Source organism: Arthrobacter globiformis NBRC 12137 (assembly GCF_000238915.1).
Classification (GTDB): domain Bacteria; phylum Actinomycetota; class Actinomycetes; order Actinomycetales; family Micrococcaceae; genus Arthrobacter; species Arthrobacter globiformis.
In genome coordinates this window covers 1-89,913 of the sequence record NZ_BAEG01000016.1, presented here as the reverse complement: position 1 = coordinate 89,913, position 89,913 = coordinate 1, and the positions used below count along the sequence as shown (strand labels likewise).

86 protein-coding genes and 1 pseudogene are annotated in these 89,913 nt (G+C 67.2%); 65 read left to right on the top strand and 22 right to left on the bottom strand.

Features of this window, described 5'->3' with window-relative positions; all coding sequences use genetic code 11:
• The first annotated feature begins 144 nt into the window (after positions 1–144).
• Positions 145–630: a nucleoside deaminase gene (locus ARGLB_RS03215; RefSeq protein ID WP_003798826.1), complete on the top strand. Its 486-nt coding sequence runs from the start codon at positions 145–147 to the stop codon at positions 628–630.
• Between the two features lie 19 nt (positions 631–649).
• Here the strand turns inward: ARGLB_RS03215 and ARGLB_RS03210 are convergent, their stop codons facing one another.
• On the bottom strand, positions 650–1,801 hold the full coding sequence (locus ARGLB_RS03210) for a pyridoxal phosphate-dependent aminotransferase (RefSeq protein WP_003798824.1): 1,152 nt from the start codon (positions 1,799–1,801) through the stop codon (positions 650–652).
• 81 nt (positions 1,802–1,882) lie between these two features.
• On the opposite strand from ARGLB_RS03210, the gene truB reads away from it, so the two are divergent.
• Genes truB through ARGLB_RS03195 form a run of 3 tightly spaced genes read left to right on the top strand, consistent with a single transcriptional unit; the run spans position 1,883 to position 3,679 of the window.
• A complete protein-coding gene (truB, locus tag ARGLB_RS03205; protein WP_083839582.1) occupies positions 1,883–2,866 on the top strand; it encodes a tRNA pseudouridine(55) synthase TruB in 984 nt (327 codons plus the stop codon).
• Between the two features lie 2 nt (positions 2,867–2,868).
• Positions 2,869–3,222: a hypothetical protein gene (locus ARGLB_RS03200; RefSeq protein ID WP_003798819.1), complete on the top strand. Its 354-nt coding sequence runs from the start codon at positions 2,869–2,871 to the stop codon at positions 3,220–3,222.
• Between the two features lies 1 nt (position 3,223).
• Positions 3,224–3,679, top strand: coding sequence for a hypothetical protein (locus ARGLB_RS03195; RefSeq protein ID WP_043417784.1), 456 nt, complete (start codon positions 3,224–3,226; stop codon positions 3,677–3,679).
• 30 nt (positions 3,680–3,709) lie between these two features.
• Here ARGLB_RS03195 and ARGLB_RS03190 read toward each other — a convergent pair whose 3' ends face one another.
• Entirely contained in the window at positions 3,710–4,435 is a 726-nt protein-coding gene (locus ARGLB_RS03190; RefSeq protein WP_003798815.1) for a DUF937 domain-containing protein, read from the bottom strand.
• A gap of 237 nt (positions 4,436–4,672) precedes the next feature.
• On the opposite strand from ARGLB_RS03190, the gene ARGLB_RS03185 reads away from it, so the two are divergent.
• The 7 genes from ARGLB_RS03185 (at position 4,673) to ARGLB_RS03155 (ending at position 12,785) form a co-directional block, all read left to right on the top strand.
• Positions 4,673–5,656 carry a bifunctional riboflavin kinase/FAD synthetase gene (locus ARGLB_RS03185; protein ID WP_003798813.1) on the top strand — a complete coding sequence of 328 codons (984 nt, stop codon included), beginning with the start codon at positions 4,673–4,675 and terminating at the stop codon, positions 5,654–5,656.
• A 70-nt stretch (positions 5,657–5,726) separates the two neighbouring features.
• Complete coding sequence (kynA, locus tag ARGLB_RS03180) at positions 5,727–6,581, top strand: tryptophan 2,3-dioxygenase (RefSeq protein ID WP_003798812.1); 855 nt, start codon at positions 5,727–5,729, stop codon at positions 6,579–6,581.
• On the top strand, positions 6,578–7,816 hold the full coding sequence (kynU, locus tag ARGLB_RS03175) for a kynureninase (protein WP_003798810.1): 1,239 nt from the start codon (positions 6,578–6,580) through the stop codon (positions 7,814–7,816). The genes kynA and kynU overlap by 4 nt, the downstream gene beginning before the upstream one ends.
• Before the next feature lie 179 nt (positions 7,817–7,995).
• Positions 7,996–8,265 (top strand): 30S ribosomal protein S15, encoded by a 270-nt coding sequence (gene rpsO, locus ARGLB_RS03170; RefSeq protein WP_003798808.1) that lies wholly within the window; start codon positions 7,996–7,998, stop codon positions 8,263–8,265.
• 240 nt (positions 8,266–8,505) lie between these two features.
• Entirely contained in the window at positions 8,506–10,770 is a 2,265-nt protein-coding gene (locus tag ARGLB_RS03165) for a polyribonucleotide nucleotidyltransferase (protein ID WP_003798807.1), read from the top strand.
• A 194-nt stretch (positions 10,771–10,964) separates the two neighbouring features.
• Complete coding sequence (locus ARGLB_RS03160; protein WP_003798805.1) at positions 10,965–12,308, top strand: M16 family metallopeptidase; 1,344 nt, start codon at positions 10,965–10,967, stop codon at positions 12,306–12,308.
• Between the two features lie 15 nt (positions 12,309–12,323).
• Positions 12,324–12,785 (top strand): DUF1579 family protein, encoded by a 462-nt coding sequence (locus ARGLB_RS03155; protein ID WP_003798803.1) that lies wholly within the window; start codon positions 12,324–12,326, stop codon positions 12,783–12,785.
• A 16-nt stretch (positions 12,786–12,801) separates the two neighbouring features.
• Here the strand turns inward: ARGLB_RS03155 and ARGLB_RS03150 are convergent, their stop codons facing one another.
• The 3 genes from ARGLB_RS03150 to moaA form a co-directional block, all read right to left on the bottom strand.
• On the bottom strand, positions 12,802–13,083 hold the full coding sequence (locus ARGLB_RS03150) for a hypothetical protein (protein ID WP_003798800.1): 282 nt from the start codon (positions 13,081–13,083) through the stop codon (positions 12,802–12,804).
• A gap of 206 nt (positions 13,084–13,289) precedes the next feature.
• The gene (locus tag ARGLB_RS03145; protein WP_003798798.1) at positions 13,290–13,556 is read right to left on the bottom strand and encodes a MoaD/ThiS family protein; all 267 of its coding nucleotides are present in this window, start codon (positions 13,554–13,556) and stop codon (positions 13,290–13,292) included.
• 3 nt (positions 13,557–13,559) lie between these two features.
• Complete coding sequence (moaA, locus tag ARGLB_RS03140) at positions 13,560–14,756, bottom strand: GTP 3',8-cyclase MoaA (RefSeq protein ID WP_003798797.1); 1,197 nt, start codon at positions 14,754–14,756, stop codon at positions 13,560–13,562.
• A gap of 269 nt (positions 14,757–15,025) precedes the next feature.
• Between moaA and ARGLB_RS03135 the strand changes: the two genes are divergently transcribed.
• The 7 genes from ARGLB_RS03135 (at position 15,026) to ARGLB_RS03105 (ending at position 20,683) form a co-directional block, all read left to right on the top strand.
• The gene (locus ARGLB_RS03135; protein WP_083839583.1) at positions 15,026–16,447 is read left to right on the top strand and encodes a molybdopterin-dependent oxidoreductase; all 1,422 of its coding nucleotides are present in this window, start codon (positions 15,026–15,028) and stop codon (positions 16,445–16,447) included.
• Between the two features lie 66 nt (positions 16,448–16,513).
• Positions 16,514–17,818, top strand: coding sequence for a molybdopterin molybdotransferase MoeA (locus ARGLB_RS03130; RefSeq protein WP_139023233.1), 1,305 nt, complete (start codon positions 16,514–16,516; stop codon positions 17,816–17,818).
• Positions 17,806–18,300 (top strand): cyclic pyranopterin monophosphate synthase MoaC, encoded by a 495-nt coding sequence (gene moaC, locus ARGLB_RS03125; protein ID WP_003798791.1) that lies wholly within the window; start codon positions 17,806–17,808, stop codon positions 18,298–18,300. The genes ARGLB_RS03130 and moaC overlap by 13 nt, the downstream gene beginning before the upstream one ends.
• A complete protein-coding gene (locus ARGLB_RS03120; protein WP_003798788.1) occupies positions 18,297–18,824 on the top strand; it encodes a MogA/MoaB family molybdenum cofactor biosynthesis protein in 528 nt (175 codons plus the stop codon). The genes moaC and ARGLB_RS03120 overlap by 4 nt, the downstream gene beginning before the upstream one ends.
• Complete coding sequence (locus tag ARGLB_RS03115; protein ID WP_003798786.1) at positions 18,814–19,314, top strand: molybdenum cofactor biosynthesis protein MoaE; 501 nt, start codon at positions 18,814–18,816, stop codon at positions 19,312–19,314. Before ARGLB_RS03120 ends, ARGLB_RS03115 begins: the two co-directional genes overlap by 11 nt.
• A 117-nt stretch (positions 19,315–19,431) precedes the next feature.
• Positions 19,432–20,190 carry a 4-hydroxy-tetrahydrodipicolinate reductase gene (gene dapB, locus ARGLB_RS03110; RefSeq protein WP_003798784.1) on the top strand — a complete coding sequence of 253 codons (759 nt, stop codon included), beginning with the start codon at positions 19,432–19,434 and terminating at the stop codon, positions 20,188–20,190.
• Positions 20,191–20,194: 4 nt separating this feature from the next.
• The gene (locus ARGLB_RS03105) at positions 20,195–20,683 is read left to right on the top strand and encodes a hypothetical protein (RefSeq protein WP_003798782.1); all 489 of its coding nucleotides are present in this window, start codon (positions 20,195–20,197) and stop codon (positions 20,681–20,683) included.
• A gap of 22 nt (positions 20,684–20,705) precedes the next feature.
• On the opposite strand, the gene ARGLB_RS03100 is transcribed toward ARGLB_RS03105, so the two are convergent.
• The gene (locus ARGLB_RS03100) at positions 20,706–21,941 is read right to left on the bottom strand and encodes a heparan-alpha-glucosaminide N-acetyltransferase domain-containing protein (RefSeq protein WP_043417782.1); all 1,236 of its coding nucleotides are present in this window, start codon (positions 21,939–21,941) and stop codon (positions 20,706–20,708) included.
• A 143-nt stretch (positions 21,942–22,084) separates the two neighbouring features.
• A complete protein-coding gene (locus tag ARGLB_RS03095) occupies positions 22,085–22,579 on the bottom strand; it encodes a dihydrofolate reductase family protein (protein WP_003798779.1) in 495 nt (164 codons plus the stop codon).
• A 200-nt stretch (positions 22,580–22,779) separates the two neighbouring features.
• Here ARGLB_RS03095 and ARGLB_RS23950 point away from each other — a divergent pair, with 200 nt between their 5' ends.
• The 8 genes from ARGLB_RS23950 (at position 22,780) to ARGLB_RS03055 (ending at position 31,632) form a co-directional block, all read left to right on the top strand.
• Positions 22,780–23,214 carry a hypothetical protein gene (locus ARGLB_RS23950; protein ID WP_003798777.1) on the top strand — a complete coding sequence of 145 codons (435 nt, stop codon included), beginning with the start codon at positions 22,780–22,782 and terminating at the stop codon, positions 23,212–23,214.
• Between the two features lie 9 nt (positions 23,215–23,223).
• Positions 23,224–24,096 (top strand): carbon-nitrogen hydrolase family protein, encoded by an 873-nt coding sequence (locus ARGLB_RS03085; protein WP_003798775.1) that lies wholly within the window; start codon positions 23,224–23,226, stop codon positions 24,094–24,096.
• Positions 24,097–24,173: 77 nt separating this feature from the next.
• A complete protein-coding gene (gene dapA / locus ARGLB_RS03080; RefSeq protein WP_003798773.1) occupies positions 24,174–25,082 on the top strand; it encodes a 4-hydroxy-tetrahydrodipicolinate synthase in 909 nt (302 codons plus the stop codon).
• A 44-nt stretch (positions 25,083–25,126) separates the two neighbouring features.
• The gene (locus tag ARGLB_RS03075; protein ID WP_003798770.1) at positions 25,127–26,818 is read left to right on the top strand and encodes a ribonuclease J; all 1,692 of its coding nucleotides are present in this window, start codon (positions 25,127–25,129) and stop codon (positions 26,816–26,818) included.
• Between the two features lie 84 nt (positions 26,819–26,902).
• The gene (locus ARGLB_RS03070) at positions 26,903–29,791 is read left to right on the top strand and encodes an FtsK/SpoIIIE family DNA translocase (protein ID WP_043417781.1); all 2,889 of its coding nucleotides are present in this window, start codon (positions 26,903–26,905) and stop codon (positions 29,789–29,791) included.
• A 65-nt stretch (positions 29,792–29,856) separates the two neighbouring features.
• The gene (pgsA, locus tag ARGLB_RS03065) at positions 29,857–30,528 is read left to right on the top strand and encodes a CDP-diacylglycerol--glycerol-3-phosphate 3-phosphatidyltransferase (protein ID WP_003798767.1); all 672 of its coding nucleotides are present in this window, start codon (positions 29,857–29,859) and stop codon (positions 30,526–30,528) included.
• Positions 30,525–31,010 (top strand): CinA family protein, encoded by a 486-nt coding sequence (locus ARGLB_RS03060; protein ID WP_003798765.1) that lies wholly within the window; start codon positions 30,525–30,527, stop codon positions 31,008–31,010. Before pgsA ends, ARGLB_RS03060 begins: the two co-directional genes overlap by 4 nt.
• A gap of 169 nt (positions 31,011–31,179) precedes the next feature.
• Positions 31,180–31,632 carry a helix-turn-helix domain-containing protein gene (locus ARGLB_RS03055; RefSeq protein ID WP_003798764.1) on the top strand — a complete coding sequence of 151 codons (453 nt, stop codon included), beginning with the start codon at positions 31,180–31,182 and terminating at the stop codon, positions 31,630–31,632.
• Between the two features lie 147 nt (positions 31,633–31,779).
• Here the strand turns inward: ARGLB_RS03055 and ARGLB_RS03050 are convergent, their stop codons facing one another.
• Complete coding sequence (locus ARGLB_RS03050) at positions 31,780–32,286, bottom strand: MarR family winged helix-turn-helix transcriptional regulator (RefSeq protein WP_003798763.1); 507 nt, start codon at positions 32,284–32,286, stop codon at positions 31,780–31,782.
• A gap of 42 nt (positions 32,287–32,328) precedes the next feature.
• Here ARGLB_RS03050 and ARGLB_RS03045 point away from each other — a divergent pair, with 42 nt between their 5' ends.
• From ARGLB_RS03045 to dapF, 7 genes are all read left to right on the top strand, one after another.
• Entirely contained in the window at positions 32,329–32,568 is a 240-nt protein-coding gene (locus tag ARGLB_RS03045; RefSeq protein WP_003798761.1) for a DUF3046 domain-containing protein, read from the top strand.
• 210 nt (positions 32,569–32,778) lie between these two features.
• Positions 32,779–33,831 carry a recombinase RecA gene (gene recA, locus ARGLB_RS03040; protein ID WP_003798759.1) on the top strand — a complete coding sequence of 351 codons (1,053 nt, stop codon included), beginning with the start codon at positions 32,779–32,781 and terminating at the stop codon, positions 33,829–33,831.
• Between the two features lie 100 nt (positions 33,832–33,931).
• Positions 33,932–34,447, top strand: a complete 516-nt coding sequence (locus ARGLB_RS03035; protein ID WP_043417780.1) for a regulatory protein RecX — start codon at positions 33,932–33,934, stop codon at positions 34,445–34,447.
• 70 nt (positions 34,448–34,517) lie between these two features.
• Positions 34,518–36,074 carry a tRNA (N6-isopentenyl adenosine(37)-C2)-methylthiotransferase MiaB gene (gene miaB / locus ARGLB_RS03030; protein WP_003798755.1) on the top strand — a complete coding sequence of 519 codons (1,557 nt, stop codon included), beginning with the start codon at positions 34,518–34,520 and terminating at the stop codon, positions 36,072–36,074.
• A 4-nt stretch (positions 36,075–36,078) separates the two neighbouring features.
• A complete protein-coding gene (miaA, locus tag ARGLB_RS03025; protein WP_003798751.1) occupies positions 36,079–36,978 on the top strand; it encodes a tRNA (adenosine(37)-N6)-dimethylallyltransferase MiaA in 900 nt (299 codons plus the stop codon).
• Between the two features lie 32 nt (positions 36,979–37,010).
• Entirely contained in the window at positions 37,011–37,982 is a 972-nt protein-coding gene (locus ARGLB_RS03020) for a DMT family transporter (RefSeq protein ID WP_003798749.1), read from the top strand.
• Positions 37,979–38,923, top strand: coding sequence for a diaminopimelate epimerase (gene dapF / locus ARGLB_RS03015; protein ID WP_003798748.1), 945 nt, complete (start codon positions 37,979–37,981; stop codon positions 38,921–38,923). Before ARGLB_RS03020 ends, dapF begins: the two co-directional genes overlap by 4 nt.
• Here the strand turns inward: dapF and ARGLB_RS03010 are convergent.
• A complete protein-coding gene (locus tag ARGLB_RS03010; RefSeq protein WP_003798746.1) occupies positions 38,904–39,518 on the bottom strand; it encodes a class I SAM-dependent methyltransferase in 615 nt (204 codons plus the stop codon). The genes dapF and ARGLB_RS03010 overlap by 20 nt on opposite strands.
• A gap of 383 nt (positions 39,519–39,901) precedes the next feature.
• On the opposite strand from ARGLB_RS03010, the gene hflX reads away from it, so the two are divergent.
• Both hflX and ARGLB_RS03000 read left to right on the top strand, forming a co-directional pair.
• Positions 39,902–41,479: a GTPase HflX gene (gene hflX / locus ARGLB_RS03005; protein WP_003798745.1), complete on the top strand. Its 1,578-nt coding sequence runs from the start codon at positions 39,902–39,904 to the stop codon at positions 41,477–41,479.
• Positions 41,472–43,532, top strand: a complete 2,061-nt coding sequence (locus tag ARGLB_RS03000; protein ID WP_003798743.1) for an ATP-dependent DNA helicase — start codon at positions 41,472–41,474, stop codon at positions 43,530–43,532. The genes hflX and ARGLB_RS03000 overlap by 8 nt, the downstream gene beginning before the upstream one ends.
• 109 nt (positions 43,533–43,641) lie before the next feature.
• On the opposite strand, the gene lexA is transcribed toward ARGLB_RS03000, so the two are convergent.
• Positions 43,642–44,388: a transcriptional repressor LexA gene (lexA, locus tag ARGLB_RS02995; RefSeq protein WP_043417792.1), complete on the bottom strand. Its 747-nt coding sequence runs from the start codon at positions 44,386–44,388 to the stop codon at positions 43,642–43,644.
• A gap of 345 nt (positions 44,389–44,733) precedes the next feature.
• On the opposite strand from lexA, the gene ARGLB_RS02990 reads away from it, so the two are divergent.
• From ARGLB_RS02990 to ARGLB_RS02960, 8 genes are all read left to right on the top strand, one after another.
• Positions 44,734–45,093, top strand: coding sequence for a LysM peptidoglycan-binding domain-containing protein (locus ARGLB_RS02990; protein WP_003798739.1), 360 nt, complete (start codon positions 44,734–44,736; stop codon positions 45,091–45,093).
• A 66-nt stretch (positions 45,094–45,159) separates the two neighbouring features.
• On the top strand, positions 45,160–46,278 hold the full coding sequence (locus tag ARGLB_RS02985) for a histidinol-phosphate transaminase (protein WP_003798737.1): 1,119 nt from the start codon (positions 45,160–45,162) through the stop codon (positions 46,276–46,278).
• Between the two features lie 59 nt (positions 46,279–46,337).
• The gene (hisB, locus tag ARGLB_RS02980) at positions 46,338–46,964 is read left to right on the top strand and encodes an imidazoleglycerol-phosphate dehydratase HisB (protein WP_003798736.1); all 627 of its coding nucleotides are present in this window, start codon (positions 46,338–46,340) and stop codon (positions 46,962–46,964) included.
• The gene (hisH, locus tag ARGLB_RS02975; protein ID WP_003798735.1) at positions 46,961–47,698 is read left to right on the top strand and encodes an imidazole glycerol phosphate synthase subunit HisH; all 738 of its coding nucleotides are present in this window, start codon (positions 46,961–46,963) and stop codon (positions 47,696–47,698) included. The genes hisB and hisH overlap by 4 nt, the downstream gene beginning before the upstream one ends.
• A complete protein-coding gene (locus tag ARGLB_RS23495) occupies positions 47,699–47,857 on the top strand; it encodes a CG2302 family histidine operon protein (RefSeq protein WP_003798731.1) in 159 nt (52 codons plus the stop codon). It abuts the gene before it with no gap.
• Between the two features lie 75 nt (positions 47,858–47,932).
• Complete coding sequence (gene priA / locus ARGLB_RS02970; RefSeq protein WP_003798729.1) at positions 47,933–48,679, top strand: bifunctional 1-(5-phosphoribosyl)-5-((5-phosphoribosylamino)methylideneamino)imidazole-4-carboxamide isomerase/phosphoribosylanthranilate isomerase PriA; 747 nt, start codon at positions 47,933–47,935, stop codon at positions 48,677–48,679.
• Between the two features lie 10 nt (positions 48,680–48,689).
• Positions 48,690–49,601: an SseB family protein gene (locus tag ARGLB_RS02965; protein ID WP_003798727.1), complete on the top strand. Its 912-nt coding sequence runs from the start codon at positions 48,690–48,692 to the stop codon at positions 49,599–49,601.
• A 57-nt stretch (positions 49,602–49,658) separates the two neighbouring features.
• Positions 49,659–50,957: an MFS transporter gene (locus tag ARGLB_RS02960; protein ID WP_003798725.1), complete on the top strand. Its 1,299-nt coding sequence runs from the start codon at positions 49,659–49,661 to the stop codon at positions 50,955–50,957.
• 121 nt (positions 50,958–51,078) lie between these two features.
• Here ARGLB_RS02960 and ARGLB_RS02955 read toward each other — a convergent pair whose 3' ends face one another.
• Positions 51,079–51,465 (bottom strand): DUF1844 domain-containing protein, encoded by a 387-nt coding sequence (locus ARGLB_RS02955; protein ID WP_003798723.1) that lies wholly within the window; start codon positions 51,463–51,465, stop codon positions 51,079–51,081.
• 381 nt (positions 51,466–51,846) lie between these two features.
• Here ARGLB_RS02955 and infC point away from each other — a divergent pair, with 381 nt between their 5' ends.
• The 4 genes from infC to ARGLB_RS02935 all read left to right on the top strand — a co-directional run bounded on the left by infC (position 51,847) and on the right by ARGLB_RS02935 (position 54,705).
• Positions 51,847–52,869, top strand: a complete 1,023-nt coding sequence (gene infC / locus ARGLB_RS02950) for a translation initiation factor IF-3 (protein WP_043417778.1) — start codon at positions 51,847–51,849, stop codon at positions 52,867–52,869.
• Positions 52,870–52,986: 117 nt separating this feature from the next.
• Positions 52,987–53,181 carry a 50S ribosomal protein L35 gene (gene rpmI, locus ARGLB_RS02945; RefSeq protein ID WP_003798720.1) on the top strand — a complete coding sequence of 65 codons (195 nt, stop codon included), beginning with the start codon at positions 52,987–52,989 and terminating at the stop codon, positions 53,179–53,181.
• Positions 53,182–53,299: 118 nt separating this feature from the next.
• Entirely contained in the window at positions 53,300–53,755 is a 456-nt protein-coding gene (gene rplT, locus ARGLB_RS02940) for a 50S ribosomal protein L20 (RefSeq protein WP_003798718.1), read from the top strand.
• Between the two features lie 53 nt (positions 53,756–53,808).
• Positions 53,809–54,705 (top strand): TrmH family RNA methyltransferase, encoded by an 897-nt coding sequence (locus tag ARGLB_RS02935; protein WP_043417777.1) that lies wholly within the window; start codon positions 53,809–53,811, stop codon positions 54,703–54,705.
• A 121-nt stretch (positions 54,706–54,826) separates the two neighbouring features.
• Here ARGLB_RS02935 and ARGLB_RS02930 read toward each other — a convergent pair whose 3' ends face one another.
• Positions 54,827–55,102 carry a GlsB/YeaQ/YmgE family stress response membrane protein gene (locus ARGLB_RS02930; protein ID WP_003798714.1) on the bottom strand — a complete coding sequence of 92 codons (276 nt, stop codon included), beginning with the start codon at positions 55,100–55,102 and terminating at the stop codon, positions 54,827–54,829.
• Between the two features lie 231 nt (positions 55,103–55,333).
• Here ARGLB_RS02930 and ARGLB_RS02925 point away from each other — a divergent pair, with 231 nt between their 5' ends.
• Positions 55,334–56,287: a cation diffusion facilitator family transporter gene (locus ARGLB_RS02925; RefSeq protein ID WP_003798712.1), complete on the top strand. Its 954-nt coding sequence runs from the start codon at positions 55,334–55,336 to the stop codon at positions 56,285–56,287.
• A 41-nt stretch (positions 56,288–56,328) separates the two neighbouring features.
• Here ARGLB_RS02925 and ARGLB_RS02920 read toward each other — a convergent pair whose 3' ends face one another.
• Positions 56,329–57,534 (bottom strand): MFS transporter, encoded by a 1,206-nt coding sequence (locus tag ARGLB_RS02920; RefSeq protein ID WP_003798710.1) that lies wholly within the window; start codon positions 57,532–57,534, stop codon positions 56,329–56,331.
• Positions 57,535–57,690: 156 nt separating this feature from the next.
• Here ARGLB_RS02920 and ARGLB_RS02915 point away from each other — a divergent pair, with 156 nt between their 5' ends.
• The gene (locus ARGLB_RS02915) at positions 57,691–58,149 is read left to right on the top strand and encodes a (deoxy)nucleoside triphosphate pyrophosphohydrolase (protein ID WP_003798708.1); all 459 of its coding nucleotides are present in this window, start codon (positions 57,691–57,693) and stop codon (positions 58,147–58,149) included.
• A gap of 97 nt (positions 58,150–58,246) precedes the next feature.
• Here the strand turns inward: ARGLB_RS02915 and ARGLB_RS02910 are convergent, their stop codons facing one another.
• Complete coding sequence (locus tag ARGLB_RS02910; protein ID WP_043417776.1) at positions 58,247–59,383, bottom strand: Rv2578c family radical SAM protein; 1,137 nt, start codon at positions 59,381–59,383, stop codon at positions 58,247–58,249.
• Between the two features lie 17 nt (positions 59,384–59,400).
• Here ARGLB_RS02910 and ARGLB_RS24350 point away from each other — a divergent pair.
• A pseudogene (locus tag ARGLB_RS24350) lies at positions 59,401–59,532 on the top strand (pyroglutamyl-peptidase I family protein); the annotation flags it as partial.
• Between the two features lie 191 nt (positions 59,533–59,723).
• Here the strand turns inward: ARGLB_RS24350 and ARGLB_RS02905 are convergent.
• Both ARGLB_RS02905 and ARGLB_RS02900 read right to left on the bottom strand, forming a co-directional pair.
• Positions 59,724–60,383, bottom strand: a complete 660-nt coding sequence (locus ARGLB_RS02905; RefSeq protein WP_003798705.1) for an SIMPL domain-containing protein — start codon at positions 60,381–60,383, stop codon at positions 59,724–59,726.
• A complete protein-coding gene (locus tag ARGLB_RS02900) occupies positions 60,376–60,756 on the bottom strand; it encodes a hypothetical protein (RefSeq protein WP_003798702.1) in 381 nt (126 codons plus the stop codon). Before ARGLB_RS02900 ends, ARGLB_RS02905 begins: the two co-directional genes overlap by 8 nt.
• Before the next feature lie 407 nt (positions 60,757–61,163).
• On the opposite strand from ARGLB_RS02900, the gene pheS reads away from it, so the two are divergent.
• Positions 61,164–62,225: a phenylalanine--tRNA ligase subunit alpha gene (gene pheS, locus ARGLB_RS02895; RefSeq protein ID WP_003798700.1), complete on the top strand. Its 1,062-nt coding sequence runs from the start codon at positions 61,164–61,166 to the stop codon at positions 62,223–62,225.
• Between the two features lie 2 nt (positions 62,226–62,227).
• Complete coding sequence (pheT, locus tag ARGLB_RS02890; protein WP_003798698.1) at positions 62,228–64,771, top strand: phenylalanine--tRNA ligase subunit beta; 2,544 nt, start codon at positions 62,228–62,230, stop codon at positions 64,769–64,771.
• Between the two features lie 73 nt (positions 64,772–64,844).
• Here the strand turns inward: pheT and ARGLB_RS02885 are convergent, their stop codons facing one another.
• From ARGLB_RS02885 to ARGLB_RS02870, 4 genes are all read right to left on the bottom strand, one after another.
• Positions 64,845–66,194: a M1 family metallopeptidase gene (locus ARGLB_RS02885; protein ID WP_003798696.1), complete on the bottom strand. Its 1,350-nt coding sequence runs from the start codon at positions 66,192–66,194 to the stop codon at positions 64,845–64,847.
• An 80-nt stretch (positions 66,195–66,274) separates the two neighbouring features.
• On the bottom strand, positions 66,275–70,231 hold the full coding sequence (locus tag ARGLB_RS02880; RefSeq protein WP_175304950.1) for a Pls/PosA family non-ribosomal peptide synthetase: 3,957 nt from the start codon (positions 70,229–70,231) through the stop codon (positions 66,275–66,277).
• Positions 70,232–70,328: 97 nt separating this feature from the next.
• Positions 70,329–71,294: a quinone oxidoreductase family protein gene (locus ARGLB_RS02875; protein ID WP_003798692.1), complete on the bottom strand. Its 966-nt coding sequence runs from the start codon at positions 71,292–71,294 to the stop codon at positions 70,329–70,331.
• Positions 71,295–71,385: 91 nt separating this feature from the next.
• Positions 71,386–72,492: a fatty acid desaturase family protein gene (locus ARGLB_RS02870; RefSeq protein WP_003798690.1), complete on the bottom strand. Its 1,107-nt coding sequence runs from the start codon at positions 72,490–72,492 to the stop codon at positions 71,386–71,388.
• A 178-nt stretch (positions 72,493–72,670) separates the two neighbouring features.
• Between ARGLB_RS02870 and argC the strand changes: the two genes are divergently transcribed.
• The 9 genes from argC to ARGLB_RS02825 all read left to right on the top strand — a co-directional run bounded on the left by argC (position 72,671) and on the right by ARGLB_RS02825 (position 82,287).
• Positions 72,671–73,702, top strand: coding sequence for an N-acetyl-gamma-glutamyl-phosphate reductase (argC, locus tag ARGLB_RS02865; protein ID WP_003798689.1), 1,032 nt, complete (start codon positions 72,671–72,673; stop codon positions 73,700–73,702).
• Positions 73,699–74,865 carry a bifunctional glutamate N-acetyltransferase/amino-acid acetyltransferase ArgJ gene (argJ, locus tag ARGLB_RS02860; RefSeq protein ID WP_003798686.1) on the top strand — a complete coding sequence of 389 codons (1,167 nt, stop codon included), beginning with the start codon at positions 73,699–73,701 and terminating at the stop codon, positions 74,863–74,865. The genes argC and argJ overlap by 4 nt, the downstream gene beginning before the upstream one ends.
• Positions 74,866–74,895: 30 nt before the next feature.
• The gene (gene argB, locus ARGLB_RS02855) at positions 74,896–75,855 is read left to right on the top strand and encodes an acetylglutamate kinase (RefSeq protein ID WP_003798684.1); all 960 of its coding nucleotides are present in this window, start codon (positions 74,896–74,898) and stop codon (positions 75,853–75,855) included.
• Between the two features lie 50 nt (positions 75,856–75,905).
• Complete coding sequence (locus ARGLB_RS02850) at positions 75,906–77,165, top strand: acetylornithine transaminase (protein ID WP_043417788.1); 1,260 nt, start codon at positions 75,906–75,908, stop codon at positions 77,163–77,165.
• Positions 77,162–78,157: an ornithine carbamoyltransferase gene (argF, locus tag ARGLB_RS02845; RefSeq protein WP_003798680.1), complete on the top strand. Its 996-nt coding sequence runs from the start codon at positions 77,162–77,164 to the stop codon at positions 78,155–78,157. The genes ARGLB_RS02850 and argF overlap by 4 nt, the downstream gene beginning before the upstream one ends.
• Positions 78,158–78,688 carry an arginine repressor gene (locus tag ARGLB_RS02840; RefSeq protein ID WP_003798679.1) on the top strand — a complete coding sequence of 177 codons (531 nt, stop codon included), beginning with the start codon at positions 78,158–78,160 and terminating at the stop codon, positions 78,686–78,688.
• A gap of 62 nt (positions 78,689–78,750) precedes the next feature.
• Complete coding sequence (locus ARGLB_RS02835; protein WP_003798678.1) at positions 78,751–79,956, top strand: argininosuccinate synthase; 1,206 nt, start codon at positions 78,751–78,753, stop codon at positions 79,954–79,956.
• A 6-nt stretch (positions 79,957–79,962) separates the two neighbouring features.
• Entirely contained in the window at positions 79,963–81,402 is a 1,440-nt protein-coding gene (gene argH, locus ARGLB_RS02830) for an argininosuccinate lyase (RefSeq protein WP_003798677.1), read from the top strand.
• A gap of 108 nt (positions 81,403–81,510) precedes the next feature.
• The gene (locus tag ARGLB_RS02825) at positions 81,511–82,287 is read left to right on the top strand and encodes a maleylpyruvate isomerase family mycothiol-dependent enzyme (RefSeq protein ID WP_003798674.1); all 777 of its coding nucleotides are present in this window, start codon (positions 81,511–81,513) and stop codon (positions 82,285–82,287) included.
• A gap of 23 nt (positions 82,288–82,310) precedes the next feature.
• Here ARGLB_RS02825 and ARGLB_RS02820 read toward each other — a convergent pair whose 3' ends face one another.
• Together ARGLB_RS02820 and ARGLB_RS02815 are read right to left on the bottom strand one after the other, a co-directional pair.
• Complete coding sequence (locus ARGLB_RS02820; RefSeq protein ID WP_003798671.1) at positions 82,311–82,820, bottom strand: methylated-DNA--[protein]-cysteine S-methyltransferase; 510 nt, start codon at positions 82,818–82,820, stop codon at positions 82,311–82,313.
• Positions 82,817–84,472, bottom strand: coding sequence for a DNA-3-methyladenine glycosylase 2 family protein (locus ARGLB_RS02815; protein ID WP_003798669.1), 1,656 nt, complete (start codon positions 84,470–84,472; stop codon positions 82,817–82,819). The genes ARGLB_RS02820 and ARGLB_RS02815 overlap by 4 nt, the downstream gene beginning before the upstream one ends.
• A 111-nt stretch (positions 84,473–84,583) precedes the next feature.
• On the opposite strand from ARGLB_RS02815, the gene ARGLB_RS02810 reads away from it, so the two are divergent.
• From ARGLB_RS02810 to tyrS, 4 genes are all read left to right on the top strand, one after another.
• The gene (locus ARGLB_RS02810; RefSeq protein ID WP_003798667.1) at positions 84,584–85,222 is read left to right on the top strand and encodes a DNA-3-methyladenine glycosylase; all 639 of its coding nucleotides are present in this window, start codon (positions 84,584–84,586) and stop codon (positions 85,220–85,222) included.
• Positions 85,223–85,231: 9 nt separating this feature from the next.
• The gene (locus tag ARGLB_RS02805) at positions 85,232–85,789 is read left to right on the top strand and encodes an adenine phosphoribosyltransferase (protein WP_003798665.1); all 558 of its coding nucleotides are present in this window, start codon (positions 85,232–85,234) and stop codon (positions 85,787–85,789) included.
• A gap of 173 nt (positions 85,790–85,962) precedes the next feature.
• Positions 85,963–88,191 carry a HelD family protein gene (locus ARGLB_RS02800; protein ID WP_003798664.1) on the top strand — a complete coding sequence of 743 codons (2,229 nt, stop codon included), beginning with the start codon at positions 85,963–85,965 and terminating at the stop codon, positions 88,189–88,191.
• A gap of 92 nt (positions 88,192–88,283) precedes the next feature.
• Positions 88,284–89,597, top strand: coding sequence for a tyrosine--tRNA ligase (gene tyrS / locus ARGLB_RS02795; protein WP_003798662.1), 1,314 nt, complete (start codon positions 88,284–88,286; stop codon positions 89,595–89,597).
• The last annotated feature ends 316 nt before the right edge of the window (positions 89,598–89,913 follow it).

Below are 89,913 nucleotides of genomic sequence, written 5' to 3'. Positions count from 1 at the left end.
CCAAGTCCCCTGGTTCAAACCCCCACCAGAACTCGACCCCCACCGAAAACCCCGCCGCAACCACTACTTCCGCTCACGACCCCAACACGAATAAACGGAACCCCGGCTGTCCCGCAGCGCCATCAGGCTGGCTATGATCAGACCATGCGCGCCCACCCATCAGCTGCAGACGTGACCGAATACCTGACCGAAGCCGTGGCATTGGCCCAGCGGAACGTCGCGGCCGGCGGCGGGCCGTTCGGCGCGCTAGTGGTAACAGCCGACGGCACCGTCCACGAAGGGGTCAACCGCGTCACCCGGGACAACGACCCCACCGCCCATGCCGAGGTGGTGGCGATACGCACCGCCGCCGCAGAGACCCGGAACTTTGATCTCAGCGGCGCTGTCCTGTACGCCAGCTGCGAGCCCTGCCCGCTGTGCCTCGCGGCGGCGCTCTGGGCGCGTGTCGACCGCGTGTACTTCGCCGCCGACCGGCACGGCGCAGCCGCCGCGGGATTTGACGACGCGCTCTTCTACGAATACTTCGGCGGCTCCCGGCCGGAACTGCTGCCTGTCAGCCACACCCCGGTTCCGACGTCGGGCAACCCGTTCGATGCCTGGCGCAACAACGCCGAACGCACCGACTACTGAAACCTCTTTCCGCGCTGGGCTACCTCCGGGGGAGCCTGCCCACGCCTTCGACCAGTTCCCTTTGGTCACCGCACAACGCAATCCGGATCCAGCCCTCGCCGATGGAGCCAAAGGCGGTGCCAGGAGCAAACGAGACGCCGGCCTCGGCGAGGAACCGTTTGACCCAGGCCCGGACGTTTCCGCCGCTCACGTGCGAGACGTCCGCCCACAGGTAGAACGCTCCCTGCGCGCTCAGGAAGGGAATGCCCTTCTCCGCCAAGACGGCCGACGCCGCGTCGCGGTTGGCACGGTAGTGCGCGTGGGCCTGCGACACATAGTCCTGCGGACCGGTCAACGCGGCGAGCGCCGCGTACTGGGACGGTGACGCCACGCAGGACACGATCGCCTCCATGACGTTGTTCATCCGCTGCTCCAGTCCGGGCGGGCACACCAGCGCTCCAATACGCAGACCGGTGAGCCCATACGTCTTGGACAGCGTCAGCGACGTGAACACGCGTGCTTCACCGGGGTCGGTGCTATCGAACCGGGCGGGACTCACGTGCGGGACGTCGTACGTGAAGGCCTCATAGCACTCATCCGAGATGATCCACAGGTCGTGGCGGCGGGCCAGTTCCACGAGTTCCCGGGTCAGGTCCTCCCGGAGAACGGCGCCCAGGGGGTTCGACGGCGAGTTGAGCATGAGCACGCGCGTCCGGTCCGTGATGAGCGCCTCGATATCCGCGATCCGGGGCTGGAAATCGTGCGCGGGGTAAAGGGGATACTGCACAGGGACGGCGTGCAGCAGCCGGCTGGTCATGGCAAACGTGGGATAGCCCGGATTGGGAATCAGGATTTCGTCGCCGGGTGCGAGCAGCAGGCTCATGGCGAAGTGCAGGCCCTGCTGGGCGCCGTCGACCACATATACGCGGTCCGCCCCGATGTCTACGCCGGACTGCTCCCGGAACCTGGCGGCGAAAGCCTCACGCAGCTGCGGGATCCCGGCGTTCGGAGTGTAGTTGGTCTCGTCACGGTCCAGGCACGCGATCCCGGCATCCAGGACATGGCGGGGGAGCGGGAACCCGGGCTCGCCGATGCTCAGGATCAGCGCCCCCGGGGTCCGCCACGCTGCCTCTGTGATTTCGCGGATCTGGTTGACGGGTACGTCGCGTATGTGCGCGGAAAGCTCGGGCATGACTGCCATCCTAGCGCCGGGCGTGCCCTGGCCCCCGACGCGGCCCAATACCCCCGCCGCGTCCCCGATATACTGATAGGCGTGCTTTCTGGACTGGTAATAGTGGACAAGCCGCAGGGATGGACCAGCCACGATGTGGTTGGACGGATGCGGCGGATCGCCGGTACCCGGAAAGTGGGCCACGCGGGAACGCTGGATCCCATGGCCACCGGCGTGCTGGTGCTCGGCATCAACAAGGCAACGCGGCTGCTCACGTATATCGTGGGCACGTCCAAGACCTACACGGCAACCATCCGGCTGGGGGAATCCACCATCACGGACGACGCAGAAGGCGAAGTTGTCAGCCGGGCGAGTGCCGCGTCCCTGACCGAGGACGCCATCCGCTCCGGCGTTGGATCCCTCACGGGGGAGATCCAACAGGTGCCGAGCAGCGTCAGTGCCATCAAGGTCAACGGTGAACGGTCCTACGCCCGCGTACGTTCCGGGGAAGATGTCCAGCTGGCTGCCCGGCCGGTCACCATCCACCGCTTCGACATTCACGGAATCCGCCGGGACCAGGCCGCCGGACACGACACGGAGGTGGTGGACGTCGACGTCACGGTGGAATGCTCCTCGGGCACCTACATCCGTGCCCTCGCCCGGGACCTCGGCAACTCGCTCGGCGTCGGCGGGCACCTGACCGCATTGCGGCGGACAAACGTCGGACCCTATTCGCTGGACCAGGCGCGCACCCTCGAACAGCTCGCCGAGGACCTCGAAATCCTGGAAATGTCGCAGGCGGCCAGGGCGCTCATGCCCAACCGGGAACTGAGCGCAGATGAAACCACCGAGATCTCCTTCGGCCGGCGCATCGCAGCCGGAACCGCGGCGGGCACACCGGGCGCCGCCACTGCAGAGAAGCCCGCAGCCGCGTTCGCGCCAGACGGGTCGCTTGTGGCGCTGCTCGCGGACAGCGGAAGCTTCGCCAAACCAGTGCTGGTTTTCGCCCCGGGAACGGGCCCCGGCGGCTCCAACAGTCCCGGCGTTCCGAACGGTTCACGTGCCGGCGACGGCGGGCAGGTCTAGCGTTGGACGCATATTTCTATATCATCCTGGCTGTCGGCCTGCTGTCCACACTCGTCTGTGTGGCGGCGGGCATCATGAAGAAGGCCCCGAACGACATCACCATCCTTTCGGTGGCCGCCGTCGAACTGGCCCTACTGGTCTACCTGGTGGGTTCCATCGTGCGGGTCATCGCGGGGGAGCAGATCGCCGGGGAGGCCTGGGAATTCTGGGGCTACCTCGCCACCGCCCTCCTGCTGCCCGTTGCCGCCGTGTACTGGTCCATCCTGGAACGGACCCGCTGGAGCAACTTCGTCCTGGCAGCCGTCGGAGTCACCGCCCTCGTCATGGCTGCCCGCATGAATCAGATCTGGTACTGAAGTGGAAGAAGCACACAACGTGACTGATACGTCCGAACACACCGGCAAACGCCCCGCAGACACGAGGAACACCGGTCCCGGCCGGCTCCTCATCGCTGTGTATGCCATCTTTGCCATTTCGGCCACCGCACGGGCCGGCTACCAGATCCTCACCAAGTTCTCCGAGGCGCCGCTGGCCTACCTGCTCTCCGCCTTCGCCGCCGTCGTTTACGTCGTGGCCACGGTGTCATTGGCCAAGGCCGGCCGCACCTGGTTCAAGGTGTCCCTGGTCGCCGTCCTGGTGGAACTGGTCGGCGTCATTATCGTGGGGGCGCTGAGCCTGTTCGACTCCGTGCAGTTCCCGCACGAAACCGTGTGGTCCGCGTTTGGCCGCGGCTACGCCTTCGTTCCGCTGATCCTGCCGATCCTGGGCCTCATCTGGCTCTACCGGCGGCGGCCGGCAGCCCCGGCTGCCTAGGGTTCAGATCTAGCGATCCAGGGGTCAGATCTAGCGATTCTCGTCGGGCAGGTCCACCTCGATCAGCTCACCGGGCGTCACAGACCGGTGCGCCGGTGGCACTGAGTCAGTTGTATCCGGTGCCGGGCCGGATTGCGCAGGTGGATCCTGGTCCTGCTCTGTCCGCGGAGCCTGCTGCGGTTGCGGGCTGCCGCCAAGAATGCCGCCGAGGATATCGCCAAGGCCCCCTGAACCCACCCCGCCGGAACCAAAGCCACCCAGGATTCCCCCGAGGATGCTTCCCAGGTCAATTCCGCCGGCTCCGGCCGGGGACTCCTGTGCGCCGGATCCCTGCACGCCGGAATCCCGTCCGCCGAGGACCTTTTTGGCCAGATAGGACATGACGATCGGGGCGAGGATCGGCAGCAGCCGGCGGACGAGGTCTCCGCCGACACCGCCGAGGTTCGCTGTTCCGGCAAGACGGCTGGCCACTTGGTCCTGCTGGCCACCGAAGACATGGCCAACGATTTTTTCGCCGTCCCGGGTGTCCACCTGCGACGGGTCAACGTCGCCGTCGGCCAGTCCGTTCCGGTGCCTGGCCAGTTCGGCTTCCAGTGCCGCGGCGCCATCCGGCGCCTGGACGTTGCCCTGCATTCCGGCAAGCAGCGTGGGCACGGCGGCCTCGACGGCGGCCTGCGCGGACGCCGTGTCCGTCCCCAGCAGGGACGCAATCCGTTGGACCGGGATCTGTCCCAGCAGCTCCTGGACATCACTCATGACGTGGCTCCTTCCGGCCCGCTCGTCCCGCAGGCGATCCGTGGTCAAAACGCGAATGAAACTCAGACAGCCCAAGGCAGCACTGCCCGGCCGCTGCCTCTGCATCCTAGCCGGGCGTGCGTGCAGGCGGTAGGCCGCCCGGCCGTCAGTGACAGTCAGGGATTGCAGGTAACCTTAGAGAGTTCCGGCCCTGGCGCGCCGGGAGCAAGTTCAGTCAGGCAGTAAAAGGCGAGGTTGATGGTCCACATCTGGAATGACCCGACCGAGGTCCCCGAAGACTTTGGTCCTTCCGTTGTCACTATCGGCAATTTCGACGGCGTACACCGCGGCCACCAACAGGTGCTGTCCCAGCTCATCAGGACTGCGCGGCTGAACAGCGCCAAGTCGGTTGCCGTGACGTTCGACCCCCACCCGGCCCTGGTACACCGGCCGGAAAGCGCGCCCGAACTGATTATGGGCCTGCACGACAAACTCCAGGCGCTGGGCGAGCTCGGGCTGGACGCCATCCTGGTCATGAAGTACTCCCTGGAGCTCGCCAGCCTTACCCCTGAAGAGTTCGTCGGCTCGGTCCTCGTGGACAGCCTTCACGCCAGCCACGTGGTGATCGGCCACGACACCCGCTTCGGCAAGGGCAACTCCGGCGACCTGAACACCATGCAGGAGCTGGGGGAGAGGTTCGGCTTTGAAGTCCTGATCATCAGCGAGTTCGGCTCCGAAGGTTTCCCGCTGCATGACGACGGCGGGACGGACCGCCGCTGTTCCTCCACTTGGGTGCGCGAAGCGCTGCGGGAGGGTGACGTCGGCACCGCCGCCGCTGTCCTGGGCCGCGCACACCGGATGCGGGGTGAGGTGGTCCACGGCGCCGCGCGCGGCCGGGATCTCGGTTTCCCCACCGCCAACCTCTCCAGTGATGCGAGCGGCCTGATCCCTGCCGACGGCATCTATGCGGGCTGGCTCGTGGACGAGGCCGGGACGCGCTGGCCGGCCGCGATCTCCGTTGGCTCCAACCCCACTTTCGACGGCGTGAGCCGACAGGTGGAGGCGCACGTCATCGACAGGCCTGAGGAGCGCATTGAGGACTTCGATCTGTACGGCCAGACAGTAGTCGTGGAGTTCGTGACCAGGCTGCGTGGCATGGTGGCATACCGTGGGCCTGAAGCCCTCGTGGAGCAGATGCGCCAGGACGTCCTGCAGACGCACGACATCCTGCTCAAGCGCTGACCCGCGCGCTCCACACGGGACTGCACCATGCAGTCCTGCACCACACAGTATTGGCAAGGAAGGCGACGCTGTGACCGTAGAGAAGAACACCAGGAAACTGGACAAGGGGATTGTGCGCGATTTCAGTTCCCGCATGAGTTATGCGTCCTACCTTCAGCTGCCCACACTGCTCAGCGCCCAGCAGCCCGTCAGCGTCCCGGAACACCATGACGAACTGCTGTTCATCATCCAGCACCAGACCACGGAGCTGTGGCTCAAGCTGGTCCTTCACGAACTCCGTACTGCCGCTGAGAAGCTGCGTTCGGATGACCTCGGCTCGGCCCTGAAGGGCATCGCGCGGGTCAAGCACATTCAGAAAACCCTCACCGAACAGTGGTCGGTCCTGGCCACGCTGACCCCCACCGAGTACGCGGAATTCCGCGGCTTCCTGGGTAATTCGTCCGGATTCCAGTCCAGCCAGTACCGCGCCGTGGAGTTCGTGCTGGGCAACAAGAACAGGAAGATGCTTCCCGTCTTCGAATCCGATCCCGAAGCGCACGCCCTGCTGACCGAAGTCCTGCACGCACCGAGCATCTATGACGAATTCCTCGCCTACCTCCACCGCCAGGGCTTCGACGTTCCCGAGGCGGTGCTGAACAGGGATGTGACCCGGGCACATGAGTTTGAGCCTGGACTGGTGCCCCTGTTCAAGCACATCTACGAGCACGCCGCCCAGAACTGGGGTGCATACGAGGCATGTGAGGAGCTTGTTGACCTGGAAGATAACTTCCAGTTGTGGCGGTTCCGGCACCTGCGCACGGTGCAGCGCACCATCGGCATGAAAACAGGCACCGGCGGTTCCACCGGGGCCGCGTTCCTGCAGAAGGCCCTTGAGCTGACGTTCTTTCCGGAGCTGTTCGCCGTCCGTACGGAGATCGGACAGTGACCACGCAGGCAGCAGACGCCCTGCTACAAAAGGCCACACGCCTCGACGCCGACGATCCCCTGGCCAGGTACCGCGGACTGTTCGTCGGCGCGGTCACAGAGCTGTCCTACCTCGACGGCAACTCCCTGGGCCGCCCGCTCAAGCGGACCGCCGGAGACATAACCACCTTCATCCAGGAGGGCTGGGGCGGGCGTCTGATCAGAGGCTGGGACGAGGAATGGCTGGACATGCCCCAGGCCATCGGCGACCAGCTGGGGCGTGCGGTGCTGGGCGCCGCCGCGGGCCAGACCATCATCGCCGACTCCACCACCGTGGTGCTGTACAAGCTGATCCGGGCAGCGCTGGCCGCCGTCGGGGATCCGGCGCGGACAGAGATCGTGGTGGACACGGACAACTTTCCCACCGACCGGTACCTCGTCGAAGGCATCGCCAGGGAGGAGGGACTGACCCTGCGCTGGATCGAGGCGGATCCCGCCTCGGGTGTCCACCTCGAACAGGTGAGGCAGGCCCTGGGGCCGGCCACCGCCGTCGTCCTCCTCAGCCACGTGGCCTACCGCTCGGGGCACCTCGCGGACTTGCCGGCCATTACCGCTGCAGTGCACGACGCCGGTGGGCTGGTGGTCTGGGACCTGTGCCATTCCGCCGGGTCCGTGGAGCTGCAGCTGGACGAGTGGAACGTGGACTTTGCCGCGGGCTGCACCTACAAGTACCTGAACGGCGGCCCGGGTTCGCCCGCCTTTGCCTACGTCAATGACCGGCACCTGTCCGGACTCGCGCAGCCCATCTGGGGATGGATGGGCCGGAAGGACGCCTTCGAGATGGGGCCCGGCTACGAACCGGCCGCCGGCATCCGCGGTTTCCTGAGCGGCACGCCGGCCATCTTCGGGATGATCGCCATGCGCGGCACGCTTGACCTGATCGAAGAAGTCAGCATGGCCGCCATCCGGCAAAAGTCGCGGCAGCTCACCGCGTACGCGCTGGAACTGCACGATGCCTGGCTCGCGCCAGCCGGGGTGATGCTTGCTACACCCCGGGATCCGGACCGCCGCGGAGGCCACATCACCGTTGACCATCCCGCCTTCCGTGAGGTGACGGCCGCGCTCTGGGAAAGGGACGTCATCCCGGACTTCCGCGCTCCGCAGGGCATCAGGATCGGACTTTCGCCGCTGAGCACCGGCTTTGCCGAACTCCACCGCGGCATGGCAGCCATCCGGGACCTGCTTCCGGGGGTATGACCAGCCCTGTTGCCGTTTCGACAAGATTGCAATACGGCCGGTAAACTAAACGGTGGATCCGGCTGCAGTCCGTGGTTGCTGGATCCTGTCTTGTGCGGAATGTTCTTCGGACCTCCGCGCCGGCACCCCCGGCAGTGAATTACTGACTCGGGCCTCACGGCACATCTCTAGGAGTTATTGTGGCACTTGACGCCGCCGTAAAGCAGTCCATCATCAAGGAATACGCAACGTCCGAGGGCGACACCGGTTCGCCGGAGGTCCAGATTGCGGTTCTGACTCAGCGGATCAAGGATCTGACTGAGCACATGAAGGAGCACAAGCACGACTTCCACACCCAGCGCGGTCTGCTGGCCATGGTTGGTCGCCGCAAGCGCATGCTGACCTACCTGAAGAACACCGACATCGCCCGCTACCGTTCGCTCATCGAGCGCCTCGGCCTGCGCCGCTAGTCTGGTTTTGAGGCGGCCCTTTCCTGCCGGAACGGGCCGCCTCGTCAGTACATAAAAACTAAACAGGAGGATCAACCGCATCACGCATTCGCGGTCCTCGGTAGTGATCCCCGGGAAGCTTCGCTGACTGAAGCCGGCCCGTGGGTCTCGATCGATGACCGGGTGCAGGGCCAGTAGACAGATGCTGGGCTGGGTTGATGCGGCTGGACTTCCGTTACATATGAAACGGAGGTGACTCTCTTGGAGGGTCCCGAAATCCAGTTCTCAGAAGCAGTTATTGACAATGGCCGCTTTGGCAAGCGTGTAATCCGCTTCGAAACCGGCCGTCTTGCCAAGCAGGCGGCCGGCGCAGCCATGGTGTACATCGACGAAGACACCGCGCTGCTCTCCGCCACCACCGCCGGCAAGCACCCGCGTGAAGGCTTCGACTTCTTCCCGCTGACCGTGGACGTCGAAGAGCGCATGTACGCCGCCGGCCGCATCCCGGGCTCGTTCTTCCGCCGTGAAGGCCGCCCGTCCACCGAAGCGATCCTGGCCTGCCGCCTGATGGACCGCCCGCTGCGCCCCGCGTTCGTCAAGGGCCTGCGCAACGAGGTCCAGATTGTCGTCACCGTTCTGGCGATCAACCCGGACGAGCTTTACGACGTCGTGGCCATCAACGCTTCCTCGATGTCCACCCAGCTCTCCGGCCTGCCGTTCTCCGGCCCGATCGGCGGCGTCCGCGTTGCCCTCGTCGCCGACGAGCAGGGTTCGCAGTGGGTTGCCTTCCCGAAGCACTCCCAGCTCGAGAACTCAGTGTTCAACATGGTCGTTGCCGGCCGCGTTGCCGGTGACGACGTCGCCATCATGATGGTCGAGGCCGAAGCCACGGACAACTCCTGGAACCTCATCAAGGAACAGGGCGCCACCGCCCCCACCGAAGAGGTTGTTTCCGAGGGCCTGGAGGCTGCAAAGCCGTTCATCAAGGCTCTCTGCGAAGCCCAGCAGGACCTGGCAGCCCGCGCCGCCAAGCCCACCGTCGAGTTCCCCGTCTTCCTGGACTACCAGGACGATGTGTACGCCGCCGTCGAGTCTGCTGCGGCGGAGAAGCTCACCGCTGTCTTCCAGATCGCCGACAAGCAGGACCGCGACAACGCAGCCGACGAGCTGAAGGACGAGGTTGTTGGCTCCCTCGCCGACCAGTTCGAAGGCCGCGAGAAGGAGCTGTCCGCAGCCTTCCGCTCCGTGACCAAGCACGTTGTCCGCCAGCGTATCCTCAAGGACCAGATCCGCATCGACGGCCGCGGCCTGACGGACATCCGCCAGCTCACCGCCGAGGTCGAGGTCCTGCCCCGCGTTCACGGCTCTGCCATCTTCGAACGTGGCGAAACCCAGATCATGGGTGTCACCACGCTGAACATGCTCAAGATGGAACAGCAGATCGACTCGCTGTCGCCGGTAACGCGCAAGCGCTACATGCACAACTACAACTTCCCGCCGTACTCCACCGGTGAGACCGGCCGCGTCGGATCCCCGAAGCGCCGCGAAATCGGCCACGGTGCCCTGGCCGAGCGCGCGCTCGTGCCGGTGCTGCCGTCCCGCGAGGAGTTCCCGTACGCCATCCGCCAGGTGTCCGAAGCCCTTGGCTCCAACGGCTCCACCTCCATGGGCTCGGTCTGCGCCTCGACGCTGTCCATGCTCAACGCCGGTGTTCCGCTGAAGGCCGCCGTCGCCGGCATCGCCATGGGCCTGGTCTCCGACCAGGTGGACGGTCAGACCCGCTACGCAGCACTGACGGACATCCTTGGCGCCGAAGATGCCTTCGGTGACATGGACTTCAAGGTTGCCGGTACGTCCGAGTTCGTCACGGCCATCCAGCTGGACACCAAGCTCGACGGCATCCCGGCATCCGTGCTGGCAGCAGCGCTGAAGCAGGCCCGCGAGGCCCGCCTCCACATCCTCGAGGTCATCAACGCCGCGATCGACACCCCGGATGAGCTCTCCGAGTTCGCTCCGCGCGTCATCGCCGTCAAGATCCCCGTGGACAAGATCGGTGAGGTCATCGGCCCCAAGGGCAAGATGATCAACCAGATCCAGGAGGACACCGGCGCGGACATCTCCATCGAGGACGACGGCACCGTGTACATCGGCGCCACCAACGGCCCGTCCGCCGACGCCGCACGCTCCGCGATCAACGCCATCGCCAACCCGCAGGTTCCGGAAATCGGCGAGCGCTACCTGGGTACGGTCGTCAAGACCACCACCTTCGGTGCATTCGTCTCCCTGACCCCGGGCAAGGACGGCCTGCTGCACATCTCCGAGCTGCGCAAGCTCGCCAGCGGCAAGCGCGTGGACAACGTCGAGGACGTCGTCTCCGTGGGCCAGAAGATCCAGGTCGAGATCACCAAGATCGACGACCGCGGAAAGCTGTCCCTGTCTCCCGTTGTGGCTGAAGAGGAAGGCGCCGGCGAGGCCGACCGCGTTCACGCTGCGGCTCCGGCAGAAGGCTCGGACGCGTCCGAGTAGTTCCGGGCTCCGGCAGCTGAGTGCTGCCGGATCCCATAGGGCGGGGCCGTTGGTTGTACCACCGGCCCCGCTCCGTTTAACCCCCACCCAACCCCCGCTTGCGGCGGCAAAACAGCCCACGTCAGAGCCACGCCGTCGGCGGGCCCGCTGGTACGATTGCAGGCAGATTTGGCTCCGCTTCCCGAAAGGCCTTGATGACTGTCGTACCCCTGCCGCTGGAGCAGAACCACCCCGGCGACACCCTGATCCACGGAGCCGACGGCGGTTCGGAAGTCCGCCGTTCGGTCCTCCCGGGCGGGGTTCGCGTGCTGACTGAGGCCATGCCGGGGCAGCGTTCAGCCACCATCGGCTTTTGGGTGGGTGTGGGGTCACGCGACGAAGCGCCGGGGCAGCACGGATCGACGCACTTCCTTGAGCATTTGTTGTTCAAGGGCACCAAGAGGCGCACCGCCCTCGAGATCGCTTCCGCCTTTGACGAGGTGGGCGGCGAATCCAACGCCGCCACCGCGAAGGAGAGCACCTGCTACTTCGCCCGCGTGCTGGATACGGACCTGCCAATGGCCATTGACGTCATCGCCGATATGATCACCGGCGCCGTGCTGGATCCCGCGGAGATGGAGCAGGAACGGGACGTCATCCTCGAGGAAATCGCCATGGACAGCGACGACCCCACGGACGTGGCGCATGAACACTTCGTGGCCGCCGTGCTCGGCACCCATCCGCTGGGACGCCCCATTGGCGGCACTCCGGATGCGATCCGCGCAGTGGCGCGCGACTCCGTCTGGGACCATTACCGGCGCTACTACCGCCCGGACGAGCTTGTAATCACCGCCGCCGGCGGTTTGGAGCACGACGTCGTCTGCCGGCTTGTGGTGGATGCGCTCCACTCAGCCGGGTGGTCCCTTGAGGCCGGGGCGGCTCCCGTGGAGCGTCGCTCCACCGAGCGCGCAGAGATCACCGGCACCGCGGGACTGCACGTGGTCACCCGCCCGGTGGAACAGGCCAACATCATCATGGGCTGTCCCACCATCGTGGCCACCGATGAACGCCGCTATGTCATGAGCGTGCTGAACGCCGTGCTCGGCGGCGGGATGTCGTCACGGCTGTTCCAGGAGATCCGCGAGAAGCGCGGACTCGTGTACTCCACCTATTCCTTCGCCTCGTCCTACGCCGACGCCGGCTACTTCGGCATGTACGCCGGCTGCACGCCCACCAAGGTCCGCCAGGTCCTGGAACTCCTCGGCGCCGAACTCGACAGCCTCGCGGCCGGCGGTATTTCCGAGGACGAGCTCCGCAAGGCGGTGGGGCAGCTCTGCGGCGGGATCGTCCTGGCCTTGGAGGACACCGGCTCCCGTATGTCCCGGCTGGGCCGAGCCGAGTTGGTCTCCGGTGAATACCAGGACATCGACGAGACCCTGCGCCTCATTAAGGCCGTGACGGCGGAACAGGTCCAGGAGCTGGCCAGCGAGCTGGCCGCGGCGCCCCGAACCGTGACGGTGGTCGGCCCCTTCGACGAATCGGAAACCTTCGGGCTCTGAGTTCGGGGAGAGACAATGGACCAGCCGCAGCCGGGAACAGCGCACGAAGCGCTCGAGATCTTCGTTGGCCGCTGGCTGGGAACCACTGAACTGGCTGCCTCGCCGTGGGGTCCGGCTCGTACGGCCACCGCGGAGGTGACGTTTACCCGCGCGGCCGGAGGGTTCGCCGTCGTCCAGTCCTACCGCCACACCGAAGCCGACGGCACACACTTCGAAGGGCACGGGGTCTTCACAGTGGACCCGGACCACGACGAAACGCTCTGGTACTACGTCGACAGCATGGGCAAGCCCCCGGCGGCCCCAGCCCGTGGCGTCTGGCACGACTCCACCCTTACGGTGGAGCGGCACAGCGACCGCGGCACCGCCCGGCACACCTTCAGGGTGGACGACGGCGTGCTGACCCACACGGCGGAACTGCGGCTGGGGGAGGCCCAGGGCTTCCAGCCGTTCATGACCTCGATCTGCCACCGCGCCTAAAGCCGGTACCCGGCGCTCAGCCCACCAGTTCGATGACCCGTGTCTGCGGGGTGCCGGACAGGGCCGGTGCGACGTCGGGGGAGTTCCATACCTTTTCGCGCAGCTTGGCCAGGAAGTCCTCGGCCTGGTCACGTCGCTCGAAGTCCAGCTCCACCACGATGTACCGGTCGTCCTCTACCGGGCGGCCGATCCGGTGGGCTACGACGCCGGAGCCCGCCCGGTCCGCGGGGTCGCGGTCAAAGACCGCCTTCCACGATTCGAAGTCCTTGATGGCGTGCTCGATCTGCAGGGTGAACATTTCCGGTCTCCTTTGGCCAGCCTCTGCTCCATGCCTGGTGCGTTTCATTCCCCGCGCGGTCCGTTTCCAACGCGGTGAAATGGCGAGGTAGTGCCATGGTAGGTCCCGGCACCCGGCCTTACCACCCAACTCCCGCACCATCCAACCAGGTAGCAGCACAGGGCGTTCCCACGGCTGGGAAGGCCCTCTGCTGCGACCCAGTTGGGTTAGCCGCCGGCGAAGGGCGGCAGGACGTCCACCACGTCGCCGGCTGCCAGGACGGTGGTCCGGTCCCGGACGGCGACCTCGTTCAGCAGGAAGCTGCTGCGGGCCAGGATCCTGTCCAGCGGCGGCGTTCCGGCCGGAGGCCCAGGGCGCTCGACGTCGAGCACGGCGGCGAGGAGCGACTCCACCGTGGAGCCGGCGGGAAGTTCGAAGCGCTCTTCATCCACGCCTGCCGCGGCGCGTGCGGCAGCGAAGTATCGTACGTTCAAGGGTCAGCCTCCGATGGCGCTCATGCTGCGGTCCGGCTGGACGAAGTCCGGCGCGTCGAGGCCCACGTGGTCCATGCCGTGGGCTTTGGGCTTCAGCCACATGGCATCCTGCCAGCGTTCGGCGAGCTCCTCGTCGCCGGCCCCTTGCCGCAGCAGGCCCAGCAGATCGAATTCCTCGCGGGAGAAGAGGCAGCTCATGATCTTGCCTTCGGCGGTGATCCGCGTCCGCCGGCAGTCGGAGCAGAACGGCTCGGTGACCGAGGCGATGATCCCCACAGTACCCAGCACCGGGCCGTGTGAATCTGCGCCGGCTGATTCAGCGGAACCGCCCGAATCACCGGAACTGCCGGAACCAGTCCGGCGTCGTACTTCAAAGCGTTCCGCCGGTGCCCCGTCGCGGGCGCGCGGATCCGGGCTGAGCACGAACTCCTCGGAGAGGAGTTCCCGGATCTCGGCAGCGGTGATCATGTTCCGGCGGGTCCAGCCGTGGTCCGCATCCAGGGGCATTTGCTCAATGAACCGCAGTTCGTAGCCACGCTCCAGCGCCCAGGCGAGGAGGGACGGCGATTCGGTGTCGTTGATGCCGCGCATCAGCACGGCGTTGAGCTTCACGGGTCCCAGTCCGGCGGCCCAGGCGGCGTCCACCCCGGCGAGGACCCGGTCCAGGAACGGGCGCCGGGTCAGTTTGGTGAAAGTTTCCTCGTGCAGCGAGTCCAGGGAAACGTTGATGCGGGTCAGCCCGGCGGCCTTGAGGGCTGCAGCCTTCCTGTCCAGCCCAACACCGTTCGTCGTCATGGAAATCGGAAGCTCCGGGTGTGCCTGGCGCAGCGCACCGATGATGTCCACAAGGTCGGCACGGACCAGCGGCTCGCCGCCGGTCAGCCGCAGCTCGCGCACGCCCAGCAGGTTCACGCCGATCCCCACGATCCGCACGATTTCCTCACCGGTCATGACTGCCTGCTTGGCGAGCCACTCCAGCCCCTCGGCGGGCATGCAGTACGTGCACCGCAGGTTGCACTTGTCCGTGAGCGAAAGCCGCATGTCCGTGGCCCTGCGGCCGTAGCGGTCCGCAAGGCCGGCGGGAGCGTCAGCCGGGCGGCGGGCGGGGATCCCGTCCGGGCGCTCAACCGGAAGGGGCTGCGAACCGGAACCGGGTGCGCCTCCTTCACGGAGCTGCGGTAGGCCAAGCTGAACACTCATGACTTCAGGCTACGCCACTGCGGGCCGCCGATCACACCCGCCGCGTTCCGTGACTGGGCTGCCGCTGCGGCGTCCGGCGACGCGCAGCGGCCAGGGATGACGGCGGTGGCGGAAAGCGCTGATGAACCTATGCTGGAAGGGTGAACGGTTCCCATGAGCCAAACCGGCACCGGCGCCGGTGGGCGGCGGCCGCAGGCGTTGTGGCAGCCGGCACCGGACTCGTCGCCAGCGAACTCATCGCCGGCTTCGTCAGTCCTTCACTTTCAACCATGACTGCCCTGGGCGGCGCCGTCATCGACGCGGTCCCGCCGGGTGTCAAGGACTGGGCTGTTTCCCTCTTCGGAACAGCGGACAAGCTTGCCCTGCTGGCCGGCATGGCGCTGGGAATCGCCATCTTCGCCGCCGCGGCAGGTGTCCTCGAGCTGCGCCGGCGCTTCGCGGGTGCCGCCGTCTTTGCCGTCTTCGGCGTCGTGGGCCTGGCCGCGGTCCTGACCCGCGCCCAGGTGACCGCCGCCGCCGTCGTTCTTCCGCTCCTTGCGGCCGGGATCGGAACGGCGGTGCTGCTAAAACTGGTCAGGGGCCTGGCTGCCACATACCGTGGCGGGGATACTGACCCGGGGCCGGCCCGGCGGAGCTTCTTCCAGCTGTTGGGAGGCACCTCGGCCGGCGTCCTGGTGGGCGGCGCCGTCGTCACCGTCTGGCGGGGCGGGGCCGCAGGCGTCAACGAGGTCCGCCGGACCCTGCGGCTGCCCGCACCGCAGTCCCCGGCACCGCCCATTCCGGCCGGCGCCGACATCCGGCTGGCCGGGGTGGCGCCGCTGGTCACACCCAACCCTGACTTTTACCGCATTGACACCGCACTGTCCGTTCCGGTGCTCGATTCCCGCGAGTGGCGGCTTAAGGTCACAGGGCTGGTGGAACGGGAAGTCGAGGTCTCCTTCGAGGACCTGCTGGCCAAGCCCTTCATCGAGCGGCACGTGACCATCGCCTGCGTGTCCAACGAGGTAGGCGGCGACCTGATCGGCAATGCCCGCTGGCTTGGCTGGCCGGTACGGGAGCTGCTGGCCATGGCCGGTCCCAAGCCGGACGCGGACATGGTCCTGTCCCGAAGCTCGGACGGCTTTACGGCCAGCACGCCGCTGGAGGTGCTCACCGACCGCCGTGATGCGCTGCTCGCCGTGGGCATGAACGGCGAGCCGCTCCCGCTCGAACACGGCTTCCCCGTGCGGATGATCGTCCCCGGACTGTACGGATATGTCTCGGCGACCAAGTGGCTCACCGAGCTCAAGGTCACCAGGTTCGCCGACGACGTTGCCTACTGGACACCGCGCGGCTGGTCCGAGCGCGGCCCCATCAAGATCTCATCCCGCATCGACGTGCCGCGGAATGGCGCCTTTATCCAGCCCGGGACTGTGGTGTTCGGCGGCGTGGCCTGGGCACAGCACACCGGAATCGGCAAGATCGAGCTGCGCGTGGACCGGGGCGACTGGCAGCCGGCCAGGCTCGCTCCGGGCATCTCGGTGGACACGTGGTACCAGTGGCAGCTCGGCATTGACCTTCAGCCCGGGCAGCATGAGGTCCAGGTGCGGGCCACGGACCTCCAAGGCACCGAACAGACGGAGGAACAGCGTTCGGTGGCACCGGACGGCGCCACGGGCTTCCACACCATTAGAGTGGACGTGAAAACGTAGCCCACCAAAGGCCGGACCATGCACAGCCATTCGCAGCCGCACGGCGATAGCGCCGTACGATCCGCCATGCCCCACGCCGGCGCTGCCGGCGCTGCCGCCCCACCCTCCGGCGACGCCGGCACCCACGAACACGGCACCCACGAACACGGCACGCACGATCACGGTGCCCACCGGAGCGTTGCAGACCACCGGCGGGCGGTCAGGGAGCTCCTCGAACCGCTGCTGTCCCCGGAACGGACTGAAAGGCTGCCGCTGGTCCAGGCGCTGGGCCGGGGACTGGCGGAGGACATCACCGCGCCGTTGAGCCTGCCCCCGTTTCCGAACTCCCAGATGGATGGCTTTGCCATCCGCTCCGGCGATGTGCCCGACGGCGGGGCGGACCTGCGCGTGGCGGCTCCGGTGCCCGCGGGCGCGAAACCCGCGCCCCTGCAGCCGGGCACCGCCGTCCCCATCATGACCGGTGCCATGGTGCCCGACGGGGCAGACGCCGTCGTACCCGTTGAACGGGCCGTCCCCTCCATCTTTCCGGCGGCAGGGGAAGAGGCTGAGGTGAGACTGCCGGCCACGGCAGCCGGGACGTTCATTCGCGCCGCCGGGAGCGACATCGACGCCGGCCAGCAGGCACTGGCCGCGGGCACCTGCCTGGGCCCGGCGCAGCTGGGCCTGCTCGCCGCGCTGGGCCTGCCCGAGGTTCTGGTGCGCAAGCAGCTATCGGTCCTGCTCGTCACCACGGGCGATGAAGTGGTGGAACCCGGGGAACCGCTGGGCGACGGCAAGATCTACGACGCCAACGGCACCCTCCTGGAATCCGCGTTGCGGCAGGCAGGGCTTGATGTGACCAGGGCCGGCATTTCCGCCGACAGCCCGGACGCCCTGCGGACGCTGCTGCGCACCCACACGTCCGCGGTGGACCTGATTGTCACCACCGGGGGAGTCAGCAAGGGCGCGTACGAGGTGGTGCGGCAGGCCATGGATGGCCAGGACGTGGCCTTCCAGCATGTCGCGATGCAGCCCGGCGGCCCCCAGGGGCTGGGAACGTTCGACGGCGTCCCCCTCCTTGCGTTTCCGGGGAACCCCGTCAGCTGCCTCGTCTCCTTTGAAATGTTCCTCCGCCCGGTGCTGGGCGAACTGTTTGGCGCGCCCGCGCCCAGGCCCGCGGTCCGGGCACGGCTGGCCCAGTCGCTGTCTTCCCCGCCGGGCAAGCACCAGGTCCGGCGCGGGTCCCTGCAGGCTGACGGTACAGTCCGGCTGCAGGGCGGCGAAAGCTCGCATTTGGTGCAGGCACTGGCCCACTCGAATGCCCTGGTCCACGTACCAGTGGGCACCGCCGCTCTCGACGAGGGCGCCGAGGTGGAAGTATGGATGCTGTGACTGCAGATAATGACCACGGCGCCCTGACCCATCTTCGCCGTGACGGCACAGCCCAGATGGTGGACGTCTCAGGAAAACCGGAGACCACGCGCGAGGCCACGGCCACGGCGACGGTCCGCAGCACCGCCGAGGTCCTGGCTCTGCTGGGCAGTGGCGGCCTGCCCAAGGGCGACGCACTGGCCGTTGCCCGGGTTGCCGGGATCATGGCAGCCAAGAAAACGCCTGAGCTGATCCCGCTGTGCCACCCGCTCCCGATTTCCAAGGTGACCGTCGACTTCGAACTCGGACCCGAGACGGTGGACATCCTGGCGACCGTCAAGACGCGCGGCGTGACCGGCGTCGAAATGGAGGCACTGACTGCTGCCTCCGTGGCGGCGCTGAGCGTCTACGACATGATCAAGGCCGTGGATAAGCACGCCGTGCTCACGGACATCAAGGTGTTGGCCAAGAGCGGCGGCAAGAGCGGGGACTGGGCCCTGTGAGCAACCATCCTTCGAATACCGCGGCACCGCACGTACACGGCGAGGTGCAGGGCCGGAAGGCCGGCGTCGTCATTGCCTCAACGCGAGCCGCCTCCGGCGTCTACCAGGACGAGACCGGGCCCGTCATCACAGACTGGCTCGCCGAACACGGCTTCGTGCCGTACCCGGTCATGGTGGTGCCCGACGGTGAACCGGTGGGCGCGGCGATCCGTGCGCTCCTGACCCAGGAACCCGCCGTCGTCATCACCAGCGGGGGGACCGGCCTGAGCCCGGACGACCAGACGCCGGAAATGACGCTGCCGCTCCTGGACCGTGAAATCCCCGGCATCATGGAGGGCATCCGCCAGTTCGGAACGGCGAAGACGCCCCATGCCATGCTGAGCCGCGGACATGCCGGTTCGGCCGGCCGGACTTTCATCATCAACCTGCCCGGATCACCCAAGGGGGTCATGGACGGTCTCTCCGTCCTGGATCCGGTGATCGGGCACCTATGCGACCAGTTGGAGGGCGGACATGGCCACTGAGGCTTCGTTCGAAGTAGTAACCGCAGTGCTTAGCAGCGAACCCATCTCCGTGGACCAGGCCATCGCCGCCGTGGAGTCGGAGACTGCCGGAGCGGTGGTCAGCTTTAGCGGCGTTGTCCGGAACCACGACGGCGGCAAGCCGGTCGACCGGCTCAGCTACACCGCCCACCCCACGGCACGGAAGGTGCTGGACGACGTCGTGGCGCAGCTGGTGGCGGAGCAGGCCGGGGCGGCTGGCGCCGACGGCGCTGCGTCTGGCGGTGCTGATGGTGCCGGCGCGGTTCCTCCGGTCCGGATCTGGGTCGCGCACCGGGTGGGCCCGCTGGAAATCGGCGACCCCGCCCTCGTCTGCGCGGTATCGGCCGCCCACCGCGGGCAGGCCTTCGCCGTGTGCTCCGAGCTGGTGGACCGGGTCAAGGCGCAGGTGCCGATCTGGAAAGAACAGTTCTTCAGCGACGGCACCGTTGAGTGGGTCGGGGCCGGGGAGTAGGGGCACAGCGCCGGGGAGTAAACGGACCGCAGCGCAGGGGACTGGAGGGCACACGCGTGAGGTAACGCATGCGCTCCGGTTCCGTCCGGCGGTCCCCCGAACGGTAGTGTTGAATCCATGACCCAACAACTTCCTGTCGCCGTTCTGGGCGCAAACGGGCGCATGGGCGCCGAGGCCGTCAAAGCTGTGGAGGCCGCTCCCGACATGAAGCTCGTCGCCGCGCTGGGACGCGGTGACTCCCTCGATTCCCTGGTCGACGCCGGCGCCCGGTACGTCGTCGACCTCACCGTTCCGGAGAGCACCGAGGAGAACGTCCGCTTCGCCGTCGAAAACGGCATGCACGCCGTGGTGGGCACCACGGGCTGGGACCTGGGCAGGCTGGAGTCGCTGGAGACCCTGCTGGCCGGCCACCCGGAGGTCGGTGTGCTGATTGCACCCAACTTCGCCCTGGGCTCCGTGCTCACCTCGGCATTCGCCGCCAAGGCGTCCAAGTACTTCGAATCCGTGGAGATCATCGAACTCCACCACCCGGACAAGGTGGACGCGCCGTCGGGTACCGCCGTGCGCACCGCCCAGCTGGTGGCAGCGGAACGCGAGGCGGCCGGCGTCGGCCCCAGCCCCGATGCCACCACCACTGAACTGGCCGGCGCCCGCGGCTGCGAGGTGGACGGCGTGCGCGTGCACAGCGTCCGGCTCCGGGGACTCGTGGCGCATCAGGAAGTCCTGCTCGGCGGCCCGGGGGAGCAGCTGACGCTCCGTCACGATTCCTTCGACCGGGCTTCCTTCATGCCCGGCGTGCTCCTGGGCGTGCGGAACGTCGCAGCGCACCCGGGGCTCACCGTCGGCCTGGACGGCTACCTGGACCTGGGGCTGTAACCCGGTGAAACCGCTTCTTGGCTGGCTGAGGACAAACCGCACCAAGATCTGGGTAGGCGCTGTGACGCTCCTGCTGGTCTTTTATCTCGTGGTGTCCTTCCAGCGCTCCGTCCTGCTGCTGACCGACGCCGAGGCCGTGGCCAAAGCCATCGGCGCGGCGTACCTCGTGCTGCCGGTGATTGGCGCCTGGGCCCTGATCCGGGAACTCCTTTTCGGCGCCCGGACCGAGCAGATGGCACGTGTGTTGGAGGCCGAAGGCGGCCTGCCGGAGGACAACCTGCCACGCACGCCGGCCGGCCGGATCATCCGGGCTGCCGCCGACCAGGAGTTCGAGAAGTACCGGGCGGAAACAGAAGCCGCCCCGGACGACTGGCGGTCCTGGTTCCGGCTCAGCTGCGCCTACGACGCGTCGGGTGACCGGAAACGGGCACGTTCCTCCATGCGGGATGCCGTGCGGCTGTTCCGCGCCTCCGGCGACGCACTGGCCCGGTAGCTACCGGATCCCGGCCCGCAAGTTACCGGATCCTGGCGGGCTGGTGCCGGCCCACCTGGTTGGCGGCATGCCCGAGCCATTCCAGCGGACCTCGCCATTTCAGGATTACGAAGACCATCCCGATCATCACGGCCAATGCCGCGTGTGCGAAGTACATCCCGTCTTCGGTCCAGCCCACGGGCAATGGCTTGAGATGGAACGACGCCACCACGCAAACGTGGGCGGTGTACAGCGTCAGCGTCATGGCACCCGGTCCCCGCAGCGGAAGCAGCAGGTCCAGCGCGAGCCACTGCCCCAGCCTGCCCACCAGAAGGCAAAGGCCGACGACGGCGGCCGCCACGCCGCTGGTATGCAGCAGGTCCAGGGTGGTTCCGGAATGGGGCGCGCTGCCGGCAAGCCACCACCACGATCCCTCCTGCCGGACACCGGCGAGGTTGACCTGCAGGAGGCTGTCCAACGGATAGCTGGGGTCCGTGAGGATCTCCTGGAGGGCGGCGCGGCCGCCCCACTGCTCCATCGCCGCTGTGCCCAGGACCTTGGAGAATGCCGCCACGGCCGTGCCGCCGAGCAGCAGCAACACCGGAACTATTGCCGCGGTCAGCGCGAGCCTGCCGATGACGAGCCCCACGAGCAGATACGAAATCCACAGGAATACCGGGTAGTACCCCGTCAGGAACAGGTCGCCCAGCAGCTGGCCCGAAGTGGTGAAGTCCTCCCACCCCGGGTTGTGGTTGAGCTGCAGCGGCGGATCTGCGGCCATGAGCCAGGGCCGAAGCAGGAAGGCAAGCAACGGGGACAGCAGGATCCAACCTGCTGCCCAGCCGCACAAGGCCTTCAGCCGCAGCCCGATGAACGGCAGAATGCACAGGAACAGCACGGCATAATGCACCAGAATCACCGCGATGTTGACGTCAAGCCCGCCGAGCGCCAGCCCGACGACGGCAATCACCAGGGCGCGCATCGCGATGCCGCGCCGTGCCGCCGTCAGTGCGGGGCCGTCAAGAGGCTGTTGCTTGCCGGTGGACAGGGCGAGCCCAATGCCAGCGAGCACGGCAAACAGGGCGGCGGCACGGCCGGAGAACGTCAGGCCCACCCACGTCGGGGTCAGTGCGGCATTGGCCTCGAAGGTCGGGAGCAGGTGCGTGGCCATCATGCCCAGGAGGGCCAGACCGCGGGCAGCATCGATACCGGCCAATCGGACGCCGGACGCCGGCCTCTTAGCTGTCTTGGACGATGCAGCCGTGCTCCGCGAGGTCATGATGTGATCGTCTCATATCCGCTGTGCAGGCCTGATTTTCGTGAACGGCTGGCTTCGGGCCTTAGTCACCGTCGCTCGAGTCACCGTTGCTCGAGTAATGAAGCAACACAACGCCGTTGCCGAACGACCGCGTTCCCTCGAGCTTAAGGCTCACCCCGATATCGGGGTCTTCGACAGCGCGCGCGCCCCAGAACCACGGGATGAACGAGAATCCGGAACTCGTCGATCAGGCCCTGCCGCATGAAGGCGGACGCCACATTGGCGCCGCTAAGGGCGATGTCGCCGCCGGGCTGGGCCTTCAGTTCCGCGATCTGTTCAGGCACGACGTCGTGAATCACCGTCGTGTTCCAGGCGGCCCGGGTGAGGGTCCGCGAAAACACGTACTTTGGCATCTCCCGCCAGATCCCGGCGAACTCGGCCATGGGCGCCGAGAGGCCGGGATTCTGGTCGGCCGTGGGCCAGAAACCGGCCATCAACTCATGGGTGATGCGCCCGGACATGAAGGCACCCATCGTCCGGAACCGCTCGTTGAGGTGGCGAAGGAGTTCGTCGTTCACCACATGCCAGCTGATGTCCCGGTCCAGCCCCTCGAAGAATCCATCCAGGGACACCGACATCATCAGGATGATCTTGCGCATTCGGGCACCTCCAGCTGACGGCGTAGGGCGGCAGGTCGCCGTCGTAGCTTCCAGTCAAGCACTCGGGGATCCGGCGGGACAGGACTAGACCGCGGGGCAGGCCAAGACACGGCGTGGACTACCGACTGTCGTACCCCTGATTCAGGATTGGTCTGGGCGCAACCTTGTATTCGAATATATGTTCGAATAGTATTGCCGGCATGAAGAAGTCATCAGGGCGCCCGGCAGGCCACCAGCTGGAAGGGCGCGAGCCGGGCGGGCACCGGCTCAGGAGTGACCCCCTCAAGGCCCCTGCGCTCCGGGCTGACCCGCTCCGGGTTGATCCGGTGAAGGGTGATCCGGTGAAGGGTGATCCGCTGAAAGCGATGAGCCCCGGCGTGGTGGACTTTCTTTTTCGGCAGCTCGTGGCGGGGGAGCCTGCCGAGGACATCCAGTGGGGCCGGGAAGGCGTCGCGCTCTCCGACCAGGCGCCGGGTGCGGAACTGGCACGCCGGCTGTCGGAAACGGATATCGATGCACTGACGCCCACGGAGCTGTTCCACTATGTCCGCGCCGCGCAGCGCCTCACCCTATGGGCCGAATCGTTGCGGGAGCTGGCCGTAGAGCGGTACTGCTCGGGGGCAGACCCCGCCTAGGATGGGCTCGTGACCGGACCGCTGACTGTATCCGCCATCCAGTACGCGGCCCTGGACGGCGGCATTGACGCGAATGTGCCTGAGCATGTGCGCCTCATCGAGGACGCCGACTCGCACGGTGCCAGGCTGGTGGTGTTTCCCGAGCTCTCCCTCACGGGGTACAACCTGCGGCTGCTCCGCGGCAGCGACCACTCGGGCGGGGGCCAGCCGGACGGGGGCCAGTGGGTGGCGCCCGGGGATCCTCGTCTGGACCCCATCCGGGAGATCTGCCGCAGGACGGGCATCACCGCCGTCGTCGGCGCGCCGTTTCGGGAGCCGGACGGGACGCCCCGGCTCGCCTCCCTCGCTATCCACCCGAACGGCGCGGAAGAGGCTGGCTTCAAGACGCACCTGCACGGCGACGAGGAGTCTCTGTTTGAAGCAGGGCCCGGATTCGAAAAAGGGAAGAGGTTCGAAGGAGGGCTGGGGATCGAAGCAGGACAGAGGTTCGGGCCGGAGCAGGGGTCTGAACTAGAGCAGGAGCCGCTCCTGCTGGACGTGGACGGCTGGAAGGTCGCCCTGGCCATCTGCTTCGATGCTGCCCATCCGGCGCACTCCGGGGCTGCTGCTGCTGCTGCCGGAGCCGACGTGTATGCCGTCTCGGCGCTCTACACGCAGGACGAAGGCCACCGGCTGGGGCTGCATCTTGGAGCGCGGGCCATGGACAACCGCATGTACGGCGTCCTTGCCAACCTCGGTGGCCAAACGCCGCTGGGGCCATCCTGCGGCCTGAGTGGTTTCTGGGGGCCGGACGGGCTGGCGATGCAACAGGCTGGCGGTGTGGGGACGGAAGTGGTCACCGCGGTCCTGCGGCGGGGTTCCCTGGACCGGTACCGCGGCTAGCGTTCGCGCCGGAATTTGACGTTCATCACGCGACGGCCATTGTCCTAACCTGCACGTGACAGGGTAACGTTTTTCCCATGGCTGACACTTCCGCGAACATTCCTGCCCTGGGCACCCTCCTGACCGCCATGGTCACCCCGTTCACCACTGACGGCAAGGTCGATTACCAGCAGGCCGCGGAACTGGCCAGCAAGCTCGTTGACGACGGCTGCGACGGCCTCGTTGTCACGGGAACCACCGGCGAGACGTCCACCCTCACCGACGAGGAAAACCTCGGAATGTTCCGCGCCGTGATGGAAGCCGTTGGCGGGCGTGCCGCCGTTATCGCCGGCACCGGAACCAACGACACCGCGCACTCCGTGCACCTGTCCCAGGAAGCCGCGAAGCTGGGCGTCGACGGCCTGCTGATCGTCACGCCGTACTACAACAAGCCCAGCCAGGCCGGTGTCCGGGCGCACTTCGAGACGGTCGCATCCGCCACGGACCTGCCTGTCATGCTCTACGACATCCCCGGACGGTCGTCCATCGAGATAGCGCCGGACACCATGATCCGCCTGGCCCAGCACCCGAACATCGTGGCCGTCAAGGACGCCAAGGCCGACTTCGCTGCGGCCACCCGCGTTCTGGCCGAGACTGACCTTGCCTTCTACTCCGGCGATGACGGACTGACCCTGCAGTGGATGGCCCTGGGCGCCGTCGGCCTGGTGGGTGTCACCACGCACGTCGCCACCCGCCGCTTCCGTGAGCTCATCGACGCGATCAACGCGAACGACCTCGGAACGGCCCGCAAGATCAACTTCGAGCTTGAACCGGTAGTGCGCGCAACGATGACCCGTGTCCAGGGTGCCGTTGCCGCGAAGCAAATTCTTAAATGGCAGGGAGTCCTGCCCAACTCGATTGTCCGCTTGCCCCTCGTGGAGCCGGACGAAGCCGAGATCGAAACCATCCGCGAGGACTTGGCGGAAGGAGGGCTGGTCTTTTCCTGACGGACTAAGACCGGCACTCTCTTCCGTCTGGAAAGAAGTGCATTATGACCCAAGTAGCCCTCCCCGGCCTCGTTACGCCTCCCCGCCTTCCCCAAGGCACCCTGCGGATTGTTCCGCTGGGCGGGCTGGGCGAGATTGGCCGGAACATGGCTGTGTTCGAAATCGACGGCAAACTGCTGGTTGTCGACTGCGGTGTCCTCTTCCCCGAGGAAACCCAGCCCGGCGTTGACCTGATCCTGCCCGATTTCTCCTACATCGAGGACCGGATCGATGACATCGTCGCCGTGGTCCTCACGCACGGCCACGAGGACCACATCGGAGCCGTTCCGTATCTGCTGCGGCTCCGCAACGACATTCCGCTCGTGGGCTCCCAGCTGACGCTGGCGCTGGTTGAGGCCAAGCTGCAGGAACACCGGATCAAGCCCTACACGCTCTCCGTCACCGAGGGGCAGGTGGAGCAGTTCGGGCCCTTCCAGTGCGAGTTCGTTGCTGTCAACCACTCCATCCCGGACGCCTTGGCCGTTTTCATCCGCACGGCCGGCGGCACGGTGCTGCACACGGGCGACTTCAAGATGGACCAGCTTCCCCTCGACGGCCGCATCACCGATCTCCGGCACTTCGCCAAGCTGGGCGAAGAAGGCGTGGACCTGTTCATGTCCGACTCCACCAACGCCGACGTTCCGGGCTTCACCACCGCCGAGAAGGAGATCGGTCCCACCCTGGACCGGCTCTTCGGCCAAGCCACCAAGCGCATCATCGTCGCATCGTTCTCCTCGCACGTCCACAGGGTCCAGCAGGTCCTGGACGCCGCGGCCAAGCACGGCCGCAGCGTCGCCTTCGTGGGACGTTCCATGGTGCGGAACATGGCCATCGCCGCCAAGCTCGGCTACCTGCACGTGCCGGACGGCATCCTGGTGGACCTGAAGAACATCGACACTTTGCCCGACAACCGCGTGGTGCTGATGTCCACCGGCTCCCAGGGCGAGCCCATGGCCGCGCTTTCACGCATGGCCAACGGAGACCACCGCGTGGTGGTGGGCCAGGGCGACACGGTCATCCTTGCCTCCAGCCTCATTCCCGGCAACGAGAACGCCGTCTTCCGCATCATCAACGGCCTGCTGAAGCTCGGCGCCGACGTGATCCACAAGGGCAACGCCAAGGTCCATGTGTCCGGCCACGCCGCGGCAGGGGAACTGCTTTACTGCTACAACATCCTCGAGCCGCTCAACGCCATGCCGGTGCACGGCGAGACGCGCCACCTGATCGCCAACGGCAAGATCGCGGAGGAGTCGGGAGTTCCGACAGCGAGCATCCTGCTTGCAGACAACGGCACCGTGATCGACCTGAAGGACCACCAGGCCGACATCGTGGGCCAGGTCGAGGTCGGTTTCGTGTATGTGGACGGTTCCAGCGTCGGCGAAATCACTGACGCCGACCTCAAGGACCGCCGTGTCCTGGGCGATGAGGGCTTCATCTCCATCATCACGGTCATCAACCGGGCGAATGGCAAGGTTGTCTCCGGACCCGAGATCCACGCCCGCGGCGTCGCCGAGGACGACTCAGTCTTCGACGACATCATTCCCAAGATCAACGCCGCACTGGAGGAGGCGGTGCTCAGCAACGCTGACCACACCAACCACCAGCTGCAGCAGATCGTCCGCCGGATCGTGGGCACCTGGGTTAACCGCAAGCTGCGCCGGCGCCCCATGATCATCCCGGTGGTCCTGGAGGCCTAACCACGGGTGGCCAGGGGTTGAACACAGCCCCCGGCAGCCCGGAAATCCGCGGTTCCGCGGCCGCGGTGGAGTACCGTGGCAGATATGGCCACTCGTACTTCCCCCGCGCCAAAACGTACCTCCAGCAGTAAAACGGGCGCACCCGCAGGCCGCAGCGGCTCCTCGGCGGCCAAATCCGGCCGGTCCGGATCGTCCGGCGGCAGTGCCCGCACACGCCAGCTTCCCGCCGTCGAACACCGGCAGCCCTGGCTGCTGCGCGTGGCCGGCGGGGCCTGGCTGGGCATCGGCCACCTGGTGGGCGGGGGAGTGCGCCGCATTGGCCAGGACGTCAGCGACTTGGCACCCGAGGACCGCCGTGACGGGGCTGCCCTGTTCAACCTGGCCCTGGCCGTCTTCATCGCTACCTTCGCCTGGTGGGGTCTCCGCGGCTGGTTCCCGGACGCTGTCTACGCCGTGGTCAACGGCACATTCGGCTGGATGTCGCTGGTCCTGCCGCTCATGCTCTTCGTGTGCGCCTGCAGGCTGTTCCGGCAGCCCGTGGACGGCCGCGGAAACAACCGAGTGGGCATCGGCTTCCTCATCATGACGTTCGCAGGCTGCGGCATCGCGCACATCGTGGGCGGCCAGCCGACCGTCAGCGAGGGCTTCGATGGGCTGCGGCAGGCCGGCGGCATGCTCGGATTCCTGGCAGCCTCCCCGCTGGCCGCCATTCACCCCGCTGTCCCGGTGGTCCTGTACGGGCTGCTGGCCTTCGTGTCCGTGCTCATCGTGACGGCCACGCCGTTCGGTGCGATTCCTCGGCGGCTGCGCGGTGCCTACGAGCACCTGATGGGCGTCGACCTCCAGGAAAACGACGGCGACGCCCACGACCGCAGCTACCTGGACGAAAACAGCCGTCCCGCGCCGAAGAAGAAGCGCAAGCGGCTCTTTGGCAAGGATGAGGAAGCCGATCCCCGGCTGGAGGGCTACGTCGGAGACGAAGCCTTTGAGCACGCCGTGATCGACGACGACGACCCGTCACCGGGCGCCAGCAAGGGAACCCCTGCCGTGGCCCCCGGCGTCCGGCGGCCCACCCAGGCGGAGATCGCCGTCGAGAAGATCAAGGCAGCCCAGGGGCTCGGCACCAAGGGCGCCGACGCCGAGAACGCCACCGAGGCCATTCCGCTGGTGACGCCGGGCATGGCCGGCGCAGCCGCTGTACCGGGTGCAACTCCCGGTGCTGCCGTGCAGGTGCCTGCCAAACCTGTGGCGCCTGCGCCGCTGCCCACCCCCATTCCGCAGCGCACAGAGCAGCTGTCGCTGGCGGGCGACGTCACGTACACGCTGCCGTCGTCCGACGTGCTGACGCCCGGCTCCATTCCCAAGGAGCGCACGGAAGCCAATGACGCCGTCGTGGCCGCCCTGACGGACACGCTCCAGCAGTTCAACGTGGACGCCACCGTAACCGGCTTCAGCCGGGGTCCGACCGTGACCCGCTACGAAATCGAACTGGCTCCCGGCACCAAGGTGGAGCGGGTCACCGCGCTGTCAAAAAACATCTCGTACGCGGTCGCCTCGAGTGACGTGCGCATCCTTAGCCCCATTCCCGGCAAATCCGCCATCGGCATCGAAATCCCCAACACGGACCGTGAAACAGTGTCGCTCGGCGACGTCCTGCGCAGCCAGAACGCCCGCCGTACCGACCACCCCATGGTCATGGGCGTCGGCAAGGACGTCGAGGGCGGCTACGTCGTGGCCAACCTCGCGAAAATGCCCCACCTGCTGGTGGCCGGTGCCACCGGTGCCGGTAAGTCCTCGTTCGTGAACTCCATGATCACGTCCCTGCTGATGCGCGCCACCCCCGACGAGGTCCGCATGGTCATGGTGGACCCCAAGCGCGTGGAACTCACCGCCTACGAAGGCGTGCCGCACCTCATCACGCCGATCATCACCAACCCCAAGAAGGCAGCCGAGGCGCTGCAGTGGGTGGTCCGCGAAATGGACGCCCGCTATGACGACCTCGCCAACTACGGGTTCAAGCACGTCGACGACTTCAACAAGGCAGTGCGCGCCGGCAAAGTCCAGCCGCCCGTGGACTCCAAGCGCGTCATCCGGCCCTACCCCTACCTCCTGGTGATCGTCGATGAGCTCGCAGACCTGATGATGGTGGCGCCGCGCGATGTCGAGGACTCCATCGTCCGGATCACGCAGCTGGCCCGAGCCGCCGGCATCCACCTGGTGCTCGCCACGCAGCGCCCGTCCGTCGACGTGGTCACCGGCCTGATCAAGGCCAACGTGCCGTCCCGCATGGCCTTCGCCACCTCGTCCGTGACCGACTCCCGCGTGGTCCTGGACCAGCCCGGTGCGGAAAAGCTGATCGGGCAGGGTGACGCCCTGTTCCTTCCGATGGGTGCCTCCAAGGCGATGCGTGTGCAGGGCGCTTGGGTCACCGAGTCCGAAATCCACAAGGTGGTAGAACACGTCAAAGGCCAGCTCCAGGCCGTGTACCGTGATGACGTCGCACCCGAAGCGCAGAAGAAGCAGATCGACGACGACATCGGGGACGACCTCGAAGTGCTGCTGCAGGCCACGGAGCTGGTGGTCACCACCCAGTTCGGCTCGACGTCCATGCTGCAGCGCAAGCTCCGCGTCGGGTTCGCCAAGGCTGGCCGCCTCATGGACCTGCTGGAATCACGCGGCGTGGTTGGCCCGTCGGAAGGTTCCAAGGCCCGCGATGTGCTGGTCAAGCCGGACGACCTCGCCGCGGTGCTGGCTGCGATGAAGGGCCAGGAGGCTCCGGCGACGGCAGATTCGCAGACTGCCGCGCTCAGCGACAACGCCAACGCCAACATCGCGCAGGGCGGCTACGCGGAGGACCTCGTTGCCGCGGACCTGGACAACCGCACCCAGAGCATCGAGTATTACGACGGCGCCGACACTGCCGGTGACGACGAGGACGGTTCGGAGGACGCCTGGTCCCTTACCGGCCGCTAGTCCTAAAGACGGCAGTCGTAAGGTGAACAAGGATTTGGTAGCGCCGAAGACGGTAGCCTAGAAGGGTGACAAGCACCGAAGCGACCGCGGCCGGCTCCAACAGCTCCGGTATCTGGAATCTCCCCAACATCCTCACGATGCTCCGCATTGTGCTGGTGCCGTTCTTCGTGTGGTTCCTCATCGCCGACGCCCCCGGCCTGCGCAGCGAATCCGGTGCCTGGCGCTGGGCAGCAGTGGCGGCGTTCGCCGTCGCGATTTACACGGACAAGCTCGACGGCGACATCGCCCGCAGCAGGGGACTGGTCACCGACTTCGGCAAGATCGCCGACCCGATCGCGGACAAACTTCTGACCGGCTCCGCGCTGGTCATGCTGTGCGTCCTGAACGAGCTGCCCTGGTGGATCACCATCGTGATCCTGGTCCGTGAGTGGGGCATCACGGCGCTGCGGTTCTTCGTGATCCGCTACGGCGTCATCCCGGCATCGCGCGGCGGCAAGCTCAAGACTGTCGTCCAGACCGTGGCGATCTTCCTCTACCTTCTTCCGCTGGCACCCATCGCCCCGTGGCTGACCTGGGTGGCCTTTGCGGTCATGCTCGCTGCCGTGCTGATCACGGTCTGGACCGGCGTCGAATACGTTATCCAGGCGCTGAAAGTCAGGTCGGAGGGGCTGCGCCGGCGGGCTGCGGACCAGGATAACCCCAACCAGGACAGCCCAAACCAGGAAGGCCAGCCGTGACGAATCTGCACCGGATCGCCGGAGAGGCCGTGGCAGCGGCCGTCGGGCGTGGCGTAACCGTCGCCACCGCCGAGTCACTCACCGCCGGAATGGTGGCCGCTGTCCTGGCCGATACCCCGGGGGCGTCTGCCATGCTGCAGGGCGGCGTGGTCTCCTACAACAACACCGTGAAGCGGGACGTTCTTGGCGTTCCGCAGGACCTGCTGGACGCCGTCGGCTCGGTGGACGAAGCGGTTGCTGCCGCCATGGCGCAAGGCGCCCGGCGCGTCTGCGCCGCGGACCTGGCCGTCTCCACCACAGGCGTAGCAGGGCCCGAGGCGCACGACGGCAAGGCCGTGGGAACGGTGTTCGTGGGCGTCGCCACCGCAGACGGTGTGCAGACCTTTCCCTACAACTTCCAGGGCACCCGGGCAGAGATCCGCGGACTGGCTTGTGGCGCCGCTTTGGAGCGTCTGCAGGAGGCACTCGCTGCGCTGGGCTGAGCCCATGACTGCGCTAAGCTACCGGGAGTAAGGTTGCGGGGAACAAAAAGCGATTCCGAATAGTTGTCACATTGTGTCGCCTCTCCTTGAGGGAGGCGCCTAGGATGAAGAGAACAAATGCGGTTCACGTCACAGTGAATCGAAAGCATGAGGGAGCAAGGCGATACAGATGGTAAAGCAGCCCGTGTCCGTAAACGGCGTTGTCCGCTGGAAGGACGTGGGCCTCGCCGATCAGGCCAAGAGCGAACAGAAGGAGCGCAAGATGGTTGTACTTCGTCACGAAATTGGTGATGTTCTGCGCGATGTCCGCCAGCGTCAAGGGCGTACCCTCCGCGAAGTGTCGCACAGCGCCCGGGTATCCCTGGGTTACCTCAGTGAAGTGGAACGCGGCCAGAAGGAAGCGTCCTCGGAACTCCTGTCCTCGATCTGCTCGGCGCTGGATGTACCTCTTTCCAGCATGCTCCGCGAGGTCAGCGACCGCGTTGCCGTCGCTGAAGGCGTTGCCGTGCCGGATACCGTCCCGCAGGAATTCTCCCAGCGTTACGGCCGGGACCTTGAGCGCGACCTGAGCAGCGAGCTCAACAACGAACTGGCAACGGAAATGCTTTCGGGCGCCCGGTAACTGGATCCGGTAATCCGGACCACGGAACTACAGCGAAGGCCTCCGGCAGTGCCGGAGGCCTTCGTCGTGCCAGTCCAATCGCGCCCTGCTGTCCAGAGGCGCTCTGCTGTCCAGCGGCGCCTCGATGGCTAGGATCCGCCGTGGTGCTTAGACGCCGTCCTTGGGAAACCCGTCACGTTCGTACGTGGCGTTGAGTTTGGCCATGTAGGCAGCCAGTGCCTCAAGATCCTCCACCGGCCATTCGCCCAGGCGCTCCCGGAACACCTGCCGCCTGGCATCCTGCACCTGGTGCATCTTCTCCTCGCCTTCGGCGGTGAGCCTGATAGTTTGCGCCCGGCCATCCAGGGGATCGGCTTCCTTGAGCACCAGGCCGATGCTTTCAAGGAACGCGATCTGCCTGCTGACAGAGGGCTTGCCGACGCCGATGCAGGATGCGAGTTCGGTCAGACGGATGGGCCCGCTCTTGCGGATGACTGTGAGCAGGCCGTAGGCGGCGGGCTCCATATCCGGGTGGACCTCGCGGGACAGTTGCTGGGAAACGGACCGGGCCCGACGCCAGAAAAGGCTGATCTGATGCTCCACGTTGGTCAGTGCCGTATCAAGCGTGTCCTCGAAGGGGGCAGCGGCTCCGGGGGCTTCAGCGGGGTTGCTCATGGCAACCATTCTAGAGTCAGCGCCCGTGAGAGACTGTATTGAGTGAGGATTAGTGATTTCTGGCGGCTGATGGACGATGAATTCGGGGCCGGGTACTCGCGCGTGCTGGGCGGTTCCCTCGTCCTTGCAGGCGTAGGCGGTCGGACGGCGAACCAGGCCCTCGCTGCAGGCGTCAGTCCACGCGACGTCTGGCTTGCGGTGTGCGACGTGCAGGACGTCCCCGAGGAGCGTCGCCTCGGCCGCGACATCACGCCCCGCCAAGGCGGCCCAGACCTGATCTGAGGGGCTCCCGACCCCTGCCCGGGAAGCTGCTGACACGCCGACCGATTGTTCGAATATCTGTTCGGGTGCGGCTATGCTTTTGGCAGCGGGTTATCCACATACGCACGCTTGCCCGGGAAGAATGTCAGCGGGTGGCGCTAGCGTCGGTGATGACAGACAAAGGGCCGCTGAGGCCCCTCCAAAGCGAGAAAGCAATTAGAGGTGTGAACCATGGCGGCAGCCCCGGATCGTGAAAAAGCGCTTGAAGCAGCGCTCGCGCAGATTGACAAGCAGTTCGGCAAGGGATCGATCATGCGGCTGGGCGACGAAACACGCGCCCCCATCGAGGTCATCCCCACCGGCTCCATCGCGCTGGACGTCGCACTCGGAATCGGAGGCCTCCCGCGCGGGCGCGTCGTAGAAATCTACGGACCGGAATCGTCGGGTAAGACCACCGTTGCCCTGCACGCCGTGGCCAACGCCCAGCGTGCCGGTGGCATCGCCGCCTTCATCGACGCCGAGCACGCCCTCGATCCCGAATACGCGGCCAAGCTCGGCGTGGACACGGACGCCCTGCTGGTCTCCCAGCCGGACACCGGTGAGCAGGCCCTGGAGATCATGGACATGCTGGTGGGCTCCGGCTCACTGGACATCGTGGTCATCGACTCCGTGGCTGCCCTGGTGCCGCGCGCGGAAATCGAAGGCGACATGGGCGACAGCCACGTCGGCCTGCAGGCACGCCTCATGAGCCAGGCCCTGCGAAAGATCACCGGCCGGCTCAGCCAGACCAAGACCACTGCCATCTTCATCAACCAGCTGCGTGAAAAGATCGGCGTGTTCTTCGGCTCACCGGAAACCACCACCGGTGGTAAGGCGCTGAAGTTCTACGCGTCCGTTCGCATCGACGTCCGCCGCATCCAGACCCTGAAGGAAGGCGCCGATTCGGTCGGTAACCGGACCAAGGCGAAGATCGTCAAGAACAAGATGGCCCCGCCCTTCAAGATCGCCGAATTCGACATCATCTACGGCCAGGGCATCTCCCGCGAGGGCGGCATCATCGACATGGGCGTGGAGCACGGCATTATCAAGAAGTCCGGGTCCTGGTTCACGTACGACGGTGACCAGCTCGGCCAGGGCATGGAGAACTCGCGCCGCTTCCTGCGTGACAATCCGGAACTCGCTGCGGAACTGGAACGGCTGATCAAGGAAAAGCTCGGGGTGGGAACCAAGCCTGCGGCCGATGCTGAAGCCTCACCGAAGCTGAAGGCCGTTGACGGCTTCTAGCAATCGCCGGTCCTCTTCGGCCTTCGCCAAGGCCGGAGGGGACCGCACAGCAGGACCCGCCCCGGAACCCGCTGAGGACCGGGACGCAGATCCCGCGTCGGTGGCGCGCGCCATCGTGCTGCGCCAGCTGACCGCATCGCCCAAGAGCCGGCTGCAGCTGGAACGTAAGCTGGCCGAGCGCAACGTGCCAGAAGACGTCGCCGCGGCCGTACTGGACCGCTTCGCAGAGGTCCGGCTCGTTGACGACGCGGAATTCGCGGACATGTGGGTGCGGAGCCGGTCCCAGTCACGCCGGCTGGCCAGGGGAGCCCTCCGCCGGGAACTCGCGGACAAGGGCATCGACGCTGACACGGCGGCGTCCGCCTTGGGACAGCTGAGTGACGAGGACGAGGAAGCCGCCGCCCGCCATCTCGTGGAACGCAAGCTGCGGGCGGGGACGGACCTGTCAGACCGGGCGGAGCGGGACAAGGCCACGCGGCGGCTCGCGTCCATGCTCGCCCGCAAGGGGTACCAGCCATCGCAGGCCTTCCGGATCGTGGCCGAGGTCCTGGACGCCGCAGCCGCGGGTGCTCCGGCCGGCGAGGACTCCGGCGAGGACCCCGCTGACTGGGAGTGAGCGCACGCGGTACCCAGCGTACGCGGTACCCAGCGCACCCGGAACCCTTGGCAGCCGGTACCCTTAACGGGTGAGTCTGACCTATCCTTCCCCCGCATCCGGCACCGAAAACGCAGCTACCGGCGACGCTGAGGTGCCGCGCACCTACCAGGTGCGCACCTTCGGCTGCCAGATGAACGTTCACGACTCGGAGCGCATGGCGGGAATGCTGGAAGCCGCCGGTTATGTACCCGCGGACGGTGCCCAGGCCGACGTCGTGGTCTTCAACACCTGCGCGGTGCGGGAGAACGCCGACAACAAGCTCTACGGCAACCTCGGCCAGCTGGCGCCGGTCAAGGCCGCCAACCCGGGGATGCAGATCGCCGTCGGCGGCTGCCTCGCCCAGAAGGACCGCGAAACCATTCTGAAGAAGGCTCCCTGGGTCGACGCCGTCTTCGGCACGCACAACGTCGGCGCACTGCCCGCCCTCCTGGACCGGGCGCGCCACAACTACGAGGCGCAGCTGGAGATCCTCGAGTCGCTGGACGTCTTCCCGTCCACGCTGCCCACCAAGCGCGACTCGGTCTATTCCGGCTGGGTGTCCATTTCGGTCGGCTGCAACAACACCTGCACTTTCTGCATCGTGCCCGCCCTGCGCGGCAAGGAAAAGGACCGCCGGCCGGGGGACATCCTCGCCGAGGTCAAGGCCCTGGTGGACGACGGCGCCATCGAAGTGACGCTCCTCGGCCAGAACGTGAACTCGTACGGCGTGGAGTTCGGGGACCGCCAGGCCTTCTCCAAGCTGCTGCGCGCCTGCGGCGAGATCCCGGGCCTTGAACGGGTGCGGTTCACCAGCCCCCACCCGGCCGCGTTCACCGATGATGTCATCGACGCCATGGCCGAGACGCCCAACGTCATGCCGCAGCTGCACATGCCGCTCCAGTCGGGTTCGGACAAGGTCCTGCGCGACATGAAGCGCTCCTACCGGTCAGCGAAGTTCCTCGGCATCCTGGACAAGGTCCGCGCCAGGATGCCGCATGCCGCGATTTCCACGGACATCATCGTCGGTTTCCCGGGGGAGACGGAGGAGGACTTCCAGGCGACCCTGGACGTCGTCGAAAAGTCACGGTTCGCCACAGCCTTCACTTTCCAGTACTCCAAGCGGCCCGGTACGCCGGCCGCGGACCTGCCGGACCAGCTGCCCAAGGCGGTGGTGCAGGAACGCTTTGAGCGCCTCACCGCGCTCCAGGACCGCATCGCCGCGGAAGAGAACGCCAGACAGCTGGGACGCCGTGTCGAGGTCATGGTCACCGCCCAGTCCGGCCGCAAGTCCGAGGAAACGCACCGCCTCTCCGGCCGTTCGCAGGACCAGCGCCTTGTCCACTTCACAGTTCCCGAGGGCGCTCCTGCCCCAAGGCCCGGAGACCTGGTGACAGTCACCATCACGGAAGCCGCTGCCTTCCACCTGATCGCCGACCCGGCCACCGCGGACGACTACTCCCTGCGCCGGTCCCGCGCCGGTGACGCATGGGACAGGTCACAGGCCGACTCCTGCGGGGCCCCTGCGCCGGGTGCAGCAGGTGCCGCGGGGTCAGGCAAGTCCGGCGTGTCGCTGGGCATGCCCTCGCTCCCGGTGCGGAGCCGCTGACCCGGTGGCGGGCCAGCCCCCCGTCATAGCGGTCGTCGGACCCACCGGATCGGGCAAGTCCGACCTCGCCGTCGAACTTGCCCTGGCCCTGGACGGCGAGGTGATCAACGCCGACGCCATGCAGTTCTACCGCGGCATGGACATTGGCACCGCCAAGGTCACCGAAGCTGAACAACGGGGCGTGCGGCACCACCTGCTGGACATCCTGGACGTGACGCAGGAGGCGTCGGTGTCCGATTTCCAGCAGCAGGCGAGGGACGCCGTCGCCGACATCCACCGCCGCGGCAGGCGCGCCATCCTGGCTGGCGGGTCGGGCCTGTATGTCCGCGCCGCGCTCGACGTGCTGGACTTTCCGGGAACCGATCCTGAAATCCGCACCCGGCTCGAACAGGAGAACGCCGAGGCGGGCACCGCCGCACTGCTGGAACGCCTGCGGGCGGTGGACCCAGTCTCCGCCGGGCGCCTCGGCGATGCGCGCCGCATCATCCGTGCGCTGGAGGTGTTCGAACTGACGGGACGCCCGTTCAGCTCGTTCATGCCAACGCGCGAGTACCACCAGCCGGCCGTCCAGATCGGCCTGCAGGTGGACCGCGAGCAGCTGCGCGACCGGCTCGCCGTCCGCGTGCACCGGATGGTGGAGCGGGGGCTGCTGGCGGAAGTCGAACGGCTGGACGCCCAGGGCCTGCGCCGCGGCAAGACCGCACCGCGCGCACTGGGCTACGCCCAGTTCCTCAAAGTGCTCGACGGCGAAACGGACGTAGCGCAGGCAGCCGAGGAGACCATCGTGGCCACCAGGCAGTTCGCGCGCCGGCAACTGACGTGGTTCCGGGCCGATCCCCGCATCGGCTGGCTGGACTGGCAGGACCCCCGGCTGGCTGCCAAAGCAGCAGACCTCGCCCGCTGAGCCAGCACCAAAGCACTGGAAGAAGGACCCTTATGCCCCTCGCAGTTGCCAGCACGCCACAGCGCACCTCGCGGCGGCCCCTCACTGTTGCGGTCGCCTCGCTGTTGGGTGCGACGCTGTTCTGGGCCGGCAACTACATTGTAGGAGCCGGCGCGGTCGAGAGCATCGAACCGCTCAGCCTCGTCCTGCTGCGCTGGTTGGGCGCCGTGGTTCCGCTGCTGGTTGTCGCCCAGATGGCAGAGCGCCCGCAATGGAAGCAGGTGCTGGCAGCGTGGCCGTGGCTGGTCGCGCTGAGTGTGTTCGGACTGCTGGGCTACAACCTGCTTCTCTACACAGCCCTCGAGCACACGGATGCATTCAACGCTTCCCTCATCAATGCGTTCAACCCGGCACTCATCACGCTGGCCGCTGCCGCATTCCTCAGGGAACGCCTGACCCGCAGGGCAGTTGGCGGTGTCCTGGTCGCACTTGCCGGCGTGCTCCTTGTCCTCAGCAACGGCGACCTGGGCAAGCTGCTGCAGGCTGGATTCGGGACGGGTGAACTGTTCATGATCGGGGCCATTGCGGCGTGGTCCGCCTATACGATCACCGGGCGCCTGGCTCCGCCGCTGCCTCCGATTACCGCCACGGCCATCCAGGCTTCGATCACCGTCGTTGTGCTTACACCATTCAGCCTTGCTGCCGGCGGTCCAGCCCTGCCAACGACGCAGGGTGCGATTGCTTCCCTGGCCTTTATTGCGCTCTTCCCGTCTGTGCTGTCCTATCTGCTGTGGAACCGCGCACTGACAGTCATCCCCGCCGGCAACGCCGGCGTGTTCCTTAACCTCATCACCGTCTTCACAGCCTTGTTCACAATCCTCTCCGGGCATCCCTACACCTTTGCCCAGATAGCAGGCGGGGTAATTGTGATCGCCGGCATCCTCCTGACCAGCGCACGCGGTCCGAGAGGCGGAGCCAAGCCGTTTTTCTGCCGCCGCCGGCGGGCGGGTAACCTTGAACCATGAATGAAACCCTTGCAGAAACAGCCCGGCCCGCCGCCACCACACTGAGCGGACTGCGCTTCTCCAAGGGCCATGGAACAGGCAACGATTTCGTCCTGGTCGCTGACCCCGAGGGCGTGCACGCCATCTCAGCCGAGCAGGTCGCCCAGCTGTGCGACCGCCACCGCGGCATCGGCGGCGACGGACTAATCCGCGCCGTGCCGTCCCGGCTCCTGGACGAGGGCCGGCAGGTACTTGCCGAAAACCCCGACGCCGAATGGTTCATGGACTACCGCAATGGTGACGGTTCCCTGTCGGAAATGTGCGGCAACGGCGTCCGGGTGTTCGTCCACTTCCTCCTGGCCGAAGGCCTCGCTGAACTGCCTGCGGGCGGCTCGCTGACCATCGGCACCCGCGGGGGAGTCAAGACCATTGTCCGCACCGGCGACGGCTACGCCGTCGACATGGGTCCCTGGGAGTTCATCTTCCCCGACGACGCTGCGGCCCGCGCCATGGATTCGCTCGTCAGCGCCGACGGACTCGAGGTGGCGAGGCCGGCGCTGTCCGTCAGCATGGGCAACCCCCACACGGTCGTCGCCCTGGCCGAGCTGTCCGAACTCCAGGACACACGGCTCTTCACAGCACCCCACGTCGACCCCACTCCCGCCAACGGCACCAACGTCGAATTCGTTGTCCCGGCCGAGCCGCTGGTGCACGACGGCGTGGGCACCGTGACCATGCGGGTCCACGAACGCGGCGTCGGCGAAACGCAGTCCTGCGGTACCGGAGCGTGTGCTGCGGCGGTGGCCATCCGGCACTGGGCCGGGCAGGGCGCCCCGGACGCCTGGCAGGTGAAGGTGCCCGGCGGCGTCGTGGGCGTGAAGTTCTTCACCGTCGCCGGTGGCCGCGAGCACGTCGAACTGAGCGGCCCGGCAACGATCGTTGCTAGCGGGACGCTTTCCTGACCCGCAGGATCCTGAACGACTTGGACGTGCTTTCCCGGGTTACCGTGAAGGATTCGTCAAGCGCCTCCGCCAGCCAGCGCTGAAGCGAATCCGAGCCCAGGTTCTTCTGCACCACCAGCCAGGCCGAACCGCCGGGCGCCAGCCTCGGCAGCCACAGCATCAGGAGTGAGTGCAGCTCGTCCTTGCCGATCCTGATCGGCGGATTGGACCAGATGGTGTCGAAGCGGAGTTCCGGATCCACGTCCTGCGGCGTGCTGGCCGCGACGTTGCCCAGCCCCAGCAGTTCGGCGTTCCCGTTCGTGAGCGCGATGCAGCGTTCATTGACGTCCACCGCGTAGACCTGCGCGTGCGGTGCCCGCAGTGCCATGGTCAGGGCGATGGGTCCCCAGCCGCAGCCGATGTCGAGCAGGTTTCCCTGCGGGGCGGGAGCCGGAACCTCGGCCAGCAGGACCGCCGTCCCCTTGTCGATTCCGTCCGGGCTGAAGATGCCCGATGACGTCTGCAGCTTCCGCGTTTCACCGGCCAGTTCCACCGTGAGGGGCTTGCGGGTGAACGGCCCCGCAGGTGAGGCGCTGAAATAGTGGGCAGACTCCATAACTGGCCAGATTAGTGGTCCGCCCCGGCTGATGGGAAACCCGCCGGGTGCGAAAGCGGGTACCGGTGTTCTGCTATCCTTGAACGCATGTTCCTGATTTTTGAGTAGCCGGCTTTCTATGCCCGCGGCCTTCAGCCGCCGGTACCGGCCCGGGGCCTCCCTCCGATGCGATGCAGGTAGACCGCCTTCCGCCGGAGCGCGCAGCGTGAAATGCGGCGCAGCCCAACAGCACTCGATCAGTCCACTTCCCGCCGGCCCAGCCCGTCCGGTGCCGGCATGTCAGGAGCACCTCCATGACCCCTCGCAGTCAGCCCAGCGCGAATACCGCTGCCAAGGGCGGCAATCAGCACTATTCTGAAGATGCAGAACCTTCAAAGGAGACCATGACCAATCAGCAAAATTCCGGATCCGAGCCAGCCGCCCAGGACATGAGTCCCGAGGAGATCCAGGCTGTCATCGACCGGATTCTCGCCAAGGACGTCCCGGCCAGGAACGCATCGGCAGCCGGCGGCGGCAGCGCCGACAGCAAGGGTGTCCTGGGCAAGGCACAGGCCATCTCGCAGCTCGCCGAAGAGCACAGCACGTTCGACGGCGACCAGCAGGACCTCGAGGAACGCCGGGCACTGCGACGCACGGCCGGGCTGTCCACCGAACTCGAGGACGTCACCGAGGTCGAATACCGGCAGCTGCGCCTGGAACGCGTTGTTCTCGCCGGCCTCTGGAGCGAGGGCACGCTGGCTGACGCCGAAAACTCGCTGCGCGAACTCGCCGCGCTGGCGGAAACAGCCGGCTCGGAAGTCCTCGACGGACTGGTCCAGCGCCGTGCCAAGCCGGACCCCGGCACGTTCCTCGGAGCGGGCAAGGCTTTGGAGCTCAAGGATGTCGTGATGTCCACCGGCGCGGACACCGTTGTGGTGGACGCCGAACTTGCTCCGTCCCAGCGGCGCGGCCTTGAAGACATCGTCAAGGTGAAGGTCATCGACCGCACTGCCCTGATCCTGGACATCTTCGCCCAGCACGCCAAGAGCCGCGAAGGCAAGGCGCAGGTGGAGCTGGCACAGCTCGAGTACCTCCTCCCGCGCCTCCGCGGCTGGGGTGAATCCATGTCCCGCCAGGCCGGTGGCCAGGTGGGCGGCGCAGGCGCCGGCATGGGCTCGCGCGGTCCCGGTGAAACCAAGATCGAACTGGACCGGCGCAGGATCCGGACCCGGATGGCCAAGCTGCGGCGCGAAATCGCCGCGATGAAGCCGGCACGGGAGACCAAACGGGCCAACCGCCGTCGTAATGAAGTCCCGTCAGTGGCCATTGCCGGATATACCAACGCCGGGAAGTCCTCGCTGCTGAACCGCCTCACCGACGCCGGCGTCCTGGTGGAGAACGCCCTGTTCGCCACACTGGACCCCACCGTCCGCAAGGCCGAGACCTCGGATGGGGTTGGCTACACCCTGGCCGACACCGTGGGCTTCGTCCGGTCCCTTCCCACCCAGCTGGTGGAGGCCTTCCGCTCCACCCTGGAGGAAGTGGCGGATGCGGACCTGATCCTGCACGTCGTGGACGTGTCCCACCCGGACCCGGAAGGCCAGATCGCTGCCGTGCGCTCGGTGTTCGCCGAGGTGGACGCCCGCAAGGTGCCCGAGATCATCGTCCTGAACAAAGCGGACGCCGCCGACCCGTTTGTGGTGGAGCGGCTCAAGCAGCGCGAACCGCGGCACGTGGTGGTTTCGGCACGCACGGGGGAGGGCATTGCCGAGCTGCTCAAGGCCATCAGCGAGTCCATCCCGCGGCCGAACGTCAAGATGCAGCTGCTCGTCCCGTACCACCGGGGCGATCTGATCAGCAAGCTCCATGACTCCGACGCGGAGATCCTGAGCCTGGATCACGAAGAAGGCGGCACCCGCGCCGTGGTCATGGTCCGGGAAGGCCTCGCGGCTGAACTGGAATCCTTCAGCACCGATGACTGACGGGGCGGCAGCCGCCGGTGCCGCGGCCACGGCCGGCGAGCAGCGTGTGCTTGACCTGCTCGACCGTGCCGTGGCGGGCATGGGCGGCCAAAGCCGCAGCGGCCAGCACGAGATGGCCCGGCAGGTGGCACGGGCAATAGAAACGGGCGACCACCTGCTGGTGCAGGCCGGCACCGGAACCGGCAAGTCGCTGGCTTACCTGGTCCCCCTCATTGCACATTCCCTGGAGAGCAACAAGCCTGCCCTCGTGTCCACTGCCACCCTCGCTCTGCAGACGCAGATCGTGGGCAGGGACCTACCCCGGCTCCTGGAAAGCCTCAAACCGGCACTCGACCGGCCTGTTAAGATTGCGCTGGTCAAGGGCCGCGCCAACTATGTCTGCAGGCACAAGCTCGAAGGCGGCTTTCCCTCCGAGGAACCCTCGGAGGGCCAGCTCTTCTCGCTGGGCGAGGACACCAGCGTCCCGCACTTCGCCGCGGCGGTGGGCGGTCCGTCTTCGCAGCTCGGCAAGGAGGTGGTCCGGCTCCGCGAATGGGCGGAGCAGACCACCACGGGCGACCGTGACGAGCTGCTTCCCGGCGTCACGGACCGGGCCTGGCGGCAGGTGTCAGTCACGTCCATGGAATGCCTCGGCGCGCAGAAGTGCCCCCTCGCCGAAGAGTGCTTCAGTGAGCTTGCCCGCCATAACGCCACCGAAGCCGACGTCGTGGTGACCAACCACGCCATGCTGGCCGTCAGCGCCTTCGAAGGCCTGGCGGTGCTGCCGGAGTATGACGTTGTGGTGGTGGATGAGGCCCACGAACTCCAGGACCGGGTAACCGGCGCGGTTTCGGGGCAGCTGTCGGTGGCCATGGTCCACGCCGCAGCGTCCGGCGCCCGCAAGCACACCGGCATTACCGTTGACGCGCTCAACACGGCGGCCGCCAACCTTGAGGTGGCTCTCGCCGGCGTTCCCAGCGGCCTGCTGCCCAACGGCCTGAACGACGAGCAGCTGGACTGTGTGGACCAGCTTCGTGAGGCGTGCCGGGCGGCGCTGTCGGATTCCAAGGGGGACAGCAATACAACGGCCGACGGCGGGCGGCAGCTCGCGCGCTCCCGCCTGCTGGTGATTCTGGAGCTTTGCGAACGGCTCGTCGCCGCCCGGGAAAACCGCGAGGTGGTCTGGTTCTCCCGGAACAGCACGTTCGATCCCCAGCAGGGCTATTCCGCGCCGGACGAGACTGCCCCGGCGCTGGTCAACATCGCCCCGCTGAGCGTCGCAGGCCGGCTTCGGGAAGGCCTGTTCGCCGGGCATACGGTGGTGCTGACATCGGCCACCCTTGCCATCGGCTCTGCCTTCGAACCCGCGGCCGGCGGGTTGGGCCTGGTCGGGGAGGGCGCGCCGAGCTGGACCGGCGTCGACGTGGGGTCGCCTTTCGACTACCCCAGGCAGGGCATCCTCTATGTAGCGGGCCACCTGCCGAAACCGGGCCGTGGCACGTCCCCTGAGGCGCTGGACGAACTCGCGTCCCTCATCCGTGCCTCCGGCGGGGGAGCGCTTTGTCTGTTCTCCTCGCGGCGGGCGGCCGAGGAAGCCGCGGACGCCCTGCGCACGCGGCTGGATGTCAGCATTCTCTGCCAGGGTGAATCCACCATGACGGCACTGGTGAAGCAGTTCGCTGACGAGCCCGATACCTGCCTGTTCGGCACGATGTCACTGTGGCAGGGGGTCGACGTGCCGGGCGGGTCCTGCCGCCTGGTGGTCATTGACAGGATTCCCTTCCCGCGGCCGGATGATCCCCTGATGACCGCGCGGTCCCGGGCCGTTGCACAGGCCGGCGGCAACGGCTTCATGTCTGTCTCCGCCACGCACGCGGCCATCCGGCTTGCGCAGGGGGCGGGACGGCTCATTCGGTCCACGAATGACAAGGGCGTGGTGGCGGTGCTGGACTCCAGGCTCTCCACGGAACGCTACGGCGGGTTCCTGCGGGCCGCGCTGCCGCCGTTCTGGCCAACGACCGACCGGAAGACCGCCGTCGCGGCGCTGGAAAGACTCGCCGGCGCACAGGCCTAAGGAAGCCCCGGGCTGATGCTGCCCGGGGCCCAGGGCTCCCTGAAGGACATTCCAGCTCCCTGAAGGACGTTTCCGGGGACGAAGCCCGCGGTGGCCTCCGGCCCTGCGGCTACAGCGAGCGGAGTACGGAAACCACCTTGCCCATGACAACGGCGTGGTCGCCGAGGATGGGTTCGTACTGCGTGTTCTGCGGCAGCAGCCACGTGTGGCCGTCGCGCTGCCGGAATGTCTTGACCGTGGCTTCATCGTCGAGCAGCGCCGCAACGATGTCGCCGTTGACGGCGTCGCTCTGCCGCCGGACCACCACCCAGTCCCCGTCGCAGATGGCGGCGTCGACCATGGAATCGCCTGCGACCCTGAGCATGAAAAGCTCGCCGTGGCCCACCAGTTGGCGGGGCAGCGGCATCAGCTCCTCCACCATCTGGTCCGCAAGGATGGGGCCGCCGGCGGCGATCCGGCCGACCAGCGGAACCATTGCGGTATCCATTGCGCTGGGCAATTCGGACACGGAAGCGCCTGCCGTGCCCAGGGCCGGGGCCTTGTCCGCGCCGCCGGATTTCGCCGCCCCCGCGTCCAGGGTGAGCGGCATCAGGACCTCCATGGCGCGCGGACGCTTGGGGTCACGCCGAAGGTAGCCAAGCTTCTCCAGCTGCGAGAGCTGATGGGTCACGCTGGACAGGCTGGCCAGCCCGACGGTGTCGCCGATTTCCCGCATCGACGGCGGGTAGCCGTTCTCGTTGACCGAACGCTGGATGGTTTCCAGGATCTTCTTCTGGCGGAGTGTTAGTCCCTTGGGGGTCCGCTGAGACCGCGGGCTGCGCTGGGGAGCCTTGCCGTCAGAGGCCTGTGCTGCCATGTTCGCCAACGCCTTTCCGTTCCTCCCGGCCGCGGTAGCTGCAGTGGCCGGGAACTTCCGGCCTGAAAAATGTCAGACCCTGCTGATCAACTGCAGATGTGGTTGTTCTGTGATTTCCAACGTAGGCCAGCCATAGGGCTTTTTCAAACATTTGTTCTAGCGAGTCTCGACTTAATTCGGTGATAGGTGCTAAAACTGGAAAAAGCAAAGTTCGAACATGTGTTCTAGTGAGGGCGGTTTCTCAGCCCGGTGTTCGAACTGTCTGTTCGAACGCGAGGCAGTACAACTTGGTCCAGGAGGGCTCACGCCATGTCAGCTTCATCAGCAGTCTCAGCTTCACCAGCAATGTCGGCTTCACCAGCAGTCCCGCCGCACTCCCAGCCCGGCAAGCCGCCACGCCTGCGCCTCACCCGCCGCGGCCGGATCGTCCTCATCGGACTGCCGCTTGTTCTTCTTGCCGCCCTGATCTTGTCCCTGACGGGGCTGTTGAACTCGCCGGCCAAGGCTGCGGACACCGCCAGTGGCCTGACCGTCACGCCCACCGTTTCTGTCACCGTGCAGCCCGGTGAATCGCTCTGGGCCATCGCCGGAAAAGTCGACCCCGACCGCGACCCCCGGGACGTGATTGTGGACATCGTCCAGCTCAACGACCTTCAGGCAGGGAAGGTCATGCCCGGCCAGCAGCTGTTCGTGCCGAACAAATAAGCCGTTGCCGCGCGCTGGAACCGTCACAGTTTCCGGCCAGCCCTCCGGGTTACTTAAACTGTCTAGGTGACTGACCAGCTTGAGCGACTGAACCGACTGCCCCTGCGGACCAACCTGAGGGGGCTGTCACCTTACGGCGCCCCGCAGCTTGACGTTCCGATCCTGCTCAACGTCAATGAGAACACGCATGGCGTGCCCGCCGACGTACGGGCGGCCATCACCGCGGCCGTCAGCGAGGCAGCCACCGGACTCAACCGGTACCCCGACCGCGAATTCACCGAGCTCCGGGAAGCCCTGGCGGAGTACCTCGGCCACGGGCTCAGCGCGGACAACCTCTGGGCAGCCAACGGCTCCAACGAGGTCCTCCAGCAGATCCTCCAGGCCTTCGGCGGGCCGGGCCGTTCGCTCCTGAGCTTCCCGCCGACGTACTCCATGTACCCGCTCCTCGCCAGCGGCACCGACACCGCCTACATCGCAGGCAAGCGTGCCGACGACTACGGCCTCAGCGCCGAGTCGGCCGCGAGCCAGGTGCGCGAACTCCAGCCCAACATCGTGTTCCTGTGTTCACCCAACAATCCCACCGGTACCGGCCTGGGCCTGGACGTGGTGGAAGCCGTCTACGAGGCGGGCGAGGCCAGCCAGGCCATCGTCGTCGTGGACGAGGCCTACCACGAGTTTGCGCACGACGGCACGCCCAGCGCCCTGACCCTGCTGCCCGGCCGGGAGCGGCTCATCGTCTCCCGGACCATGAGCAAGGCGTTCGCTCTTGCCGGCGCCCGCCTCGGTTACATGGCCGCGGCGCCGGAGGTGACCGACGCCCTGCGACTGGTGCGCCTGCCGTACCACCTGTCCGCCGTCACGCAGGCAACCGCCCTCGCGGCCCTGCAGCACCGCGAGGCGCTTATGGCGGATGTGGAGGACATTAAGCGCCAGCGCGACCGGATTGTCGCGGAGCTGACACGGATGGGGCTGCGGCCCGCGGCGTCCGACTCCAACTACGTCTTCTTCGGCGGGCTGGAGAACCCCCATGAGGTCTGGCAGGAACTGCTGGACGCGGGGGTGCTTGTGCGGGACGTCGGCATCGCCGGGCACCTTCGGGTCACCGCCGGCACTGAGACGGAAACCACAGCCTTCCTGGAAGCCCTCGAAAGCATCCTGGCCCGGCAGGCCGCACTTCCGGCCTAAACTTGAACATGGACCAGGTCAGGTCCGCCCCCATCCTTCGTCAAAGGACATCTATCACCATGAGCGACACCGGAATCAAGGCTGCCGAGGCACGGACTGCACGCATGGAGCGCGCCACCAGCGAATCTTCCGTGCTGGTGGAGATCAACCTCGACGGCACCGGAGTGTCGGACATCAGCACGTCGGTCCCGTTCTACGACCACATGCTGACGGCGCTGTGCAAGCACTCACTCATCGACATGACCGTCAAGGCTACCGGCGACACCCACATTGACGTCCACCACACCGTTGAGGACGTTGCCATCACGTTCGGCGAGGTGCTGCGCACGGCTCTGGGCAACAAGGCCGGGATCCGCCGCTTCGGTGAGGCCACCGTGCCGCTGGACGAGGCCCTGGCGCACGCCGTCGTCGACGTCTCCGGCCGGCCCTACCTGGTGCACGGCGGCGAGCCCGCCGGGCAGGAGTACCACCTGATCGGCGGCCACTTCACGGGCTCGCTGACCCGGCACGTCTTCGAGGCCATCACGCTGCACGCCGGCATCTGCCTGCACATGAACGTCATCGCCGGCCGCGACCCGCACCACATCGTGGAAGCCCAGTTCAAGGCATTCGCGCGGGCCCTCCGTGCAGCCGTCGAGCCGGATCCCCGCGTCGAAGGCATTCCGTCCACCAAGGGAGCACTGTGACCGGCAAAGTACTGCGCGAGGGCGCGATCATCGATCCGTCGGCCACGCTGAAGCCGGCTTCCCCGGAGGGCAAGCCCACCGTCACCGTCCTCGACTACGGCTCCGGCAACGTCCGTTCCGCCGTGCGTGCCCTGGAACGTGCCGGTGCCGAGGTCATCCTGAGTTCCAAGCCCGAGGACGTGCTGAACGCCGACGGGCTGGTCGTTCCCGGTGTCGGCGCCTTCGAAACGGTCATGCGCGAGCTTAAGGCCGTTGACGGCATCCGGATGATCGGCCGCCGTGTGGCCGGCGGACGTCCGGTCCTCGGCATCTGTGTCGGCCTGCAGGTACTCTTCGAGGCCGGCGTCGAACACGGGACCGAAGCCGAAGGCATGGGGGAGTGGCCCGGCAAGGTGGAGCTCCTCCCTGCCGAGGTGGTGCCGCACATGGGGTGGAACACCGTCAAGGTTCCGGAAGGCTCCAGGCTTTTCGATGGCGTTGAAGCTGAGCGGTTCTACTTCGTGCACTCCTATGGCGTCCAGAACTGGGACTTCGAGGTGATCCAGCCCCGGATGGCGCCGCCCCTGGTCACGTGGTCCGAGCACGGTGCCCCCTTCATCGCCGCCGTGGAGAACGGCCCCCTCTGCGCCACCCAGTTCCACCCGGAGAAATCCGGTGACGCTGGCGCGCGGCTGCTCAAGAACTGGGTCGACGGGCTCCGCGGGCAGCCTTCCCGGCAGGCGGCGGACGCCTAAATGTGGTCCATTCTCCTGACGGGACTGGCCGGTCTCCTGGTGGGCGGTGGCCTGTCCTTCGGGCAGCAGCACAAGCCGCTCTGGATCCAGATCGGTTTCTACGTACTGGCCGCCATGTCGCTGCTGGCCGCCTACCTGCTGACCCTTCCCGGCAAATAACCAACTAACCCGCCGTGTGCGCCGCAGAAGCCGCCGCGCACGGGAACCAGCGCCTACAAGAACTGAGGACCCCTGATGACCAGCCAAAACGAGCTGCCGGTACTTGAACTGCTTCCCGCCGTCGACGTCGTAAACGGCCAGGCGGTCCGCCTGGTCCAGGGCGAGGCCGGCAGCGAGACGAGCTACGGAACGCCGCTGGAGGCGGCGCTCAACTGGCAGCAGCAGGGCGCGGAATGGGTTCACCTGGTGGATCTGGACGCTGCCTTCGGACGCGGCTCAAACGCGGACCTGCTGCGCGAAGTGGTTGGCCGGCTGGACATCAAGGTCGAGCTTTCCGGCGGGCTCCGGGACGATGAATCCCTGGAAAAGGCGCTGGACCTGGGCGTCGCCCGGGTGAACCTTGGCACCGCCGCCTTGGAGAACCCGGACTGGACCGCGCGGGCCATCGACCGCTTCGGTGACCGGATCGCCGTCGGGCTGGACGTCCGCGGAACCACTCTCGCCGGCCGCGGCTGGACCAAGGAAGGCGGGGACCTGTGGGACGTGCTGGGCCGCCTCGAAGAGGCCGGCTGCGCACGCTACGTTGTTACCGACGTGACGAAGGACGGCACGCTGCAGGGACCGAACGTTGAACTCCTGCGGCAGATGGTGGAAAAGACCGGCAAGCCCGTGGTGGCGTCGGGCGGTATTTCCAGCCTTGATGACTTGAAGGTCCTGCGCTCCCTGGTGCCGCTCGGCGTCGAAGGCGCCATCGTGGGCAAGGCCCTGTACGCCGGCGCCTTCACGCTGCCCGAGGCCCTCGACATCGCCGGCCGCCGCTAGGGGTATCGCCGTGACCGAGCACCACCCAAACTCCGCGGACGGCGGCGGACCGGGCGCGCACCTGCCGCCGGCACGCCGGCTGCCCGGTCACATCGAGGCCGCCCTCGCCGGGGCAGGTGGCGCCACCGATTCGGCGGGACAGCCCTGGGCCGGACGCAGCCTCGCCGGTGACGACGCCAAGATCCACAACTTCGAGGACGACGACGGCACGGCCGACGCCGGCTACCTCACCGCAGTCTCTGCTCTTGTTGCCGGCGACGGCGACGAGGCCGCGGTGGTTGCCTCGCTCGCCACCGCCCGTGTCTTTGTCCCCGTGGTGGCACAGCTGGCGGAGGAAGCCGAGGGCGCGCATGGCGTGCACGCCGACAAGCAGGCCGACATGGCGCTGGTGACGCTCAAGGCACCCGACGGCCGCCTCGCCATGCCCGTGTTCACCTCGGCGGCAGCCCTGGCGGCGTGGCACCCGGAGGCGCGGCCCGTGGCCGTTTACGCCGCGAGGGCAGCCCTGTCCGCCGTCTCCGAAGGCGCCGAGCTGCTGGTCGTGGACCCCGGCTCGGAAGTGACCTTCGTGGTCCGGCGCCCCGGTGTCTGGGCCCTCGCACAGCAGCGGCAATGGGTGCCGGCCTACGTGGACGCCGAGCTGGCCGCGGTGCTGCGGGCCGGAGCGGACGGCAAACCCGCAGTCCGTGGATTCGAGGTCCTGCCCGGCGGGGGAGTGGCCACCACCACGGCCTCAGGCCGCCGCGTCGATGGCGGCGGAGCCGGACCGGAACTGCGTGTGGTGCTCTATCTGGAGGACGGACTTGATGCAGCCGCGGTCCAGGCCCTCGTTGCCGGCCTCCAGGCCGAGTGGAGCCGGAATGTATTGTTTGGTGAGCGCGTTGATTCGATCGAAGTCAAGCTAAGGCGCGTCGCGCAGTAGCCGAGGGCCGGTGGGTCCGTTCCGGTGCTGTCCGGCGGCGGAACTGAGGACCCACCTGTGAATTTCAGCCTGTACCGCGAACTGCTGGCCGTTCGGCCCATCCGCAGGCTCCTGGCGGTCGGCATGATTGCCCGCATTCCCCACTCGGCGGCGGGCGTCCTGCTGACGCTGCACATCGTCCTGACCCTCGGCGAGGGCTATGCGGCCGCGGGAACGGCAGCGGCCGTGATGACCATCGGGATCGCGTTTGGCGCACCTTGGCGCGGCCGCCGGGTGGATACGGCGGGCCTGCGGACGGCCCTGATACCTTCCGTGATTTCGGAAACCGTCATCTGGTCCGTCGTGCCGCACGTCTCCTACCAGTGGCTGCTGCCCCTCGTATTTGTCGGCGGCCTGCTGACCCTCCCCATTTTCAGTGTGGTGCGGCAGTCCCTGGGGGTTCTGGCTGACGGCGACCAGCGCAGGACCGCGTTCGCGCTGGACGCGGTCAGCACCGAGCTGGTGTTCATGATCGGCCCGGCAGCAGGTGCTGTGGTGGCCACGAGCGGCCATTCCGTGCTGGGGCTGACCGCCGTCGGTGTCTCGACGTCCCTGGCCGGACTATTCCTGATGTGGTTCAACCCGCCCACCCGCAGTGCTGTCCGCAACGAATCCTGTGAGGCGGACGAGCAGGAAGCCGCGGAGGTAGCCGTTGTGGCCGCCGCCCCCGCACACCTGCAGGAGGCTGCGGCTGAGCTCGGTCCCGCGGCTGCGGGCAACAGGCGGCGGGCAGCCCTGAAGGGCCGGGTGGCACACAGCTTCGGCTGGTTCACCGCAGCGGTGGCCGCGGTCTTCGCAGTCGCAGCCGGCGCCGGCATGGTGCTCAGCGGCACCGATGTGGGAATCGTGGCTGCCCTGGAGACCGGCGGCCGCCAGGGCGAGATCGGCGTTGTGTTCCTCTTCTGGTGCGCGGCCTCGGTGGCCGGCGGTCTTGTTTACGGGGCCATGCACCGGCCTGTTTCACCGGTACTCCTGCTGCTGGGAATGGCTGCCCTGACCATTCCGATGGGCTTTGCCACCGACACACTGACCCTCAGCCTGCTGTCGCTGCTTCCGGGGCTCCTCTGTGCTCCGGTCCTTTCGGCCGCTTCCGAGAAGGTGGCCGAACTGGTCGACGAGGCCAGGCGGGGAGAGGCCATGGGCTGGTACGGGTCCGCCCTGACCGCGGGTGTTGCGCTGGGGGCTCCGCTGGCCGGAGTTTTCATCGACAGCATTGGCGCGGCGGGAGGCTTCGTGTCCGTCGGGGTGGCAGGGGTGCTGCTTTGCGTCGTCGGGCTTGTCCTGCAGCAGCGGCGCCGCCGCGCCGCCACATCCTGACGGTACCGGCGTTCGTTGGGCTGTTCGGTCGGAAGGGCTCCCGCGGGACATGCCCCCAGGCAGCCAAAACGGCGGCGGGCCGGCCCTGAAGAGCCGGCCCGCCGCCGTCGAAGTTCAATCGTTAGTTCACTGCACCGGTGAATTTCTCACCGGGACCCTTGCCCGGGGGATCCGGAATGATGGACTCTTCGCGGAAGGCGAGCTGGAGGGAGCGCAGTCCGTCGCGCAACGGACCGGCATGCTGCGAGCCGATCTCCGGGGCGGCTGCCGTCACCAGGCCGGCGAGGGCGGTGATGAGCTTGCGGGCCTCGTCCAGGTCCTTCAGCTCGGCGGCGTTCTCCTCAGCGGCCAGGCCAAGCTTCACGGCGGAGGCACTCATAAGGTGCACGGCCGCTGTGGTGATGACCTCGATCGCCGGAACTTCGGAGATGTCGCGGATCTGCTGCGTGACGTCATCCCCGGCACCGGGCGCCTGGTAGACGTGTGAATTGCTGTCTGGAGTGCTCATACTGGTAAGCTTGTCACAGACCGACTGGATGTCGTTATTTTGCCGTGTATGAGACCCACTGCCGCGAATGTGCGGTAAGCGGGTATCTTTCTGTAGAATTGATACTCAGTTTGCAAGCGGAGTTCTCTCCCACCCGCGTCAGCCGTTTTCCCTGGAAGGTTCAGGGCAGCAAGGTTGCCGGGTAACGGTCGGGCGGTTCACCGGGCATGTGCCGGGTGAAGTGCGTGCAGTCCCTGCGGGGGAGCACATCCGATCTTCGAGGCCTTCGATTGCTCCGGCAATTGGGGGCCTTCTCTATTTTGCCGGTGGAACACCCATTACAAACACAGGAGCTTTAACATTAGCGAGCCAAGAATCAATGAGCGTATCCGCGTCCCTGAGGTGCGGCTGGTCGGCCCTGCCGGCGAACAGGTAGGGATCGTCCGTATCGAGGATGCCCTGCGTCTGGCTGCCGAGTCCGACCTGGATCTCGTTGAAGTTGCACCGCAGGCCAAGCCTCCGGTGTGCAAGCTGATGGACTTCGGCAAGTACAAGTACGAAGCCGCAGTCAAGGCCCGTGAGGCCCGGAAGAACCAGACCAACACGGTTCTGAAGGAAATCCGGTTCCGCCTGAAGATCGACACCCACGACTACGAGACCAAGCGCGGCCACGCCCTGCGGTTCTTGGGAGCCGGGGACAAGGTCAAGGCCATGATCCAGTTCCGCGGCCGTGAGCAGCAGCGTCCCGAAATGGGCCTGCGCCTCCTTCAGCGTTTCGCTGAGGACGTGGCTGAAGTTGGTGTCGTGGAGTCAAGCCCGCGCATCGACGGCCGCAACATGGTCATGGTTATCGGTCCGCTGAAGAACAAGGCCGAGGCCAAGGCCGAAGCCCGCCGTGCTACGCAGCGCGCCGAGGCCAAGGCCCAGAACGAAGCCAAGGCAGCCGGCCGTGTCGACACCTCAGGTGACGATCAGGCACCGCTGACGCAGTCGCTTGCCGACCTTCTGCCGGAAGGCTTCCAGGTTTCTGCGGAGGCAGCGGCCGCTCCGGAAGCAGCCGTGGAAGCAGCTCCAGCAGCTGAAGCACCTGCTGCCGAAGCTCCCAAGGCTGCTGGAGCACCTGCCGCTGAAGCTCCCAAGGCTGCCGAAGCTCCTGCTGCTGAAGCACCCAAGGCTGCCAAGGTGGCCGAGCCCAAGCGCGAGGCACCCCGGGCCGAAGCGCCGAAGGCTGCGCCTGCTGCGCCGAAGGCCGCTGCGCCTGCTCCCAAGGCGGCAGAGGCCGAAGCGCCTGCCCCGGCAGCGCCGAAGCCTGCGGCTGTTCCTTCCCCGCCCAAGCCGGTGGCCAGGCCCGCTGCGCCGAAGCCGGTGGCACGTCCCGCGGCACCTCGGCCCACACCGAAGCCGGCGGGCAAGAAGACCAACTAGTTCGAAACTGCGGAAGGCATCCCCTTCAGGCAGCCAGCAACCAGCACGCCGTCCCCAGGGGCGGCTGCGCGAAAGACTGCAGACATGGTCTGCGGAAACGTTAGGAGATCGGTTCCCATGCCGAAGATGAAAACCCACAGTGGTGCTAAGAAGCGCTTCAAGCTGACCGGCACCGGCAAGCTGCGCCGCCAGCAGGCCAACCGCCGCCACTACCTGGAGCACAAGTCCAGCCGCCTGACCCGCCGCCTTGCCGGCGACAAGATCGTCTTCAAGGGCGACGCCAAGGTCATCCGGAAGATGCTCGGCATCTAATTTCCAAGCACTCTGACTGACTGCCACCTGGCACCAGTCAACTACCAATAAGCCTTCTCAGGCCGGCCGGGTCACCGGCAGTAGATGCTTGGGATCAGATTTTTGAAGGAGTACGCACGTGGCACGTGTGAAGCGGGCGGTAAACGCCCACAAGAAGCGCCGGGTTATCCTCGAACGCGCCAAAGGTTACCGTGGGCAGCGCTCACGCCTGTACCGCAAGGCCAAAGAGCAGCTGCTGCACTCGTTTGTGTACAGCTACGGTGACCGTAAGAAGAAGAAGGGCGACTTCCGCCGCCTGTGGATCCAGCGCATCAACGCTGCATCCCGCGCCAACGGCCTGACCTACAACCGCCTGATCCAGGGCCTGAAGGCCGCTGAGGTCGAGGTTGACCGCCGCATGCTGGCCGAGCTCGCCGTTTCCGACGCCAACGCTTTCGCTGCGCTGGTCCAGGTTGCCAAGGACTCCCTGCCTGCAGACACCTCCGCTCCGGCCGCCAAGGCTGAGGCTGCACCGAAGGCCAAGGCTACCCGCGCACGCGCTGCGAAGAAGCCGGCTGCTGCAGCTGCTGAGTAAGCAGGCAACTCCCAGTTCAAGGACCGGTGGCAACAGCCACTAAGGTTTCTTATATGAACGAAACCGGGCGCCCGCAAGACTTTCCACTCTCCAATCCCCGAGCAGATCGGGTCAGGGATGTGGCAAAGCTTGCAGGGCGCCCGGTCCGTTTAAAGCGCCGGCAGTTCCTTGCCGAAGGCCCGCAGGCGGTACGTGAGGCCCTGGTGCTGCATGGCAAGCGGATCGCTGCCGGACAGCCGGGCATAGTCCGCGAGGTGTATGCCAGCGAGGCCTGTCTGGACCGGTACCCCGAGTTCGAGGAACTGGCCGTGGGAACCAGCGCCCGGCTCGCCACGGACGACGTGCTGGCCGCCATGGCGGACACTGTCACCCCGCAGGGGATTGTTGCGGTGTGCGATTTTGTGGATGTCGCCCTGGCAGATGTGCTCGACGCCGGTCCGCGGCTGATTGCCGTGCTCTGCCAGGTCCGCGATCCCGGCAACGCCGGGACGGTGCTTCGGGCCGCAGACGCAGCCGGTGCCGACGCCGTGGTCCTGACCGGTTCCAGCGTGGACATCTACAATCCCAAGGCGGTCCGCTCAACCGCCGGCTCCCTTTTCCATCTGCCTGTCGTCCTGGGCGCCGACGTCAATGAGCTGGTGTCGCTGTGCAAGGACCGGGGGATCGGTGTGCTTGCGGCCGACGGCTACGGGCAGCTGAACCTTGACCGCCTGCAGGACGAGAACGCCGCACGCCGGCTTGGCGCATCGACCGCCGGCTCGGACTACGCACTGGAGAACCCCACGGCCTGGCTTTTCGGCAACGAAGCCCAGGGGCTGTCCGAGGACGAGCTTGCCCTTGCCGACCATCGGGTGGCTGTGCCCGTCTATGGCGCCGCCGAGAGCCTCAACCTTGGCACGGCCGCCACGGTCTGCCTCTACGCGAGCGCGAGGTCACAGCAGCCCCGGTAGCAGCACAAAGCCGGTAGCAACACAGAGGAGCGGGGGCCCACCGTGTGGTGGGCCCCCGCTCCTGCCTGTTTGTCTGAAATGGACTGGGCCTGCTGAGGACCAGTACCTGTGATCCGGACTGTTACGGTGCCCGGGTGCTGTGGCTGCGGCCGGTGATCGCACCGTAGATGCCTGCGACTACGAGGCCGCCGATGATGGCGAGGATCCAGGTGCCGAGGTCGAAGAACGCCAGGTCACCCTTGCCGAAGAGAAGGCTGCCGATCCAGCCGCCGACGATGGCGCCAACGACGCCCAGAACCAAGCTGGTGACCCAGCCGCCGCCGACCCTGCCGGGCATGACGGCTTTAACAATTGCGCCTACGATCAGGCCGAGAATAATCCAAGCAAGAAAACCCATTGTCTGCTCCTTCATATTCGTCGGGATCGATTCTTATCAGTCCCGATATGGCTTCAAGCTAACACAGTGCACGTTTCTTTGTCAGCAGGCTTAGTTTTGGCTTTTTTGCGGCGCCCGGTGGCGGTGTGCGGTGTCTCTTCCGGGCCGGACGGGTACGGTATTTACCAGACGGCGGTTCCATGCCGCCCTGTCCCATCCGTTGAAATTTCCACGTAAAGAGGTGAGCCTTCCTTGGCTGCAAACGGCGGTACCAAGGCGATTGTCGCGGCGCTAGCCGCCAACCTGACCATCGCCGTCCTGAAGTTCGTCGCGTTCCTGCTGACACGCTCCTCATCTATGCTGGCTGAGGCCATCCACTCTGTCGCCGACTCGGGCAACCAGGTCCTGCTGCTGGTGGGTGGCAAGCGCGCCCAACGGGCGGCCAGCCCGGAACACCCCTTCGGCTACGGACGCGAGCGCTACATTTATGCGTTCATCGTTTCCATCGTGCTCTTCAGCGTCGGCGGCCTGTTTGCCCTGTATGAGGCATGGGAAAAGATCCAGCACCCGCACGCGATCGAAGGTGACTTCTGGTGGGTGCCCCTGGCCGTGCTGGTGGGTGCCATCATCGCCGAGGCCTTCTCGTTCCGGACGGCCATCATTGAAGCCAACCACGTCCGCGGCAACCAGGGCTGGATCAGCTTTGTGCGGACCGCCAAGCAGCCCGAGCTTCCGGTGATCCTGCTCGAGGACTTCGGTGCCCTGCTCGGCCTGGTCTTCGCGCTGTTCGGCGTGGGGCTGACCCTGCTGACCGGCGACGGCATCTGGGACGCAATCGGCACCGGAATGATCGGCCTGCTGCTGGTGGCCATTGCCGTGATTTTGGCAATGGAGACCAAGTCCCTGCTGCTGGGGGAGTCGGCAACCAAGGACGACGTCGGGCGCATCCGGAATGCCATCGAAGCGGACGGCACCGCCATCATCCACCTGAAGACCCTGCATCTGGGCCCGGAGGAGCTGCTCGTGGCCGCCAAGATCAGCGTGGAGGCGGGAGATTCCGGACTGGACATTGCCAAGGCCATCGACGACGCCGAAGCCCGGATCCGCTCGGCAGTTCCCATCGCGCGGGTCATCTACTTGGAGCCCGACATCCGCCGTGCCCAGGTGGCCAGCGGGCCCGCCCTGGCGGGCGACTCAGGCGCCTAGCTGCTTAGCCGAAGACAGAGCCGCTGGCTCCGTGACACCTGTTACGGGGCCAGCGGCTTCTTGCGTTCCAGCAGGCCGCTGAGCAGGGCCACCATCAGCCCGAGAATGGCCAGGACAGCACCCACCAGCGCGGGCGCAACATAGCCCCAGCCCCAGGCGATCACCACACCGCCGAGGAACGCGCCCAGGGCGTTGGCGACGTTCAGCGCCGCGTGGTTGAGTGAGGACGCCAGGGACGGCGCATCAGGAGACGCGTCCAGCAGCCGGGTCTGCAGGGCCGGGACGAGCATGGACCCGGCGCCGCCCACCACGAACACCATGACGAAGGCTGACCACGGCCAGTGCACGGCCACGGCGTACACCACCAGCGCGACGGCGATTCCCGGCAGGACGCGGTAGATGGTCCCCATCACGGACTTGTCCGCGATCCGGCCACCGACGATATTGCCGGCCACCATCCCCAGGCCGTACAAGGCCACCACGAACGGCAGCAGGGCGGCAGGGACGCCGGCCACGGAGGTCATGGTGTGGGAGATGTAGGTGTACGTGGCGAAGAACCCGCCAAATCCGACGATGCCAATGAGGATGGCCAGCCAGACCTGCGCCCGTTTCAGCGCGCCCAGCTCCCTGCGGATGCTGGCGTCCGCATGCGCCTGCTGGAACGGAACGAATCTCCAGATGAGCGCCAGGGTCACCAGTCCCAGGACTCCCACCAGGACAAAGAGCAGCCGCCAGCCAAAGGCCTGTCCGAGCCAGGTGGCGAAGGGAACACCGACCACATTGGCAACGGTGAGCCCCGCCATGACCATGGAGATGGCCCAGCCCCGTTTTGTCGGCGCCACCAGCGAAGCGGCAATCACGGCGGCCACGCCGAAGAACGCCCCGTGCGGCAGTCCGGCGGCGAAGCGGGAGACCAGCATGCTCGCGTAATCGGGAGCGATGAACGAAGACAGGTTGGCCACGCTGAAGAACAGCATGAGGCCCCGCGCAAGGAACTTGCGCGGCAGTTTCGCCCCGACGGCGGCAAGTACAGGCGCTCCCACCACGACGCCCAGGGCGTAGGCCGAAATGAGGTGGCCGGCCTCTGGGGTGCTGATCCCGAGTCCGAGTTCGACCTCTTTGAGCAGCCCCATCATGGCGAACTCGGTGACCCCGATGCCGAAACCACCCATGGCCAGGGCCAGGATGGCGGGACCGATGCGCGTAGCGGCCTTGGGCGTGCGGGGAGCCTGGACAGTGGAAGTCATGTGCCTGCTTTTCGAAGGGAGATATGGAGTAGGCCTCGTTGCCACTGATATGTCTGATTTTAACAAGCTTCGCGGCGGGTTGGATATTCCCGTCCGCGGGAGGACGGCCTTATAGACAGGTGCCCCCATGAACCCGGGCCCTCATAGACTGGACCGGTGACTGAACTGATCAACGTCGTCGGCGGTGCCGTGCTCGACTCGCTCTCCGCTCCCGCCCGGCTTCTCGTGGCGCGCCGGACGGCGCCTCCGCAGTTTGCCGGCATGTGGGAATTTCCGGGCGGCAAGGTGGAACGGGGGGAGGCTCCCGAAAGTGCCCTGCACCGGGAGCTCCGTGAAGAACTCGGCATCGGCGTCGTGCTTGGGAAGGAGCTGGAAGCGCCAGGACCGGCCGGCTGGCCCCTGAACGAGAAAGCCGTGATGCGGGTGTGGTTCGCGGAAGTGGCCGATGGCCACCCCCGGCCGCTTGAGGACCACGATGAACTTCGCTGGGTCAGCATCCGCGAAGGTGAGGAAGCTCTCAGCCTGCCCTGGATTCCGGCCGACCTCCCGATTGTCCAGGCGCTGCTCGCCAACGTCGCCGCGGCGGCCCGTGCGGGCTCGGTCCCCGGAAGCTAACACCACCCTTCACGGCTTTCCCGCGGTGGCGCAAAGCGGCGCGGGCAAGAGCCTGGTAATCCCGGCCAGCTAAGACCGGCCCAGAGCTAAGGCGGGCTCAGAACAGCGTGGGCTGGGACGCCCGGCCTGAACTGTGGTGATGATGCCCCGTCCCCTGTTGCCCCGTCCTGTCGTGCCCTGTCCGATCCTGCGGAATGCTTCCCTCAGGGTAGGCGGCTTCCTCGCCGCGGGGATCGTCGGCCTGGCGATCGTCGACGTCCCGGTGGCTGAATCCGTGGGAGCCGGAAAAGCCATGCCGGGCCTTGAAAAAGCGGACCCTTCCCGCCAGCCAGGTGCGATATTCCTTGGACGCATACGAGCCCGTGCCGTACAGGCTGCGGTAGCGGCCCACGAGTTCCGGATGCCGGGCGGCGATCCACTGCATGAACCATTCCCGGGTGCCGGGCTTCAAATAAAGCGCTCCGGCCGTGACACCGGTTGCACCCGCGGCGGCCAGCGAGGCGAACAGGGAGTCCAGTGCCTCGTCGCTGTCCGAGAGCCACGGCAGGATGGGCATGGCCATCACCCCGCAGGGCAGCCCGGCCTCGCGGAGCCTGGAAACGAGTTTGAGCCGCGCCCGCGGTCCGGGAGTGCCGGGTTCGATGGCCTCGGAAAGCTGCTCATCCGTCATGGCAAGCGAGATCCCGATGCCCACCGGCACCTGTGCCGCAGCCTGCTTCAGGAGCGGGATGTCACGCGCCAGCAACGTTCCCTTCGTCAGGATGGAAAGCGGAGTCCCCGAATCGGCCAGCGCACCGATAATGCCGGGCATCAGCCGGTACCGGCCCTCCGCCCGCTGGTAGGGGTCCGTGTTGGTGCCCAGTGCCACGTGCTGCCGGTTCCATGCGGGCTTGGCCAGCTCCTTGCGGAGCACCTCGGCTGCGTTGATCTTGACCACCACCTGGCTGTCGAAATCCAGCCCGGCGTCGAAGTCCAGATAGGTATGGCTCTTGCGGGCGAAGCAGTAGACGCAGGCGTGGCTGCAGCCCCGGTAGGGGTTCACGGTCCACTCGAACGGCATCCGGGAGCCGGCGGGCACCTTGTTGAGCACCGATTTGGCGGTGACCTCATGAAAGGTGACGCCGGCGAACTCGGGCGTGGACACGGACCGCACGAGGCCGGCCAGGGGCAGCAGCGGTGCAGTCCCGGGCATCTCTTCCGGTGCCGGTTTTAGTGCCTGTGCGTCCCATCTCATGCCCTCCATTCGAAGGTATGTTCGAACTTAAGTCAAGGTACGCCGTCGGCGTTTCACGCAGTCCGGAACTCGTGGTGTGCATCGGGCAGGCCGGAGGCCGCGGACGGGTGGCCGTGGAAAGGGTTGCCAGCAACTGCGATGATGCGCCCATCCCGGACAACGCAGGAAACCAGCCTGTGGACCGGGAGGTGGTGCCGGGCGGGCCTATTTCACCTCGCTGCCGGTCAAGGCAGCCCTGCTGGACGTCGCGCTCGCCGCTGGCAGTATCCACTAGGCGGCGAGCCTTTCCGCCCTCATCCGGTGGGGTGCGGGTCAGCGGCTGCGGGAGCCCAGCCCCCATTCAGCGTCCACTCAACAGCCCCCACTCAACTGTGACACTGGTGCTGACGCCGGATTCCCCGGATTCCACCGCCATGGTGTCGGCGGCGAAGGCCCGCTGCATCCCGCCCACCGGAACGGGCGACGACGGCACGGGGTGCTGCCGCACAGAGACCACCTCACCCAGTTCGGCTGCGGCAAGCCCGGCGAGCTGTGCGGCAGCGGCCCGTGCGTCAGCCCAGGCGGCCTCGCGGGCCAGCGCCATCACGGCTCCGGCGTCGGCAAAGCCGAGCTGAACGCCATCCAGTCGCACGTCGTTGCCGCCTGCCTCCACTGCCGCCGCGATGACGCCCGGGCCGGCAGCGAGATCCCGGAGCCGGACGCTGAGCATGCTGGATGCCACATAGCCCGTGACCTGCTGGCCGCGGCCCTCCTGCCAGACAACGTCGGCCCGGACGTTAAGCCCGGACGTCCTGATATCCCGGCCCGGCACTCCCCGGCTGCGCAGTGCGCCCGTTACGGCAGCGGACGCCTCGCCGGCGGCGGCATAGGCATCCCCGGCGCTGTCGCGCCGGCATTCCACGCCAACGGAGAGCGTCAGCAGGTCCGGTGCGGCCTCGGCGGTTCCGAATCCTGTGACGGTGACGGTCCGGGCTGCCGCGTGGCCGGCGGGGTCACTCATGCCTGCGCCTCCGGTCCACATAGCCGCCAGCCTCGAGGCCGGCATGCCGCTCGAAGGGATTTCCCGACGCCGAATCGCCGTAGCGCACTGCCGACCAGGCAGCGGCCGCGAAATAGAACAGCAGGAAGGGTAGCCCCAGGCACCACGCGTACTGGGTGCTGTGCCGCTCCTCGTGGTCCAGGAGCACACGGCCCGTCAAAGCCGTGTCGGCGTCTGCACGGAAGATGACCACGTTCCCCACGGTGAAGGCACCAGCCACCGGCAGCCGCCAGCGGTAACCGGTGGCGACAATAAGGCCGCGGGGACCCTGGAACGTCCTGGTGCCGGCCAGCCCGGCAAGCACGAGCCCCAAGGGGGTGGAAGCGTTCAGCACGTTTGCTAGTTGCCTGAGGCGCTGTCTTTGCGTCAGGGGGCCTCTCGTTCTGCGGCCTCTCGTCATGAGGCCATGCTAGCCGCGGGCGGCCGAGCAGGACAGGCGCACGACGGGCGCAGGACAGGCAACGGCCCGGCGCTGCCTGACGGGCGCAGGCCCGGCAGATGACAGCCCTTTGACCTAGGCGCCAGGCCCGCTGTCAATTCGCCCGGCGCCGTCAATTAGACTGGGAACAGTGCCTGCCGGCCACCCGCCGGCGAGCCTGCCCTTGTCTTTGGATGGCGTCTTTGGATGACGTCCTTGGATGACTTCATGCAATGACGTGCCAGCGACGGACGCGCTGCCGGGGAAACCGGCGCGGCTGCACCGGCGGCTGGCATCACCCGACTCGTAGCTAAGAACAGTAGATGACTGAAACTTTGCCGGGCGCCGCCGTCCCGAACCCTCTGGATGAAACCGCCATCAACGCCGCCGTGGAGCAGGCCGTCGCCGCCATCGCCGGCGCGTCCACGCTCGATGAACTCAAGGCAGTCCGCCTGGCCCACACCGGTGAGAAGTCGCCGCTCAGCCTCGCCAACCGTGGGATCGGAGGCCTGCCCAAGGAGCAGAAGGCCGCCGCCGGCAAGCTCATGGGCTCATCGCGCGGACGTGTTAACAAGGCGCTCGCGGACCGCACCGCCGAACTCGAAGCGGAGAACGACGCCCGGATCCTGGTTGAGGAGACCGTTGACGTCACGGCAGCCCCGCGCCGCCGCCGGGCCGGAGCCCGCCATCCGCTGTCCACGCTGCAGGACCGCGTTGCGGACATCTTCGTGGGCATGGGCTGGGAAATTGCCGAAGGCCCCGAGGTGGAATCCGAGTGGTTCAACTTCGACGCGCTGAACTTCAAGCCGGACCACCCGGCCCGCGAAATGCAGGACACGTTCTTCGTGGAGCCGCCCGAAGCCCACCTGCTGATGCGCACCCACACGTCCCCGGTGCAGGTCCGGTCCATGCTGGAGCGGGAGCTGCCCATCTACGTGCTGTGCCCGGGCAAAGTGTTCCGCACCGATGAGCTCGATGCCACCCACACCCCCGTGTTCCACCAGTTCGAGGGCCTGGCCATCGACAAGAAGCTCAGCATGGCTGATCTCCGCGGAACCCTGGAGCACTTCGCCCGCCAGATGTTCGGCGACGAAGCCCAGATCCGGCTGCGCCCCAACTACTTCCCGTTCACCGAGCCGTCAGCCGAGCTGGACATCTTCCACCCCGGCGCCAAGGGCGGGCCACGCTGGATCGAATGGGGCGGCTGCGGCATGGTCAACCCCAACGTCCTGCGGGCCGCGGGCATCGATCCCGACGTCTATTCAGGCTTTGCCTTCGGCATGGGCATCGAGCGGACGCTGATGTTCCGCAACGAGGTCGGCGACATGCGCGACATGATCGAAGGCGATGTACGTTTCAGCGAGCACTTCGGGATGGAGATCTAACAGTGCGTATCCCACTTTCCTGGCTGCGTGAGTTCGCGCAGATACCGGCCGGAGCCACGGCCGAAGACGTCATGGCGGACCTCGTCAAGGTCGGCTTTGAAGAGGAAGCGGTCCACCGCCCCACGGACGCCCTGCGCGGACCCGTCGTGGTGGGCCAGGTCCTGAGCCTGGTCAAGGAACCGCAGTCGAACGGCAAGACCATCAACTGGTGCCAGGTCCGCGTCGTCCCCGAGGGGCAGGAGCAGACCCTCACCGGCAAGGGCATCGATCCCTCCGGCGTTCAGGGCATCGTCTGCGGCGCCCACAACTTTGTGGAGGGCGACAAAGTTGTGGTCACCCTGCCCGGCGCCGTGCTGCCCGGCGACTTCCACATCTCGGCACGGAAGACCTACGGGCACATGTCTGCGGGCATGATCGCCTCCGTCCGCGAGCTGGGTATCGGCGAGGACCACGACGGCATTCTGGTGCTGTCCCGGATCGGCCTGGACCCGGAGATCGGGACCGACGCCATGGAACTGCTGGGCCTCTACGACCAGGCCGCCGAAATCAACGTGACCCCGGACCGCGGCTATGCGTTCTCGATCCGCGGCGTGGCACGCGAATACGCCCACGCCACCGGCACGGAATTCACCGATCCGGCGTCGAAGGTCAACGCGCCGGCTGTCCTCTCCGGCGGTTACGGCGTCAAGATCAACGACGACGCGCCGATCTACGGCAAGCCCGGCTGCGACCGCTTTGTGGCGCGCACCGTCCGCGGGGTGGACGCCACCAGGCCGACGCCGCCGTGGATGAGTTCCCGACTGAGGCTGGCCGGCATCCGGTCCATCTCCCTGCCGGTGGACATCTCGAACTACGTGATGCTCGAACTCGGCCAGCCGCTGCACTTTTACGACCAGGACAAGCTGTCCGGCGACATCGTGGTGCGCCGGGCCGTGGCGGGGGAGAAGCTGACAACCCTCGACGGCAAGGAGCGCTCGCTTGACCCCGAGGACCTGCTGATCACCGACGCCTCCGGTGCCATCGGCGTCGCCGGTGTCATGGGCGGCGCGTCCACCGAGGTCTCCGACGCCACCACGGCGGTCCTGATCGAGGCAGCCCACTTCGAGGAAGTTTCCATTGCCCGCTCGCGGCGGCGCCACAAGCTCCCGTCCGAAGCCTCCAAGCGTTTTGAGCGCGGCGTGGACTGGCAGGTCGCCAACATCGCGGCCCAGCGTGCCGTCGATCTTCTCGTGGAACTGGCCGGCGGAACCGCCGATGAGGCCGGCACCGACGTCGGAACCGCGCCGGATCCGGTGACCATCGTGCTGCCCGCGGAATTCCCCGCCGCCCGGATCGGTATCGACTTCACCGAAGATCAGATCGTCACCTCCCTCGAGGACCTCGGCGCCGTCCTCGAAAAGACCGGCGCCGGCTGGACCGTCACTGCGCCGAGCTGGCGGAACGACCTGGAAACCAAGGAGGACCTCTCCGAGGAGGTCGCCCGCCTGGTGGGCTACGACCAGATCCCCGCGACCCTGCCGGTGGCGCCCCCCGGCCGCGGCCTGACCCGCGTGCAGCAGCAGCGCCGCCGCCTGGTCCAGGCTCTGGCAGACGCCGGCCTGACCGAGGTCCTGGCCTACCCCTTCGTGTCGAAGGCTGCCAACGACACGTTCGGCGTGGCCGAGGAGGGTGCACCCCGGACTGCAGTCAAGCTTGCCAACCCGATCAGCGAAGAGCACGGATACCTGCGCACTTCGGTGCTGCCGGGCCTGCTGGAGATCGCCAAGCGCAACCACTCCCGCGGTTTCCGCGATCTCGCCGTATTCGAAGCCGGCATGGTGTTCCTGCCCGGTGACACCCTGGGCACTCCGTCCATTCCTCCGCTGGGCGTCAAGCCAAGCGATGAGGTGCTGGACGCCCTGTACGACGGCGTTCCGGACCAGCCGCTGCACATCGCCGCCGTCCTGACCGGTCATGATTCACCCGCCGCCGCCGGCCACGCCCCGCGGCTGTGGGACTGGGCAGACGCCCTGGACATCGCCCGCCTGGCCGGTGACGTCCTTGGTGTGGAGCTGGTGGTCACCCAGGGCCGGCACCAGGCCTTCCATCCGGGCCGTGCCGCGCAGCTGTCGCTGCGCTCCGGCGAGGTCGTGGGATACGCCGGCGAGCTGCACCCGAAGCTGCTGGCTGCGCACGACATGCCGGCGCGCTCTGCCGCGCTGGAACTTAATGCGGATGCCCTCTTCGAGGCGGCGGCCGACGTCGTGGTGGCCCGCCACATCTCCACCTTCCCGGTAGCCACGCAGGACGTGGCCCTCGTGGTGCCGCAGGACGTCCCCGCCGACGACGTGCTGGCAGCGCTGCGTGAAGGCGCCGGTCAACTGCTCGAGGACGTCGCCCTTTTCGACGTCTACGCAGGGAAGGGGATCGAGGAAGGCAAGAAGTCCCTCGCCTTCGGCCTGCGGTTCCGCGCAACCGACCGGACACTGACGGCCGACGAGGCGTCGGAGGCGCGGGAGCGCGCCGTCGCCACCGCGGCCGAGCGGTTTGGCGCCGTCCAGCGCTAGCCGGCCATAAAGAAAGACCACGCCATGTGGCGTGGTCTTTCTTTATGCCGGAAAACAGAATTCCGCAGACAATTCACGGCAGCGCTGGCAGGGCTTCTTCGTAGAGCCAGGGGTGTAGCACCGATTCCGAGTCCAGTCCCGTGACACGGTCCGCGGTGAGGATAAAATCGGGCGTCGACACGGAACTGTGGGCATGGGTGCTGGTCCACTCCTGCAGCAGCGCGAAAAAGGCCAGGTCGCCGCAGCGGCGGCGCAGCGCGTGCAGGGCAAGTGCTCCGCGTTTGTAGACCCGGTCGTCGAACATCAGCTCGGGTCCGGGATCACCCACCAGAAGGTCCTGAGCGCCAGCATCTAGCCGCTGCCAGGCAGCCAGGGCCCGCGCGTGGGTGGGCATCACGCCGGCCTCCTCGGACCAGATCCACTCCGCATAACAGGCGAACCCCTCGTGCAGCCAGATGTCGCTCCACATACCCAGCGTCAGCGAGTTCCCGAACCACTGGTGGGCCAGTTCGTGGGCGATCAGGCGCTGTGATTCCCACCCCGTATCGAGGTGGTTGCGGCCCAGAATGGACAGCGACTGGGCCTCGAGCGGAATTTCCAGCGCATCGGCGGTGACCACCACCGTGTATTCCGGGAAGGGATACGGGCCGAAGCGGCTCACAAAGGTGCTCATCATGGTTTCCTGCCGGGCCAGCGCCGTCTCCGCCCGGGCCACCAGATGCGCCGGAGCCGCAACGAACTGGGGCACGCCGGCCGAGTCCGGCAGGCTCACCAGCCCATACCGGCCGATCTGGATGGTCGCCAGATACGTCGCCATCGGCTCACGCTGCTCATAGACCCAGGTCTGGCGGCTTGACCTCACGGCCTGCCCCACGAGGAGCCCGTTGCACACGGCGCGGTAGCCGGCGTCAGTGGTAACGGTGATGCGGTAGCTGGCCTTGTTCCGCGGGTGGTCGTTGCAGGGGAACCAGGATGGCGCCCCGTTGGGCTGGCCGGCCACCAGAACGCCGTCGGCGAGCTCCTCCCAGCCCACCTCACCCCACAGCCCCCGCCGCGGCTGCGGATTGCCGTCGTAGCGGATCTCCAGGCTGAATTCGGAGCCCGCCTCGAGGGGTTGTTCGCAGTGCACTACGAGCTGTTCCGCCCGCTGCGTGAACTTCCGTACGCGGACCCCGTTCAGGTGGATTTTCAGGGCACGGAGGCCGGTCATATCGAGTACGACGGCGGACGTGCGGCGTGCCGCCACCGCGGCCAGTACGGCACGGCCGGTCAGCCGGTTGCTGGCGAGCCTGTAGTCCAGCTCCAGGTCATAGTGCAGGACCCGGTAGGCATCCGTTCCGTGTCCCGGGACGTAGGGGTCGCCGGTGGCCTTGGCGCCGGCGGAGAGGACAGCGGCCGGGCCGGGCAATTCTCCGGAGCTCATTCTGCGTGTGACTTCCTTAACTGTGGTGGGGCCGCTCCCGGCGGTATTTCATGCCATGCGGTGTTCAAGTCAGGCGGCGCTTATTTCAGGCGGGGTGCGGGAACGGCGGGCCCGGTCCACGGGCTGACCGGATTGCCCATCCAGTACGTCCCGGCCGGAACGGTCTCGCCGCGCATCACCAGGGACGCCGGGCCAACGGTCCCGCCCTTGCCAATCCTCGCCTGCGGCAGAATCACGCCGTGCGGGCCCATCGTCGCCCCGTCTCCGAGACTAACAGTGTCGATGCTCATGATGCGGTCGTGGAAGAGGTGGGTCTGGACGACGCAGCCGCGGTTGACCGTGGAGCTGGCGCCGAGGGTCACGAGGTCTGCCTCGGGAAGCCAATAACTTTCACACCATGTTCCCCGGCCGATTTTGGCACCAAGGGCACGCAGCCACCAGACGAGGGCCGGGGTGCCGCTGGCGGACCGGGCGAACCACGGGGCACTCACCATTTCGATGAAGGTGTCCACCACCTCGTTGCGCCAGATGAAGGAGCTCCACAAGGGGTGTTCGCCCGTCCTGATCCTGCCCACGAGCAACCACTTGGCCGCGACGGAGAAGCCTGCCGCCACCCCGCCCGCCAGCAGCAGGACCACGCCTCCGAGGGCCGCTGCCGCACCGTAGCCGAGGGCGCTGGCGAGCCAGTCGAAGACGAGCAGCACGCCAAGGGCCAGGCCCACCGTCAGGGCCACCGGCACGAACCGGCACAGTTCCCAGAGGCTCCTGGCCACCTTGAGCCTGGCCGGGGGCCGGAAAGTGCGGGTGCTGTCGGAGGCCACCGCCGTACGCCGCAGCCTGACCGGAGGGCTGCCCAGCCAGGACGTGCCGGACTTGGCCTTGCCTGGCGTCGCCGAGAGGACTGCGACCAGGGAGTTCTTTGGCACGCTGCGCCCGGCGGCGGTCATCCCGGAGTTGCCAAGGAAGGAGCGCTTTCCGATTTTCGCCGGTGCGATGTGCATCCATCCGCCGCCGAGCTCGTACGAAGCCACCATGGTGTCGTCGGCGAGGAACGCGCCCTCGCCGACCGTGGTCATGCGCGGCAGCAGCAGGACGGTGGAGGCCTCAACATTCTTTCCGACCTTCGCCCCCAGCAGCCTCAGCCAGACCGGCGTGAACAGGCTGGCGTATATCGGGAACAGGAGGTCCCGTGCCATGTCCAGCACCCGCTCGGTGGCCCAGACCTGCCAGCCGACGCGGCTGCGGACCCGGTAGTAACCCTCCTTCAGGCCGACGCCCAGGAGCCTGGTGGTGACCAGGATCAGCAGCATATTGCTGAGGAACCAGGTCAAAGCTGCGAGCGGGAGCGACGCCAGCACCTGCGGCAGGGCATGGAGCAGCGAGTCGTTTCCCCTGATAAACAGGAAGACCACCAGGGCTGCGGCCACGGCCGAAGCGTAGGGAATCAGGGCGAGGACAGCGGACGCGGCAGCGAAGGCCGTGAACCAGAGGTGCCCCAGAACGGAACTGACCGGCTGGCCCGCGGGCCAGTCCTGCTTGGCTTTGCCCCGCCGTTCTGCCGGGGACCCGGCGACCAACTGGCCGGCCTTGACTTTGCCCAGCACGGCGGAGCCCGGTTCCACCTGGCCGCCGGCGCCGATGCTGGCCCCGGGCATCAGGGTGCTGCGGGCGCCTACAGTGGCGTCCGCCCCGACGTGGACGTGGCCGATCCGGACGATGTCACCGTCGATCCACCACCCGGACAGATCCACCTCGGGTTCGATGTTGCAGCCGCGGCCGAGGGTGAGGAAGCCGGTCACCGGGGGAAGGGAGTGCAAATGGATATTGCTTCCGATCCTGGCGCCGAGGGCCCTGGCGTAGTACGGCACCCAAGGTGCGCTGGCGAGGCTGACGGCGCCGGCCAGGTCCTGGATCTGTTCGGCCAGCCAGAGGCGTAAATGCACCTTGCCTGCGCGCGGGTAGGTCCCGGGCTGCACGTTGCGAAGCAGGAGGCGGGCGGCGGCAACAGAGATGGCCATCCGTCCGGGCGGGCTGACAAAGACCGGCCAGGACACTGCCACCCACCACCACGACACGGTGGGTGCGGCGGTGAACCCGGCGAACGTGAACAGGACGTTGTTGGCGGCCATCAGATAGGTCAGCCAGCGCATGCCCGCCAGAATGTGCAGCGGTATGCCCATGAGGGTCTGGAAGACCTGCGACTTCAGGGCCGTGGGGCGGACCGGCCGTTCCGGGGCCGGGCCGGCGGAGACGCCGTCGGGCAGGGATTGGCGGGCCACCTCTATCAGCGCGCCGATCCGCGGGGTGGCGTAGATATCGGCCACGGTGATGGTGGGGTAGCGGACCCGGAGCGCGGAGACGAGCTGCGCCGCGGCCAGCGACCCGCCGCCGTGGGCAAAGAAGTCCGCGTCGAGGCCGGCGACGCTGCTGCCAAGGACTGCCTGCCACCGGTCAACGATCCACTGGGCATCCTCGGGCACGTTCAGCGGCGCGGCGTCCGCGGCCGCCGCGCCGGCACCCGGCAGGGGCCATGGCAGCGCATGCCGGTCGACTTTGCCGCTGGTCTTGGTGGGCAGCGTGTCGACGACGGTCAGCATCGGGATGAGGGGAGCGGGCAGCGTGGCGGACAGCAGCTCGCGGAGCGCGGCCAGGTCCGGTGCGGTGTCCGTGCCGCCGGCGGCAGCCAGGTAGCCCACGAGGACCTGGTTGCCGGCCGCCGTCGTGCGTACGGCAGCAGCGGCGCCCGCAATGCCCGGCAGTGACTGCAGGGCAGCGTCGATCTCACCGAGTTCGATCCGGCGGCCGCCAAGCTTGACCTGCTCGTCGGCGCGGCCCATGAAGATCAGGCCGGCGTGCTCGAACCGGACCAGGTCGCCGGAGCGGTAGGCGCGCCCCCACCCGAGCGAGGGCATGGGGGCGTACTTCTCCGCATCCTTCTGCGGATCGAGGTAGCGGGCCAGCCCCACGCCGCCGATGATGAGCTCCCCGACTTCGCCCTCGGCCACCGGGACGCCGCCGGAGTCGACCACCGCCAGGTCCCAACCGTCCAGCGGGAGCCCAATCCTGACCGGGCCTGTACCGCCCAGGGGAGCCGCGCAGGCCACGACCGTTGCCTCGGTGGGTCCGTAGGTGTTCCACACCTCACGGCCGTCCACGGCCAGGCGTTCGGCCAGCTCCGGCGGGCAGGCCTCGCCGCCGAAGATCAGCAGCCGGACGTTCTCGAGGGCCTCGGCCGGCCACAGTGCCGCAAGGGTGGGAACGGTGGAGACCACCGTGATGCCGTGGTTGATCAGCCACGGCCCCAGGTCCATGCCGGTGCGGACCAGGGCCCGCGGGGCAGGCACGAGGCAGGCGCCATGGCGCCAGGCCAGCCACATCTCCTCGCAGGACGCGTCGAAGGCCACCGAAAGTCCCGCGAGCACACGGTCCTGCGGGCCGACCGGATCCTCCTGCAGGAAAATGCGGGCTTCCGCGTCGACGAACGCGGCCGACGAGCGGTGCTGCACCGCCACGCCCTTGGGCGTCCCGGTGGAACCGGACGTGAAGATGACCCAGGCATCGTCGTCGGGGGTGGCCGGGCGCGGAGCCGGGAAGGGGACGGGCCGCTTGTGGTCCGTGACGATCACGCCGTCGGCCCGCAGGATGCCGGCCACCCGCGCTTCAGTGAACACCAGCCTGGCCCGTTCGTCCGGATCGTCCGCGTCCACGGGGACGTAGGCGGCGCCGATCAGCAGGATCGCAAGGATCGCAATGTAGAGCTCGTTGGTGCCCGAGGGAATCCGCACCCCGACTTTGTCTCCCGCTCCGAGGCCGGCCTGGTGGAGCCGCCGGCCCTCGGCCTTGACCTCCGCCAGGAGCTGGGCGTAGCTCAGGGAGCGGCGGCCGTCGTCGAGCGCGGAAGCATCGGGAAAGCGCGCGGCGGTGCCGGTGAGGATGTCCACCAGGGTCCGCTCCGGCGGGGCGGCGGCAGCGCCCGGGAGTTGCACCGGGTACAGCACTGCCGCCTGTCCGCCGACGGAGGGAACGGCGGTGTCCATGGTGTCCGGGAGTGGGTCAGTCACGGCTGAATTCTTTCCCGGCAAGATGAATGGAAGGTGACATCGTTTCCTTCGTGTTCATCCGAGGCTGTTTTTGCTACGGAACCAGCAGAACCTTGCCGGTGGTGCGCCGGCCCTCGAGATCCTCGTGTGCCTGGCGGGCCTCAGCCAACGGGTAGCTGGCGCCGATGCGGACCTTGAGGTTTCCGCTGGCGGCGGCAGCGAAAATCTCCCCGGACCGCCAATGGCGTTCCTGTTCGTTGAGAAGGAAGTGCGCAAGGGACGGGCGGGTCAGCGTCAGCGAGCCGCCGGCATTCAGCCGCTGGGGGTCCACGGGAGCAACGGCGCCGGAGGCTGCTCCAAACAGGACGAGCGATCCGCGCGTGCGCAGGCAGGACATGGACCCGTCAAAGGTGTTCCGGCCGACGCCGTCATACACGACGTCCACGCCTTTGCCTCCGGTCAGCTCGCGGACGTGGTGGGGAAACCCCTGATAGCGCAGCACGTGATCGGCTCCGGCTTCCCGGGCAAGTTCCTCCTTGGCATCGGAGGACACCGTGGTGATGACCCGTGCCCCCCGCTCCTTCAGCAGCTGGGTCAGCAGCAGGCCAACGCCGCCTGCGCCCGCATGCGTCAGCACCGTGTGGCCCGGCTCCACCCGGAATGACGAATTGATGAGGTAGTGCGCCGTCATGCCCTGAAGCGGGAGGGCGGCTGCCGTCTGGTCATCCAGGCCGTCAGGCACCGGAAGGGCCTTCGCTGCATCCAGCACCGTGTAGCCGGCATAGCATTTGGAACCTTCGGCCGTGGCGACCCTGCTGCCGACTGCGAAGTTCTCAACGCCTTCACCCACTTCCTCAACGGTGCCGGCGGCCTCGGAGCCCGGGGTGAAGGGAAAAGGCACTTGGTACATGCCGCCGCGCTGGTAGGTGTCGATGAAGTTCACGCCGGCCGCTGCCACTTTGATGAGCAGCTGGCCGGGGCCGGGGACGGGACGGTCGATCTCCGTGAAGTCCAGAACCTCGGGTCCGCCTGCCTGCCGGGCGACGATGGCGTGCGTCATGGAATTCTCCTTTTCCGGGCCGGGACCTCCGGCACCCTTCCTCCCCTCATCCTAGGGACCGGGGCGGTGCAGGCGAAGTCGGGGCGGCCGCTTAGTAGCGGCGGGAGACCGTTGCCATGGGGCATTCGAAGTGGCGTCCGGCAGCGAGCCCCACCTCATTGAGATACCTGACGATGATTCCGAACGACGCCGCCAGAGTGGTCTCCGTGAAGGGAATCCCGTGTTTTTCGCAGTGCTGGCGCACCAGCGCGGTTGCCTTGTGCAGCTGGGGCCGGGCCATGTCGGGGAAGAGGTGGTGCTCCACTTGGCGGTTCAGGCCGCCGAGCAGGATATCCATGAACCGGCCGCCGGAAATGTTGCGTGATGTCAGGACCTGGCGGCTGAGGAAGTCGACGCGGCTGTCAGCCGGAAGGACCGGCATGCCCTTGTGGTTGGGCGCGAAGGACGCACCCATGTAGAACCCGAAAACAGCGAGCTGCACGCCGATGAAGGCGGCAGCCATGCCCAGCGGCAGGAAGGAAAACGCCAGCACAGGAAGGATGCTGAGGCGGGCCAGCAGGATGGGCAGTTCCACCCAGCGGTGCGTGACCTTGGCGCGCCGGAAAATGAAGCGGACCGAATCTATCTGCAGGCCGAGACCCACAAGGAAGAGCAGGGGGAAGAAAAGCCAGCCCTGCTTGCGCGTGAGCAGGGCCAGCCGGCCCTGCCGTGCGGCCGCGGCTTCCGGGTGGAAGACGATGGCACCCGGGGCGATGTCCGGGTCCTTGGAGATGACGTTGGGGTGGTTGTGGTGTGCCCCGTGTTTCTGTTCCCACCACGAGTAGCTGACGCCGGCCACGGATGTTGCCAGGATCCGTGCTGACCAGTCGTTGGCGCGCCGGGAGGCGAATATCTGGCGGTGGCCGGCCTCATGGGCCAGGAAGCTCAGCTGCGTGCAGATGATGCCGAGCGCTGCGGCGATGAGGAGCTGGAACCAGCTCTGGCCGATCAGCGCGAAACCGAACCAGGCCGCCGCCATGAGGACAGCCAGCGTGGCGAAGACGGTGATGTAGAAGCCCTGGCGCCGCTCCAGGAGTCCGGCTGCGCGCACGGACTTGAGCAGGTCGGAGTAGCTCTGTGTGACAGGGTTGGCCTGGCGGACCCTGCTGGGCTTGCTGATCCGGGGCTGCGGGCGCTCGGAAGTGATGGTGGACGTCATGAACGGCGTGCCTCGTAACTGTTACGGGCAACGCTGCGGCCGACATTCGGCGCGCACGGTCTGGATCACCCTTTGTTAATCATACGGTGGCTAAGCATCGCGGCGGACCGGCTCACGGCATGAAAAGTCATGCATAAATATCGGGACCTATGCATAGTCTTGCTGTATAGTCGTCTTCATGACTATTTCTGTTGCCGTTTCCGGCGCCAGCGGCTACGCCGGCGGCGAAGTTCTCCGGCTCCTGGCCGGCCACCCGGATGTCACCATCGGAGCCATCACGGCACACAGCAACGCCGGTTCCAGACTAGGCGAACTGCAGCCGCATCTCCATGGCCTGGCGAGCAGGATTCTCGAGGACACCAGCGTGGAGAACCTGTCCGGACACGACGTCGTGTTCCTGGCCCTCCCGCACGGTGCGTCCGCCGAGATTGCGGCCAAGCTGCCCGAAGGCACTGTAGTGATCGACGCCGGCGCGGACCACCGCCTGGAAGACGCCGCCGCGTGGGAAAAGTTCTACGGCTCCGACCACGCCGGAACGTGGCCCTACGGTCTGCCAGAGCTGCCGGGCCAGCGCGAGAAACTCAAGGGCGCCAACCGGATCGCCGTCCCGGGCTGCTACCCGACGTCGGCGCTGCTCGCCCTCACACCCGGGTTCGCCGGCGGCCTGCTCGAGGGGAACGACGTCGTCATCGTCTCCGCCTCCGGCACCTCCGGGGCCGGAAAGGCGGCAAAGGTAAACCTCATCGGCGCCGAGGTCATGGGTTCCATGAGCCCCTATGGCGTGGGCGGCGGCCACCGGCACACGCCCGAAATCGAGCAGGGCCTGTCCAACGCCTCCGGTGAGCCAGTCACGGTTTCCTTCACGCCCACCCTGGCGCCCATGAGCCGTGGCATCCTCACCACCGCCACCGCACGCGTCAAGCCCGGTGTCGGCTCCGAGGAACTTCGCCGTGCTTGGGCGGAGGCGTATGACGACGAGCCGTTCGTCCACCTGCTGCCTGAGGGCCAGTGGCCCACCACCAAGTCCGTGCAGGGCTCCAACCACGCGGCCATGCAGCTGGCGTTCGACGACCACGTCGGGCGCGTCATTGTCACGTGCGCCATCGACAACCTGACCAAAGGCACCGCCGGTGGAGCGGTGCAGTCCATGAACATTGCCCTTGGCTTGCCGGAGACCGCCGGCCTTAACCTGCAGGGAGTTGCCCCGTGACCGTTACCGCCCCCAAGGGATTCCGTGCCGCCGGTGTCACAGCCGGGCTCAAGGCCTCGGGTAACCCGGACCTCGCACTCGTGGTCAACGACGGACCGTCCAAGGCGGCAGCCGCCGTCTTCACCTCCAACCGGGTTGCCGCGGCCCCCGTCCACTGGTCGCGCCAGGTGGTCTCGGACGGCCGCGTTGACGCTGTGATCCTCAACTCCGGCGGCGCCAACGCCTGCACCGGCCCGCAGGGCTTCCAGAACACGCACACCACGGCCGAGAAAACGGCCGAGGTGCTGGGCCTTTCCGCCACCGATATCTTTGTCTGTTCCACCGGCCTGATCGGCGAGCAGCTGCCCATGGGCAAGATCGTCCCCGGCATCGACGCCGCGGCCGCCGCCCTGAGCGCCGACGGCGGTCCCGAAGCGGCCACTGCCATCATGACCACCGACACGGTGCCCAAGCAGGCCGTCTTCACCGGCGCCGACGCCGAAGGAAATGAATTCACCATCGGCGGCATCGCCAAGGGTGCCGGCATGCTGGCACCCGGGCTCGCCACCATGCTCGTGGTGCTCACCACCGATGCCGACGTGCAGCCGGAAATGCTCGACGTCGTCCTCCGCGACGCCACGCGCGTCACCTTTGACCGGGCAGACTCCGACGGCTGCATGTCCACCAACGACACCGTGGTGCTGCTCGCCTCCGGCGCTTCCAAGGCCGTCCCGTCAGCCGAGGCGTTCGGCCAGGGCCTTACCCAGGTCTGCGCTGAACTGGCCCGCAAGCTGATTGGCGACGCCGAGGGTGCCAGCCACGACATCGCGATCCGGACGTTCAACGCCGCCACGGAACGCGACGCGGAAACCGTCAGCCGCGCCGTGGCCCGCTCCAACCTCTTCAAAGCCGCCATCTTCGGCAAGGACCCCAACTGGGGCCGGGTGCTCTCCGCCGTGGGAACCACCGACGCCGTGTTCGAACCGGACCAGCTCAACGTGTCCATGAACGGCGTCCAGATCTGCCAGAACGGCGGCATCGGCCAGGACCGCAAGCTCGTGGACCTGGAACCACGCGAGGTGCTCGTGGAGATCGACCTGCAGGCCGGCGGGGCGGAAGCCACTATCTGGACCAACGACCTCACGCACGACTACGTCCACGAGAACAGCGCCTACTCAAGCTAGATCGGCCAGCAACCCTGGAGGACCAGCCGCATGAACACCCAGACCCGCGAGTCAACGTCCATGAGTGATGCCCAAGCCAAGGCCGGCACCCTCATCGAAGCCCTGCCGTGGATCCAGCGCTTCGCCGGAACCACCATGGTGATCAAGTACGGCGGCAACGCCATGGTCAACGACGAGCTGCGCCGCGCCTTCGCCGAGGACGTCGTCTTCCTCCACCACGTCGGCATCCACCCCGTGGTGGTGCACGGCGGCGGACCGCAGATCAACTCGATGCTGGGCAGGCTCGGCATCGAGTCGGAATTCAAGGGCGGCCTGCGCGTCACCACGCCCGAGGCGATGGACGTGGTGCGGATGGTCCTCACCGGCCAGGTGGGCCGTGAACTGGTAGGCCTGATCAACTCGCACGGGCCCTACGCCGTCGGCATGTCCGGTGAAGACGGCGGCCTGTTGCGTGCCGTCCGCACCGGCACCGTGGTTGACGGCGAGCAGGTGGACCTCGGGCTCGTGGGCGAAGTGGTGGGAGTGGACCCCGCCGGCATCGTGGACATTCTCGACGCCGGCCGGATCCCGGTGATCTCCACCGTCGCCCCGGAGATCACCGACGCCGGCGAGGGCGTGGCCGGCGCCGCGCGCTTCCAGCCCACCGGCCAGGTCCTGAACGTCAACGCGGACACCGCGGCGGCAGCTGTGGCCTCCGCCCTGGGCGCCTCGAAGCTGGTCATCCTGACCGACGTCGAAGGCCTCTACGCCAACTGGCCGGACAAGTCCTCGCTCATTTCGTCCCTGACGGCCTCCGAGCTGCGGGACATGCTGCCCAGGCTCGAATCAGGCATGATTCCCAAGATGGCCGCCTGCCTCAAGGCCATCGACGAGGGAGTGGAGCGGGCGCACATAGTGGACGGCCGCCTGCCCCACTCGATGCTTCTGGAAACTTTCACCACCGCCGGAATTGGCACCCAGGTCGTACCCGATGAGGACGTGAACGCATAGTGAGCAGCACTGAACTGAGCCATTCCGCTGAAGGCCGCAGCGGGGCCCCCATTGCTGCGGAGGCCGCCGTAACCACAATTGTCCCCACCAGCAGCGGCTCTGAGTGGCTGGCACGCTACTCGTCGTCGCTGATGGGTGTCTTCGGCACGCCCCAGCGGGTGCTGGTCCGCGGCGCGGGCTGCCTCGTCTGGGATGCCGACGGCAAGGAATACCTGGACCTCCTGGGCGGCATCGCCGTTAACGCGCTGGGCCACGCCCACCCGTTCGTGACCTCGGTGATCTCCAGCCAGCTGGCCACCCTGGGGCACGTCTCCAACTTCTTCACCAGCCCCACGCAGATCGCCCTGGCGGAAAAGCTGCTGGAGCTGAGCAAGGCACCGGCCGGCTCCAAGGTGTTCTTCACCAACTCGGGCACCGAGGCCAACGAGGCCGCCTTCAAGCTGGCCCGCCGGAACTCGGGGTCTCCCGCCGGTGGCGCCGAAGGCGGCAAGCCCCGCACCCGGATCATCGCGCTTGAAGGCGCATTCCACGGGCGGACCATGGGCGCACTCGCGCTCACGGCCAAGGAGGCCTACCGCACTCCCTTCGAGCCGGTGCCCGGCGGCGTCGAGCACATTCCGTTTGGGGACATCGAGGCCCTGCGCAACGCGGTGGACGACACCGTTGCTGCCGTTTTCCTGGAGCCGATCCAGGGCGAGGCAGGCGTCCGGCCCCTTCCGGCCGGCTACCTGAAGGCAGCCCGCGAGTTCACCGCCGAAGCCGGCGCCCTGCTGATCCTCGATGAGGTGCAGACCGGCATCGCACGCACGGGCAAGTGGCTGGCCAGCGAGGATGCCGGGATCGTGCCCGACGCCATCACCCTGGCCAAAGGCCTTGGCGGCGGTTTCCCCATCGGCGCGCTCGTCACGTTCGGTGAGAAGACGTCGTCGCTGCTCTCCGCCGGGCAGCATGGCACCACCTTCGGGGGGAACCCGGTGGCCACCGCCGCGGCACTGGCCACGCTGCACGCCATCGAAAGCCAGCAGGTGATGGACCACGTCCGCGTGGTGGGTGAGCATGTGCGGCAGGCGCTGGCCGCCGTCGACGGTGTCACAGAGGTGCGTGGCGAGGGACTGCTGATCGGCTTCGACCTGGATGCCGACGTCGCCCCGGCCGCCGTGACCGCTGCCCTGGACGCCGGCTTCATCATCAATAGCCCTGGCCCCCGCACGATCCGCCTGGCCCCGCCGCTCATCCTGACCACCGAGCAGGCGGACCGTTTCCTGGCCGCCCTTCCGGCCATCCTGCAAACTGCAAAGGACGCACAGTGACTTCCACCGGCACCATCCGCCACTTCCTCAAGGACACGGACCTCAGCCCTGCCGAGCAGGCGGAAGTCCTGGAACTCGCGGGCCGCATGAAGGCGGCGCCGTACAGCGTCCAGCCTTTCGCCGCCGAAGGCAGCGGCCGCAAGACCGTTGCGGTGATCTTCGACAAGACCTCCACCCGGACCCGGGTCTCCTTTGCCACCGGCGTGGCGGACATGGGCGGCAACGCCCTGATCATCAACCCGGGCGAGGCGCAGATCGGCCACAAGGAATCCGTCGAGGACACCGCCAAGGTGCTCGAGCGCATGGTTTCCACCATCGTGTGGCGGACCGGCGCGCACTCCGGCCTCGTCGCGATGGCCGAGAACTCAAAGGTTCCGGTCATCAATGCCCTGTGCGACGACTACCACCCCTGCCAGCTGCTGGCCGACCTGCTGACCGTCAAGGAGCACAAGGGTGAACTCAAGGGCCTCACCATGGCCTACCTTGGCGACGCCGCCAACAACATGGCCAACTCCTACCTCCTGGCAGGCGTCACCGCCGGCATTCACGTCCGCATCGCCGGTCCCGACGGCTACCTGCCCGCGGACGGCATCGTGGCGGCCGCCCGGGAACGTGCCGCCGAGACCGGCGGATCCGTGCTTATCACGACCGACGCGGCGGAGGCACTCAAGGGGGCCGACGTCGTGGCCACCGACACGTGGGTCTCCATGGGCCAGGAAGCCGAAAAGGAAGCACGGATGCAGCTCTTCCGTGAATACTCCGTGGACGAGGCCGCGCTGGCGCAGGCCGCCGCGGACGCCGTGGTGCTGCACTGCCTTCCCGCCTACCGCGGCTACGAAATCTCTGCCGGCGTGATTGACGGCCCGCAGTCGATCGTGTGGGACGAGGCCGAAAACCGCCTGCACGCGCAGAAGGGGCTCATGGCCTGGCTCATGCACCAGTCCGGACTGGCCGTCGTCGACGGACTGCGGCCCCTGGCAGGGCAGGCGTAGTTGTCCGTCCCCGCCCCCTCGCCCGGCGCCAGCCCGGCCACCAAGACCGCCCGCCAGGCGCGGATCACCGCGATCCTGACCGGCGAATCGGTGCGTTCCCAGGCTGAGCTTGCGGCGCTGCTCGCGGACGACGGCGTGCAGGTTACCCAGGCCACGCTGTCGCGTGACCTCGTGGAGCTTGGTGCCGTCCGCGTCCGGGGCAAGGAAGGCGTGCTGGTGTACGCCGTTCCCGGTGAAGGCGGGGAACGGGCGGCCAAAAGCGGGGTCAGCCAGGAAATCCTGGATGCCAGGCTGGCGCGGCTGTGCGGGGAACTGCTGGTCACGGCCGAGGCATCCGCCAACCTCGTGGTGCTCCGGACCCCGCCGGGCGCGGCGAACTTCCTCGCGCTTGCCATCGACCATTCCGTAATGCCCTCGATCCTGGGCACCATCGCCGGGGACGACACCGTGCTGCTCGTGGCCCGGGACCCGCTGGGCGGGCCGGAACTGGCTGCCCGCTTCCTGCAGCTCGCCGAGGAAGCCGGCCAGTAGCGCCTGGCCGCTGACTTTCAAGACAATCAAAAAACAGAAACAACAACTAAGGAGCATATTCCGTGACTGAGCGTATTGTTCTGGCCTACTCCGGTGGCCTGGATACTTCCGTAGCCATCGGCTGGATCGGTGAAGCCACCGGCGCCGAGGTCATCGCCGTGGCGGTCGACGTCGGACAGGGCGGCGAATCCCTGGAGACCATCCGCCAGCGCGCCCTCGGCTGCGGCGCCGTCGAGGCCTACGTGGCGGACGCGAGCGACGAGTTCGCCAACGAATACTGCGTGCCCACGCTGAAGGCCAACGCCCTCTACCAGGGGCACTACCCGCTGGTCTCCGCCATCTCCCGCCCGGTCATCGTCAAGCACCTGGTCAAGGCCGCCCGCGAATTCGGAGCCACCACCGTGGCCCACGGCTGCACCGGCAAGGGCAACGACCAGGTCCGCTTCGAAGTGGGCATCCAGACCCTCGGCCCGGACCTGAAGTGCATCGCCCCGGTCCGCGACCTCGCCCTGACCCGCGACAAGGCCATCGCCTTCGCCGAGGAAAAGGGTCTGCCGATCGAGACCACCAAGAAGAACCCGTACTCGATCGACCAGAACGTCTGGGGACGCGCCGTCGAAACCGGCTACCTCGAGGACATCTGGAACGCCCCCACCAAGGACATCTACGACTACACCGCCACGCCGGAATTCCCGCCGGCACCGGACGAGGTCACCATCTCCTTCGAAGCAGGCGTTCCGGTAGCGATCGACGGCGTCAGGGTCACCCCGCTGCAGGCCATCAAGGAACTGAACCGCCGCGCCGGTGCACAGGGCGTGGGCCGGATCGACGTCGTCGAGGACCGCCTGGTCGGCATCAAGTCCCGCGAAATCTACGAAGCCCCGGGAGCCATGGCGCTGATCACCGCGCACAAGCACCTTGAGGACATCACCATCGAGCGTGAGCAGGCGCGCTTCAAGGCCACTGTTGGCCAGCGGTGGGCCGAACTGGTCTACGACGGCCAGTGGTTCTCCCCCCTGAAGCGCTCCCTGGACGCCTTCATCGAGGACACCCAGAAGTACGTCACCGGCGACATCCGCATGGTGCTGCACGGCGGCCAGGCGATCGTCAACGGACGCCGCTCCGAGACCTCGCTCTACGACTTCGAGCTCGCCACCTACGACACCGGCGACACGTTCGACCAGTCCATGGCGCGCGGCTTCATCGAGCTGTGGGGCATGTCCGCCAAGGTTGCCTCCGGCCGCGACATCCGCGTCGCAGGAAAGTAAAAATCGGTGGTTGAGCCTGTCGAAACCTCGAAGACCGAAGCGACAAACACAGGTGCACTGTGGGGCGGCCGGTTCGCCGGCGGCCCCGCGGATGCCCTCGCGGCGCTGAGCAAGTCCACGCACTTTGACTGGCGGCTGGCCCGCTACGACATCGCCGGCTCCAAGGCGCACGCCCGCGTGCTGCACAAGGCCGGGCTGCTGGACGACGCCGAACTCGAAGGCATGCTCGCAGCCCTGGACCAGCTGGATGCGGACGTCGCCTCGGGCGCGTACCTGCCGGCGGAGTCCGACGAGGACGTGCACGGTTCCCTGGAGCGCGGGCTGATCGAGCGGGCCGGGACCCAGCTGGGCGGCAAGCTCCGGGCGGGGCGTTCCCGCAACGACCAGGTGGCCACCCTGGGCCGCATGTTCCTGCGCGACCACGCCCGGATCATCGCCCGCGGCGTGCTCGCCACCATCGACGCGCTGGTGGAGCAGGCGAAGGCGCACCAGGGCGTCGCCATGCCCGGCCGCACGCACCTGCAGCACGCCCAGCCTGTCCTGCTCAGCCACCACCTCCTGGCCCACGCCTGGGCGCTGCTGCGCGATGTGCAGCGGCTGCAGGACTGGGACAAGCGCGCCGGCGTCTCGCCGTACGGTTCGGGTGCCCTCGCCGGCTCGTCGCTGGGCCTTGACCCCGAGGCAGTTGCCGCGGACCTTGGCTTCTTCTCCGCTGTCCACAACTCGATCGACGGCACCGCTTCCCGCGACGTCTTCGCCGAGTTCGCGTGGGTGTGCTCCATGATCGGCGTGGACCTCTCACGCATCTCGGAGGAAGTCATCTTCTGGGCCACCAAGGAGTTCTCCTTCGTCACGCTGCACGATTCCTACTCCACGGGATCGTCCATCATGCCGCAGAAAAAGAACCCGGACGTGGCTGAGCTGGCCCGAGGCAAGGCCGGCCGCCTGATCGGCAACCTCACCGGCCTGCTGGCCACGCTGAAGGGCCTGCCGCTCGCGTACAACCGGGACCTGCAGGAGGACAAGGAGCCGGTGTTCGACGCCGCCGACACGCTGGAGCTGCTGCTGCCGGCCGTTTCGGGGATGATCGCCACGCTCAAGTTCAATGCGGACCGGATGGAAGCGCTGGCCCCGCAGGGCTTCGCGCTGGCCACCGACATCGCCGAGTGGCTGGTCCGCCAGGGCGTTCCCTTCCGCGAAGCGCACGAGCTCTCCGGCGCGGCCGTGAAGCAGGCTGAAAGCCGCGGCGTGGAGCTGTGGGACCTGACGGATGAGGAGTATGCCGCCATTTCGGAGCACCTCACCCCGGAGGTCCGCAGCGTCCTCAGCACGGAAGGTTCCCTCAACAGCCGGAACTCGCAGGGCGGAACGGCCCCGGCCGCCGTCGAACGCCAGCTTGCTGCGCTGGAAGGCGAGCTTAGCGGCGTCCGCGAGTACGCGGGCTAGCAGTTCACGTGCCGGGACCTTGGGTCTCGACGGCTCGACCACCGGTGGTCGAGCCGTCGGGACCCTTACCTGCGTTAACCCGAATTAACACTCCGCTACGATTGCGGCATGACCGCGATCACACCTGACGCCTTGCTCGCCGAGCTCCACAAAGCGGCCGACGCCGTTTCCTCCCTGGCGGCCAAACTCACCGAGGCCGACGTCCCGGCCCCCTCGGCCCTCCCGGGCTGGACCCGCGGACACGTCCTCGCGCACATCACCGGCATCTCCAACGCGATGGCCCGGCAGCTCGAATACGCCGCACGCGGGGAAACGGTGGAACTGTACGACGGCGGCTATGACGGCCGCACGAAGGCCATCGAAATGAATGCCGGGCATGCCCTGGAACAGCACCGCGCGGACCTGGACACAGCGCTGGAGCGGGCGCTGCGCGCCTTCGACTCGCTGGCGGCGGATGCTGGTGCCGCTTCCGGGAACGCTGCTGCGGCGGGTGCCGGCAGCTGGCATGCGCCCATCTCCTACCGCGGGGGAGTGGTGCTGGACGGTGGCTTCGCGCTCTGGCGCGAGCTGGTGATCCATGCCTCCGACCTCAACACCGGCCGCGGCTCGGAAACGTGGAGCAGGCCATTCTGTGAGCACCTGTTCTCCTTCCTCGCCGCGCGCGTGCCCGAGGACCAGAAACTGGTGCTGCAGCCGCTCGGCATGCCTCCCGTGACCATCGGGACCGGCGGCCGCTCCACGGTCATCAGCGGAATGATCACCGACATCGCCGCCTGGCTCGCCGGACGGGAACCGTCACTCGGCAGCCTGCGTGCCTCGGCCGCCGCCGACGGCGTGGACCTGCCGGAACTGCTGCCGTGGCCCGCCGGGGTTCCGGCGAAATAGCGGCCCACCCAGGGCCCGGCAGCTCAACCTGCGGCGAGTCCCTGCTTTTCCCGGGCCAGCAGGCTTTCCTTGATCCGCAGGCCCCAGCGGAAGCCGCCCATGGTGCCGTCCGTGCGGACCACGCGGTGGCATGGTACGAACAGCGCCGCCGCATTGAAGGCGCAGGCGCTGGCGGCGGCACGGACCGCCTTGGCGTTGCCGGACAGCTCCGCGTATTCGGTGTAAGTAACCGGCGCCCCCGGGCTGACGGTGCGGAGCACGTCCCAGGCGTGGGCGCGGAACGGGCCTGATTTCTGCAGGACAGGCACGCTCATGGCTGGAGCCGGATTGCCCGCGTAGAAGGCGTCCACGGCGGCCGAAATCGCGCCGAGGTGCTCCACCGCTTCGTAGGCGTCCGGCAGGAGCTCAGGATGGATCTGGCCCGTGAGGTCCCGGGGGTCGGCCGTCCAGCCGGAGGCGAGCACCACGCCGTCGCGGGCGATGATGGTGAACGGTCCGTCCGGCGTGGTCATGGTGAGCAGTTGGGCTTTCATTGTGCGGTCACTTTCATGGCACTGTCGGTTTCGTTGTCTGCGCCCCGCGGGCGGCGGGGGTTCGCGGATGCAGCCGCGGCTGCCCGCCAGAGATGCATGGTGGCGTACGAACGCCACGGGCTGAGTTCGCGGAAGTCCGGCGACGGCACGTCCGACGACGGCCCCGCGCCGCTTCCGGCAGCGCCACTTCCGGCAGTACCGCCGGGCAGCGCCCGGATTCCGTTGCGCACCGCGGCGTCGTTGGCGAGGAAGATGTCCGGCGCGCCGATGACCCGCATGGCCACATATCCCACGGTCCACGGCCCGATGCCGGGCTGCGGCAGCAGCTTGGCGGAAAGGCCGGCAAGATCGTCCCCGTAGCCAAGCTCCAGCTTGTTTTCGGCCAGTGCCGTGGCAACGGCCAGCAGAGACTCTATCCTGCGCCGCGGGCCGCGCAGCAGTTCCGCGCCGGCTCCGGCGATCTGCGCCGGCGTCGGGAACAGCCGGGAAAGTCCGTCGCCTGCGGCAGTGCTGGGGCTGCCGGCCTCGGCCAGCTGCGTGAGGGCCGTGCGTGCGGCGGCCACCGTGATCTGCTGCCCGACCATGGCCCGGACCAGCAGTTCCTGCGGATCCAGGGCGCCGGGCAGGCGGATCCCCGGCGCTGCCGCCACGGACGCCGAAAGCCGGGGGTCGGCGCCGAGCGCGCCATCGATGGCGACGGGATCAGCGTCGAGGTCAAAAAGCCGGCGTACTCTGCTCAGCAGGGCCGGCAGGTCCCGGAGGTCCACCGCGCCGATGGTGAGAATCAGCGGCCGCCGGTGCGGCCCGCCGTCGTACTTCACTGAATTATCCGACGCTGTGTCACCCAACGCTGTGTTGGCTAACGCTGTGTTGGCCAACGCTGCGCCGCCCGCTCCGGTGGCACCACCGGTGTGCTCAACGCTGAACCGAGCGCCACCGTGCGGAAGCTGCAGCGTGCGGGCATAGGACGTTGCGGTTCCGGCCTCGATTCCCGGGATGGCACGGACGGCAAGGAAACTGAACACGCCGGGGTCGAATGGCTCGCGGTAGGGGAGAGCCAGGGTGAGTGAGGTGCTTGCGCGGGCGGACGGATGGTGCCGTGCGGTGCTGCGCAGGGCGGTCGGCGTCATGTCGAACACCTCGGCCACGGTCTCGTTGAACTGGCGGACGCTGCTGAAACCCGCGGCGAAGGCCACGTCCGCAAGTTTCATCCCCGTGGACACCAGCAGCGTGCGCGCGGTCTGTGCCCTGCTGGCCCGGGCCAGGGACAGGGGACCGGCGCCGAGTTCATGGCTGAGGATCCGGTTCAGCTGGCGGGACGAATAGCCCAGTCTCGAGGCGAGCCCCTCAACGCCGTCGCGGTTGATCACGCCGTCGTTGATCAGCCGCATGGCCCGGCCGGCGATATCCGACCGGAGGTTCCAGGCCGGCGTGCCCGGCACGGCCTCCGGCAGGCAGCGCTTGCAGGCGCGGTAGCCGGCGTCGTGGGCGGCCGCGGAGGTTTCATAGAAGGTGACGTTCGCCGCCTTGGGCGTCCTCGCCGGGCATGACGGCCGGCAGTAAATGCCCGTGGTCCGCACCGCCGTGTAGAACTGCCCGTCGAAGCGGGTGTCCCGCGCGTCGATGGCGCGGTAGCGCTGCCAGAAGTCCATGACTCCATCCTGCCAGCCGCCAAGAGGCCGTGCTAGCGGAAATCGGACATGGCCGTGGAGCGGCTTCTTCGGGCCAGGTCCGGATAACAGACGCTTCGGTAGAGTCGGGGCATGACCACCAGCGGCCCTGTGCGGCAGTTCCTGTCCGGCGATGCCCGCGAAATAGCGCCGCTGCTCCTTGGTGCTGTCCTGACCCACGAGAGCGAGGAAGGTCCCGTTTCCGTCCGGATCACCGAACTCGAGGCCTACATGGGTCCCATCGATTCGCTGCACCCCGATCCCGGCTCCCACACGTACCGTGGCCCGACCCGCAGGAACGCCCCCATGTTCGGCCCAGCCGGCCACCTCTACGTCTACTTCACGTATGGCATGCACTACTGCGCCAACATCGTCTGTGGTCCGGCCGGCCACGCCTCGGCCGTCTTGCTGCGCGCCGGTGAAATCGTCGGCGGCCGCGAACTCGCGCTTGCCCGGCGGCCGACGTCGAAAGCCGCCAAGGATCTCGCCAGCGGACCGGCCCGGCTGGCCACAGCACTTGGACTGACCACCGAGGACAGCGGACGGGATGCCCTGGGCCCTCCGTTTGGCCTGTCACTGCCGCCGGCACCCGCCGCCCACGTCAGCACCGGGCCGCGGGTCGGCGTCGCCGGGCATGGCGGCACGCACGATTATCCGTGGCGGTTCTGGCTCACGGGCGACCCCACCGTGTCCCGTTACAAGGCTGCGAAGGCGCGCCCGCCGCGGGCGTAGGCTGGACGGGTGAACCACAGCGAACAAGCCCCTGCCCGCAGGCCCGTCCCCGTGGACGAACTCATTACCAGCCTCTGCGCGACCGTTCCGGACTACCCCAAGCCCGGAATCACCTTCAAGGACCTGACGCCCGTCTTCGCCGACGGCACCGCGTTCCGGGCAGTCGTTGACGCGCTCGTGGAACCGTTCAAGGGGCAGTTCGACGCCGTGGCAGGCGTCGAGGCACGGGGGTTCCTGCTCGCCGCCGCCGCGGCCTACGCCACCGGCACCGGTGTGGTGACAGTGCGGAAGGCCGGGAAGCTGCCGCGCGAGGTTTACTCCGAGGACTACGCCCTGGAATACGGCAACGCCACCCTGGAACTTCACACCACGGACCTGGCCCGCGGCAGCCGGGTGCTGATCCTGGACGACGTCCTCGCCACCGGCGGCACCCTCGGGGCAGCCGCCCGCCTGTTTGAGCGCTGCGGCGTCCACGTCTCGGGCGTGGGCGTGGTGATGGAACTCGGCGAGCTGCGCGGCCGCTCCGCGCTGGCCGGGCACCGTGTGCGGTCGCTGCTGCGACTCTGACGTTGCGGTCCGCGGGCCAGCCGTGGCTCTGGCTTACCAGGCTCTGACCAGCAGCCTCGTCGGTGAGCGGCGAAGCCGCGCCGTCAGATAACCTGCTGTAAGCAGCTCAACAGCCGCCACGTCAGCCGAAAAGGTTATAGAATGGACGGTCTGTCTTTTGCGATAGGGGAACGATGCTCGACGCCGATTTGGCCCACGAACGGGACTACGTAGCCGGTCTGTACACACGGCTTGATGAATTGCGCGAGGAAAAGCGCGCCCAGCTGGCCCAGGTGCGCCGCGCGGGAGCCGTCGGCACCATGCAGAACGTTTCCGAACGCGACGCCTTCGCGGCCCTGTACGAGGACCGCCTCGCCCAGCTCGACGCCGTCGACGACCGCCTGGTGTTCGGGCGGCTGGACCTGGACTCCGGGGAAGCGCAGTACATCGGCCGCATCGGGCTCACCACCGAGGACCTCGTCCGGCTCATGGTCGACTGGCGCGCGCCGGAGGCCGGCCACTTCTACCAGGCCACCGCGTTTGACCGGCAGGGCGTGCGCCGGCGCCGGCACCTGATCCTGCAGGGCCGCGAGGTCAAGGCCATCGAGGACGACGTCCTGGATGCCGACATGCTTTCCGACGCCGACTCGCTGCAGGGCGAGGGCGCCCTGCTGGCCGCACTTAACTCCAAGCGCACGGGCCGGATGTCGGACATCGTGGGCACCATCCAGTCCGAGCAGGACCGCATCATCCGGTCCTCCATCTCCGGCGCCCTGGTGGTCCAGGGCGGGCCGGGCACCGGCAAGACCGCCGTGGCCCTGCACCGCGCCGCCTATCTGCTGTACACCCACCGCGACCGGCTCAAGTCCGCCGGCGTGCTGCTGGTGGGCCCGTCGTCGTCGTTCATGAAATACATCGAACGCGTCCTGCCGTCGCTGGGTGAGACCGGCGTGGTCATGGCCAGCCTTGGCAGGCTCATGCCCGGCATCCATGCGGTGCCGGAACAGGAGGCGGACGTTGCCGCCATCAAGGGCCGGCTGGAAATGGCCGAGGTCATTGCCAATGCCGTGGCCAACCGGCAGCGCATTCCGGCCGAAAACCGGATCCTGGAAGTCGACGGCCGCAAGCTGACCCTCACGCCCCGCCAGGTCCGGCGCGCACGTGAACGCGCACGCTCCACCGGCAAGCCGCACAACGAGGCCCGCGTGACGTTCGTCAAGATCCTGCTCCGCGAGCTGACCGAGCAGATGACCGAACTCGTCGAGGCCGGCAACATCGGCAACAACGCCGACCGCTCGTACCTCGCCGAGGACGTGCGGACGTCCCGCGACGTGCGCATCGCGCTGAACCTGTGCTGGATGCCGATGACGCCCGAGAAGCTGGTGAACGAACTCCTCAGCAAGCCCGCCCTGCTCGAAGCCTGCACCCCCGGGTTCAATGCCAGGGAACGCGAGCTCCTGCTGCGGGCCCCCGATGCCCCCTGGACCGAGGCCGACGTACCCCTGCTCGACGAAGCTGCGGAACTCCTCGGTGAACTGGATCCGGCGGCAGGCCGCGGCCTCGCCCAGCAGGAGCAGGACCGGGCCCGCGCCCTGGCCAACGCTCGGCAGACCCTGGTGAACATGGAATCGGCCGGGGTCGATGTCCTGATGTCCGCCGAGGAACTCGTTGAACAGAACGAGGAACGCGAGGCGCGCCTGACGGCAGCCGAGCGCGCCACCAGCGACCGCACGTGGGCGTTCGGCCATATCGTCGTCGACGAGGCACAGGAACTCTCGCCCATGCAGTGGCGGCTCCTGGTCCGCCGTTGCCCGCTCAAGTCCTTCACCATCGTCGGGGATATCGCCCAGACCAGTTCCGTGGCCGGCGCGAAGTCCTGGCAGGGAGCCCTTGCCCCGATGTTCGGCGACCGCTGGCAGCTGGAGGAGCTCACGGTGAACTACCGCACGCCGTCGCAAATCGCCGAAGCGGCGGCCCGGATGGCCAACGCCGCCGGCCTGGTGGTTTCCGCACCGAAGGCCGTCCGGGAGGGCCGCTGGTCGCCGATAATCGACCGTGTGGAGCAGCCGGACATCGTGAGCCGGCTGGTGGAGGTCCTCCCCGAGGAGCTCGAAGCGCTCGACGGCGGCCTGCTGGCCGTGATTGCCGACGGGGACCTGCTGCGGAAGGCCACCGCCGCGCTGCGCGCGAAGTATGGCTCCCGGCTCGGCACGGGTGCCGGCAGTTACGAACAGGACGTGGTGGTCATCAGCCCGCGGGAAGCCAAGGGTCTTGAGTTCGACGGCGTCGTGGTCCTTGAAAAGAGCGCCATGCTGAACCACGAGCACGGCAGGGTCGGCGATCTGTACGTCGCCATGACCCGCCCCACCCAGCGGCTTCGGCTGATCGCGGCCGCGGACGTTCCGGCGGGCATCGAGCGTTAAGGTTTCCGGGCGGGCCCGGCCGTCGCGGCCCGGCCCGCCCGCTTGCCCTCCCCGAGGGTCCGGGTGGCGCTGACCCTGCTAACTTAGAAGGCGTGTCACAACTAAACGACCTCGAATCCCAGCAGAACGACCCCAGCTTCGCCAACATCTGGCAGGAGCTCAAATGGCGCGGCCTTGTCCATGTATCCACCGACGAGGTGGAACTGGAAAAGCTCCTCGCCGGGGAACCGGTCACTTATTACTGCGGATTCGACCCGACGGCGCCGAGCCTCCACCTGGGAAACCTGGTCCAGCTCCTGCTCATGAGGCGGCTCCAGCTGGCCGGCCACAAGCCCCTCGGTCTCGTGGGCGGCTCCACCGGGCTGATCGGCGATCCGCGTCCGACGGCGGAACGCACCCTGAATACCAAGGACACCGTTTCCGAGTGGGTCGGCTACCTGCAGGCCCAGGTCCGCCGCTTCCTCAGCTTCGACGGCGTCAACGCAGCCCGGATGGTCAACAACCTCGACTGGACCGCACCGCTGAGCGCGATCGACTTCCTTCGCGAGGTCGGCAAGCACTTCCGCGTGGGCACCATGCTCCGCAAGGACGCTGTGGCCTCACGCCTCAGCTCCGAGGAAGGCATCAGCTACACGGAATTCAGCTACCAGATCCTGCAGGGCATGGACTACCTCCAGCTCTACCGCGACTACGGCTGCATGCTGCAGACCGGCGGTTCGGACCAGTGGGGCAACCTCACCAGCGGCACCGAACTCATCCGCAAGGTGGAGGGCAAGACGGTCCATGCGCTGGGCACTCCGCTCATCACCAACGCCGACGGCACCAAGTTCGGCAAGAGCGAGGGCAACGCCATCTGGCTGGATTCCGCAATGGTCAGCCCGTACACCTTCTACCAGTTCTGGCTTAACACCGCCGATGCAGATGTCGTGGACCGGCTGAAGGTGTTCACCTTCCTCACCCGGGCCGAGATTGACGAGATTGCCGTGTCTGTCGCCGAGCGTCCGTTCGCCCGCGAAGGCCAGCGGAAGCTCGCCTACGAAGTGACGGCCCTGGTCCACGGAGCCGAAGCCACCGAAAAGGTCATTGCTGCTTCCGCGGCCGTTTTCGGCAACGGCGACCTGTCGGTGCTGGACGAGCAGACGCTTGCCGCGGCAACTGCAGAATTGCCGTCCGCTTCCGTGGACGGCACCGGGCTCGGCATCATCGACTTGCTGGTTGCCTCGGGGCTCTCGGACAGCAAGTCCGCCGCACGGCGTGTCGTCGGAGAGGGCGGTGCCTACGTCAACAACGCCAAGGTCACGGATCCTGACGCGGTGATCCCACCTTCCCAGCTGCTGCACGGCAAGTACCTGCTGCTTCGCCGGGGCAAGAAGAACCTGGCCACGGTTCAGGTGTCCGGCGCCTAGCACCGGAACAGGCAAAATGCACGCTCCTCCGCAGCCGATTTGCACGGCCGCGGGGGAGCGTGTAATGTCTTCTGAGTCGCCGCCGCTGAGCGGTGACAAACCCCCTTCACTGAGAAGCAATTCTTCAACTTCAAGCATGAATGAAGAAAAGCTTCCATTAGTGCTGGGTGGATTCATTCCACGAGGTGAATATCGGGTAAATAACCCGGATTTGCAAAGTGAAAATGAATGAAATAAGCTGGAAACATCGCAGCGAAGAAAAGCGAAAAGGCAAATTCGAGATGGTGATTCTTGAATTGTTTCGCGAGTATTCGAA

Bases quoted from the DNA above. Each gene is read 5' to 3' on its own strand.
- ARGLB_RS03215 (WP_003798826.1), top strand. From the start codon at position 145: ATGCGCGCCCACCCATCAGCTGCAGACGTGACCGAATACCTGACCGAA.
- ARGLB_RS03210 (WP_003798824.1), bottom strand. From the start codon at position 1,801: ATGCCCGAGCTTTCCGCGCACATACGCGACGTACCCGTCAACCAGATC.
- ARGLB_RS03190 (WP_003798815.1), bottom strand. From the start codon at position 4,435: ATGAGTGATGTCCAGGAGCTGCTGGGACAGATCCCGGTCCAACGGATT.
- ARGLB_RS03185 (WP_003798813.1), top strand. From the start codon at position 4,673: ATGGTCCACATCTGGAATGACCCGACCGAGGTCCCCGAAGACTTTGGT.
- ARGLB_RS03160 (WP_003798805.1), top strand. From the start codon at position 10,965: ATGACTGTCGTACCCCTGCCGCTGGAGCAGAACCACCCCGGCGACACC.
- ARGLB_RS03155 (WP_003798803.1), top strand. From the start codon at position 12,324: ATGGACCAGCCGCAGCCGGGAACAGCGCACGAAGCGCTCGAGATCTTC.
- ARGLB_RS03150 (WP_003798800.1), bottom strand. From the start codon at position 13,083: ATGTTCACCCTGCAGATCGAGCACGCCATCAAGGACTTCGAATCGTGG.
- moaA (WP_003798797.1), bottom strand. From the start codon at position 14,756: ATGAGTGTTCAGCTTGGCCTACCGCAGCTCCGTGAAGGAGGCGCACCC.
- ARGLB_RS03135 (WP_083839583.1), top strand. From the start codon at position 15,026: ATGACTGCCCTGGGCGGCGCCGTCATCGACGCGGTCCCGCCGGGTGTC.
- ARGLB_RS03130 (WP_139023233.1), top strand. From the start codon at position 16,514: ATGCCCCACGCCGGCGCTGCCGGCGCTGCCGCCCCACCCTCCGGCGAC.
- moaC (WP_003798791.1), top strand. From the start codon at position 17,806: ATGGATGCTGTGACTGCAGATAATGACCACGGCGCCCTGACCCATCTT.
- ARGLB_RS03115 (WP_003798786.1), top strand. From the start codon at position 18,814: ATGGCCACTGAGGCTTCGTTCGAAGTAGTAACCGCAGTGCTTAGCAGC.
- dapB (WP_003798784.1), top strand. From the start codon at position 19,432: ATGACCCAACAACTTCCTGTCGCCGTTCTGGGCGCAAACGGGCGCATG.
- ARGLB_RS03100 (WP_043417782.1), bottom strand. From the start codon at position 21,941: ATGACCTCGCGGAGCACGGCTGCATCGTCCAAGACAGCTAAGAGGCCG.
- ARGLB_RS03095 (WP_003798779.1), bottom strand. From the start codon at position 22,579: ATGCGCAAGATCATCCTGATGATGTCGGTGTCCCTGGATGGATTCTTC.
- ARGLB_RS23950 (WP_003798777.1), top strand. From the start codon at position 22,780: ATGAAGAAGTCATCAGGGCGCCCGGCAGGCCACCAGCTGGAAGGGCGC.
- dapA (WP_003798773.1), top strand. From the start codon at position 24,174: ATGGCTGACACTTCCGCGAACATTCCTGCCCTGGGCACCCTCCTGACC.
- ARGLB_RS03075 (WP_003798770.1), top strand. From the start codon at position 25,127: ATGACCCAAGTAGCCCTCCCCGGCCTCGTTACGCCTCCCCGCCTTCCC.
- ARGLB_RS03070 (WP_043417781.1), top strand. From the start codon at position 26,903: ATGGCCACTCGTACTTCCCCCGCGCCAAAACGTACCTCCAGCAGTAAA.
- ARGLB_RS03055 (WP_003798764.1), top strand. From the start codon at position 31,180: ATGGTAAAGCAGCCCGTGTCCGTAAACGGCGTTGTCCGCTGGAAGGAC.
- ARGLB_RS03050 (WP_003798763.1), bottom strand. From the start codon at position 32,286: ATGAGCAACCCCGCTGAAGCCCCCGGAGCCGCTGCCCCCTTCGAGGAC.
- recA (WP_003798759.1), top strand. From the start codon at position 32,779: ATGGCGGCAGCCCCGGATCGTGAAAAAGCGCTTGAAGCAGCGCTCGCG.
- ARGLB_RS03020 (WP_003798749.1), top strand. From the start codon at position 37,011: ATGCCCCTCGCAGTTGCCAGCACGCCACAGCGCACCTCGCGGCGGCCC.
- dapF (WP_003798748.1), top strand. From the start codon at position 37,979: ATGAATGAAACCCTTGCAGAAACAGCCCGGCCCGCCGCCACCACACTG.
- ARGLB_RS03010 (WP_003798746.1), bottom strand. From the start codon at position 39,518: ATGGAGTCTGCCCACTATTTCAGCGCCTCACCTGCGGGGCCGTTCACC.
- hflX (WP_003798745.1), top strand. From the start codon at position 39,902: ATGACCAATCAGCAAAATTCCGGATCCGAGCCAGCCGCCCAGGACATG.
- ARGLB_RS03000 (WP_003798743.1), top strand. From the start codon at position 41,472: ATGACTGACGGGGCGGCAGCCGCCGGTGCCGCGGCCACGGCCGGCGAG.
- lexA (WP_043417792.1), bottom strand. From the start codon at position 44,388: ATGGCAGCACAGGCCTCTGACGGCAAGGCTCCCCAGCGCAGCCCGCGG.
- ARGLB_RS02990 (WP_003798739.1), top strand. From the start codon at position 44,734: ATGTCGGCTTCACCAGCAGTCCCGCCGCACTCCCAGCCCGGCAAGCCG.
- hisB (WP_003798736.1), top strand. From the start codon at position 46,338: ATGAGCGACACCGGAATCAAGGCTGCCGAGGCACGGACTGCACGCATG.
- ARGLB_RS23495 (WP_003798731.1), top strand. From the start codon at position 47,699: ATGTGGTCCATTCTCCTGACGGGACTGGCCGGTCTCCTGGTGGGCGGT.
- priA (WP_003798729.1), top strand. From the start codon at position 47,933: ATGACCAGCCAAAACGAGCTGCCGGTACTTGAACTGCTTCCCGCCGTC.
- ARGLB_RS02955 (WP_003798723.1), bottom strand. From the start codon at position 51,465: ATGAGCACTCCAGACAGCAATTCACACGTCTACCAGGCGCCCGGTGCC.
- rpmI (WP_003798720.1), top strand. From the start codon at position 52,987: ATGCCGAAGATGAAAACCCACAGTGGTGCTAAGAAGCGCTTCAAGCTG.
- ARGLB_RS02935 (WP_043417777.1), top strand. From the start codon at position 53,809: ATGAACGAAACCGGGCGCCCGCAAGACTTTCCACTCTCCAATCCCCGA.
- ARGLB_RS02930 (WP_003798714.1), bottom strand. From the start codon at position 55,102: ATGGGTTTTCTTGCTTGGATTATTCTCGGCCTGATCGTAGGCGCAATT.
- ARGLB_RS02920 (WP_003798710.1), bottom strand. From the start codon at position 57,534: ATGACTTCCACTGTCCAGGCTCCCCGCACGCCCAAGGCCGCTACGCGC.
- ARGLB_RS02910 (WP_043417776.1), bottom strand. From the start codon at position 59,383: ATGAGATGGGACGCACAGGCACTAAAACCGGCACCGGAAGAGATGCCC.
- ARGLB_RS02905 (WP_003798705.1), bottom strand. From the start codon at position 60,383: ATGAGTGACCCCGCCGGCCACGCGGCAGCCCGGACCGTCACCGTCACA.
- pheS (WP_003798700.1), top strand. From the start codon at position 61,164: ATGACTGAAACTTTGCCGGGCGCCGCCGTCCCGAACCCTCTGGATGAA.
- ARGLB_RS02885 (WP_003798696.1), bottom strand. From the start codon at position 66,194: ATGAGCTCCGGAGAATTGCCCGGCCCGGCCGCTGTCCTCTCCGCCGGC.
- ARGLB_RS02880 (WP_175304950.1), bottom strand. From the start codon at position 70,231: ATGGACACCGCCGTTCCCTCCGTCGGCGGACAGGCGGCAGTGCTGTAC.
- ARGLB_RS02875 (WP_003798692.1), bottom strand. From the start codon at position 71,294: ATGACGCACGCCATCGTCGCCCGGCAGGCAGGCGGACCCGAGGTTCTG.
- ARGLB_RS02870 (WP_003798690.1), bottom strand. From the start codon at position 72,492: ATGACGTCCACCATCACTTCCGAGCGCCCGCAGCCCCGGATCAGCAAG.
- argC (WP_003798689.1), top strand. From the start codon at position 72,671: ATGACTATTTCTGTTGCCGTTTCCGGCGCCAGCGGCTACGCCGGCGGC.
- argB (WP_003798684.1), top strand. From the start codon at position 74,896: ATGAACACCCAGACCCGCGAGTCAACGTCCATGAGTGATGCCCAAGCC.
- ARGLB_RS02825 (WP_003798674.1), top strand. From the start codon at position 81,511: ATGACCGCGATCACACCTGACGCCTTGCTCGCCGAGCTCCACAAAGCG.
- ARGLB_RS02820 (WP_003798671.1), bottom strand. From the start codon at position 82,820: ATGAAAGCCCAACTGCTCACCATGACCACGCCGGACGGACCGTTCACC.
- ARGLB_RS02815 (WP_003798669.1), bottom strand. From the start codon at position 84,472: ATGGACTTCTGGCAGCGCTACCGCGCCATCGACGCGCGGGACACCCGC.
- ARGLB_RS02810 (WP_003798667.1), top strand. From the start codon at position 84,584: ATGACCACCAGCGGCCCTGTGCGGCAGTTCCTGTCCGGCGATGCCCGC.
- ARGLB_RS02800 (WP_003798664.1), top strand. From the start codon at position 85,963: ATGCTCGACGCCGATTTGGCCCACGAACGGGACTACGTAGCCGGTCTG.